Origin of the sequence: Janibacter sp. LM (assembly GCF_039631275.1) — a bacterium.
Classification (GTDB): domain Bacteria; phylum Actinomycetota; class Actinomycetes; order Actinomycetales; family Dermatophilaceae; genus Janibacter; species Janibacter terrae.
The window spans coordinates 54722-147605 of record NZ_JBDIVG010000009.1; the positions used below are offsets into that span (position 1 = coordinate 54722).

Sequence of the window (92884 nt, forward strand, 5' to 3'; positions counted from 1 at the left end):
TCACCGAGACTCGGGAAAGGGCTCCTGTCCGGCCGGAATTGCGGCCATGACCCGAGTCTCACGCAGGGTCAGCCGCCGAGCGCCGTCCGCATCGGCAGCAGCTTGGCGACGGACTCGGCGACCTCGTCCCCGGCGACCGACCCGGCCACGATCCCGCAGCCCGCGTACAGGCGCAGCGAGGTCGCGTCCTCGTACCAGCCGCAGCGCAGCGCGATGCCCCACTCGCCGTCGCCCGAGGCGTCCATCCAGCCCACCGGCCCGGCGTAGCGCCCGCGGTCCATCTGCTCCAGCTCGGCGATGACCCCGTCGGCGACCGGCGTCGGCGTGCCGCACACGGCGGCCGACGGGTGCAGCGACGCGGCGAGGGCGAGCGAGGTCGAGTCGTCGTCGACGACCCCCGCGACGTCCGTCGCGAGGTGCATGACGTTGTTGAGATGCAGGACGAAGGGGGAGTCCGGCACGTTGATCGAGGACGTGTGGTCGGTCAGGGCGTCCGCGACCGAGCGCACCGCGTACTCGTGCTCCTCGAGGTCCTTGCTGCTGCGGGCCAGCGACCCGGCGAGCGCGAGGTCGTGGCTGTCGTCACCCGTGCGCCGGATCGTGCCGGCGAGCACGCGCGAGGTGACGAGGCCGCGCTCGAGCCGCACGAGCATCTCGGGGGTGGCGCCCACGAGGCCGTCGACCGCGAAGACCCACGTCGTGTCGTAGTCCGCGGCGAGCCGCTGCAGCAGCCACCGCGGGTCGATGCGCCTCTGCGCGGTCGCCTGGACGGCGCGGGCGAGCACGACCTTGTCGAGCGAGCCGGCGTTGATCCGGCGGACGGCCTCCTCGACGGCCTCGGCCCAGCGCTCCGCGGTGAGGTCCCGGTCGGCGAAGGCCACCGGTCCCGGGCCGTGCGGCGCGGGCTGGCGAGCGAGCACCTGGTCCGCGGGGGGCACCGTGGCGTCGGTCGTGATCGTCGTGACCCACGCGAGGTTGCCGCGACGGCCGACGACGACCTCGGGGACGACGAGCACCGACTCGGAGAGGGAGCGGCGCGAGTAGGCCATCGACCCGAAGGCGATCGGCCCGGTCCCCGGCTCGTCGACGTCGTCGCGCACGATCGCCTCGGCGGTGACCTCGCGCCACCACTCCTGCGCCTGCTCGAAACGGTGCGGACCCGTCGCCCGGAAGGTCGCGACCCGGCCCCAGCCGACGAGGCCCTCGCCCTTGCGGACCCAGGAGACGATGTCGCCCGCGTCGTCCGGCTCGGGCAGCAGCCCGAGCAGGTCCGTGACGCGGGGGAGGGGGACGGACACCGTCCGCACGACGAGCGCGGGGTGCGGGACGCCGGAGGTGGAGGGGACGTCGGCGGGCGATGGAGAGGTCATGTCGCGGTCCAGCGTACGACTGCGGGTGCGAGGATGAGCACATGAGCCGCGCCACCCTCCAGAAGGACCCCAAGGACGTCGCCGCGATGTTCGACGAGACCGCCGCGAAGTACGACCTGATGAACGACGTCCTGTCGCTGGGGCAGACGAGGCTGTGGCGTCGGGCCGTGGTCGCCGCCATCGACCCGAGGCCGGGCCAGCGCATCCTCGACATCGCCGCCGGTCCCGGCTCCTCCTCCCTCCCGCTGCGCGCGGCGGGCGCCCACGTGGCCTCCGCCGACTTCTCCCTCGGGATGCTCCGCCAGGGCCTGAAGCAGAGCCCCGAGCTCGACTTCGCCGCCGCGGACGCGACCCGCCTGCCCTTCGCCGACGCGTCCTTCGACGTGGTGACGATGTCCTTCGGGTTCCGCAACGTCGTGCAGCCCGAGGTGGCGCTCGGCGAGTTCCTGCGCGTGACCCGACCGGGTGGGCGCCTGCTCGTCTGCGAGTTCAGCCAGCCGGTCAACAAGACCTTCCGCACGGTCTACAGCGAGTACCTCATGGCCGCCTTCCCGCCCGTCGCCCGCCGGCTGAGCTCCAACCCGGACTCCTACGTCTACCTCGCCGAGTCGATCCAGAGCTGGCCCGCGCAGGAGCCGCTGGCCCGGATGATCGAGGGCGCCGGATGGTCGGGGGTCGAGTGGCGCAACCTCACGGGCGGGATCGTCGCCCTGCACCGCGCCGTCAAGGCGGGCTGAGTCCCCCTTCGTCCGGACGCGCCCGCAGGTTAGGTGAACCTGTGTCCGCCTCGTTGTTCCAAAAGAGTAGGCTTCCCGGCGATCGTGAAATGCTTCACAAGCAGCTGAGGGAAGTTTCGTGACCAGTGCACTGCCGGCGGCCGAGGGTGGCCGCAGCGTCGACGTCATCGTCGTCGGGGCCGGACCGGGTGGCAGCGCCACCGCGGCCTGGTTGGCGAAGGCCGGCAAGGACGTCGTCCTGCTGGAGAAGTCCCGCTTCCCCCGGGACAAGATCTGCGGGGACGGGCTCACCCCCCGAGCGGTCCGCCAGCTGATCAACCTCGGCATCCCGTTGTCGGAGACCGACGGCTGGGCGCGCAACAAGGGCCTGCGGATCATCGGCGGCGGCATGCGGCTGCAGCTCGACTGGCCCGATGTCACCTCCTTCCCCGGGTACGGCATGGTCCGCGCCCGCCAGGACCTCGACGAGGTCCTCGCCCGCCACGCCGCGTCGAGCGGGGCCGAGCTCCTCGAGGGACGCAATGTCTCCGAGCCGCTGCGTGACGAAGGGGGGCGCATCGTCGGCGTCGTCGCGAAGGTCGTCGACGAGCGCGGTCGCGCCACGGGCGAGACCGAGACCTACCGGGCCCCCGTCGTCGTCGCCGCGGACGGCGTCTCCTCCCGCCTGTCGGTGAAGATGGGCCGCGAGAAGCGCGAGGACCGGCCGATGGCCGTCGCGGTGCGCGCGTACTACGAGACCCCGCGCCACGACGACGACTACCTCGAGAGCCACCTCGAGCTGTGGTCCACCACCCCCGACGGCGGCCGGATCCTCATGCCGGGCTACGGCTGGCTCTTCGGCCTGAACGACGGCCGCTCCAACATCGGCCTCGGCGTCCTCAACACCTCCGAGGCCTTCGGCCGCACCGACTACAAGGACGTCATGCGTCGCTGGGTCGAGACGATGCCGGCCGAGTGGGGCATCAACGAGGACACGATCACCGGCGAGATCACCGCGGCGGCGCTGCCGATGGCCTTCAACCGCCAGCCGCTCTACGCCGACGGCCTCATGCTCGTCGGTGACTCCGGCGGCATGGTCAACCCCTTCAACGGCGAGGGCATCGACTACGCCCTCGAGGCCGGTCACGCCGCTGCCGAGACGATCGTGCAGGCGCTCGCCCGGCCGACCGCCGCGGACCGCGAGCGCGTGCTCCAGTCCTACGTCGGCCGGATGAAGGACATGCACGGCGGCTACTTCACCCTCGGCGCGCAGTTCGCCAAGCTCATCGGCAAGCCCGAGATCATGCGCCTGGCGACGAAGTACGGCCTCCCGCGCCAGACCCTCATGAAGTTCATGCTCAAGCTCATGGCCAACCTCCCGGAGGAGAAGGGCGGCGGTCTCGACGACCGGCTCGTCCAGCTCATGACCAAGGTGGCTCCCAATGCGTGAGCCCGGCGTCGGCGTGCTGCCGGCCACCCCTAGGATCGGTGGCGTGCATCACATGTCAGAAAGCGAGGCGCAGCGATGAACCCGTACATCCCGCTGCTCATCCTGTTCCTGCTGGGGCTCGGCTTCGCCATCGTCTCGGTGGGCACGAGCCTGGTCGTGGGCCCGGCCCGCTACAACGCGGCGAAGGCCCAGGCCTACGAGTGCGGCATCCAGCCGACGCCGCAGGCATCCGAGGGTGGTCGCTTCCCGGTGAAGTACTACCTGACCGCGATGCTCTTCATCATCTTCGACATCGAGGCGCTCTTCCTCTACCCCTTCGCTGTCGCGTTCGACGAGCTCGGGGCCTTCACCCTCGGTGCCGTGGTGCTTTTCCTGTTCAACGCGTTCTTCATCGCCGACGCCTACGTGTGGCGTCGCGGTGGGTTCGAGTGGGACTGACGAGGACGGAGACAAGACATGGGACTCGAGGAGAAGCTGCCCGCGGGCATCGCCCTCACGACGGTCGAGCACCTTGCCGGCTACATGCGCAAGGCCTCGATCTGGCCGGCCACCTTCGGCCTGGCCTGCTGCGCCATCGAGATGATGGCCGTCGGCACGCCGCACTACGACCTGGCGCGCTTCGGCATGGAGCGCTTCGCGGCGACGCCGCGCCAGGCCGACCTGATGATCGTCGCCGGCCGGGTGAGCAACAAGATGGCCCCGGTCGTGCGCCAGGTCTACGACCAGATGGCCAACCCCAAGTGGGTCATCTCGATGGGCGTGTGCGCCAGCTCCGGCGGCATGTTCAACAACTACGCGATCGTCCAGGGCGTCGACCACATCATCCCGGTCGACATCTACCTGCCCGGCTGCCCGCCGCGACCGGAGATGCTGCTCAACGCGATCATCACCCTCCACGAGCAGATCCAGAGCACGCCGCTGGGCGTCAACCGGGTCGCCGCGGCCCGTGCCGCGGAGCAGGCGGCGCTCGGCGCCACCCCGACGGAGCTGCAGCCCCCGACGCACGACCACGAGGGCCTGCTCGGAAGGAACCTCCTGGCATGAGCGACGAGAAGAAGGACGTCGGCACGCCGGCGCCCGACGGCGTCCACCCCACGGGTCCGGGCCTCGGCGGCACGGCCAACAAGGGCTTCCCCGACACCTCGGGTCTCGTCGGCGGCAACCGTCCGGTCGAGTACACCAACGTCCGGCCCGAGGGCGAAGGGGAGGTCCCGCCCGAGCGCGCACCCGTCGTCCGGGACGAGCGCCGGGGCATGTTCGGCGCGCGCGAGGGCCAGGACACCTCTGGCTACGGCGGCCTGAAGCGCACGGTCGCCTTCCCCGGCGCCGCCCAGCGCCCCTACGGCGGCTGGTACGACGAGGTCGTCGACCGTCTCGCCGACGCGACGGGTGGTGACCTGCTCGAGCGGGTCGTCGTCCACGCCGACGAGCTGACCCTGCACGTGCACCGCGACGACCTGCCGGTCGTCATGCGCGCGCTGCGTGACCGGCCCGACCTGCGCTTCGAGATGTGCATGTCGGTCTCCGGCGTGCACTTCCCTCACGACGAGGGCGCCGAGCTGCACGTCGCCTACCACCTGCTGTCGATCACGCACGGCGGCCGCCGGCTGCGCGTCGAGGTCACCGCACCCGACGCCGACCCACACGTCCCGAGCGTCGTCGCCACCTACCCGGCGGCCGACTGGCACGAGCGGGAGACGTGGGACATGTTCGGCGTCGTCTTCGACGGGCACCCCGCGCTCACCCGCATCCTCATGCCGGACGACTGGGCCGGGCACCCGCAGCGCAAGGACTACCCGCTGGGTGGCATCCCGGTGGAGTACAAGGGCGGCACCGTCCCGCCGCCCGACGAGCGGAGGTCGTACAGCTGATGGCCACGTACACGCACAGTGCGGGGGTGCACTCGACCCCGGGTGCCGACGACCTCGCCGAGGGCCACGTCGTCAACGTCCAGGGGGGTGACTGGGACCAGGAGATGGGCGAGCTCGGGATGAACCCCGAGGAGCGCATCGTCCTCAACATGGGTCCGCAGCACCCCTCGACCCACGGCGTGCTCCGCCTGATCCTCGAGCTCGACGGCGAGACGGTCACCGAGGCCCGCGCGGGCATCGGCTACCTGCACACCGGCATCGAGAAGAACATGGAGTTCCGCACCTGGACGCAGGGGGTCACCTTCTGCACCCGGATGGACTACCTGACCCCGATGTTCCAGGAGACCGCGTACTGCCTGGCGATCGAGAAGGTCCTGGGCATCACCGCCGACATCCCCGAGCGGGCCAGCGCGATCCGCGTGCTGATGATGGAGCTCACCCGCATCTCGAGCCACCTCATCTGCCTGGGCACCGGCGGCATGGAGATGGGCGCGACGACGATCATGACGATCGGCTTCCGCGAGCGGGAGCGGATCCTCTCGGTCATCGAGAACATCACCGGACTGCGGATGAACAACGCCTACGTCCGCCCCGGCGGCGTGGCCTCCGACCTGCCGCACGGTGCGATCGACAAGATCCGCGAGACCGTCCCGCAGGTGCGCCGGGGCATCGGCGAGCTGGAGAAGCTGCTCCTCGAGAACCCGATCTTCAAGGGTCGCACCAAGGACGTCGGTGTCCTCTCGCTCACGGGCTGCACCGCCCTGGGCATCACCGGTCCCGTCCTGCGCTCCACAGGGCTCCCGCACGACCTGCGCAAGCTCAGCCCGTACTGCGGCTACGAGAAGTACGACTTCGACGTCGTCACCCGCACCGGTGCCGACGCGTACGACCGCCTCTGCATCCGCCTGGACGAGATGCGCGAGAGCCTGCGGATCGTCGAGCAGGTGACCGACGAGCTGCAGCGCAACCCCGGCCCCGTCATGGTCGCCGACAAGCGGATCGCCTGGCCGGCGCAGCTGGCCGTGGGCGGCGACGGCATGGGCAACAGCCTCGACCACATCCGCGAGATCATGGGCACCTCGATGGAGTCGCTGATCCACCACTTCAAGCTGGTGACGGAGGGCTTCCGCGTCCCGCCGGGCCAGGCCTACGTCGCGGTCGAGTCGCCGAAGGGGGAGCTCGGCTGCCACGTCGTCGCCGACGGCGGTACCCGCCCCTACCGGGCTCACTTCCGGGACCCGAGCTTCAACAACCTGCAGGCCGTCGCGGCCATGTGCGAAGGGGGCAACCTCGCCGACGTCATCGTCGCCGTCGCCTCCATCGACCCGGTGATGGGAGGAGTCGACCGATGAGCTCAGGATTCGGTGAGCAGACCGCCTCGGGGCACCTGCACGTGCCCTCGGAGAGCAAGGAGCCGTACCCCGCCGACGTGCTCGAGCGGCTCTCCGTCGAGGCCGAGCAGGTCATCGCCCGCTACCCGCAGCCGCGCTCGGCGCTGCTGCCGCTGCTGCACCTCGTGCAGAGCGAGGACGGGTACGTCACGGGTCGTGGCATCGACTTCTGCGCGACCACCCTCGGCCTGACGACGGCCGAGGTCTCGGGGGTCGCGACCTTCTACACCCAGTACAAGCGCCACCCCAACGGCGACTACACCGTCGGTGTCTGCACCAACACGCTGTGCGCCGTCATGGGCGGCGACCAGATCTGGGACACGGTGAGCGAGCACCTCGGCATCGGCCACGACGAGACGACCGAGGACGGCAAGATCACCCTCGAGCGCATCGAGTGCAATGCCGCGTGCGACTACGCCCCGGTCGTCATGACCAACTGGGAGTTCTTCGACAACCAGACGCCCGAGTCGACCGTGCGGCTCGTCGACGACCTGCGCTCCGGCGTCCCGGTGGCGCCGACCCGCGGACCGAGCCGGGTGTGCACCTTCACCCAGGTCTCCCGCGTCCTCGCCGGCTTCCCCGACGGCCTGGCCGACGAGGGCGTCGGCGCCGGGCCCGCGTCCCTGCGCGGGGTGGAGCTGGCCAGGCGCGAAGGGTGGACCGCCCCCGGTGACGACGCCGTCGCCACGAGCCCGGACGCCGCCGGCGCCTCCCTCGACGGCATCGCCGTCGGCGAGCAGGGCTCCGTCGACACCCCGGTCAACGAGCCCGACGAGCGTCCCGGTGGCCAGGACGCGCAGGAGCAGGCCAAGGAGGACGACAAGTGACGACGCTGACGCCGATCCTCACGAAGTTCTGGGACCACCCGCAGTCCTGGACCCTCGGGACCTACGAGGACAACGACGGGTACGCCGCCCTCCGGCAGGCGCTGCAGACGGACCCGACGGACCTCGTCCAGTCGATGAAGGACTCCGGCCTGCGCGGCCGCGGCGGCGCCGGCTTCCCGACCGGCATGAAGTGGGGCTTCCTGCCCCCGCCGGACGGCGGCCCTCGCTACCTCGTCGTCAACGCCGACGAGTCCGAGCCGGGTACCTGCAAGGACATCCCACTGCTCATGGCGGCCCCGCACTTCCTCGTCGAGGGCGTCGCGATCACCTCCTTCGCCATCGGCTGCAACCACGCCTTCATCTACCTGCGCGGCGAGGTCGTGCACGTCTACCGCCGCCTCATGCGCGCGGTCGAGGAGGCCTACGCGGCGGGCTACCTCGGCAAGGACGTCCTGGGCACCGGCTTCGACCTCGACGTCACCGTGCACGCGGGTGCCGGTGCCTACATCTGCGGCGAGGAGACCGCCCTCCTGGACTCCCTCGAGGGGCGACGGGGCCAGCCGCGGCTCAAGCCCCCCTTCCCCGCCGTCGCCGGCCTGTACGCCCGCCCCACGGTCGTCAACAACGTCGAGTCGATCGCCTCCGTGCCGCTCATCGTGCGCAAGGGCGCCGAGTGGTTCTCCGACATGGGGACCGAGAAGTCCCAGGGCTTCGGCATCTTCTCCCTGTCCGGGCACGTGAAGCACCCCGGCCAGTACGAGGCGCCGCTCGGCATCACGCTGCGCGAGCTCATCGACATGGCCGGCGGCATGCGCGACCCGGGCCACCCGCTGAAGTTCTGGACGCCCGGTGGCTCGTCGACGCCGATCTTCACCGACCAGCACCTCGACGTCCCGCTGGACTTCGAGTCCGTCGCCGCCCACGGCTCGATGCTCGGCACGCGCGCGCTGCAGATCTTCGACGACACCGTCTCGGTCGTGCGCGCCGTGAGCCGCTGGACCGACTTCTACAAGCACGAGTCCTGCGGCAAGTGCACCCCGTGCCGCGAGGGCACGTGGTGGCTGGCCCAGATCCTCGAGCGCATCGAGCACGGCACGGGCACCCCCGAGGACATCGACAAGCTCGTCGACATCTGCGACAACATCCTCGGCCGTTCCTTCTGCGCCCTCGGGGACGGTGCCACGAGCCCGATCACCTCCGCCGTCAAGTACTTCCGGGAGGAGTTCGAGGCGGGCTGCCACACGCCGGCCGCGGAACTCTTCCCGCCCGCCGCCTCGACGCTCTTCGCCAAGGAGCAGGTATCCGCATGACCGCCACGAGCGACAAGGACCAGACCGTGGCCGAGGCCCGGCCCGAGCTGGTCAACCTCAGCATCGACGGCATCGCCGTCGCGGTGCCCAAGGACACCCTCGTCATCCGCGCCGCGGAGGAGGCCGGGATCGAGATCCCGCGCTTCTGCGACCACCCGCTCCTCGAGCCGGTCGGCGCCTGCCGGCAGTGCCTCGTCGAGGTCGCGACGCCGGACCGCGAGGGCAATGTCAAGCCGATGCCCAAGCCCCAGGCGAGCTGCACCATGACGGTGAGCGAGGGCATGCAGGTGCGCACCCAGCACACCTCGCCCGTGGCCGACAAGGCGCAGCAGGGCGTGATGGAGATGCTCCTGATCAACCACCCGCTCGACTGCCCCGTCTGCGACAAGGGTGGCGAGTGCCCGCTGCAGAACCAGTCGATGAGCAACGGCCGGGCCACCTCGCGCTTCGAGGACGTCAAGCGCACCTACCCCAAGCCGATCAACATCTCCTCGCAGGTCCTCCTCGACCGCGAGCGCTGCGTCCTGTGCGCCCGTTGCACCCGCTTCTCCGACCAGGTCGCCGGCGACCCGTTCATCGCGCTCGTCGAGCGCGGGGCGCTGCAGCAGGTCGGGATCTACGAGGAGCAGCCCTTCGAGTCCTACTTCTCGGGCAACACCGTCCAGATCTGCCCGGTCGGGGCGCTCACCGGGGCGGCCTACCGCTTCCGGTCGCGTCCCTTCGACCTCGTCTCCACCCCCGACGTCTGCGAGCACTGCGCCGACGGCTGCTCCCTTCGTACCGACCACCGCCGGGGCACGGTCCTGCGGCGCATGGCCGGCAACGACCCGCAGGTCAACGAGGAGTGGAACTGCGACAAGGGGCGCTGGGCCTTCGCCTACGCCAACCTGGGTGACCGCTTCGAGCTGCCGATGGTCCGCGACGAAGGGGGCGTGCTGCGCGTCGTCTCGTGGCAGGAGGCCCTCGCCACCGCCGCGGCCGGCCTGCGCGCCGCGCAGGGCCACGGCGTCCTCGTGGGTGGCCGCGTGAGCGTCGAGGACGCCCACGCCTACGCGACCTTCGCCCGCTCGGTCCTGGCGACCGACAACATCGACCACCGCGCCCGCCCGCACTCCGCGGAGGAGCGCGACTTCCTCCTGCGACACGTGGCGGGGACGACGCCCACCAGTGGCAGCGTCACCTACGAACGGCTCGGCCGGGCCGGGTCCGTGCTCCTCGTCGGCCTCGAGCCGGAGGAGGAGAGCCCGATCCTCTTCCTGCGGCTGCGCAAGGCCTACCGCAAGGCCAAGACCTCGATCCACGCGATCGCGCCCCTGGCCACCCGCGGTCTCGACAAGCTGGGCGGCACGCTCATCCCCTCCGCCCCGGGGACCGAGACCGAGGTCCTCACCGCGCTGGCCGGCGCGAGCGCCCCCGGCGCCGAGGGCGACCCGATCGCCACGGCCCACGCCGCGCTGCGCGGCGAGGGTGCCTTCATCCTCGTCGGCGAGCGCATGGCGACCGTCCCCGGCGCCCTGGCCGCGGTCGCCGAGCTGGCCGACGCCACCGGCGCCGAGATCGCCTGGGTCCCGCGCCGCGCGGGCGAGCGCGGAGCCATCGAGGCCGGCTGCCTCCCCGGCGAGCAGGGCCTCGACACGGCCGGCATCGTCCGGGCCGCGGCCGACGGCACGCTCGGCGGACTCGTCGTCGGCGGCGTCGACGCCCACGACCTCGCCGAGCCGCTGGCCGCCCAGGCCTTCGAGCGCGCCTTCGTCGTCTCCCTCGAGATCCGGCCGAGCAGCGTCACCGAGCACGCCGACGTCGTGCTGCCGGTCGCCCCGCACGCGGAGCGCGCGGGTGCCTTCGTCAACTGGGAGGGGCGCGTGCGTCCCTTCGAGGCCTCGCTCGACACGACCGCGCTGCCCGACCACCGGGTGCTGCACATGCTGGCCGACGAGATGGGCGAGTTCCTCGGCACCCGCACCGTCGCCGAGGCCCGCCGCTCCCTGGAGTCCACGAGTGCACCCCGCGCCCAGGGCTACCCGCCGCGGGTGCGCCGTGCGCCGGTGCCGCAGCCGGGGACCGGCGAGCTCGTGCTCGCCACCTGGCGGCTCATGCTCGACAAGGGCACCCTGCAGGACGGCGAGCCCTTCCTGGCCGGGACCGCCCGGGCGCCGCGGGCCCTCGTCTCGCCGGTCACCGCGCAGGGCCTCGGGGTCGCCGAGGGCGACCTCGTCACCGTGAGCGCCGACGACGTGCGGGTCACCGTGCCGGTGCTCGTCCACGACATGGTCGACCACGTCGTGTGGCTGCCGACCAACTCGGAGAGCTGTGACCTGCGCAGCCTCTCCGGCCGAGCCGGAGCGATCGTCTCCGTGACCAAGGGTGGTGCGGCATGACCGGGTTCTCCACGCTCGCCGGGCTGGGCGCGCTGTCCGCCGCGGCGGACAAGCCGGTGGCGGCGGACTTCAGCGACACCCCGCTGTGGCTGTCGGTGGTCAAGGCGCTCCTGCTCTTCGTCTACCTGCTCGTCTCGGTGCTGCTCGTCATCTGGTTCGAGCGCCGCATCATCGGTCGGATGCAGCAGCGTCCCGGCCCCAACCGCAACGGCCCCTTCGGCCTGCTGCAGACGCTCGCCGACGGCATGAAGTCGATGCTCAAGGAGGACGTGCGGCCCAAGGCCGCCGACGCGTTCATCTTCACCATCGCGCCGGTGATCTTCGCGTCGATGGCCTTCGTCGCCTTCTCGATCATGCCGCTCGGCGGCATGGTCTGGATGTTCGGCCACCACACGCCCCTGCAGCTGACCGACCTGCCGGTCGCCGCGCTGCTCGTCCTCGCGGTCGCGGGTGTCGCGGCCTACGGCATCGTGCTCGGCGGCTGGTCGGCCGGCTCGACCTATCCGCTCCTCGGCGGCCTGCGCGCCACGGCCCAGCTGATCTCCTACGAGATCGCCATGGGCCTGGCGCTCGTCGCGGTCTTCATGTACTCGGGCTCGATGAGCACGAGCGAGATCGTCGCCGCCCAGAGCGACCTCTGGTACATCGTCCCGGCCTGCGTCTCCTTCGTGATCTACGTGATCACCATGGTCGGCGAGACCAACCGGCTGCCCTTCGACCTCGCCGAGGGCGAGGGCGAGATCGTCGGTGGCTACTTCACCGAGTACTCGGGCATGCGCTTCGCGATGTTCTTCCTCGGCGAGTACATCAACATGTTCACCGTCTCGGCCCTGGCCACGACGCTCTTCCTCGGCGGCTGGCAGGCGCCTCCCGGCATCGCCGCCATCGGCGACGGCATGCTCAACACCGGCTGGTGGGGTCTGCTGTGGTTCACCGTCAAGCTCTGGCTCTTCATGTTCTTCTTCGTCTGGCTGCGCGGCACGCTCCCGCGCACGCGCTACGACCAGTTCATGCGCTTCGGCTGGAAGTTCCTCATCCCGGTGACCGTCGCCTGGGTCATCGCGGTGGCCTTCATCCGCGGCGCCGACGCCGGCTTCTTCGGGGACGGCACGGTCGGCCTGCTCGGACGTGAGTTCCCGATCTCCTCGCTGATCATCGTCGCCGTCCTCGCGGTCCTCGTCCTCGGCTCGACGTGGATCTGGGAGACCAAGGTCGAGGCCCGCACCCGCGCCCAGGAGGAGGCGGCCGTCGTGCCCGAGGAGATCGACCCGTGGGCCGAGGGCTACCCCGTGCCACCGATGCCCGGTCAGCGCCTCGTCGAGCCGTCCCGTGGCGGCACGGCGATCGCCGACGCGCCCGCGCCCACCGCCCCGTCCAGCCCCCAGGAGGAGCACCGTGGCTGACGAGTCCCAGGGAGGGTTCTTCTCGGACCTCTTCGCCCCTGTCGCCGGATTCGGGGTGACCTTCGCGACGATGTTCCGCAAGGTCGCCACCCAGGAGTACCCCGAGGTCAAGTGGCCCACCCAGCCGCGGTTCCACGGGCGCCACCAGCTCAACCGTCACCCGGACGGGCTGGAGAAGTGCGTCGGTTGCGAGCTGTGCGCCTGGGCCTGCCCGGCGGACGCGATCCTCGTCCAGGGCGGCGACAACGACGACGAGCGGGGGCTGCGCTTCAGCCCCGGCGAGCGGTACGGGCACATCTACCAGATCAACTACCTGCGCTGCATCTTCTGCGGGCTCTGCATCGAGGCCTGCCCGACCCGGGCGCTCACGATGACCAACGAGTACGAGCTCGCCGACAACAACCGCGCCGACCTGATCTTCACCAAGGAGCAGCTGCTCGCCCCGCTGCAGGAGGGCATGCTCCCCGCGCCGCACCCGATGGTCGAGGGCATGGAGGAGCGCGACTACTACCAGGGCAAGGTCGCCACGGCCACCCCCGAGCAGCGCGCCTGGGTCGAGCAGCACGCCGCCGCCCGCGCCGAGCAGGACGCCGCCGCGTCCGTGGGCACCGACGAGACGGGGGAGGCCCGATGACCGGCACCGGTGAGGCAGTCGTCTTCTGGATCCTCAGCTGCATCGCCGTCCCCGGGGCGCTCGCGCTGCTCTTCGCCCGCAAGGCGGTGCACGCGGCCATCGGCATGGTGACGACGATGATCGTCCTCGGCGTCTTCTACCTCCTGCAGGAGGCGCCCTTCCTCGGTGTCGTGCACATCTTCGTGTACACGGGCGCCGTGATGATGCTCTTCCTCTTCGTCGTCATGCTCGTCGGCGTCGACGCCGCCGACTCGCTCGTCGAGACGCTCAAGGGCCAGCGCCTGCTGACCGCCCTCGTCTCCCTCGTGGCCCTGCTCGTGCTCTTCGCCGCCATCGGCCGGGTCGCCTGGGACGGGGACCCGAGCCTGGCCGAGGTCAACACCGACCCGGGCAACGTCGAGGGCATCGCCTACCTCGTCTTCGGCAGGTACGTCTGGCTCTTCGAGGTCACCGCCGGCCTGCTGACGGTCGCCGCGCTCGGCGCCATGGTCTTCGCCCACCGCGAGCGGATCATCGCCAAGCCGACGCAGAAGGAGTGGATGGAGCGCCGCTTCCGCGAGGGACGCCACCTCGCCGGCCTCCCCGTGCCCGGTGTCTACGCGCGCCACAACGCGGTCGACACCCCGGCCCTGCTGCCCGACGGCAGCACCTCCGACCTCTCGCTCAACCGCGTGCTCGTCGCCCGGGACCAGGTCACCACGCCGACCCGGTACCGCGAGCTCGAGGACACCGACTCCACGACCGAAGGGGGTGAGCGCCGGTGAGCCCGATGAACTACATCTACCTCGCGACGATCCTCTTCGCGATCGGCGGGTCGACCGTGCTCCTGCGCCGCAACGCGATCGTCGTCTTCATGGGGGTTGAGCTCATGCTCAACGCCGCCTCGCTCGCCTTCGTGACCTTCGCCCGGATGCACGGGTCGCTCGAGGGCCAGGTGATCGCCATGTTCGTCATGGTCGTCGCCGCCGCCGAGGTCGTCGTCGGGCTGGCCATCATCATGGCCGTCTTCCGTGCCCGCCGGTCGGCCTCCGTCGACGACGCCAACCTGCTGAAGCTCTAAGGGGTCATCTTGATCACCGAACTCGCCTGGCTCCTCGTCGCCCTGCCGCTGCTCGGCGCCGTGCTGCTGCTCGTCGGCGGCCGGCTCACCGACTCCTTCGGCCCGCTGCTCGCGACTGCCCTGTCGTGGGGCTCCTTCCTCGTCGGTGCCGCGATCTTCGTGTCGATGCTCGCCTCGGACGCGGGGGAGCGGGCCTCCAGGGTCGAGCTGTACGACTGGGTGCCCGCCGGCTCGATCGACGTCACGGCCGGGCTGCTCGTCGACCCGCTGTCGATGGCCTTCGTCCTGCTCGTCACCTTCGTCGGCTCGCTCATCCACGTGTACTCGCTCGGGTACATGGAGCACGACCCGGACAAGCGGCGCTTCTTCGCCTACCTGAACCTCTTCGTGGCGTCGATGCTCCTGCTCGTCCTCGCCGACTCCTACCTGCTGCTCTTCGTCGGCTGGGAGGGCGTCGGCCTGGCCTCGTGGCTGCTCATCGGGTTCTGGAACCACAACCCGGCCTACGCGACCGCCGCCAACAAGGCCTTCGTCGCCAACCGCATCGGTGACGTCGGGCTGATCCTCGCGATGTCGATCATGTTCGCGACCTTCGGCACCGTGGACTACGCGGCCGTCGACGGCGCCGTCGGCGCCGCGGGCGAGGGCACGCTCACGGCGATCGGCCTGCTGCTCCTGCTCGGCGCCTGCGGCAAGTCCGCGCAGTTCCCCCTGCAGTCCTGGCTCGGGGACGCCATGGCCGGACCGACCCCGGTCTCGGCGCTCATCCACGCCGCGACGATGGTCACCGCCGGCGTCTACCTCGTCGTGCGCAGCCACCACATCTTCGACGCGGCCCCGAACGCGCAGCTCGCGGTCGTCGTCGTCGGCGCGATCACCCTCGTCTACGGGGCGATCGTCGGTTGCGCCAAGGACGACATGAAGAAGGCGCTGGCCGCCTCGACGATGAGCCAGATCGGCTACATGATGCTCGCGGCCGGGCTCGGCCCGGTCGGCTACGCCTTCGCGATCTTCCACCTCGTGACCCACGGCTTCTTCAAGGCCGGGATGTTCCTCGGTGCCGGCTCGGTCATGCACGGGATGGACGACCAGGTCGACATGCGTCGCTTCGGTGGCCTCTCGAGGCTGATGAAGATCACCTGGGTGACCTTCGGCCTGGGCTGGCTCGCGATCCTCGGGGTGCCCCCCTTCGCCGGCTTCTGGAGCAAGGACAAGATCATCGAGGCCGCCTTCGTCGGCGAGGGCTGGCGCCCGTGGGTCTTCGGTCTCACCGCCCTCGTCGGCGCCGGCATCACCGCCTTCTACATGTCGCGGCTGTTCTTCATGACCTTCCACGGCAAGCGCCGCTGGACCGATGACGTCCACCCGCACGAGTCGCCGCTGACCATGACCATCCCGATGATGGTCCTCGCCGTCGGCTCGGCCTTCCTCGGTCTGGTCCTCGCGACCGTCGCCCCGATCTCGACCTGGCTCGAGCCGGTCCTCGGCCACGTGGAGCACCACGAGCCCGTCCTGCCGGTCCCGGTCATCATGGCGGGCACGCTGCTCGTCGTCGCCGTCGGCGCCGTGTGGGCCTGGCTGGTCTACAGCCGAGGTGAGGTCCCGCAGGTCGCTCCCGAGGGCAGCGCCCTCACGCGCGCAGCCCGTCGTGACCTCTACCAGGACGAGGCGAACGAGGTGCTCCTGCAGTGGCCCGGCATCGGCCTGACCCGCGGCCTGGTCTCCGTGGACGCCGACGGCGTCGACGGGGCCGGTGTCGGCGGGCTCTCCCGGTCGGTCCAGCGCAGCTCCGCGTGGTTGCGCCGCTCGCAGAACGGCTATGCCCGCTCCTACGCCCTGACGATGCTCTCCGGCGTCGTCGTCTTCCTCGCTGCCATGTGGGTGATGAACTGATGAACGACCTGCCCTGGCTCAGCCTGCTCATGGTGGTGCCGCTCACCGGCGCCGCTGTCGTGGCCGTGCTCCCTGCGAGCAGCGCGGCGCTGGCTCGCCCGATCGCCCTCGGGACATCGCTGCTCACCCTCCTGCTGGGCATCGTCGCTGCCGCGACGAGCTTCACGCGCGGGAGCACCGCGCAGTTCCAGATGGTCGAGCAGCACGAGTGGATCCCGCAGTTCGGCGTCAGCTACGCGCTGGGCGTCGACGGCATCTCGCTCGCGCTCATCCTCATGGCGCTCGTGCTCGTGCCCGTGTGCATCCTGGCCGCGTGGGACGACGTGCCCGAGGGAGGCGCCCGGCACAAGGGGTACTTCGCGCTGCTGCTGTCGCTGCTGCCCTTCATGATCGGCGTCTTCTCGGCGACCGACGTCTTCCTCTTCTACGTCTTCTTCGAGGCCATGCTCGTCCCGGTGTACTTCCTCATCGGGATGTACGGGGGCGCGCACCGCCAGGCCGCCGCGATGAAGTTCCTCCTCTTCTCCCTCGCGGGCGGGCTGATCATGCTCGTCGGTGTCATCGCGCTCTACATCCAGGGGCCCGGGGGTCCCGACGGCTTCCTGGTCGAGAGCCTCACCGGCCTGGGCATCGGCGGCGCCACCGAGCGCTGGCTCTTCGTCGCCTTCTTCATCGCCTTCGCGGTCAAGGCCCCGATGTGGCCGGTCCACACCTGGCTGCCGGACGCCGCGGCCGCCTCGAAGCCCGCCGTCGCGACGCTGCTCGTCGGCGTGCTCGACAAGGTCGGCACCTACGGGATGATCCGCTTCTGCCTCCAGCTCTTCCCGGAGGCCAGCCAGTGGGCGACCCCGGTCGTGGTGACGCTCGCCGTCTTCTCGATCCTCTACGGCGCGATCCTGGCCATCGGCCAGGCGGACATGATGCGCCTCATCGCCTTCACGTCGGTCAGCCACTTCGGCTTCATCGTCCTGGGCATCTTCGCCTTCACGTCCGTCTCCCAGGTCGGGGCCAACTTCTACATGGTCAACCACGGCTTCGCGACGGCTGGCCTCTTCCTCCTCGCCGGCATGCTGATCGCCCGGCGCGGCAGCCAGCGCATCGAGGACTACGGCGGCTGGCAGCGGGTCACCCCGGTGCTCGCCGGTTCCTTCCTCGTCGCGGGGCTCGCGACGCTGTCGCTGCCCGGCCTGTCGACCTTCGTCTCGGAGTTCCTCGTCATCGCCGGGTCGTGGCCGCGCTACCCGGTCGCCACCGCCTTCGCCGTCTGGGGCGTGGTGCTCGCAGCCCTCTACATCCTGCTCATGTACAAGCGGATCTTCACCGGCCCACCTCCCGTCGTGGGCGAGCCCGAGCTCCAGCCGGAGCCCGTCGGGGCCGTGGCGCAGCGGACCACCGGGTCCACGACCGTCGGGTCCCCGGCCGCCGACCTGCCGTACGTCCGGGCCGACCTCGACGAGGGCCGGCCCCCGGGTCGGCTCGCCGTCGCCGTGCGCGACCTCGACTGGCGGGAGAAGGCCGTCGTCGCCCCGCTCGTCGTGGCACTCGTCGTGCTCGGGTTCTTCCCCAAGCCCGTCCTGGACACCCTCGACCCGGCGGTCGAGCGCACCCTCCAGATCGTCGGCATCACCGACACGGTCCCGTCCGTTCCGGCCGGCCCCACCGACGGCTCGACCTCCGGGAGTGACCACTGATGACCCTGTCCGTCCCCACGGCCTTCGAGGCCGTCGAGATCAGCTACTGGGCCCTCTCGCCGATGATCATCCTCCTCGTCGGGGGTTTCGTCGGGGTGCTCGTCGAGGCCTTCGCGCCGCGGTCCGTGCGCCACCTGACGCAGGTCGGGGTGGCGGTGCTGACGATCCTGCTGTCGTTCGCGGCGCTGCTCCTCATGACCGGTGACGAGATGGGCGTCACCGTCGGCGGGACCGTCGCCGTCGACGGGCCGACCCGCTTCATGCAGGGCACCCTGCTCGTCCTCGGCCTGCTGGGCCTGCTCGTCATGGCCGACCGGCTCGGCGGCGACACCGCCGATGCCTTCACGCCCATGGGTGCGGCCAGCCCGGGGTCGAGCCTCGAGGCGCAGGCCGCCCGCAAGGGGTGGTCGACGACCGAGGTCTTCCCGCTCGCGCTGTTCGCGCTGGCCGGCATGCTCCTCTTCCCGGCGTCCAACGACCTGCTGACGATGTTCGTCGCCCTGGAGCTGCTCTCCCTTCCCCTGTACCTCATGTCGGGCCTGGCCCGTCGCCGTCGGCTGCTCTCCCAGGAGGCGGCGCTCAAGTACTTCCTGCTCGGAGCCTTCTCCTCGGGCTTCTTCCTCTTCGGCGCGGCCCTCCTCTACGGCTACGCGGGCTCGATCGACCTCGCGGCGATCGCGCAGGCCGCGACCACCTCGACCGGCGAGTTCGAGGGGCTGCTGCTCCCGGGTGTCGTCATGGTGCTCGTCGGGCTGCTCTTCAAGGTCGGCGCCGTGCCCTTCCACTCGTGGACCCCGGACGTCTACCAGGGGGCTCCGACCCCGGTCACGGGCTTCATGGCCGCGTGCACCAAGGCGGCTGCCTTCGGCGCGCTGCTCCGCCTGGTGTACGTCGCCCTGGAGACCACCCGCTGGGAGTGGCGCACGGGCGTCATCGTCATCGCCGCCCTGACCATGGTCGTCGGCTCGGTGCTGTCGGTGACCCAGACCGACATCAAGCGGCTGCTGGCCTACAGCTCGATCGCGCACGCGGGGTTCATCATCGTCGCGCTGATCAGCTTCGACCGCTCGGCCGTCGAGGGTGTGCTCTTCTACGTCGTCACCTACGGCATCACGACGATCGCGGCCTTCGCCGTCGTCAACCTCGTCCGGGAGCGCGAGGCCGAGGCCACGCACCTGTCGCAGTGGGCCGGGCTGGGCCGCAACCACCCCTACCTCGCCGGGGCCTTCGCCCTCTTCATGCTCGCCTTCGCCGGGATCCCGCTGACCTCCGGCTTCACCGCCAAGGTCGCGGCCTTCCTCCCGGCGATCGAGCACGGTGGCCTGGCCGGGGTCGTGCTCGTGGTGATCGCGGTGCTCATGTCGGCGATCACTGCCTTCGTCTACATCCGGCTCATCGTCCTGATGTTCTTCACGGAGCCGAGCGGTGACGTGACCGCCGCCGCGCCCGCCACGTTGTCCCTCGTGGTCATCGGCGTCGGGGTGGTCGTTACGATCGTGCTCGGGATCTTCCCCGGGCCGCTCCTCGAGCTGGCCGAGCAGTCCAGCGTCTTCATCCCGAGGTGACCTCCGTGAGCAGCCCGACCCCGCCTGTCCTCGCCCTGCCCGGGGCCAGTGACGACCTGACCGCACGTCTGGGTGTTGGGCTGGAGCAGGTGGAGGCCCTGATCGTCGAGCGCACCCGCAACGAGGACGACTTCATCACCGAGGCCAACCTCCACCTGGCGCGGGCGGGCGGCAAGCGCTTCCGGCCGATGCTCACGATGCTCGTCGCGGAGCTCGGCGAGGGCATCAACGACCGGGTCGTCGCCGCCGCGGCGGGGGTGGAGCTGACCCACCTCGCGAGCCTGTACCACGACGACGTCATGGACGAGGCGGACCTGCGACGCGGGGCGCCGAGCGCCAACGCGCTGTACGACAACTCGACCGCGATCCTCGTCGGCGACCTGCTCTTCGGCACCGCCTCGGACATCATCGCCGACCTGGGCGCCGACGCAGTGAGGATCCAAGCGCGGACCTTCATCCGGCTGTGCTCCGGGCAGATCCGCGACGACCGTCCCTGCCCGCCGGGGCAGGACGCCCGGGAGTACTACCGGGGAGTCCTGGCGGACAAGACCGGCGTCCTCGTGGCCACCGCCGCGCGCTACGGCGCGATGTACAGCGGCTGCACGCCCGAGGTCGTCGAGCTGGTCACCGAGTACGGGGAGCGGCTCGGCATGGCCTTCCAGCTCGCCGACGACCTCATCGACATCTCGAGCGAGTCGGGGGAGACCGGCAAGACGCCCGGGACGGACCTGCGCGAGGGCAAGCGGACCCTGCCGGTCCTCAACGCCCTCGCCTCCGAGGACCCGGCCGACGCCGAGCTGCGCGAGCTGCTGACCTCCGACCTGCGCGAGCCCGAGCGGCTCGAGCGCGCCCTGGAGCTCCTGCGGCCGCACCGGGCGATGGCCGACGCCCGCGAGGAGACCCTCGCCGTCGGCCGGCAGGCCGTCGAGTCCCTCGCCCCGCTGCCCGACTCCGATGCCAAGGCTGCGCTCATCGCGCTCATGGAGGGCGTCGTCCACCGCGTCGGTTAGGCGCGGTCCACCCCCTTCGCCCTCGCCCGACCCTGCATTGCCCTAGGGGAATGCGCACCTGGCCCATGCATTGCCCTAGGGGAATGCGGGGTCAGAGCGGCTCGACGGGCTCCAGGGACTCGCACTCGTCCGGCGCCGGGCGACGCCGTCGGTGCGCGGTGCGCAGCGAGTCGACCGTCAGGCAGGCGAGCGCGACCCAGACGATCGCGAAGCCGACCCAACGCTCCGGGGCGAGGTGCTCGTCGAGCACGGTGACGCTCGTGATGAGCTGCAGCACCGGGGTGATGAACTGGATCAGGCCGATCGTCACGAGCGGGATGCGCCGGGCGGCCTCGGCGAAGAGCAGGAGCGGGACCGCCGTGACGATCCCGGCCGAGACGAGCAGCAGCGGGTGCCAGGGCGCGTCGACGGTGAAGGTCCCCCCGCCGGTCGCCGTCAGCCACCACACGAGCCCGACGGCCGGAGGCAGCAGGAAGATCGTCTCGGCGGAGAGCGAGTGCAGCGCCGGCAGGGTGGCGCCCAGGCGCTTCTTGGTCAGGCCGTAGCCGCCGAAGGAGAGCGCCAGCGCGAGCGAGATCCACGGCAGGCCACCACCGGCGAGGGTGAGGTAGAGCGCGGCCACCGCGCCGATGCCGACCGCGACCCACTGGAGCGGGCGCAGGTGCTCGCGCAGCACGAGCACGCCGAGACCGACGGTGACGATCGGGTTGAGGAAGTAGCCGAGCGCCGCCTCGTTGGTGCGGCCGATGCCGACCGCGTAGACGTAGACGAACCAGTTGATGCCGATGAGGTAGGCGGCGATCCCGACGCCCAGGGCGAGGCGTCCCCGCAGCTGCCGCGCGAGCGCGACGAGCTCGTGCCGCAGCACCAGGACGACGAGGCACAGCACGAAGGTCCACAGGATCCGATGGGCGAGGATCTCGCTGGCACCGGCGGGCAGCAGGGCGTGGAAGTACAGCGGGAAGGCGCCCCAGATGCCATAGGCGAGCCACGCCGCGAGGACGCCGCGGGCGTCGCGTTGAGGGGTCACCCGGCGAGGCTACCCCCGGCCCGGCGTGCGGTCAGGCGGGGATCTCGGCGACCGCGACGAAGTTGGCCCTGCGGTGCCCGTCCTCGCGGAAGCCCAGCTGGTCGTCGCAGGTGATCAGGACGATGCGCCGGGTGTCGGGGTTCGTGCCCCACACGTCCTCGCTCGTCGTCAGCGCCTCCTTGTCGACGATCCTCGTGGACGTGACCTCGAAGCGCAGCCGCGCGCCGCCGGGGTAGCCGAGGACGACGCCGTCGCCCTTCGCCAGCTGCTCGAGGGCGGCGAAGGCGTCGGGCCGGCCCGAGGAGATCACGTGACCGGCGATGACCGTCGTGCCCTTCGCGCCGGGCTGGACGCGGTCGTACCCGGTGAACCAGATGACCTCGCCGGGGGAGGGGTTGACCTTGCCGCCGCGCAGGCCCTGGGGCTCGATCCGCGTGGAGAGGCCGACCGCGGGGATGCTCAGGGAGGTCGCGGCGGTCCCGGCGTCCGCGGCCCGGGTGCCCGCACGTGCCTCGGCGGCCGACTGCGGGGCGTCCTCGCCCTGCGTCACCCGCACCCTCGGGTCGGGCGCGACGGTCGCGGACGAGCTGCCCCCGGACGAAGGGGAGGTCCCGAGCCTCGCCGTGCCCTCACCGGCGCCGCCGCAGGCGGCGAGCGCGAGCGTGAGGGCGGCGGCTGCCGCGCTGCGCCCCGGGCGGTGCGGGAGGGTCATGTGGTTCACCTTGTCATGCACGGTGGGCCGCCCGCGACAGTCGCGGACGACCCACCCGGTGGTGCGTCGGATCAGGCCTTCGTGGCCCGGACGGCCTTGCCCTTGCCCTTGCCGGCGGAGGGGCTCAGCGGCCAGATCATGATGACCGCGGGGCGCGGCTGGGTGTTGCCCCGGTAGGGGAAGGTGCTCTTGACGTTGGTCGTCGAGGCGCCGTCGTCCTCACCCGGGTGCTGGACCGCGGCGAAGACGACCCGCTCGTCCCACTCGATGAGCGGGCCGCAGCACTCGGAGAAGGCGGGGACGGAGAGGAACTGCTGCAGGTGCCCCTTGTGCTCGCCCTCGAGCGGCATGAGGTACATGCCGTCGCAGCTGCCGAGGGCGTTGCCGTCGGTCGCGATCCACAGGTTGCCCTCGCCGTCGAAGGCCACGTTGTCCGGGCACGAGATCGAGCTGACCTCGGACTTGTCGTAACCGTTGAAGTACGTCTGCGGGTCACTCGGGTCGCCGCAGACGAGGACGAGCTTCCAGTCGAAGCCGGCCGCGGTGTGGTCACCGCCCCGGGGCGTGATCTCGAGGACCTGGCCGTGCTTGTTGTTGGCGCGGGGGTTCACCTCGTCGACCTGCGCGGGGGCGCGCTTGGAGTTGTTGGTCAGTGCGGCGTAGACGCGGCCGTTGACGGGGTTGACCTCGACGTCCTCGGGGCGGTCCATCTTGGTCGGGCTGACCGCGTCGGCTGCCAGGCGGGTGTGGACGAGGACCTCCTCGAGGGTGAACCCGTCGACGGCGGACCTGCCGTCGACGACGAGCGGCAGCCACTGCCCGTCGCCGTCGTGGATCCCGTCGGCCGAGCCGTCGCCGTTGAACTTGGCGACGTAGAGGTCACCCTCGTCCAGGAGGGTGTGGTTGCCCGCAGCATCGCCGTCGACGTAGGTCCTCGAGGAGACGAACTTGTACATGTAGTCGAAGCGCTCGTCGTCGCCCATGTACACGACGACGCGGCCGTCACCCGCGACGGTGACATTGGCGCCCTCGTGCTTGAAGCGGCCCAGCGCGGTCAGCTTGCGCGGGGTGCTCGATGCGTCGAAGGGGTCGACCTCGACGATCCAGCCGTGGCGGTTGGCCTCGTTGGGCTCGCGGGTGAGGTCGAAGCGCGGGTCGAGCCGGTCCCAGTCGTGCTGGGCCCGGTTGCCGCTGGCGAGGCCGTAGCGGGCGGCGGCCCGACCGGCGCGGTCGTCGCTCGGGGCGGCCGGCTGGGTGAAGTAGAAGTTGAAGTTCTCCTCGCCCGACAGGACGGTGCCCCACGGCGTGGTGCCGCCGGCGCAGTTGCCGAAGGTCCCCAGCGGGGTCGTGCCGGCGGGGTCGGCCGAGGTCTTGACGAGGTCGTGGCCGCGGACGGGGCCGGCGAAGGTGAACGGCGTCTGGGCCGTGATGCGGCGGTTGAGCGGAGCGCCCTGGGTGTACGTCCACTTGCTGTTGGGGTTCTTGCGGGTGATCTCGACGACCGTCATGCCGTGGGCGTTGAGGGTGATGCCGACCTGGTCGTCGGTGAGTGCGTCGGCGCTGGTGTAGCCGGCGAACATCAGCTCGTTGTTGGTGTACTCGTTGTTGACGACGAGGACGGCCCGGTTGGCGCTGCCGTGGCGCAGGACCCCGACGTAGTCGCAGTTGTAGCCCATCTGGCCGGCCTGGGCGGCGGCGGTCTGGTGGTCGAAGTCGAAGGCCGGGGCGCCCTTGAGGATGGGGTCACCCCACGCGATGATCGGGGCCCACTGGAAGCCCTCCGGGACGACGACCTCGTCGACACCCGCGGGGACCGCGTCGATCGGCTCGAAGCCGAAGGGCGCCTTCTTGCCGGTCGGGGCGGCGGCGGCAGCGGCGGGCCGGGCGAACGAGGTCGCGGCGACGGTCGTCAGGCCCACGACGGCCGCGGTGGCGCCGCCGGCCTTGAGCACGGAGCGGCGCGACGCGGCGACGACGTCGCCGAAGTACGCGTTGTCCGTGGAGTTGGGGACCGGCTGGCTGCAGGCGTCCCCGCACTTCCAGGTGCACGTGGCGGCCGAGCGGCCGCCGTCGCGGTGCCCGCCGGTGAGCGGCAGCATCGTGCGGTCGTTGCGGGGTGGGGTCATGGTGCTCTCTCCTCCTGGGGCCCTGACCGCCTCGCGGGCAGGGGTGGTGCGCGGACCTCCGCAACCTAGGGAGGCCGGGGACCCGCCGGGCGGCATCGACATGACGAGCAGGTGACGGGCAGTCGAACGCTGGTCCCCGCTCGGTGACCCGCGGGTCACGTGGCGGGGCGAGCACCGCCGAGACCCGGGACCGGGTGACGAAGGGGAGGTCCGTCCCCTTCGCCGTCGTCGACCTCGACCCATGACCCCCGGAGGAGCGACGAGCGGGCCCTCTGCATTGCCCTAGGGGAATGCAGAGGGCCCGCTCGCCGTACCGGGGTCGAAGGGGGAGTGCCGGGTCAGTCCTCGACGGTCCAGGTGTCCTTGCCGTCGAGCAGGGCCTGCAGGTCGTCGTCGGTGGCGGGGCCACCGGCGAGCTCGACCGCGGACTCGACCTGGGCGCGGGTCTGGTCGTCGTAGGTCGGTCGGGAGACCGCGCGGAAGATGCCCATCGGCACGTGGGTCATCGACTCGGAGTCCAGGCGGCTGATCGAGAAGGCCTGGCTGGGGTCGGTCAGCGTGACGTCGTGGACGACCACGTGGTCGGCGAGGCCCTGCTCCGTGACCTCGGCCTCGGCGACGAAGCGCACCGAGCCGCCCTCGCCGCGCACGAGCAGCTCGCGCTCGCCGTCCTCGCCGATGGCCACCGGCTCACCGTCGCGCAGGTGGACCAGACGGGCCTTCTGCTGCTCGACGTCCTTGATGAGCTCGAAGGCGCCGTCGTTGAAGATCGGGCAGTTCTGGTAGATCTCGACGATCGAGGTCCCACGGTGCGCGGCAGCCGCCTTGAGCACCTCGGTGAGGTGCTTCCGGTCGGAGTCCATGGTCCGCGCGACGAAGGTGCCCTCGGCGCCCAGCGCGAGCGAGATCGGGTTGAAGGGGGCGTCGACGCTGCCCATCGGCGAGGACTTGGTGACCAGGCCGGGCTGCGACGTCGGGGAGTACTGCCCCTTGGTCAGGCCGTAGATGCGGTTGTTGAAGAGCAGGATCGTCATGTTGACGTTGCGCCGCATCGCGTGGATCAGGTGGTTGCCGCCGATGGACAGGGCGTCGCCGTCACCCGTGACGACCCACACCGACAGGTCCGGGCGGCTCGTCGCCAGCCCGGTCGCGATCGCCGGCGCGCGGCCGTGGATCGAGTGCATGCCGTAGGTGTCGAGGTAGTACGGGAAGCGTGAGGAGCAGCCGATGCCCGAGACGAAGGTGATGTTCTCCCTGCGCAGGCCGAGCTCGGGCAGGAAGCCCTGGACCGCCGCGAGGATCGCGTAGTCACCGCAACCGGGGCACCAGCGGACCTCCTGGTCGGAGGCGAAGTCCTTGCGGGTCTGCTTCTCGCCGTCGGGCAGCGTGGGGACACCCTCGGTGCCGGACGCGACCGTGGGGATGCCGAGATCGATGCTCATGCCGAAACCTCCTGGAGGGCTGCGTCGATGACCTCGGCCAGGTCGGCGACCTTGAAGGGCAGGCCGCGGACCGAGGTGTGGGAGCGGACGTCGACGAGGTACTTCGCGCGCAGCAGCATCGCCAGCTGCCCGAGGTTCATCTCGGGGACGATGACGCGGTCGTAGGCACGCAGGACCTCACCGGTGTTCGCCGGGAAGGGGTTGAGGTGGCGCAGGTGCGCGTGGGCGACGGACTGGCCGGCCGCCCGCAGGCGGCGCACCGCGGCGAGGTTGGGGCCGTAGGTCGAGCCCCAGCCGAGGACGAGGACCCTGGCGTCGCCGCTCGGGTCGTCGACGACGAGGTCGCCGATCCCATCGGCAACCTTGGCGACCTTTTCAGCGCGCGTGCGGACCATGAGGTCGTGGTTGTCCGGGTCGTAGGAGATGTTGCCCGTGACCGAGTCCTTCTCGATGCCACCGATGCGGTGCTCCAGCCCGGGGGTGCCCGGCACCGCCCACGGGCGGGCGAGGGTCTCCTCGTCCCGGACGTAGGGGTGGAAGACGGGGTTGCCCTTGGCGTCCTCGCCGTTGGGCTCGGTGGCCAGCTCGACGGGGAAGGAGGGCAGCGAGTCGACGGAGGGGACCTGCCAGGGCTCGGAGCCGTTGGCGAGGTAGCCGTCGGACAGGAGGAAGACCGGCGTGCGGTAGACCGTCGCGATGCGCACGGCCTCCAGGGCCGCGTCGAAGCAGTCGGCGGAGGTCTGCGGCGCGATGATCGGCACCGGCGACTCGCCGTTGCGGCCGAACATCGCCTGGAGCAGGTCGGACTGCTCGGTCTTGGTCGGCAGGCCGGTGCTCGGACCGCCGCGCTGCACGTCGACGATGACGAGCGGCAGCTCCAGGCTCACGGCCAGGCCGATCGTCTCGGACTTCAGGGCGACGCCGGGGCCGGAGGTCGTCGTCACGCCGACGGACCCGCCGAAGGAGGCGCCGAGCGCGATGCCGATGCCGGCGATCTCGTCCTCGGCCTGCACGGTCGTCACGCCGTGGCGCTTGTACGCCGACAACGCGTGCAGGATGTCGCTCGCCGGGGTGATCGGGTAGGAGCCGAGCACGAGCGGGCGGCCCGCGCGGTGGGCGCCGGCGACGAGGCCGAGGGACAGGGCGGCGTTGCCGGTGATGTTGCGGTAGGTGCCGGGGGGTGTCGGGGCGGCGGCGACGGTGAAGGGGACGGCGAAGTCCTCGGTCGTCTCCCCGTAGTTCCAGCCGGCACGCAGGGCGGCGAGGTTGGCGGCGAGGATGTCCGGCTTGGCGCCGAACTTGCCCGCGAGGAAGTCCTCGGTGGCCTGCGTCGGGCGGGAGTACATCCACGACAGCAGGCCGAGGGCGAACATGTTCTTCGCCCGCTCCTTCTCCTTGCGCGTCAGCGAGCTGAACTCGGCGAGCGCCTCGACGGTGATCGAGGTGAGCGGCAGCGCGTGCACGTGCCACGACTCGAGCGTGTCGTCATCGAGCGGGCTGGTGCTCCAGCCGACCTTCTTGAGGTTGCGGGTGGAGAACTCGTCGGTGTTGACGATGATCGTCGCGCCGCGGGGGACGTCGGAGAGGTTGGCCTTGAGCGCGGCCGGGTTCATGGCGACCAGCACGTCGGGGGCGTCGCCCGGGGTGAGGATGTCCCAGCTCGCGAAGTGCAGCTGGAAGGAGCTGACCCCCGGGATCGTCCCCTGGGGGGCACGGATCTCGGCCGGGAAGTTCGGCAGCGTCGACAGGTCGTTGCCCAGGGCCGCGCTGTCCGCGGTGAACCGGTCTCCCGTCAGCTGCATCCCGTCGCCCGAGTCACCGGCGAAGCGGATGATGACGCGGTCCTTGGCCTGGGTCGTCGCTGTGCTGCTCATGGTGGGTGGTCGTGCCCCTATGCAGGTCGGTCGTGTCGAGGAGATCCCCCCGGTCTCCTCCCATGGTAAGGCGGACCTGCCCGGTGTCTGTAGTTGGTCACGTTATGAGATGGATAACGCCGCGTTATGCAAAGCGCGCCTGGCCCTCGGCGACCTCGAGCCGCAGCGCGTCGCCGGGCGCCAGCAAGCGCAGCCGCGGCAGGAGCAGCTCGACGACGGTCGCGGGCTGGTGGTGCATCGGCTTGGTCTCCGGGTGCGGGTGGTAGACGAGTCCCTCGACCCGCTCGCCCCGGCGCGTCACCGCGCACTCGACGAAGGAGAAGGTCTCCGCCGGGTGCACGTCGGTCCACCGCACGTCCGCGAAGGTCCACCGCGGCTCCTCGAGCACGAGCCGCAGCGGGGCGAGGTCGACGTTGACGGTCGCCATGACGAAGGGGGTGAGATCCAGCCCTCGTGCCGCGAGGTGCGGGGCCTGGAGCTCGATCGTGCCGGCCGCGAAGGGGGAGTCGCTCGCCCGGCCGGAGGCGACCCCGTGACCGGCGACGACGACCCCCGTCGTCCCCGGACCGCTCACCTGACGAGCTGGGGCGTGAGCGGCGGGGTCCACCACTCGCCGTTGTTGGCCTTGATCGCGCCCACGACGTGGATGACGGTCGCGGCGACGATGACGAGCGGGTAGGTGAGGAAGCCGACGAGCACGAGCATGAGCACGCTCGAGACGATGAGCAGGATCGCGGTGATGATCTGCACGTTGAGGCTGTTGGCGGCGTGCTGGCGCACGAAGGGCCCGCGGTCCTTGTAGATCAGGTAGATGACGAGCGAGCCGACGAAGCCCAGGGTGCCGGCGCTCAGCGGGAGCAGGATCGCCGGCACGAGGTGCGCCAGCATCCCGAGGTTGCGCTCCTCGCTCGGGCCGAGCGCCTGCTGGGCGTACTGCGGGGGGTTCGGGTGCTGCGGGTGCTCGCTCACGGGGTCCTCCTGTGTGGGTCGTTGCCCTCGACTCTGCCCCGTCGGCGCAGCCGGATCCATCCGGGGCGCCGCCGGGCCGAAGGGGGGACATCCCCCCTTCGGCCGGCGGTGGCGCGGTGGTGCGGGCGGTGGTGCGGTCAGGCCGCCTCGACGCCGTCCGGCAGGACGGTGGGTCCGGGGTTGCCGGACTTGCCGCGGCTGGTCTTGCCGTTGATGTCCTTCGTCGACTGGGCGAGGGTGATCGTCGCGTGGGCGATCGCGTCGCTCATGATGTCGAGGGCATCCATGTTGACGTTGGTGATGTCGTCGGCGGGGGTGTGGTAGTTCGGGTCGTAGATGACGCCGGCCTCACCGCCGAACATCTCGACCTCCTCCGGGGTCTTGGTCCCGTCGGCGCCGGTAAAGAGGCCGGAGGCCGGGACGCCCGCGGAGATGAAGGCCGAGTAGTCGCTGCGACCGGAGAACTCGGTGTCCACCCACGGCTGGCCGTCGGCGTCGAAGTAGTCGGTGAAGACCTGCTCCGTCGCCGCCGAGCCGGCCGGCACCTCGACCGGGGCCTCGTAGGTCGACTCGTTCGCGTCGTACACACCGATGATGTGGTTGGGCGAGGCGATCATGTCGAAGTTGAGGTACGTCGCGATGTCGTCGAGCGCGGCCGGGTCGTTCTCCTGCAGGTCGGCGACGTAGTGCTCCGACCCCAGCAGACCGAGCTCCTCGGCGCCCCACCAGGCGAAGCGGACCTTGTTGTTGAGCTTGTTGACCTTGCCGAGCTGGACGGCGGTCTCGAGGATGCCGGCCGAGCCGGACCCGTTGTCGTTGATGCCGGGGCCGTCGTGGACGCTGTCGAGGTGCGCGCCGAGCATGACGACGTTGTCGTCGCGGCCGGTCCGGGTCTCGGCGAGGACGTTGAAGGTCTGGCGCTCCTCCAGGGTCTTGGTGAGGACCATCTTCATCGTCACCGGGCCGTTGGCCATCTTGGCCAGGAGCGCCTGGCCCTCCGCCTGCGTCACACCGGTGGCGGGGGCGCCCGCCGGGTCGACACCGCCGAGCGTGCCGTTGAGGGTGCCTGTGGTGTTGTTGTAGATGATCACGGCGTCGGCGCCGGCGGCCTTGGCCGCGACCGCCTTCTGCGCGAAGGAGCACTCACCACGGCTGACGAGCGCGATCTTGTCGACGACGTCGGCGCCGGCGTAGTCGCCGTCGGTGCAGCCGATCGCGGTGGTCGGTGCCGCGAGCTCGGCGGTGACCCCCTCCGCGGGCGTCGGCTGGCTGTAGGACATCGGCACGCCGTCGACGGTGCGCGCGTCGGGGGAGATCTCCTCCAGGCTCGAGGTGTGCACCTCCTCGTAGATGAAGGAGAAGTTCTGCCGCTCCGTCGTGTACCCGGCGTCCCGCAGGGTCTGCTCGACGTAGCGGGCACTCGCCTCGTAGCCGGACGTCCCGGCGCCGCGGTTGCCGTCGTTGGCGTCCGCGATGGCCTGGAGCTGCTCGAGGTGCTCGTGGACGTTGTCCACGGTGACGGCCTGCGTCATCTTCTTGCTGTTGTTCGGGTTGACTGCCTGGGCCGGGCTGCTGGCGAGGGTGGTGATCGCCAGGGCAGCGGTCGCGGCGGCCGCGGTAGCGGCGGCGGTACGTGATCGCACGATGGTGTCCTCCGGTCGGCCGGGAGGCGCCGTTGCCCCCCGGTGTCCGAGTGAACCTAGGGCCCCACGACGCGCAACGGGGCTTTACGCGACGCCATGTCGGCGGGCGGCGCGGATAGGGTGCGGACGTGGATGGTTACCTCGTCGTCGCCGGGACGCTCGCCGTGGGCGTGCTCCTCGTCGTGGCCGCGTACACCGCCCGCCGCCTGCTCGCCCCCTCCGCCCCGACCCGCGCCAAGCTGACGACCTACGAGTCCGGTGTCGACCCGGTCGGGCAGGACTGGGCGCAGACCCGCGTCCGCTACCTCACCTACGCCTTCCTCTACGTGGTCTTCGCCGTCGACGCGGTCTACCTCTTCCCGTGGGCCCTCGTCCTGCGCTCCGACCTCGGCCCGATCAGCCTGCTCGAGGTCGCGATCTTCATCGGCGTCGTCCTGCTCGGTCTCGTGCACGCGCTGCGGCGCGGCCTGCTGCGGTGGACGTGAGGCCATGACGACCGACCTGCCGATGCCGCGCGTGGGGGCCGTGGGCGCCCATGCACCCAAGCCGATGAAGGTCGTCCTCAACTGGGGTCGGCGCTACTCGCTGTGGGTCTTCAACTTCGGGCTCGCCTGCTGCGCCATCGAGTTCATCGCTGCCTCCATGGCCCGGCACGACTTCATCCGGCTGGGGGTCATCCCCTTCGCCCCCGGTCCGCGGCAGGCGGACCTCATGGTCGTCTCCGGCACCGTCACCGACAAGATGGCGCCGGCGATCCGCCGCCTCTACGACCAGATGCCGGAGCCGAAGTACGTCATCTCCTTCGGCGCCTGCTCCAACTCCGGTGGCCCGTACTGGGACAGCTACTCGGTGACCAAGGGCGTCGACCAGCTCGTCCCCGTCGACGTCTACGTCCCGGGCTGCCCGCCGCGCCCGGAGGCGCTGCTCCACGGCATCCTCACCCTCCAGGACCACATCGCCGCCGAGTCGCTCTCGACCGGCGCCCTGCGCGCGCGCTACGCGGGCCACCGCACGGCCGGGGCGGGCGAGGTCCGTCGCGGCCTGCTGCGTCGTCCGACGAAGGGGGGCTGACGTGCCCGAGGAACGCCTCACCGTCGCGCCGCACGAGTGGCGCCGGGCCGTCGGCGACGCCCGGGACCGCGGCTACACCTTCTTCGACTGGCTGAGCGCGGTCGACGAGAGCGACCGCGAGGAGAACCCCGGGCTCGACGTCGTCTGCCACCTCGTCGACCCGCGCCCGACGCCCGAGCGCGACCAGCGCACCCTGCTCCTGCGCGCCCGCGTCCCCCTCGGCGAGGCGCTGGCGAGCATCACCGGGGTCTTCGCCGGCGCCGCGTGGCACGAGCGCGAAACCCACGAGATGTTCGGCCAGGGGTTCACCGGCTTCGTCGACGGCACCGGCCTGGGGCTGCGTCCGCTCCTCCTGCCCGACGGCTTCGAGGGGACGCCGCTGCGCAAGTCCTTCGTCCTCGCCGCCCGCGCGACCCGTCCCTGGCCCGGCGGCAAGGAGCCCGGCGAGGGGCACTCCACGAGGTCGCCGAGCCGCCGCCGGGTGGCGGCCCCCGGGGTGCCGGGGCCCGAGTGGGGGCCGCGAGAGCCATGAGCCTGCTCGAGATCTCCCTCCGCTCCCTGGCCGCGCTCGCGGCCCTGCTCGTCCTGCCGCTCGTCGCGGGCCAGGCCGAGCACAAGGTCATGGCGCACATGCAGGGCCGGCTCGGCCCGATGTACGCCGGGGGCTTCCACGGCTGGGCCCAGCTCGTCGCCGACGGGGTGAAGTTCGTCCAGAAGGAGGACATCACCCCCGCCGCCGCCGACCGCGGTGTCTTCCGCCTGGCCCCGGCCGTCGCCCTCGTCCCCTACCTCGTCGCCCTCGCCCTGCTGCCGATCCACCCGGGGGTCTCCGCCGCGGACGTCCCCGGCAGCGTGCTGCTCGTCCTCGCGGTGACGGGCGTCGGTGTCCTCGGCACGCTCATGGCCGGCTGGGCGAGCGCCAACAAGTACGCACTCATCGGCGGGATGCGCTCCGCCGCACAGCTGCTCGCCTACGAGCTGCCGCTCGTGCTGTCCGTCGCGTCCGTCGCCATGGCCGCCGGGACGCTCTCGCTCCCCGGGGTCGTCGACGCCTGGTCGCCGTGGTGGCTCGTGTGGCAGCTGCCCGGGGCGCTCGTCTTCCTCGTGGCCGCGACCGCGGAGCTGCAGCGTCCCCCCTTCGACGCCCCGATCGCCGACAGCGAGGTCGTCATGGGCCCCCTCACCGAGTACACGGGGCTGCGCTTCGCCTTCTTCATGCTCGCCGAGTACGCGGGCATGGTCGTCATGGGGCTGCTCTTCGGCGTGCTCTGGCTCGGCGGCTGGCAGGGCCCGCTGGCCGACCACCTCGGGTGGCTGTGGACCCTGCTCAAGGGCTCGCTCGTCGTCCTGCTCATCATCTGGATCCGCGTCTCCTGGCCACGCATGCGCGAGGACCAGCTGCAGCGGCTCGCGTGGACGGTGCTCGTCCCGCTCGCGCTCGCGCAGCTGGCGCTCACGGCCGTCGGGGTGGTGGTGACCGCGTGAGCAAGGACTTCGTGCCGGGCCTGGCCAAGGGCATGGCGGCCACCGCCAAGCAGCTCTTCGCCACGCCCCACACCGCCGAGTACCCCGACGTCGCCCCCGAGCTGCCGGCTCGCTCCCGCGGCGTCATCGCCCTCGTCGAGAGCAACTGCACCTCGTGCATGCTCTGCGCCCGCGAGTGCCCCGACTGGTGCATCCACATCGACTCGCACAAGGAAGAGGTGCCTCCGGCGAGCGAAGGGGGGCGCGCCCGCCAGCGCAACGTCCTCGACCGTTTCGCCATCGACTACTCGCTGTGCATGTACTGCGGCATCTGCGTCGAGGTCTGCCCCTTCGACGCGCTCTTCTGGAGCCCGCAGTTCGAGTACGCCGAGACCGACATCCGCGACCTGCTCCACGAGAAGGAGCGCCTGGGGCAGTGGGTCGCCGACGTCCCCGCCCCGCCCGAGCTCGACCCGGGGGCCGCCGACGCACCCGAGGTGGGCGCCGCCAGCAAGCCGACCCGCGGGGGCCGGCGTTGACCGGGCTCGACCTCGCCTTCGCCGCGACCGGCCTGGTCACCGCCGGCTCCGCCGCGCTCGCGGTGACGACCCGCCAGGTCGTGCACTCGGCCCTGTGGCTCGTCGTCGCGCTGCTCGGCCTCGCCGGCTGCTACCTCGTCCTCGGCGCCGAGCTCGTCGCGCTCGTCCAGGTCCTCGTCTACGTGGGTGCGGTCGTCGTGCTCGTCATCGTCGCGCTCATGCTCACCCGCGCGCCCATCGGGCCCCGGGCCGAGCACTCGAGCGGCCCGGCCCACCGTGCCCTCGCGGCCGTCGTCGGCGCGGGCACCGCCGGGCTCGTCGCCGCCGTGCTCCTGCCGACCGCCACGCGCACCGAGGTCCGCCCCGGCGGCAGCGCCGAGCTCGCCCGGCAGATCTTCTCGACGTGGGTGTGGCCCTTCGAGCTGCTCTCGCTGCTGCTCCTCGCGGCCCTCGTCGGGGCCTTCGCGGTCTCCGGCCTCACGCGGGAGGACCGTCGATGATCCACGCCGCCGGCCCGTACCTGCTCGCGAGCGTCCTCGTCGGTCTCGGCCTCTACGGGATCCTCGCCCGGCGCAATGCCGTCCTCGTCCTCGTCGGCGCCGAGCTCGTGCTCGCCGGCGGCGGGCTGCTCCTCGTGGCCGCCGGCGCGCTCGGCCACGACGCGACGTGGTCGGGCCAGGTGCTCACCCTCTTCGTCATCACCATCGCCGCCGCCGAGGTCGTCGTCGCCCTGGCCGTGATCGTCGCGGCCTACCGCCGCCGCGGCCACATCGACCTGTCCCAGGACGCCGGCTGATGGCCTGGGCCCTCGTCGCGCTGCCGTGCCTCACCGCCGTGCTCGCACTCCTCGCGGCCCGCAGCGGCCCGTTGGCCGTCCTCGTCTCGCTCGCCGGGTCCGCGGCGACGCTGCTGCTGTGCGTCGTCGCGCTCGCGCGCGCGGTGCCCGGGGTGGGGGGAGCCCCCTTCGTCCCGGTGTCGCCGACCGGGCCGGCCCTCGTGCTCGGCGGTTTCGACCTGCCGCTGACGCTCGGGCTGACGGCGACGAGTGCCTTCATCGCCCTCGTGGTCGTGCTCGTCGCGACACTCGTGCAGACCTACTCGGCCTGGTACCTCGCCGACGACGACCGGCGCGCGGTCTTCCACGCGACGATCTCGCTCTTCGCCGCCGCGATGCTCCTCGTCGTCCTCTCGAGCGACGTCGTCCTCACGGTCGTCGGCTGGGAGGTCATGGGTTGGTGCTCCTACCTGCTCATCGGGCACTGGTCGCGCCGGCCGGAGCCGCGCCGGGCGGCGCACGGCGCCTTCATGGTCACCCGCATCGCCGACATCGGGCTGCTCCTCGGGACCGCCGTGCTCGTCGCCGGGGCCGGCACCACCGACCGGGCGGAGGTCATCGCCCACTGGACCTCCGCCGCGGGCGACCCGGCGACCCGCTCGACCGCTCTCGTGCTCGTCGTCATCGGCGTGCTCGGCAAGTCGGCCCAGCTGCCCTTCCACCACTGGCTGCTCGACGCGATGGAGGGCCCGACCCCGGCGTCGGCGCTCATCCACGCGGCGACGATGGTCGCCGCGGGCACCGTCGTGCTGAGCCAGCTGCTGCCGCTGCTGCTGCGTGCCGACGCGGCCCGGGCGCTGCTGGCCGTCTCGGTGGCGCTGACGATGCTGCTCGCGGCGCTCTGCGCGCTCGTCGAGCCGGACCTCAAACGGCTGCTCGCCTGGTCGACCGTCAGCCAGGTCGGCGTCATGCTCGCCCCCCTCGCGGCGGCCGGGGCCGGCCCGTCCGCGGGCGCCGCACTCGGCCACCTCTACGGGCACGCGATCTTCAAGTCGCTGCTCTTCCTCGCCGTCGGGTGGCTCGCCACCACGCGCGGGTCGACGGCCGCGAGCGCCCTCGTCGGCAGCGGCCGGGCCCACCCCGTGGCCCTCGGCGCGTGGGCCGCGGGGCTCGTCTCCCTCGCCGGCGTCCCGCTCGTCCTCGGCGGCCTCACCAAGGAGCACGTCGTCGCCGCCGTCGGCGAGGACGTCGGCTCGCGTGGGGCCCTCGCCGGCCTCGTGCTCGTCTCCCTCCTCGCGACCGCCGCCGTCACCGCGGCGTACGCGACCCGGGCGCTGCTCGTCGTCGCGCTCGGGGACGAAGGGAGGGCCCGCTCGCGTGCGGTCATGCCCGCGGCCGTGCTCGCGATCCTGCTCGTCCTGGCCGTCGCGAGCATCGTCGGCGGCCTGGCGCTCGGGCCGCGACTGCCCGACGCCGGGCACGTCCCGGCCGGGCTCTTCGTCATCGTGCTCCTCCTCGTCGTCGTCGGCATCGCCATCGGGTGGCTGCTCCACCGGACCGGTCAGCAGGAGCGTCTCGTCGCCGGCCCCGGACGCCTCGTCGGCGCCGGGCTGGGCGTCGACGCCGTGCAGCGCCTCGCCGTCGTGCGCCCGGTCGCCGCGCTCGCGCGCCTCGTCGCCTTCCTCGACCGCGAGGTCCTCGACACGTACGTGCGGGGCATCGCATGGGGCGCGCTCGGTCTGGCCGACGCCGGGACGACCGCCCACCGCCGGGCGCGGCCGTCCTCCGGCCTCGCGCTGCTCGGTGGCGGACTGCTCGCCCTCGCGGCCGTGACCGGCCTCGTCCTGTGGGGGGTCGCGTGATCGGTCTGGCCTGCGTCCTCCCGCTGCTCGTCGGCACCGTGCTCCTCGGGGCCGGCACCGAGCTGTCGGCCCGCACCGCGGGCCGCGCCGGTCTGCTCGGCGCGCTCCTCACGCTCGCCCTCGTCGCCGTCGCCTGGGGGAGCGGCGCCGTGGTCGACATCCCGTGGCTCCCCGCGCTCGGTCTGCGGATCCACCTCGGGCTCGACGGCATCAGCGGGCCGCTCGCCGTGCTGGCCGCCGCCGTGACCGCCGCGGCGTGCGGCACCACCTTCGGTGAGCGGCCGCGCGGCGGGAGCGCGGCGACCTTCGTCGGGTGCCTGCTGCTCACGCTCGCCGGTGCGGTGGCGACCTTCGCCGCGCGCGACGCGCTGCTCTTCGTCGTCACCTTCGAGCTCGTGCTCGTGCCGATGTGGGTGCTCATCACCCGCTTCGGTGACGACCGCGACCCGGGGGCCCGGCGCGAGGCGGGCGCCCGCTTCGTCCTCTACACCGGGTTCGGCTCGACGCTCATGCTCCTCGGGGTGCTGCTGCTCGTGAGCCGCTCCGGCACCGCCGACCTCGCGGCCCTCGGCGCCGCCCGCGGTGAGGGTCTCGGCCTCGGCGTGCAGGTGACGGTCGCCGTCCTGCTCACCCTCGGGCTGGCCGTCAAGGTGCCGGTGTGGCCGCTCCACTCGTGGCTGCCGCTCGCGCACACGACCGCGCCGACCGCCGGGTCGATGCTGCTCGCCGCCGTCCTGCTGAAGATGGGCACCTACGGCCTCGTCCGGCTGCCGCTGGCGACCGTGCCCGACGGCTTCGCCCGCCTCGCCCCGGTGCTCGCCGTGTGCGGCGTCGTCGGCATCATCTGGGGTGGGCTCGTCTGCCTCGTCGAGCGCGAGCTCAAGCGGCTCATCGCCTGGTCCTCGATCGCCCACATGGGCTTCGTCGCGCTCGCCCTCGCCTCGGGCAGCGACACGGGCGTCACCGCGGCCCTCTACGCCAACATCGCGCACGGGGTGATCTCGGCGCTGCTCTTCCTCGTCGTCGGCGGGCTCAAGCACCACTGGGGCGACGACGACCTCACGATCCCGCGCGCCGCCCTGCGCGACACCTCACCGCTCACCGGGTTCCTCCTCCTCGTCGGGCTCGCCGCGGGGCTGGGGCTGCCCGGGCTCGCCGGCTTCTGGGGCGAGTTCAGCGCGGTCGTGGCGGCGCTCTCGCCCGCCGGGGGGCGCCCCGCTGCGCTCTTCGTCGTCTGCGCCGTCGTCGCGGCCGTCGGCGCCGCGCTCGCCGCCGCCTACTCGCTGCGGGTCGCCCGCCTCGTCTGGCTGGGTGAGTGGAGCGAAGGGAGCGCCCCACCCGGGCGTGAGGTCCTCACCCGGTCCGAGCTCGTCCCGGGTGCGCTCCTCGCGCTCGCCGTCCTCGCCCTCGGCGTCGTCCCCGGGCTGCTGCTCGCCGTCACCGAACCCGCCCTCGTGGGCGTGGTGAGCCGATGAGCGCCCCGCAGCTCGACGTCGTCGTCGCGGCCCCGGTGCTCGCGCCCGCGATCGCCTCCGTCGTGGTGCTGGTGCTCGACGCCGTCGCGCCCCGGCGGCGGCGACCGGCGGTCGCCGTCGGGGTCCTCGCGCTGCTCACCACCCTCGTGGTCGCCATCGGCCTGCGCCTGCGGGCCTCTGCCGGCGGGGAGGTCACGACGCTCTGCCTGCCGGGCGACCCCGCTCTCGCCGTGCGCGATGCGCCCGGCCAGACCGCCAGCGAGTGCCTGCTGCGGGTCAGCCAGTCCGGTGCCCTGCTGCAGGCGGTGGCCGCGGCCGCCGGCCTCGCCGTGCTGCTGCTCCTCTCGCGCCGGCTGGGGAGCGCGCCGGAGCAGCTCGACAGCGAGGCGCCGGCCCGCCCCGACCCCGGCGTCGAGGTCGCGATGCTGCTCGCCACGGTCACCGGGGCCAACGTCGTCGCGGTCGCCCACGACCTCGGGACCTGGCTCGTCGGGCTCGAGCTCGCGACGTTGCCCATCGTCGCGCTCGCCGTGCTGCGCGGCGGGACCCGCGACAGCGGCGCGCTCAACCTCGTCATGACGTCGATCGCCTCCTTCGCGATCGCCGTCGTCGGCGCCGGCCTGTGGGTCACCGCGACGGGCAGCCTGCGCCTCGGCGGGGTGGCCTCGTGGGCCGCCGGCCAGGAGCCCGGTGACCGGGCGGTGCTGGTCCTGGGCATCCTCCTGCTCGTCGTCGCCGTCGGCTTCAAGCTCTCGCTCGTGCCCTTCCACGCGTGGGCCCCGGTGACCTACCCCCGGGCCGGTGTCGAGGTCACGACCCTGCTCGCGTCGGTCTCGACCGTCGCCGCGGTCGGCGGGCTCGTCGCCGTGGTCCGCGGAGCCGCGAGCGTCCACGCCGTGATCCAGCCGGCGTTGTCCGTCGTCGCGGTCGTCTCCATGCTCGGGGGCGCCGTCCTCGCGCTGCGGGCGGACGACCCCCTTCGCCTCATCGCCTGGTCCGGGGTGACGCAGGGAGGCTGGATCCTCGCCCCGCTCGTCGCCGGGGACACCGATGCCGCCGTCGGGTACCTCGCCGTCTACGCCGTCGCGGTCGTCGCGGCCCTGGCCGTCGTCGCCGCCCTCACACCCGGAGCGCCCCGCCGGCTCGAGGACGACCGGGGGCTGCTGCGGCGGCGCCCCGTGCACGCCGCCGTGCTCACGCTCGCGCTGCTCACCCTCGCCGGGCTGCCGCCGGGCGTCGCGGGACTGCTCGCGAAGTTCATGGCGCTGCGCCCGCTCGCCGACGAGGGGCTGTGGTGGGTGGCCGTGCCCGCCGTCGTCGCCGCCGTCCTCGGGCTGGCGGTCTACCTGCGGTGGGTGGCGCTGCTCCTGCTCCCTGCCGAGGACCACGGGGCTCCCGAGGAGGTCGACCGCACGGCCACCTTCGTCGCCGTCTCGGCCGGTCTGGTGCTCCTCGGCGCGACCTGTGTGCCGGTCCTCCTCCTCGGCGCGGGAACGTCCTGAGCCGTACCGGGCGTTGAGGACGACATGCACAACCACTTCAACGGGCTGAAGACCGCGGCGCTCTTCGGCGCGATCTTCTCGTTGCTCCTGCTCGTCGGCTACGCCATCGGTGGCGCACGCTACATCTGGCTCTTCGCCCTCTTCGGCGTCGCCACGACCGCCTACACCTACTGGAACTCCGACAAGCTCGCGATCCGGGCCATGCGCGCCGTGCCCGCGGACCCGCAGCAGTACCCGCAGATGTACCGCATGGTGCAGGAGCTCAGCCAGCGCGCCGGCCAGCCGATGCCGCGGCTGTTCGTCAGCCCGACCGCCGCCCCCAACGCCTTCGCGACGGGGCGCAACCCGGAGCACGCCGCGGTGTGCTGCACCGAGGGGATCCTGCAGCTCCTCGACGAGCGAGAGCTGCGCGGCGTCCTCGGTCACGAGCTGATGCACGTCTACAACCGCGACATCCTCACCGGGTCGGTCGCGGGTGCCATCGCCGGTGTCGTCTCGTCGGTGGCCTCGATCGCGCTGTGGTTCGGCGGCAGCCGCGACCGCAACCCGCTCGCCGGCATCGCCGTGGCCCTGCTCGCACCCGTCGCGGCGATGGTCATCCAGATGGCGATCTCACGCACCCGCGAGTACGACGCCGACGAGGACGGTGCCCGGCTGACCGGTGACCCGCTCGCCCTGGCCTCGGCCCTGCGCAAGCTCGAGACGGGCGTGCAGCGGGCACCGCTCGAGCCGACGCCGCAGCTGCAGAACGCCAGCCACATGATGATCGCCAACCCCTTCAGCACGCGCGACCTGTCGAAGATGTTCTCCACCCACCCCCCGATGGGCGAGCGCATCGCCCGCCTCGAGGGGATGGCAGGTGGTCACCACCTGCGGTGACGGGCTCCCTTCGTCCACGATGCGGCACGAGCGGTGACAGGATGCCGAGGTGCCCTCCCTCACCCGTGACGAAGCCCTTGCCCGCGCCGACCTGCTGGCCGTGAACCGGACCGAGGTCGAGATCGACCTCGACCTGGGAGCGGAGACCTTCGGGTCGCTCACCCGGATCCACCTCACGGCGGCCGCCGGCGGGGAGACCTTCGTCGACGTCAAGCCGCGTGAGCTCCTCCGGGCGAGCCTCGACGGCGTCCCGCTCGACGTCGACGCCTGGGCCGACGGTCGGCTGCCGCTCACGCTGACGCCTGGGGAGCACGTCGTCGAGGTCGAGGCGACGATGGCCTACAGCCACGACGGCGAGGGGCTGCACCGCGCGACCGACCCGGCCGACGGCGAGGACTACGTCTTCAGCCACCTCTTCCTCGACGCGGCGCCGGCGGTGTTCGCCTGCTTCGACCAGCCCGACATCAAGTCGACCTACGCGTTCTGCGTCAAGGCGCCGGCGGAGTGGCGGGTCATCGGCAACGGCTCGGGGGCCGTCGGCGACGGGGGCGTCTGGCACCTCGCCGAGACCCAGCCCCTGTCGACCTACTTCGTCGCGCTGTGCGCCGGCCCGTACGTGTCGGTGACCGACGAGCACGACGGGATCGCGCTCGGCCTGTACGCGCGTCGCTCCATGCAGGAGCAGCTGCGGGAGGCCGCGCCGGAGATGCTGGAGATCACCCGGCGCAGCTTCGACTACTTCCACTCGATCTTCGGCATCCGCTACCCCTTCGACGACTACGACCAGGTCTTCGTCCCGGAGTTCAACGCCGGCGCGATGGAGAACCCGGGGTGCGTCGTGCTGCGCGACAGCTACCTCTTCCGCGGCGCGGTCGGCCGCGACGAGCTGCTCACCCGGGCCAACACGATCAGCCACGAGATGGCACACATGTGGTTCGGCGACCTCGTGAGCCCGCAGTGGTGGGACGACCTGTGGCTCAACGAGTCCTTCGCCGAGTACATGGCCCACCGCTGCCTCGTCGAGGCCACCGAGTACGCCGAGGCCTGGGTGGACTCGACGATGTCGCGCAAGTCCTGGGGCTACGGCGCCGAGCGGGCTCCCTCGACCCACCCGGTCGCCGGGTCGCCCGCCCCGGACGCGAAGTCCGCGCTCGCCAACTTCGACGGGATCTCCTACGCCAAGGGCGCCGCGGTCATCCGCCAGCTCATCGAGTTCATCGGGGACGAGGCCTTCCTCGCCGGCATCCGGCAGTACCTGGGTGACCACTCCTTCGGCAACGGCACGCTCGCCGACTTCCTCGGCGCCATGGAGGCGGCGAGCGGCCGGTCCCTGCACGACTGGAGCCGGGGCTGGCTCGAGACGGCCGGCGTGGACACCATCGCCGTCGACCGGGCCGGCGCGGTGACGCGCACCGCCCCGCGGGCCCACCCCGCCGACCGCCCGCACGCCTTCGACATCGCGACCTACTCAGGTGGCCAGGAGACCTCCCGGGTCGCCCTCACCCTCGACGCCGACCGCGCACCCGTCGCCGGCCTCGACCTGGCCGCCGCCCTCGTGCTGCCGAACGCCGGGGACCTCACCTGGGCCACCCCGCTGCTCGACGAGGACTCCCTTCGCGCCCTGCCCGCGGAGCTGCCGCGCCTGTCCGACGCGCAGGCCCGGGCGGTCGTCTGGGTCGGGCTGCGCGACGGCGTGGCCCTCGCGCAGGTCGACCCGCGCCTCATGGTCGACCTCGGCGAGGCCGCGCTCGTCGGCGAGACCAACGACTCGATCTTCTCGCGCGCGGGGATGCACCTGACCAACCGCGTCATCCGGGTGCTCCTGCCCGACGACGAGCAGGACGCCGCGCGCGCCCGCATGGCCGCGGTGGGGGAGCGGGTGCTCGCCGAGGCCGAGCCGGGCTCCTCCCGCGCACTGCACGCCGCCCGGCTGGTCGCCCGCACGACCGACGACGTCGAGGGGCGCCTGCTCCCGTGGGCGCAGGGCCGCGACCTGCCGGCCGGGCTCGAGGGCGACGCCGACTTCCGCTGGATCCTCCTGGGTCAGCTGAGCCGGCGCGGTCTCGTCGGCGAGGCCGAGATCGACGCGGCGCGCGCCGCCGACAACACGATGTCCGGGCAGCTGGGGGCGCTCACCGCCCGCTCGGCGATCCCGACCGCCGAGGGCAAGGCCGCCGCCTGGGCCGACCTCACGACCAACCGCGCGCGCAGCAACCACGAGCTCGTGGCGATCGCGGCCGGGTTCTGGGGCCCGCAGGACCGCTCGCTCGTCGAGCCGTACGTCGAGCCGTACGTCGCGCGGTACTTCAGCGACATCCCCCAGATGACCGAGTGGCTCGGCGAGGACGCACTCGCCCGGGTGACGTCGATGACCTACCCGTCACGCTTCGTCAGCGAGCGCACGCTCGAGCTCTCCCGGGTGGCGCTCACCGGCGACCTCCAGCAGGGTGTCCGCCGGGCGATCGTCGACGCGCAGTCCGAGCTCGAGGAGGCGCTCGCCTCCCGCCGCGCCTTCCCCCCTTCGCGCGCCTGACCCGGACCCGCACTGCCCCGGGGCAGTGCAGACCTGAACCCGCATTGCCCTAGGGCAATGCGGGTTCAGGCGGTGACGACGATCCGGCCCGTGCTCGACCCGCCCGCGAGGCGGGCGAGCGCGGCCGGCGTCTCCTCGAAGGGGAAGGTCTCGGCGACGAGCGGGGTGATCTGCCCCGCGTCGGCGAGGCGGACGAGCTCGTCGTGGCAGGCGGGGACCGACTGCGGGTCCCGCTCCTTGTACAGGCCCCAGTGCAGGCCGAGGATCGAGTAGTTCTTCACCATCGCGTGGTTGAGACGCGGCTCGGGGATGCGCCCGCTCGCGAACCCGACGACGACGATCCGCCCCTCGAAGGCGATGCACTTCGTGCTCGCCGCGTACGACGGCCCGCCGACCGGGTCGTAGACGACGTCGGCCCCGTGGCCGTCGGTGACCGCCTTGACGGTCTCGACGACGTCCTGCTCGCGACGGTCGATGACGACGTCGCAGCCCATCTCCCGCGCGATGGCGACCTTGTCCGCCCCGCCGACGACGCCGATGACGTGGGCCCCAGCGGCCCTCCCGAGCTGCACCGCCGCCGACCCGACCCCACCGGAGGCGGCGTGGACGAGCAGGTGCTCGCCCGCGCGCAAGCCGGCCCGGCGGTGCAGGCCGAACCACCCGGTCTGGTAGCTGACCATCAGCGACGCGCTCGCCGCGTCGTCGAGCCCTGCGGGAGCGGCGAAGGTGCTCGCGGCCTCCATGAGGCACTCCGTCGCGAAGCCGCCGTGCGGCACCGCGGTCCCGCCGAGCACCCGGTCCCCGACGGCCACGTGGGTCACGCCCTCGCCGACCTCGAGGACGTCTCCGCACACCTCGAGCCCGGGGACGAAGGGGGGTTCCGGCCGGACCTGGTACTCGCCACGGCACATGAGGGTGTCGGCGAAGTTCACCGCGCTCGCGCGCACCCGGACGCGGACCTGACCCGGCCCGGGGCGCGGCACCTCGGTGTCGACGAGGGTGAGGACCTCGGTGGGCTCGCCGAGCTGCTGGACCTGCCATGCGCGGATGCTCATGGCGGGGAGGCTACCGATCTCACGCGGGCGCACCTCGTCGCGTTCATCGGACATGATCGAGATCATGACCACACGGCACGCCGTCCTCACGACGCCCCTCGGTGAGCTGACGGCCGTCGTCGACGACGTGCCTGACGGGAGCGCGCTCGTCGGCCTGTACTTCCCGGGGCACTGGACGCTGCCCGACCCCGCCGGCTTCGGGCCGCGGGTCCCGTCCGGCAGCGACGAGATCTTCGAGCGACTGCAGGGTGAGCTCGACGAGTACCTCGCGGGGGAGCGGCGTGACTTCGACATCCCGCTGCAGCTGCGCGGTGGCGAGCACCACCGCCGGGTCTGGGACCTGCTCCTGCGCATCCCCTACGGCGAGACGATCACCTACGGCGACCTCGCCCGCAAGACCGGCGGGGCCGCGCAGGCCGTGGGGCGCGCGGTCGGGGCCAACCCGATCTCGATCCTCGTGCCCTGCCACCGGGTCGTCGGGTCCGACGGCTCGATCACCGGCTACGCCGGCGGGCTCGATCGCAAGCGGGCGCTCCTGGCGCTCGAGGAGCCGGCAGCCGAGGAGCGCGATGCCCTCTTCTGAGGCGCTGCCCCCCTTCGAGCAGGTCGTGCGGGAGCACGGGCCGCGGGTCCTTGCGATCTGCCGGGCGCGGGTCGATGCCGCCGACGTCGACGACGCGTGGAGCGAGACCTTCCTCGCGGCGCTGCGGGCGTGGCCCGACCTGCCGGGCGACCTCGACGTGCGCGCGTGGCTCGCCACCGTCGCGGCCCGCAAGTGCATCGACGTCCACCGGGCGCGGCAGCGGCGCGCCGAGCCGGTCGCGGACGTCCCGGACGTCGGGTTCGAGGAGACCACCGATGACGAAGGGGTGTGGCGTCACGTCGCCGAGCTGCCCACCAAGCAGCGCCACGTCATCACCTACCGCTACCTCGGCGGGCTGCCCTACGCGCGGATCGTCGAGCTCGTCGGCGGGAGCGAGCCGGCGGCCCGCCGGGCTGCCGCGGACGGACTGAGGACATTGCGGGACAAGGAGATCCGATGAGCACCACGCACCTGGAGGGACTGCACGCGCGACTCGTCGCGCGCGCCGACGACGAAGGACTGCTCGACATCGCCTACCGGGTGGTCGACTCACCCGTGGGCCGACTGCTGCTCGCGGCGACGGCGCAGGGGGTGGTGCGGGTCGGCTTCGAGAGCGAGGGGCACGACAGGGTCCTCGCCGAGCTCGCCGAGCGGGTCAGCCCGCGGGTGCTGCGCTCGCCCGCCCGCCTGGACGACGCAGCGCGCTGGCTCGAGGCGTACTTCGCCGGGTGCGGGCCCGGACCCGAGGTGCCGCTCGACCTGCGGCTGCTCGCCGGCTACCGGCGCGAGGTGGTCACGGCCCTGCCGCGCATCCCCTTTGGCCGCACCGCGACGTACGCGCAGATGGCCGCGATGACCGGGCGCCCCCGCGCGGTCCGGGCCGTCGGCAGCGCCTGCGCGCACAACCCGGTCCCGCTGCTCCTGCCCTGCCACCGCGTCGTGCGCAGCGACGGGGGCGCGGGGGGCTATCGCGGTGGGGCAGAGGCAAAGGAGCTGCTGCTGCGGCTGGAAGGCTCCGCGGCGGGGCGTACCGTCGCCCCATGAGCTCCACCGGCGCCGGGCCGACCCGTGCGGAACGACTCGGAAGGGTGCCGTACACGCGTCGGCACACCCGGCTCCTCCTCGGGTCGGGCACGGGATGGGCCCTCGACGCGATGGACGTCGGTCTCATCTCCTTCGTCATCGTCGTCCTGACCCAGCAGTGGGGCCTCACGACGACCGAGCGGTCGTGGATCGTCACGACCGGCTTCGTCGGGATGGCGCTCGGCGCCACGCTCGGCGGACGCCTGGCCGACCGCTTCGGCCGCCGCACGGTCTTCGCCGCCACCCTGGTCGTCTACGGCCTGGCGACCGGCGCCTCGGCGCTCGTCGGAGGCATCGCGGTCTTCCTCGTCCTGCGCTTCCTCGTCGGCCTCGGTCTCGGTGCCGAGCTGCCCGTCGCCTCGACGCTCGTCAGCGAGCTGTCGCCGACGCGCATCCGCGGCCGGCTCGTCGTCGTGCTCGAGTCCTTCTGGGCGGTCGGCTGGATCCTCGCGGCCGTCATCGGCTTCTACGTCGTCCCGCGCGGCGAGGACGGCTGGCGGTGGGCGCTGGTCCTCGGGCTCGTGCCGGCGGTCTACGCCGTCGTGGTGCGCCTCGGCCTGCCCGAGTCGGCGGTCTGGCTGGAGAGCCGCGGCCGGCACGAGGAGGCGGAGGAGGTGGTCCGTGGGTTCGAGCGGTCCGCGGGTGTGCTTCCGGACGCCACGACGAGCGCGAAGGGGGCGACCGCCCCGGCCGGCCCCGACGTCGGGACCCGGGGGGCCGGGGGTGCGGGCCTGTGGTCGACCGCGCTGCGTCGGCGCACGGCAGGCATCTGGCTCGTGTGGTTCGGGGTGAACTTCGCCTACTACGGGGCCTTCCTGTGGATCCCCTCCCTGCTCGTGGCCCGCGGTCACGACGTGACGACCTCCTTCGGGTACACCCTGGTCATCACGCTCGCCCAGCTGCCGGGCTATGCCCTCGCAGCGGTCCTCGTCGAGGTGTGGGGACGGCGCTCGACGCTCGCGCTCTTCCTGATCGGCTCGGCGCTCGCGGCGTGGTTCTTCGGGCAGTCGGACTCAGCCACCTCGATCATCGTCGCGGGCAGCGCGCTGTCCTTCTGCAACCTCGGCGCCTGGGGTGCGCTCTACGCGATCACCCCGGAGATCTACCCCACGGCGGTGCGTGGCTCCGGGGCCGGCGCGGCTGCCGGCTTCGGTCGGCTCGCCTCGATCGCCGCCCCGCTCACCGTCCCCGTCCTGCTCGAGCGCGGTGGGGCGGACGGCGACGTCATCGTCTTCTCGCTCTTCGCCGCGGCCTTCGTGGTGGCCGCGGCAGCAGCCTTCCTGCTGCCCGAGACCAGGGGGCGCGAGCTGCTCGGCTGACCGGCCACCTCGAGCGCTTGGTCAACCCACGGCGTCGACGAACTCGAGGATGCGCCGGGTGAGGATGCGCGCCTCGTCGGGCTGGTACTCGTCCGGCAGCGTCGGGTCGTTGAAGAGGTGGCCGTCGCCCTGGTACTCGACGTAGGTGAACGCGCCGCCGGCGTGCTCGACGTCGTCCTGGAGGTGCTCGTCGACCATCGGGTCGAACTGGCGGTCCTCCTCGTGGAAGGGGTCGCCGGCGCTCACGTGCACCTGGCCCGGGACGCCGGGTGGCCACGTCGCCTCGAGGTCACGCATCGGGATGCCCCCGCCGACCATGACGACGCCGCGCGCGTCGTCGGGACGCTGCGCGGCGACCCACTGGGCCAGGCCGGCTCCGTTGGAGAAGCCGACGGCGACGAAGGGTCCCTCGGTCTGCCGGGAGGCCTGCAACGCCGCGGCCATCTGCGCCGGGAAGCCCATCTCGCGGGAGCGGGCGGCCGCGGGCTCGTAGTCGTCGAAGACCTGCCCGTCGAGCAGGTCGACGACCTGGACGGTGTGGCCGGCGCCGGTCAGCGCATCGGCGAGATCGGTGACGCCCTGACGCACACCGAGGACGGACGGGAAGAGGATGACCTGTGCCATGGACCCAACCTAGGGCCGGCCACCGACAGCGGTCAGCGCGAGAACACCGGGGGCCGCTTCTCGACGAAGGCGCGTGCCGCCTCGACGTGGTCGGCGGCGAGGCCGCACTCCTTGTGGCGGGGCACCTCGGCGGCCATCGACTCCGACAGCGTCTGGTGCGCAGCCTCGAGGAGGTTGCGCTTGATGTGCGCCAGGGTGAGGGCCGGGCCGTCCGCGAGCCGGGTGGCGAGCTCGCGCGTGCGCTCCTCGAGCTCGTCCTCGGTGACGAGCTGCGTGAGCAGACCCAGGTCGAGGCAGGCCTGCCCGTCGAGCCGCGGGCTGAGCAGCATGAGCTCGCGCGCCCGCGCGGGGCCGACGATCCGCTCGAGCAACCACGCCACGCCGAAGTCCCCGGACAGGGCGATCGTCGCAAAGGCGGTCGCGACGAGGGTGCGCGGCGTCCCGATGCGCAGGTCGGTCGCGAGCGCGAGCCCGAGCCCGGCGCCCGCGGCGGCCCCGGGGAGCGCGGCGATCGTCGGCTTGGTGAAGGCGTGGAGGCGACCGACGGTCATCTCCTGGTGACGCAGCTGCTCCGCGACGGCAGCCGGGTCGACCTCGGTGGCGCCACCCCCTTCCCCCCCCGTCCGCGTCGAACTGCTGGACGTCACCCCCGGCGCAGAAGGCGCGACCTGCTCCGGTGATGACGAGCACGCGGACCGCCGGGTCCGCCTCGGTCTCGTCGAGCAGCTCCTCGAGCCGCTCGATCATCGGGCGCGAGAGCGCGTTGCGTCGCTCCGGTCGGTTGAGCGTGATCGTCGCGATGCCGTCGGTCAGGTCGTGCAGGACGTGGTCGGTGTCGGTCATGGGATCTCCTGGGGTCGGGGTCGGGGTGGGTCCGGGGTGGGGGACGAAGGGAGGGGGCGGGCGAAGGCGAGGGCGGCCACCGTGGGCAGGGTGGCGAGCACGAGCAGGGCGCGCGGGAAGCCGATGGCGTCGCCGAGACCGCCGACCGTGGCGGCCCCGAGGCTGCCGCCGAGGAGGAAGACCAGGGTGAGCAGCCCGAGGGCGCCACCCCGGGTGCGCACCGGCACCGAGTCGGCGACGAGGGCCGTCATGGCGGGCTGGCCGAGGCCGAAGGAGATCATCAGCAGCAGGGTCGCGGCGACGAGCACCGCGGGGCGGACCCCGGCTGCCCCCACCGCGGCGAGGACCACCGCGAGCGCCGTCCCCGTCGTGGCGAGCAGCTGCCCGCGGGAGGCGCCGAGACGGATGAGGGCCGGACCGGTGATGCGCGGGGCGACCACCCCGAGGGCGGCGCACGGCACGAGCAGCAGGCCGACCCGGGTCCCCGACCACCCGTGGGCGGTGAGGACGGTGGGGACCGCGACGAGCAGCCCGAACCACGCGGAGGGCAGGCTCGCGGCGGTGAGCAGGCTGAGGCGGGCGGCGCGGTCGCGCACGAGGGCGGCCGGGACGACGCCGTGCGGCCGGGCTCGTGAGCGCAGCACGGCTGCGGGGGCGGCGGCGAGCAGGACGACCAGGCCCACGAGCGCGGTGCCGCCGCCGAGGGTGGCCGCCTGCAGGGACAGGACGGCGCCGATGGCGGCCGCGGCCACGAGCAGGGCGCCGACCGGGTCGAGCGTCGCGCCGGGGTGCCGCCGGGTCGGCAGGTCCCGCCACACGAGGGGCACGACCGCCAGGGTCAGCACGGGGATGGCGACGACCGGACGCCAGCCGAAGGGGTCGACGAGCAGGGCACCGGCGACCGGGCCGAGGGCGTTGATCGTCGCCCCGATGCCCGAGTAGGTGGCCATCGCGCGCGCCCGGCCGTCCCCCGCGAAGAGGGCCTGCACCGCGGCGAGGGTCAGGGCGGGGACCGCGGCGGCGCCCAGCCCCTGGAGGGTACGCGTGGCGATGAGGGCGGGAAGGGAGTCGACGAGGGCGCCCGCGCAGGCGGCCGTGACCATGACGGACATCCCGACGAGCAGGGGCAGGCGGATGCCGAACATGTCACCGAGCCGGCCGAAGACGGCGCTGCCGACCGCGAGGGCGAGCGAGTAGCAGCTGACGACGAGCGCGGCGCGGCCGGTCGTCAGCCCCAGGTCCACGGAGAGTGCCGGGAGCGCCACGGCGACCGCGGCGCTGCCGAGGCCGGTCACCCCGAAGAGCACCGCGATGGCGCTCGCGAGGGCCGCGCGGTGGGGCTGCGGTGGCAGGGCAGCGGTGGAGATGGAGGCTCCTCGGACGGGTGTCGACATTGACTTGAATCTGAATCTAAGTTCAACTATACCTGTCACGACACCGCAGGAGCCATGAGGAGTGCTGACATGACGACGACGTCACCCGGCCCGACCGCCGCCGAGGCGCGCGCCACGGCGCTGCTCATCGACTTCGGTGGGGTGCTCACCGCCCCGATCGGCCCGGCCTTCGGCGCGCTCGCCGCCGATGCCGGCCTGGCCCCCGACGCCGCGCTGCGCCTGCTGGCCACCCACGAGGGGGCGCGCACCGCCCTCGCCGAGCACGAGGTCGGACGGCTCGACGACGAGGGCTTCGAGGACGCCTTCGCCGCCGCGATGCTCGAGGCGGGTGGCCGCATCGAGCCCCGCGGTCTGCTCGCCCGCCTCGCCGCGCACCTCCACCTCGACGAGCCGATGATCGACGTCGTCCGGCAGGCGCGCGCCGCGGGTGTCCCGGTCGCGCTCGTCTCCAACTCCCTGGGGCGCGACTGCTACGCCCGCGTCGACCTCGACGAGCTCTTCGACGTCTCGGTGGTCTCCGGCCAGGTCGGGGCGCGCAAGCCCTCGCGCCAGATCTACCGGATCGCCTGCGAGCGCCTGGGCGTCGAGCCCACGGACTGCGTGCTCGTCGACGACCTCGAGCACAACCTCGTCGGGGCCGCCCGCCTCGGCATCCGCGGCATCCTCCACCGCAGCGCCGACGAGTCCCTGCCCCGCATCCGCGAGGCACTCCGCCTCCCGGCCCCGACCGGCACCCGCTGATCGGCCCCCGAACCCCGACCCCCACCACCCCGAAGGACGGCCACGATGTTCGAACTCAGTGAACGCGGACAGGACTACCGCGAACGACTCCTCACCTTCATGGACGAGCACGTCTACCCGGCGGAGAGCGTCTACCGCGAGCAGATGCGCGCCTCCGGCGACGCCAACCACCACCCGCAGGTCCTCGAGGACCTCAAGGCGGAGGCACGCAGCCAGGGCCTGTGGAACCTCTTCCACCCCCACCCGGAGTGGGGCCCCGGCCTGACCAACCTCGAGTACGCGCACCTCGCCGAGATCACCGGGCGCAGCATCGAGATCGCCCCCGAGGCGATCAACTGCAACGCCCCGGACACCGGCAACATGGAGGTGCTCACGCTCTTCGGCACCGACGAGCACAAGGAGAAGTACCTCAAGCCGCTGCTCGCGGGCGAGATGGCCTCCGCGTTCGCCATGACCGAGCCGGCGGTCGCCAGCTCGGACGCGACCAACGTCGAGACGCGCATGGAGCGCGACGGTGACGAGTACGTCATCAACGGCCGCAAGTGGTGGACCTCCAACGCGCTGCACAAGAACTGCAAGGTCATGATCGTCATGGGCAAGACCGACCCGGACGCCCCGACGCACCGCCAGCAGTCGATGATGGTCGTCCCGATCGACGCCCCCGGTGTGACCATCGAGCGCGGGCTGCCGGTCTTCGGGTACATGGACCGCGAGGGCCACGCCGAGGTGACCTTCACCGACGTGCGGGTCCCGCGCGAGGCGCTGCTCGCCGGCGAGGGCGACGGCTTCATGATCAGCCAGGCCCGACTGGGTCCCGGCCGGATCCACCACTGCATGCGCGCCATCGGCGTCGCGGAGCGTGCCCTCGACCTGATGATCGACCGCGCACAGTCCCGGGTGACCTTCGGGGAGCCCGTCGCCAACCGCTCCAACATCATGGACTGGGTCGCCGAGTCCCGCATCGAGATCGAGATGGCGCGCCTGCTCACCCTCAAGGCCGCGCACCTCATGGACACCGTCGGCAACAAGGTCGCCCGCACGGAGATCGCGGCCATCAAGGTCGCCGCCCCGGCGGTCGCGCTCAAGGTCATCGACCGGGCCATCCAGGTGCACGGAGGCGGCGGCGTGAGCGACGACTTCCCGCTGGCCATGTGGTACGCGCACATGCGCACCCTGCGTCTGGCCGACGGCCCCGACGAGGTGCACAAGATGACCATCGCGCGCCGCGAGTACCGCCGCCGCAGCCCGCAGTGGGGCAAGTCCCAGTGATCGAGGGGATCGACACGGCCGCGATGGCGGCGTGGATCGCCGAGCGGGTGGACGTCGAGCCGCCGCTGGTCCACGAGCGCGTGGGCCTGGGGCAGTCCAACCTCACCTACCTCGTCACGGACGCGAAGGGGGAGCGCCTGGTCCTGCGGCGCCCCCCGATGGGCGAGCTGCTGGCCTCGGCCCACGACGTCGCCCGGGAGCACCGGATCCTCTCCGCGCTCCAGGGGACCGACGTCCCCCTTCCCGTCGTGCACGGGCTGTGCGAGGACCCGGCGGTCGCCGACCGGCCGGTCCTCGTCGTCTCCTTCGTCGACGGGCTCGTCCTCGACGAACGCAGCGACGCGGAGGGCCTGTCACCGGCGGCCCGGCACGCGGTCGGCCTCTCTCTCGTCGAGACCCTGGCCCGCATCCACGCGGTCGACCTGGACCGGGTGGGGCTCGCCGACCTCGCGAGCCACAAGCCCTACGCGGCCCGGCAGCTCAAGCGGTGGGCGGGGCAGTGGGAGCTGTCCCGGACCCGGGACCTGCCCGAGCTGGACCGGCTCACCAGCCGGCTCCACGAGCGCGAGCCCGCCCCGGCGGAGGTCGTGCTCGTCCACGGCGACAGCCACCTGCGCAATGTCATCGTCGACCCCCGCGACGCGCACGTCCGGGCGATCCTCGACTGGGAGCTCGCCACCCTCGGCGACCCGCTCGCCGACCTCGGGACCGTGCTGGCCTACTGGCCCCAGGCGGGAGACCCCCCGACGATGCGCTTCGACGCCTCGACGGTGCCCGGCTTCGCCACCCGGGAGGAGCTCGTGGCGCACTACGCGCAGGTCTCCGGGCGGGATGTCTCGGCCGTGCCCTTCTGGCACGGGCTCGGGCTGTGGAAGGTCGCGATCATCCTCGAGGGCGTCCGGCGCCGGCAGCTGGACGACCCGCGCAACCTCACCGCCATGGGCGAGATCCCCGCAGAGGCCGTCGACCAGCTCGTGTCCGCTGCGCACGTGGTGCTGGACGAAGCGGTTTAGCATGGCGGCCATGCCCAGCGACAGCGAGACCACGAGCGAGGTGCCCGACCTCGTCGACGCCGCCAAGCTCGGCACCCAGCCGCAGACCGCGCGCGGCCAGCGCACCCGGGACGCGCTCATCGCCGCCGCCCGCACCGTCTTCGAGCGCGACGGCTTCGTCGACTCCCGCCTGGTCGACATCGCCGCCGAGGCGAAGTGCTCGATCGGCAGCTTCTATACGTGGTTCGACAGCAAGGACGAGGTCTTCGCGGCGGTCCTGCACCAGGCGCAGAGCGAGATGCTGCACCCCGGGACCCACCGGATGGAGGCGACCGACGACCCGGTCGCGATCATCGCCGCGAGCAACCGCGCCTACTTCGAGGCCTACCGGCGCAACGCGCGGCTCAACCAGCTGCTCCTCCAGGTCGCCGCGGTCGACCCGCGGTTCCGGCGGCTGCGCCAGGCCAGGGCCCAGGCCTTCGTCGTCCGCAACGGCAAGGCCATCGCCGACCTGCAGTCCCGCGGGCTCGCGGACCGCGGGATCGACGCGATGACCGCGGCCATGGCGCTCTCGGGCATGGTCTCGCGCCTGGCCCAGGACGCCTTCGTCAACGACTTCCTCCTCGTCCCCGTCGAGGAGCTCGTCGAGGGTGCCACGCGTCTGTGGACCAACGCGCTCGGGCTCACGACGCCCGAGCTGCGCGCGGACTGAGGTCTCCTCGCCGGCGCACGAAGGGAGGGGCCAGCGGCCCCTCCCTTCGTCACGTGGCGCGGCTCAGCGGGCGATGTTGACCCCGCCGTCGACGGTCAGCGTGCTGCCGACGACGTAGTCGCCGGCGTCCGAGGCCAGGTAGATCGCGGCGGCGGCCATGTCCTCGGGACGCCCGATGCGACCGGAGGGGATCTGGCCGGAGATCTCGTCCCCGTGGTCGCGCGCCTCCTTGTTCATGCTCGAGGCGAAGGCGCCCGGCGCGATCGCGCTGACGACGATGCCCTCGGGCGCGAGCGTGACGGCCATCCGCTTCGTGAGGTGGACGACCCCCGCCTTGCTCGCGTGGTACGAGTACGTCTCGAGCGGGTTGAGGGAGAGCCCGTCGATGGAGGCGATGTTGATGACCTTGGCCAGGTGGCCGCTGCGCTCACGGCCGGCGAGCAGCAGGCCCTTGGCCGCCTGGGTGAGGAAGAAGGGCGCCTTGACGTTGAGGTCCATGACCTTGTCCCAGCCGCTCTCGGGGAAGCTGTCGAAGGGCTCGGCCCACGCCGCGCCGGCGTTGTTGACGAGCACGTCGAGGTGGTCCTCGTGCTCGGCCAGGGCGGCGAGCAGGTCGGCGATGCCGGCGGTCGTCGACACGTCACCGGGCAGCGCCGTGCAGCGACCCTCGCCGTGCTCCTGCGACAGCTCTGCGGCCGTGGCCAGGCAGGCCTCCGCCTTGCGGGCGGTGATGTAGACCGTCGCGCCCTGGCTGAGCAGGCCCTCGGTGATCATCCGGCCGATGCCGCGGGAGCCGCCGGTCACGAGGGCGACGCGGCCCTCGAGGGAGAAGAGGGAGGGGATGTCCATGGTGGTCCTTCGCTCGGGGGTGGTGGCTCGACCGTAGTCGCACTTGAATCGCGGTTCAAGAGTAGTTGAACGCAGATTCATGTTGTGGCAGGGTGGCCGTGTCACCGTCGACCCGACCCAGGAGCCACCCATGTCCCGGACCTCGCAGGAGATCCGCCTCGCCGCCCGCCCGCACGGCCGCCCCGACGCGAGCACCTGGGAGCTGGCCACGACCGACGTCCCCGACCCCGGTCCGGGGGAGTTCCTCGTCGAGCTGCAGCAGATCTCGCTCGACCCCGCGATGCGCGGCTGGCTCAACGACGTGCGCTCGTACCTGCCTCCGGTGCAGATCGGCGCCGTCATGCGGGCCTTCGGTGCCGGCACGGTCGTCGCCTCGCAGCACGAGGACTTCGCCGTCGGTGACGTCGTGAGCGGCACCTTCGGGGTGCGCGAGTACGCGATCTCCAGCGGGAAGGGGGTCGCCCGCCTCGACCTGGACCTCGCCCCGATGAGCACCTGGCTGGGCGCGCTCGGCATGCCGGGCATGACCGCATGGTTCGGCCTGGAGGACATCGGACGGGCGCAGCCCGGCGACACTGTCCTCGTGTCGGCTGCGGCCGGTGCCGTCGGCAGCACCGTCGCCCAGCTCGCCAAGGCCAAGGGGTGCCGGGTCATCGGCGTCGCCGGGGGCCCGGACAAGGTCGCCTGGCTGCGCGAGCTCGGGCTCGACGAGGTCATCGACCGCCGCGAGGGGGACCTGCTGCGCCAGGTGCGCCGGGCCGCACCCGACGGCGTGGACGTCTACTTCGACAACGTCGGCGGGGAGCTGCTCGACGCCGCCTTGGCCAACCTGGCGCACGGTGCCCGCGTCGTCGTCTGCGGGGCCATCTCGACCTACAACGACGAGACCCTCGCGGAGGGGCCGCGGCGCTACATGGCGCTGCTGGTCTTCCGCGCGAGCATGCAGGGCTTCGTCGTCATGGACTACGCCGACCGCTACGGCGAGGCCATCGCAGGCATCGGCGAGCTCATCCGCGACGGCCGTCTCGTCGCGACCGAGACCGTCCTCGAGGGCGGCGTCGCCGCCTTCCCCGACGCCCTGCTCGGCCTCTTCGACGGGGTCAACACCGGCAAGCTCCTCCTCCAGGTCTGAAAGGTCTCCCACATGCGCGCAGTCCACATCTCCTCGCTCGACGGCCCCGAGGCGGTCGAGCTCGTCGACCTTCCGGAGCCCGGTGACCCGCGGCTCGTGACGATCGACGTCAAGGCGGCCGGGGTCGCCTTCCCCGAGCTGCTCCAGACCCGGGGCCTGTACCAGGTCAAGCCGGACCTCCCCTTCGTCCCGGGCGCCGAGGTCGCCGGCGTCGTCGTCGCCGCCCCTGAGGGCAGCGGGTTGTCCGCCGGTGACCGCGTCGCCGCGCTCACCCTGCTGGGTGGCTTCGCCGAGCAGGCCGTGGCCCGCCCGGACCTGACCTTCGCCCTGCCCGACGAGGTCACCTTCGAGGAGGCCGCGTCCTTCACCTTCAACTACGCGACGGTCTACTTCGCGCTCCTCGAGCGCGGTGGCCTGACCGAGGGCGAGACCGTCCTCGTCCACGGCGCCGCCGGAGGCATCGGCACCGCGGCCATCCAGATGGCCAAGGCCTTCGGTGCCGGGCGGGTCATCGGGGTCGTCTCCACCGAGGCGAAGGGGGAGATCGCCCGGGCCGCCGGTGCGGACGAGGTCGTCCCGGCCGACGGGTTCCTCGCGGCGGTCGGCAAGGCGAGCGTCGACATCGTCGTCGACCCCGTCGGCGGGGACCGCTTCACCGACTCCCTGCGCACCCTGCGCGAGCACGGCCGGCTCCTCGTCATCGGCTTCACGGCCGGTGGGATCCCCGAGGTCAAGGTCAACCGCCTGCTCCTCAACAACGTCTCGGTCGTCGGCGTCGGATGGGGCGCCTACGCGATGTCGCGCCCCGGCCACGTGGGCCGGGAGTGGGACGCCATGCTCCCGCACCTGCGCAGCGGTGCGCTGCGCCCCGTCGTCGGCGCGGTCCACCCGCTGGAGGAGGCCGCGACCGCGCTCTCCTCCCTCGAGGGGCGCACCGTCACCGGCAAGGTGGTCCTGGTGCCGTGACCGTCGACCAGCTGCCCACCGTCGCCGAGATCGCGCGGATCCCCGAGGCCTGCCGCGTCGTCGCCGGGCCGGAGTGGGAGGACGGCAACGGCCACGTCAATGTGGCCCACTTCTACGGCTTCCACATCCGCGCCGCCGAGGAGTCGCTGCTGCGCATCGGCGTCGACGACGACTACCGCTCCGGTCGTCGCCTCGGCGTCTTCAGCATGGAGCAGCACCTGCGCTTCCTGCACGAGGTGCACATCGGCGAGGAGATCTCCGCCCACGTGCGCTGGCTCGACCGGGGCGACAAGGTCTTCCACGGGATCTCGGTCGTCGTCAACCACAGCACCGGTCGGATCGCCAACACGCTCGAGGTGCTCGAGGGGCACGTCGACCTCGTCGCCCGCAGGGCCACCCCCTTCCCGGCGGACCTGGCCCAGCGCATCGATGCGGAGATCGCCGCCCACCGGGCCCTGCCCTGGCAGCTGCCCCTGTCGGGCACGATCGGCGTGCGTCGCTGATCCCGACCTCGCCCATGAGGAGAGCCGCAGCCGCCCGGGGCGGATGCGGCTCTCTCGTCCTGCTGGGTCAGGAGCTGAAGCGGCCGATCGACTCCGCGACGAGGATCGGCTTGTCGATGCCGTCGGCCTCGACCGTGAGGGTCGTGACGACCTTGACGGCGCCGGGAGCGGTCTCCTCGACCGAGGTCAGCATCGCGCGCAGGCGGATGCGCGAGCCGACCGGCAGCGGGTGGATGAAGCGCACCTTGTCGTAGCCGTAGTTCAGGCTGTGGGCGAACCCGTCGAAGGCCATGAGCTCCTCGAGGAAGGCCGGCGTGCGCGAGAGGCTGTAGAGGCCGTGCGCGATCGTCGAGCCGAAGGGGGAGTCCGCGGCCCTGGCAGGGTCGACGTGGATCCACTGGTGGTCGCCGGTGAGGTCGGCGAAGCCGTCGATCTTGGCCTGGTCGACGACGTGCCACTCGGTGGGGCCGAGCTCGACCCCCACGAGGTCCTTGAGGTCCTGGACCGAGGTCGGGCGGTGCTGGGCTGTCTGCGTCATGGTGAGCTCCTTCGATCACGAACGGGATGCCCCGAACTTAGTTGAACTTGAAGCCGGGTTCAAGTATGTTCGAGACGTTCCGGCAGTCGAGACCACAGGAGTTCTCAGATGACCACTGACCAGCAGCGCGTCGCCGTCGTCACCGGTGCGGCCCGAGGGATCGGGGCGGGCGTCGCCCGCCGCCTCGCCGCGGACGGGATGGCCGTCGCCGTCCTCGACCTCGACGAGTCGGCCTGCGTGCCCGTCGTCGAGGAGATCACCGCGGCCGGGGGGCGGGCGCTCGCCGTCGGCGCCGACGTCTCGGACCCCGAGCAGGTCGAGGCCGCTGTGCGGCGGGTCGCCGACGAGCTCGGTGCGCCGACCGTGCTGGTCAACAACGCCGGCATCATCCGCGACAACCTGCTCTTCAAGATGTCCGTCGAGGACTGGGACTCCGTCATGGCGGTCCACCTGCGCGGCGCCTTCCTCATGACCAAGGCCTGCCAGGCGTACATGACGCAGGAGCGGTACGGGCGCATCGTCAACCTCTCCTCGACCTCCGCCCAGGGCAATCGCGGCCAGACCAACTACTCCGCGGCCAAGGCCGGCATGCAGGGGTTCACCAAGACCCTGGCCATCGAGCTGGGCAAGTTCGGCGTGACCGCCAACGCCATCGCGCCCGGCTTCATCGAGACCGAGATGACCCAGGCGACTGCGGAGCGGGTCGGTGTCCCGTTCGAGGACTTCGTGACCCACGCGGCCCAGCAGGTCCCCGTCGGCCGGACCGGCCAGCCCGAGGACATCGCCCACGCCGTCTCCTTCTTCGCCAGCGAGGGGGCCGGCTTCACCACCGGTCAGGTCCTCTACGTCGCCGGCTCCCCCTGCGACTGATGCCCGGGATGCGGATCCAGGGCAAGGTCGCCGTCGTCACCGGCGCGGCCGGTGGCATCGGGGCGGCCCTCGCGGAGGCGCTGATCGCCCGCGGCGCCCGAGTCGTCATCGCGGATCTCGACGCGCAGCGCCTCACCGCCACCGCCGAGCGGCTCACCGCCTCGGTCGGTCCAGACGCGGTGCTGGCCGTGCCGGGTGACGCCTCGAGCGAGGCGGACATCACCCGCACGATCGCCGCCGCCCGGGAGCACTTCGGCGAGGTCGATCTCTACTTCGCCAACGCCGGCGTCGGTGACGGCAGCGGTCTCGGGGCCACCGACGACCAGTGGCAGCTCGCGCTCGACGTCAACCTGCTCGCGCACGTGCGTGCCGCCCGGCAGCTCGTGCCGGGCTGGGTCGAGCGGGGCGGCGGCTACTTCGTCTCCACGGCGTCGGCCGCAGGACTGCTCACCCAGATCGGCTCGGCCACGTACTCCGTGACCAAGCACGGCGCCGTCGGGTTCGCCGAGTGGCTCGCCGTGACCTACGGCGACGACGGGATCGGGGTCAGTTGCCTGTGCCCGATGGGCGTCGACACCGACATGCTCCGCGCGGGCATGACCTCCGGCGGGGGCGACGGGGGCCGGGTCGCCGCCGCCGCGGTGACCGGTGCGGGCGAGGTGCTCGCCCCGCGAGACGTCGCCGACCAGGTCCTCGCCGCGGTCGCCGAGGGTCGCTTCCTCATCACGCCGCACGAGGACGTCCGCGAGTTCGCACAGCGCAAGGCCGCCGACCACGACCGGTGGATCCACGGCATGCAGCGCTACCAGCGCCACCTGAGGGGAGACGCGTCATGACCAACGGAGCCAGCCTCATCTGGCGGTGGGCGCAGGAGACGCCGGACGCGCCCGCGCTGCGCGATGACGGGCGCTCGTGGAGCTTCGCCGAGCTGCGCACCGCCGTGCGCGGCGCGATGGAGGCGCTCGCCGAGCGTGGCGTGCGCCCGCAGGACCGGGTCCTCCTCGTCGTCCCGACGAGCGCGGAGTTCGTCATCACCTACCACGCGGTCCTCGCCCTCGGCGCGACCGCGGTGACGGTCAACCCCTTGTGCACCCAGCGCGAGCTGACCCACTTCGTCGAGGACGCCGGGTGCACCCTCGCGCTCGGCTGGCACGAGGTGCCCGAGGCGGTCACCGCCACGGCTGCTGCGGCGGAGCTGCCCCTGTGGCTGCTCGCGCCGGACTGCGTCCCGGCGCCCCGCGGCATGCCCGACCCGGTCGACGTCGGCTCGGACGAGCCGGCGGTCCTGCTGTACACCTCGGGCACGACCGGTGCGCCCAAGGGCGCGATCCTCTCGCACGGCAACCTGCTGTCCTGCGGCGAGTCCCTCGCCGAGGCGCTCGCCCTCGGCTCCGGCGAGAGCATGGGCACCGCCCTGCCGCTCTTCCACGTGTTCGGCCAGTCGTCGTCGATGTTCACCGTCTACACCGCCGGCGGCTGCATGTCGCTGCTGCGGCCCTTCGACCCGGCCAAGCTCCTGCGGATGGCCGCCGACCAGCAGCTCACCTCCGTCGCGGGTGTCCCGACGATGTGGAACGCCATGCTCCATGCCGAGACGGACGTGACCCGTGAGGACCTCGCCTCCCTCCGCCTCGCGTGCTCGGGAGGTGCCGCGCTGCCGCTCGAGGTGGGCAAGGCCTTCCACGACCGCTTCGGCGCCGTCGTCCTCGACGGCTACGGCCTGAGCGAGACCGCGGGTGCGGCGACCTTCAACCGCGACGACTGCCCGCGCAAGGAGATGAGCGTGGGCCGCGCGCTGCCCGGCGGCGCGCTCGCGATCCTCGACGACGACCACCGCGAGCTGCCCCCCGGCGCGACGGGTGAGGTCGGCATCCGGGGGCCGTACGTCATGAGCGGCTACTGGAACCGTCCGGAGGCCACCGAGGCGGCCTTCGCGAACGGCTGGTTCCTCACCGGCGACATCGGTCGCATGGACGAGGACGGCGACCTGTGGATCGTCGACCGCAAGAAGGACCTCGTGATCCGCGGTGGGTACAACGTCTACCCGCGGGAGATCGAGGAGGTCCTCTACGGCCACCCCGACATCCTCGAGGCCGCCGTCATCGGCGTCCCGGACGAGCGGCTCGGCGAGGAGATCGCCGCCGTCATCACCCCGCAGCCGGGGGCGAGCATCGACCCGACGCGGCTGCGCACCTGGCTCGAGGAGCGCCTCGCGGCCTACAAGGTGCCGCGCATCTACGAGGTCGTCGAGGAGCTGCCCAAGGGTGCGACCGGCAAGATCCTCAAGCGGGCCATCGACCGCCCGACCATCGCGACCACCGGTGAGCGACCCGCCAGGGTCACCGCCACCACACGCTGAGCGAAGGGAGCGGACCGTGGACTTCACGACGGACGCCAGGACCACCGAGCTGCAGGAGCGGCTCACCGCCTTCATGGACGAGCACGTCTACCCCATCGAGGCGACCTACCAGGAGCAGCTCGACGCGGCGCCGGACCGCTGGTCGCCGCCGCCGGTCGTCGAGCAGGCCAAGGAGGCCGCCCGCAGCCTGGGGCTGTGGAACCTCTTCCTGCCCGGTGAGTCCGGCGCCGGCCTGACCAACCTCCAGTACGCGCCCCTGTGCGAGCTCCTCGGCCGGAGCCTGCACATCGCCCCGGTCGCGACCAACTGCGCGGCACCGGACACCGGCAACATGGAGGTGCTGCACATGTTCGGCACCCCCGAGCAGCAGGAGCAGTGGCTCACCCCCCTCCTCGCCGGCGAGATCCGCTCGGCCTTCGCGATGACCGAGCCGCGCGTGGCCAGCTCCGACGCGACCAACATCGAGACCTCGATCGTGCGCGACGGGGACGAGTACGTCATCAACGGCCGCAAGTGGTACATCTCCGGCGCGATGAACCCCGACGCCAAGATCTTCATCCTCATGGGCAAGACCGACCCGTCGGCCGACCGTCACCGGCAGCAGTCGATGATCCTCGTGCCGCGCGACACCCCCGGCGTCGACGTGCGCCGCGGCATGAAGGTCTTCGGCTACGACGACCGCGACCACGGCGGCCACGCCGAGATCGACTTCACCGACGTGCGCGTGCCGGCCGCCAACCTCATCGGCGAGGAGGGCTCCGGGTTCGCGATCGCCCAGGCCCGCCTCGGCCCGGGCCGGATCCACCACTGCATGCGGCTCATCGGCATCGCCGAGCGGTCGCTGGAGCTGATGATCGACCGCGCCGCGAGCCGGGTCGCCTTCGGCAAGGCGCTGTCCGAGCAGGGCGTCATCCGCGACTGGATCGCCGAGTCCCGGGTGCGCATCGAGCAGCTGCGGCTGCTCACCCTCAAGGCCGCGTGGCTCATGGACACGGCGGGCAACAAGGGCGCCCACACCGAGATCCAGGCGATCAAGATCGCCGCGCCCGCCACCGTCGAGTGGATCCTCGACAAGGCCGTCCAGGTGCACGGCGCCGGCGGCCTGAGCCAGGACTTCCCCGTCGCCGAGTGGTACGCCCAGGTGCGCACCCTGCGTTTCGCCGACGGCCCCGACGAGGTGCACAAGAACGCCCTCGCCCGACACGAGATCCGCAGGAGGACCGCACATGCCTGATCTGCAGCAGCGGGTCGAGGAGCTCCTCGCGAGCCACGACCCGCAGACGAGCGACCCCGCGCAGTTCCTCGGCGCCCAGTTCGACGCCGGCCTCGCCTGGGTCCACTTCCCGCAGGGGAAGGGAGGCCTCGGCCTCTCGCGTGGACGCCAGCTCGAGGTCGACGCCCTCCTCGAGGAGGCCGGCGCGCCCCGTCCGGACTTCGCGAAGAACAGCATCGGCCTGGGCATGGCCGCTCCGACGCTGCTGGCCTTCGGCACGGAGGAGCTGCAGCAGCGATTCCTGCGCCCGCTCTTCACGTGCACCGAGATCTGGTGCCAGCTCTTCAGCGAGCCCGGTGCCGGCTCCGACCTCGCGGGTGTCGCGACCCGTGCCGTCCCCGACGGTGACGAGTGGGTCGTCGACGGGCAGAAGGTGTGGACCTCCGGGGCGCACAACGCCCAGTTCGCGATCCTCGTGGCCCGCACCGACCCGACGGTCCCCAAGCACGCGGGGATGACCTACTTCGTCGTGGACATGTCCGACCCCGGGATCGAGGTGCGGCCGCTGCGCCAGCTCACCGGCGAGGCGGAGTTCAACGAGGTCTTCCTCACCGGGGTGCGGGTGCCCGACACCCACCGGGTCGGCGCCGTGGGTGCCGGCTGGAAGGTCGCGACGACGACGCTGAACAACGAGCGCGTGGCGATCTCCGCCGGCAACGAGCGCGAGGCCGGCCAGATCGGCGTCGTCACCCAGCGGTGGCGCACCGACCCGTCGGTGCGCACCCCCGGCCACCACACCGAGCTCATGCAGTGGTGGGTCGAGACCGAGGTCACCCGCCTCGCCGGGGAGCGCCTGCGGCAGGGCCTGGAGGTCGGTCAGCCCGGCCCCGAGAGCTCGGCGATGAAGCTCGCCTTCGCCCACCAGGCGCAGCAGGTGAGCGGGTTCGCCCTCGAGGTCGCCCCCGAGGAGGGGCTCGAGTACCACGACTGGACGATGGTCCGCCCCGAGGGCGGCTCCTTCCTCGGTCACGGCCCCGGCTTCCGCTATCTGCGCGCCAAGGGCAACTCGATCGAGGGCGGCACGAGCGAGATCATGCGCAATGTCATCGCCGAGCGCGTGCTCGGCCTGCCACCGGACCACCGCCCCGACAAGGGGATCGCCTTCAAGGATGTGCCGCGATGACCGACCTGCTCTACACCGACGTCGAGGAGGCGCTGCGGGACAGCGTCCGCTCGACCCTGCGCCGCGCGCTGGACGAGACGCTGCCCACCCATCTCGCCGACGAACCCGACACCGACGTGTCCGGCCTGTGGCGCTCGCTGGCCGAGCAGCTCGGCCTCGCCGGCCTGCTCGTCCCCGAGTCGCTCGGCGGCGCGGGAGCCAGCGCCCGAGAGGCGGCCGTGGTCCTCGAGGAGCTCGGCGGGGCCGTCGCGCCCGTCCCCTTCCTCACCAGTGCCGTCATCGCGACGACCGCCCTCCTCGAGGCCGGCGACGAGACCCGTCTGCCGACCCTCGCCTCGGGGGAGCGCACCGCGGCGCTCGTGCTGCCGTGGACCGCGCGCCGTGGGGCGTGGACGGCCGTCGACCCGAGCGCGGGGCCGGTCGCACCGGTCGCCGGTGCGCTCGGTGCCGACCTCTTCCTCGTGCCGACCCGGGGCGAGGGGGGCGTGACCTCCCTTCGTGCTCTCGATCGCGACGAGGTCGAGCTGGAGCCCATCACGTCGCTCGACATGACCCGCCCGCTCGCCCGCGTGAGCGTGACCGGTCAGGGGAACGAGATCGCCTCCGGGACCGCCGCCGACGAGGCCGTCGACGCCGCGCTCGCCGCCGGCGCCGCGCTGCTCGCCTCCGAGCAGCTGGGCGTGGCGCAGTGGTGCCTCGACACGACGGTGGAGTACGCGAAGACGCGGGTGCAGTTCGCCCGACCGATCGGCTCCTTCCAGGCGATCAAGCACCGCCTCGCCGACCTCTACCTGGAACTCGTCGGCACCCGGGCCGCCGCCCGCCACGCCGCCGGCACGCTCGCGGACGGCGACCCCGACCAGCTGGTCTCGCAGGCCGTGGCCCAGTCGTACTGCTCGGACGCCGCGGTGCGGGCGGCCGAGGAGGCCCTGCAGCTGCACGGCGGCATCGGCATGACGTGGGAGGCGTCGGTGCACACCCGGCTCAAGCGGGCCAAGTCCGACCAGCTGGCCCTCGGCACCCCGGACCGGCACCGCAGCGATCTGGCCGAGCTCGTGGACCTCCCGGCGAGCTGACCGAACCCCCTTCGACCCACCCCCTTCGACCTCCCCTCACCCACAGGAGTGACCCCCATGCGCGAAGCAGTCATCGTCTCCACCGCCCGCACCCCGATCGGCCGCGCCTACCGCGGCGCCTTCAACGACACCCAGGCCCAGGAGCTCATCGGCCACGCCGTGCGCCACGCCGTCGAGCGCTCCGGCGTCGAGGGCGAGCGGATCGAGGACGTCGTCATCGGCGCCGCCCTCCAACAGGGCTCGACCGCGATGAACATCGGCCGGCAGGCGGCGCTGCGCGCCGGCCTGCCCGTCACGGTCGCCGGCATGTCCGTCGACCGCCAGTGCGCGAGCGGGCTCATGGCCATCGCCACCGCCGCCAAGCAGGTCGTCCTCGACGGCATGGACGTGGCCGTCGGTGGCGGGGTCGACTCGATCTCGCTGGTGCAGAACGAGCACATGAACACCTACCGCGCGCAGGACCCCTGGCTCGTCGAGCACGTGCCGGCGACCTACATGTCCATGCTCGAGACCGCCGAGATCGTCGCGCAGCGCTACGGCGTCAGCCGGGATGCCCAGGACGAGTACGCCCTCGAGTCCCAGCGACGCACGGCAGCCGGCCAAGAGGCCGGCGCGTTCGACGACGAGATCGTCGCGCTGCCCTCGACGATGCTCCGCAAGGACAAGGCGAGCGGCGAGGTCTCCTCGCAGGAGGTCACGCTCGCCAAGGACGAGGGCAACCGCCCCAGCACGACCATCGAGGACCTGGCCAAGCTGAACCCGGTGCTCGCCAAGGACGGCACCGAGGGCTTCTCGATCACCGCGGGCAATGCCTCGCAGCTGTCCGACGGCGCGTCCGCGGCAGTCGTCATGGAGGCCGCCGAGGCCTCCCGTCGCGGGCTGACCCCGCTCGGCGCCTTCCGCGGCATGGCCGTCGCGGGCTGCGAGCCGGACGAGATGGGCATCGGCCCGGTCTTCGCCGTGCCGAAGCTGCTCGCCCAGCACGGGCTCACGGTGGACGACATCGACCTGTGGGAGCTCAACGAGGCCTTCGCCGTCCAGGCGCTCTACTGCCGCGACACGCTCGGCATCGACCCGGCGAAGTACAACGTCAACGGCGGGGCCATCTCGATCGGCCACCCGTACGGCATGAGCGGTGCGCGCATGGCCGGTCACCTCCTCATCGAGGGCCGGCGCCGAGGCGCGCGCTACGGCGTCGTGACGATGTGCGTCGGTGGCGGCATGGGCGCGGCGGGGCTCTTCGAGATCTTCTGACCCGCGCACCCCTTCGCCCCACCCCGTCACGTCCCCGAGGAGCAGCCGTGCCCGTCTTCGTCGCCAACCGTGGCGAGATCGCCGTCCGGATCGTCCGAGCCGCCAGGGAGGCCGGTCTGGACGTCGTGACGGCCGTGACCCGGGCGGAGGCCGACTCGCTGGCCGCCCGGCTCGCGACGGCGGTCCACGTGCTGCCGGGGGAGGGTGCGGCCGCCTACCTCGATGCGTCCTCCCTCGTCGCCGGGGCGATCGAGCACGGGTGCACGATGCTGCACCCGGGGTACGGCTTCCTCAGCGAGAGTCCGGCGCTCGCACGGGCGTGCGTCGAGGCCGGCGTGGTCTTCGTCGGGCCGGACGCCGAGCTGCTCGAGCTCTTCGGGGACAAGGGCAGCGCCCGGGCGGTGGCGGAGCAGGCCGGGGTCCCGGTCCTGCCCGCCACCCCCGTCGGCGTCACCGAGGCGCAGGCGGAGGCCTTCGCCCTGGCGCAGCGCCCCGCAGGCGTCATGGTCAAGGCGGCGGCGGGCGGCGGCGGCCGCGGCATGCGGGCGGTGCCGGCCGGCGAGCCCCTCGGCGAGGCCTGGGAGCGCGCGCGCTCCGAGGCGGAGCGCAGCTTCGGCTCCGGCGAGCTCTTCGTCGAGCTGTACGTCGAGCGGGCCCGGCACGTCGAGGTCCAGGTCGTGGCCGACGGCGAAGGGGGAGCCACCCACCTCGGCGAGCGAGACTGCACCCTGCAACGCCGCTTCCAGAAGGTCGTCGAGGTCGCGCCCGCACCGGCGCTGCCCGACGACGTCCGGGCGGACCTGCACGCCGCCGCCGTGCGGCTGGTCTCCGGCCGCGGCTACCGCGGGCTGGCCACGGTCGAGTTCCTGCTCGACGCCGACGACCCGAGCCGCTGGTGGTTCATCGAGGTCAACCCGCGTCTGCAGGTCGAGCACCCGGTGACCGAGATGGTCACGGGCGTCGACCTCGTGCTCGCCCAGCTGCGGCTGGCTGCGGGGGAGGGCCTCGCCGACCTCGGCCTGGCGACCCCACCGGCGGTCACCGGCGCCGCCGTCGAGCTGCGGGTCGCCGCAGAGCGCACCGGCAGCCACGGCGAGGCGCTGCCCGCCCACGGCGTCGTCTCCCGACTCGCCCTGCCGACCGGGCCCGGGGTGCGGGTGGACACGCACCTCGTCGAGGGGACCCGCGTCGACGGCTCCTTCGACTCGCTCGTCGCGAAGGTCGTCACCCACAGCCACAGCGGCCTGGCCGCGGCGCTCGGCAAGGCGCGACAGGCGGTCGCGGAGTGCACCGTCGACGGGGTCGAGACCAACCTGCCGCTCCTGCGCGAGGTCCTCGACCACGAGGACGTCGCCGCGTGGGACGTCACGACCCGGTGGTTCGACGAGACCGGCCCGATCCGTGCTCTCGACCGCCCGGACGTGAGCGACGGCGAGGTCCTCGCGGAGATGGCCGGCACCGTCGTCGCCGTCCTCGTCGAGCCCGGCCAGGAGGTCGCCGTCGGGACGCCCCTCGTCGTCGTCGAGGCGATGAAGATGGAGCACCTGGTGCCCGCCCCCGCCACCGGGACGGTCACCGCCGTCCGGGTCCGGGCCGGTGCGACGACCGCGGCCGGTGACCTCCTGGTGCGGCTGCTCCCTTCCTCCGACCAGTCGTCGACCGGCGCGCTCGACGAGGGACCCGACCTCGACGCCGAGCGGGCCGACCTGTCGAGGCTGCTCGAGCGCCGCGACCGGCGCCTGGACGCGGCTCGCCCCGAGGCGGTCGCCAAGCGCCATGCGCGCGGCCGACGCACGGCCCGGGAGAACATCGCCGACCTCGTCGAGGAGGGCAGCTTCATCGAGTACGGCGGTCTCGCCGTCGCGGCCCAGCGCGCGCGGCGCAGCGAGGAGGACCTCATCGCGAGCACCCCGGCCGACGGGATCGTCACGGGGATCGGTCGCATCGGCAGCACCCCCGCCGGAGACTCCCGCTGCGCGGTCCTGGCCTACGACTACACCGTGCTGGCTGGCACCCAGGGCTACCTCAACCACAAGAAGACCGACCGCCTCCTCGAGATCGCCGAGCAGCAGCGCCTGCCCGTCGTCCTCTTCGCCGAAGGGGGCGGGGGCCGTCCCGGGGACACCGACACCACGGTCGCCAGCGGTCTCGACGTGCCGACCTTCGCGACGATGGGCCGGCTCAGCGGGCTCGTCCCGACCATCGGCATCGCGGCCGGTCGCTGCTTCGCCGGCAATGCCGCGCTCCTCGGCTGCTGCGACGTCATCATCGCCACGCGTGACTCGACGATCGGCATGGGCGGTCCCGCGATGATCGAAGGGGGTGGCCTGGGCGTCTTCGCGCCCGAGGAGGTCGGCCCCATCGAGGTGCAGGGCGGCAACGGCGTCGTCGACGTGGTCGTCGACGACGAGGCGGAGGCGGTCGAGGTGGCCCAGCGCTACCTCGGCTACTTCCAGGGGGCGCGCGAGGAGTGGACCGCCGCCGACCAGCGGGCGCTGCGCCACGTCGTCCCGGAGAACAGGGTGCGCGCCTACGACATCCACGCCGCGATCCGCACCCTCGCCGACGAGGGCTCGGTCCTCGAGCTGCGCGCCGGCTTCGCCCCCGGCGTCGTCACCGCGCTCGTGCGCATCGAGGGTCGTCCCATGGGGCTGGTCGCCAACAACCCGCGCCACCTCGGCGGGGCGATCGACACCCCGGCCGCGGACAAGCTCGCGCGCTTCCTCCAGCTCTGCGACGCGCACGGGCTGCCCGTCGTCTCCCTCTGCGACACCCCGGGGTTCATGGTCGGGCCGGAGCACGAGCGCACCGCGACGGTGCGCCACTTCGCCCGCCTCTTCGTCATCGGGTCGCACCTGCGGGTGCCGATGGTGACGGTCGTCCTGCGCAAGGCCTACGGCCTGGGCGCGCAGGCGATGGCCGCGGGCAGCTTCCACCGCCCGGCGGCGACGCTGGCGTGGCCGACGGGTGAGGTCGGCGGCATGGGCCTCGAGGGTGCGGTCCGCCTGGGCTTCCGCCGCGAGCTCGAGGCGGTCGCGGACCCCACGGAGCGCCGGGCGCTGGAGCAGCGGCTCGTCGACGACCTCTACGAACGCGGCCGCGCGGTCAACTCTGCGGCGGTCGTCGAGCTCGACGACGTCATCGACCCGGTCGACACCCGCCGGTGGATCCGCACGGCGATGGCGTCCGTCGTCCCCGACGAGCGGCCGACCCGCTACGTCGACACCTGGTGACCCGAAGGAGCCCCCATGGACTACACGCAGCACCTGCAGGACCTGCGGCAGCGTCAGGAGCGGGTCCGTCCCGCCGGCACCCCCCGCGACGTCGTCCACCCGCTCGGTGACCTCACGGTCCCCGGGTACGTCGACGCGTGGGCGCAGCGGCAGCCGGAAGAGGCCGCGATCGTCCACGACGAGGTCGTCATGGACTACCGCGAGCTCGCCGACCGGCACGCGCGCTGGGCCGGCTGGTTGCGGGCGAAGGGGGTGGCCCCCGGCGAGCGGGTCGGCGTCCACCTGGGCAATGTCCCCGAGTTCGTCATCGCCTTCCTCGGCACGCTGCGGGCCGGGTGCGTGCACGTACCGGTGAACCCGATGTTCCAGCACGCCGAGCTCGTCCACGAGCTGCGCGACTCCGGGGCGAGCGTGGTCGTCACGAGCGCCGCACTCGCGGAGCGGCTCTGCGCGGCCGCCGCCGCGACCGACGTGCACACGGTGGTCGTCCTCGCCACCGGCGGGGACCCCCTTCCCGCCGTCGAGGGGCTCGAGGTCGTGCGCTGGAGCGACACCGAGGCGACGGCGCCGCTGCGCGAGGTGGCCGGGGACCTCGACGCCCTAGCGGCGCTCAACTACACCGGCGGCACGACCGGTCTGCCCAAGGGGTGCGAGCACACCCAGCGGCACATGGTCTACACGGCCGTGAGTGCCTCGGGGGCCAACGGCTTCGACGGGACACGGGTCGTCTCGCTGTGCTTCATCCCCGTCTTCTGGATCGCGGGGGAGGACCTGGGCATCCTCATCCCCCTCGTCACGGGCGGGACCACCGTGCTGCTGGAGCGCTGGGACGCCGCCACCGTCGTGGACCTCGTCGAGAGGTGCCGCGTGACGACGACCGCGGCCACCGTGGAGAGCTACCTCGACCTGCTGCGGGTGCCCGGCGTCGCCGAGCGCGACCTGTCCTGCTTCACCGCGCCGATGACGATGTCCTTCATCCGCAAGCTCACCCCGGAGGTGCGCCGGCAGTGGTCCGAGGTCGTCGGACCCGGCTCGGTCCTGCGCGAGGGCTCCTACGGCATGACGGAGAGCCACACCGTCGACGTCGTGCCGTACGGGTTCCACGAGGGCGACCACGACCTGCTCACCGAGCCGGTGTTCTGCGGGCTGCCCGTGCCGGGCACGGACGTCGTCGTCGTCGACCCCGCGACGGCGGAGCCGATGCCCCTCGGAGAGGCGGGGGAGATCCTCCTGCGCAGCCCCTCGATCATGACCGGATACTGGCGCAACCCGCAGGCGTCGGCGCAGCAGCTGCGGGACGGCTGGCTGCACACGGGCGACACCGGCTACCTCGACGACGACGGGTGCCTGCACTACCTCGCGCGCAGCAAGGACATGATCAAGGTCAACGGCATGAGCGTCTTCCCGGCCGAGGTCGAGATGCTGCTCGCCGGCCACCCCGACGTCGCCTCCGTCGCCGTGGTGCCGGCGGACGACGCGTCCACCGGGCAGCGGCCCGTGGCCTTCGTCAGCCTGGTCCCCGGGTCCTCCGTCACCGCGACCGGGGTGGAGGAGTGGGCTCGCGACCAGATGGCGACGTACAAGCTGCCGCTCGTCGAGGTCGTCGAGGCCTTCCCGCTCACCGACACGGGCAAGATCCGCAAGCCCGAGCTGCTGGGTCGCGCGCAGGACCTCGTCGCCGCCCTCGCCTGACCGTCACCGAGCAGTCGAGGCGACCCTTGACTCGAACTTGAATCCCGATTCAACATATACCTGAATCATCCTTCACCTACAGGAGATCACACATGACTTCACCGACAACGACGTCGGACCAGGTGCATGCGCGGGCCACGCGGAAGGCCTTCGTGCGTCTGGTGCCCCTGCTCATGGCCGCGTACTTCATGGCCTTCGTCGACCGCACCAACGTCGGCCTCGCCAAGACCTCCCTCGAGGTCGACGTCGGGATCGACGCCGCGGCGTACGGCCTGGGCGCCGGGCTGTTCTTCATCACCTATGCCGTCCTCGAGGTGCCGAGCAACCTGCTCCTGCACCGGATCGGGGCGAAGGTGTGGATCAGCCGCATCGCCGTCACCTGGGGCCTGATCACCATGGCGATGATGTTCATCTCCAGCCCGACGGTGTTCTACGTCCTGCGCCTGCTCCTCGGCGCCGCCGAGGCCGGTCTCTACCCGGGGATCATGTACCTCATCACGACCTGGTTCGCGCAGAAGGACCGCGCGACGGTCGTCGGCCTCATCCTCACCGCATCCTCGGTCGCCTTCATCGTGGCCAACCCCATCGGTGGCGCGCTGATGAAGCTGGACGGCCTGGGCGGCCTCCACGGCTGGCAGTGGCTCTTCGTGCTCGAGGGCATCCCCACCGTCCTGCTCGGCATCTACATCTTCTTCACCCTGCCCAGCTCGCCGGCCACGGCGAAGTGGCTCGAGCCCGAGGAGGCCCGGGAGCTCACCCGGCGGGCCGTCGGCGAGGAGCCGGAGGAGACGCGTCCCGGAGCGATCATCCGCAACGCGATGTCCAAGCCCTTCCTGCTGACCATCGCGGCGATCTACTTCATGAACCAGATCGCCACCTACGGCGTCATCTTCTTCGTCCCCTCGATCGTGGAGGCGATGAACGTCTCGGACAGCTTCATGATCGGGTTGATCTCCGGTGTCGTCGGTATCGGTGCCGTCATCGGCGTGCTCGTCGTGCCGCGGGTGCTCCGGCGCGACCCCGGCTCGGAGGTGCGGCTCATCGGCATCACCACCGCCGGCGCGATCGTCTTCGCCCTGATCTTCATCGCCGTCGGCAACCCGGTGGCCAAGATGATCGTCCTCAGCGCCACGATGCTCTTCATCGTCGGGGTGCAGCCGCTCTACTGGTCGGTCCTCATGGCCCGGCTCGGTGGGGTCGCGGCCGCGGCCGGGCTGGCCTTCGTCAACACGATCGGCCTGACCGGGGCCTTCGTCGGCCCGTACGCGTTCGGCCTGACCGAGAAGGCCACCGGCTCGCCCTCCTCGGGCCTGTGGGTCCTCGTCGGCGCGACGCTGCTCGGACTCCTGCTCGTCCCTCTCCTGGGACGTCTGCTGGGTCGCCACGACCGGGCGCACCCCGCCGTGGCGGAGCCGGCCACCGCGTCGATGGTGCCCGACCCCGTCTGACCGACGCGCCCCCGCACGCACCTGAACCCGCATTCCCCTAGGGCAATGCGGGTTCAGGTGCGTCCGCGCTGGCTGCGCGAAGGGGTGGTCAGCGGTAGTTCGTGAACTGCAGTGCGACGTCGAGGTCCTTGCCCTTCAGCAGCGCGATGACCTCCTGCAGCTCGTCGCGCGACTTGCCGGTGACCCGCAGCTCGTCGCCCTGGATCTGCGGCTTGATCCCCTTCGGGCCCTCGTCGCGGATGATCTTGGAGATCTTCTTCGCGTTGTCCTGGTCGATGCCCTCCTTGGTCGGGCCCGAGAGGACGTACTCCTTGCCCGAGGCCTGCGGGTCCTTGTCGCCGAAGTCGATGTTCTTCAGCGAGACCCCGCGGCGCACGAGCTTGGACTCGAAGACGTCGAGCACGGCGAGCACGCGCTCGGCGCTGTTGGCCTTGATGACGACGTTGTCGCCGCTCCACTCGATCGAGGCGCCCACACCCTTGAAGTCGTAGCGCTGGGAGACCTCCTTGGCGGCCTGGTTGAGCGCGTTGTCGACCTCCTGGCGGTCGACCTTGCTCACGATGTCGAAGCTGCTGCTGGCCATGGGTCCTCGTCACTCCTTCGGCGGTGGATCTGCCCGGATTTGCGTCCTCGGGCGGTCAACTTGCTATCCTTCCAGACGCACACGGCAGGTTGTCCGAGCGGCCAATGGAAACGGACTGTAAATCCGTCGGGTTATCCCTACGAAGGTTCGAATCCTTCACCTGCCACCCACGTGCACGCAGGCCCCCGAGGAGCGATCCCGGGGGCCTGCGTCGTGCCCGTGGCAGCATGCTCGCCATGGACGTGGTCATCGGTGAGGACGGGCTGGCGCGGCCGGCGTGGGCGCAGGGGAGCGGAGCCCACGGCGAGCTCCTGCGGCGCTACTACGACACCGAGTGGGGCATGCCCGTGCGCGACGAGCGCGGGCTCTTCGAGCGGCTGAGCCTCGAGGCCTTCCAGTCCGGCCTGTCCTGGGCCACGATCCTGGCCAAGCGGGAGTCCTTCCGCGCAGCGTTCGCCGGTTTCGACCCGGACGTCGTCGCGACCTGGGGCGAAGGGGAGGTCGCCCACCTCATGCAGGACGCCGGGATCGTGCGCAACCGCGCGAAGATCGTGGCGACGATCCGCAACGCCGGTGCGACGGTCTCCCTTCGCGCGGACGGGGGCCTGGTCGACCTCGTCTGGTCCCACCGCCCCGAGCGCACACCGATGCCGCGGACCTTCGCCGAGGTGCCGACGACGTCCGACGAGTCACGTGCCCTGGCCAAGGAGCTGAAGCGGCGGGGCTTCACCTTCGTCGGGCCGACGACGGCCTTCGCGCTCATGGAGGCCGTCGGCATCGTCGACACGCATCTGCTCGACAGCCACCGCCGCGGCACCTCCGGGCTGTGGCGGGCCGACGGGACGCCGGTGCAGGATGGCTGACGTGAGCGACACCTTCGACCGCGCCCGATACCCGTACTGGGTCACGATCCCGACCCGCTGGAGCGACAACGACCAGTTCGGCCACGTCAACAACGCCGTGCACTACTCCGTGATGGACACGGCGATCAACGACTGGCTCAAGGCGCACGGCTTCGACGTCGCCGCGGGCGGGGACACGATCAACCTCATCCCCGAGACGGGCTGCCGCTACCTCGCGGAGATCTCCTACCCCGACGCCTTCGAGGTCGGCCTGCGTGCGCTGTCCGTCGGCCGCTCGAGCGTGCGCTGGGAGTGCGCGCTCGCCCGGTCGGGCGACGGCGAGCTCGTCGCCCTCGCGACGTCCGCGCACGTCTTCGTCGACGCGACGAGCCGGCGTCCGACGGCGGTCCCGCAGGTCCTCCGGCCCGCCCTGGAGGCGCTCGTCGGCGAGGCAGCAGCGCCGGTCGAACCCCCGATTTCATGACCACGGCCCCGGGCGTGTAATCTCTCCCGAGGTCGTCCACCGGATCGCTCCTCGAAGCACTCGGTGGTCCTGCCCCCTTAGCTCAGTCGGCAGAGCGTTTCCATGGTAAGGAAAAGGTCGTCGGTTCGATTCCGACAGGGGGCTCTGGTCCGGTCCGCGCGCAGCGCAGGTCGACCGCCAAGGCGGGGTAGCTCAGCTGGTTAGAGCGCACGACTCATAATCGTGAGGTCGCGGGATCGAGCCCCGCTCCCGCTACGCAGTACCACGGTAGGCAGCCACCATCGATTTCCGGTGGTGGTCGTCCGTGGACTATTCTTGTGCGTCGCCGTGTTGAGCCGTGTGGGTCAGCAGGCCCGCACCTCCCGCCCAGCGCAGACCGGCGCCAGGCGAGTACCACCCCGAAGTGTCTGAGAGCAGGTTCTTACCGTGGCCACCAAGAGCGCCGACGTCCGCCCCAAGATCACCCTGGCGTGCACGGAGTGCAAGGAGCGGAACTACATCACCAAGAAGAACCGCCGCAACACGCCCGACCGCATCGAGCTGGCGAAGTTCTGCAACCGGTGCCGCAAGCACACCCCGCACCGCGAGACCCGCTGAGGTCCTGCACCCGCGATCCTTGACGACGCGGCCGTCGAGCACCTGCTCGGCGGCCGCGTCGTCGTGCACGGGGCACCTGCCTAGACTGTCGGGCATGGCCGTGAACGAGGACTTCCAGGGTCGGACCTATGATCCGTCGCCCCCCTTCTGCGTCGGGCGGGAGCACATCCGCGACTTCGCGGCGGCGGTCGGAGCGACCGACCCGGTGCACCACGACCTCGAGGCCGCCCGCGCCGCTGGGTACCCCGACCTCGTCGCCCCGCCGACCTTCGCGGTCATCCCCGGCCAGCGCACGGACGCGCAGTTCGTCACCGACCCCGAGGCGGGCGTCGACTACTCCCGCGTCGTCCACGGCGAGCAGCGCTTCACCCACCACCGCCCGATCGTCGCCGGCGACGAGCTGCGCGGCGTGCTGCACATCGACGCGATCCGGGCGGCCGGTGGCCACCAGATGGTGACGATGCGCAGCGAGATCATCGATGCCGACGACGCACCGGTCGCGACGAGCCTGTCGACGATCGTCGTGCGGGGAGGGGAGTGAGCATGGGCGTGCGCCGCTTCGACGACGTGAGCGAAGGGGAGTCCCTCCCCTCCCGCACCCTGCCCGTGACCCGGGCCCGGCTCGTGCACTACGCGGGCGCCTCCGGCGACCGCAACGTCATCCACTGGGACGAGCGGACCGCTCAGGCGGTCGGCCTGCCCGATGTCATCGCCCACGGCATGTGGACGATGGGCGCCGCCGTCCAGGTCGTCACCGACTGGGTCGGGGACGCCGGCCGCGTCCTCGACTACGGCACCCGCTTCACCAAGCCGGTCGTCGTCCCGCACGGCGAGGGCACGAGCCTCGACGTCACGGGCGTCGTCCGTTCGCTCGATGCCGACGCTCGTCGGGCGACGGTCGAGCTGACCGTCACGTGCCGCGGCGACAAGGTGCTCGGCCGCTGCCGCGCCGTCGTCCAGCTCGACTGATGCCGGTGACGGAGCACTGCGCCCCGCTGGCGCCGCTCACGACCATGCACGTCGGCGGGCCGGCCGACACGCTGGTCACCGCCACGACGAGCGACGAGGTCGTCGAGGCCGTCCGCGCCGCCGACGACGCGGGGACACCCCTCCTGCTCCTGTCCGGCGGGTCCAACCTCGTCATCGCCGACGCGGGCTTCGCAGGCACCGTCGTGCGCATCGCGAGCCGCGGGATCGAGGTCGTCCCCGTCGACGACGCGCACGTCGACGTGACCGTCGCCGCCGGCGAGGTCTGGGACGAGGTCGTCGCCCGCGCCGTCGCCGAGGGCTGGTCCGGCATCGAGGCGCTCTCGGGCATCCCCGGCCTGACCGGGGCGACCCCGGTGCAGAACGTCGGCGCCTACGGCCAGGAGGTTGCCCAGACGATCACGAGCGTCCTCGTCTGGGACCGCGAGGAGCAGCGCCACACGACCTTCGGCGCCGCCGACTGCGCCTTCACCTACCGCCACTCCGTCTTCAAGGCCACGAGCCGCTTCGTCGTCCTCGAGGTGACCTTCCGTCTGGGCCGCGGCGGGCTGTCCGCACCGGTGGCGTACGCGGACCTCGCCCGACAGCTCGGCGTGGAGCAGGGCGAGCGGGTCCCGCTCGCCGCCGCCCGCGAGGCGGTCCTCGTCCAGCGCGGCAACCGGGGCATGGTCCTCGACGCGTCCGACCACGACACGTGGAGCTGCGGCTCCTTCTTCACCAACCCGATCCTGCCGAGCGCGCAGATGGACCGGCTCCGCGCGCGCGCCGCGCAGCGTCTCGGCCCGGACGGGCCGGTGCCGCCCGTCTTCCCTGCGGGGGAGGGGCGGGCCAAGACGAGCGCCGCGTGGCTCATCGACCGGGCGGGGTTCGGCAAGGGCCACGGCATGCCCGGCCCGGCCGCGCTCTCGACCAAGCACACGCTGGCGATCACCAACCGTGGCGAGGCCACCGCGGCCGATGTCGCCGCCCTCGCCCGCGAGGTGCGCGACGGGGTGCGCGAGGCCTTCGGCGTCACCCTCGTCAACGAGCCGGTCTTCGTCGGCCACGAGCTCTAGGCGGCCAGCCAGGCGTCGATGTCGTCGAGGGCACGGTCGACGACCTCTCGCGGCGCCCGGCTCGCCCGGAAGGAGCCGCGGGCGAGGTCGGCGAGCTCCGCGTCGTCGAGCCCGTGCACCCGGCGCGCGGTCTCGTACTGCGCCAGCAGGCGCGAGTCGAAGAGGAGGGGGTCGTCGGCCCCCAGGGCGATGGTCGCGCCCGCGTCGACGAGCGCGCGCAGCGGCACGTCCTCGTGCTCGCGGTAGACGCCGAGCGAGACATTGGACCCGGGGCAGACCTCGAGCGCCACGCCCGCCGCGACGACGGCCTCGAGGACCCAGGGGTCCTCGGTGCTGCGGATCCCGTGGCCGAGGCGGTCGGGGCGCAGCGACTCCAGCGTCTGCGCGATCGACTCCGGGCCGAGCAGCTCGCCCGAGTGCGGCACCAGGGCCAGCCCGGCGCGGTCGGCGATGCGGAACGCCGGGGCGAAGTCGAGCGTGTCCCCCCTTCGCTCGTCGTTGGACAGGCCGAACCCGAGGACGCCCTCCGGCCCGCGCCCCGCGTACTGCGCCGCGAGACGGGCGAGCGTGCGGGCCTCGAGCGGATGGCGGATGCGGCTGGCCGCCATGAGCACGCCGACACGGGCCGACCCGGTCGCGTCGGCCGTCGTGTTCACGGAGCGCGCCTCGTCGAGGACGATCTCCATCGCCGGGGTGATGCCCCCGACGAAGGGGGCGTAGGACGTGGGGTCGACCTGGATCTCCAGCCAGCGCGAGCCCTCGGCCCCGTCGTCGAGCGCTGCCTCACGCACGATCCGCCGCATGTCCGCCTCGCCGCGCACGCAGTGGCGCGCCGCGTCGTACAGGCGCTGGAAGCGGAACCACCCGCGCTCGTCCGCCGCGGACAGGTGCGGCGGGTACTGCGAGCGAAGGGAGTCCGGCAGCCGCATGCCGTGGCCCACCGCCATGTCACGGACGGTCTCGACGCGCATCGAGCCGGTGAAGTGCAGGTGGAGGTGCGCCTTGGGCAGGGCGCGGAGGTCGCGCTCGGCGGTGCTCAGTCGCGGGGCCCGTCGCCGTCGATGATGTGCACCGCGGCCTCCTCGGCGGAGGCCGCGCCGCCGTCGACGCCGACGTCCCGGCCCCAGGCCTGGTCGTCGGTGTCCTCGTGGCTGCCCTCGTCCGGGCTCACCAGCCGACCGGCGCGGGCGTCGCCGACCTCCTGGTCGCCGAGCCAGTCGTCCTCGGCGGCGATCGCGTCAGGGTCGTCGCCGCCGACGCGGTCGGCTCCGCGCCGCCCGTCGTCATCGGTCACCGCGGCGAAGGGATCGGGCTCCTCCTGCTTCAGCCGCTCGTCGATCGTCTCGTCGACGGCCTGCTCCGCGGCGGTCACCCCGTGCGCGTAGGAGCCGCGCGCCGAGTCGGGAGGGGAGTAGCCCACGTCGAGCGCGTCCTCGTCCCCGGAGCCGGTGCCCATGAGGCTGTCCTCGGGCTGCAGCTGGTCTTCGTCGTCGAGGCTGTAGCTCGTGAGGTCGGTGTCGAGGTCCTCGCGCTCTGACATGGTCACTCCTTCGTTGCGCCCAGCTGCTCCGCCGCCGCGATCAGGACGCAGGTCGCGACCGTCTCCATGGCCTCGGTGAGCTCCGACATGGGCGGCATCGTCGGAGCCAGGCGGATGTTGGTGTCCTCGGGGTCCTCGCCGTGGGGGAAGGAGGCTCCGGCCGGCGTGAGGGACAGGCCGGCCTCCTTGGCCAGGGCGACGACCCGCGAGGCGGTGCCGGGGAGCACGTCGAGGTTGACGAAGTACCCCCCGGTCGGGGTGTTCCAGGTGGCCACCCCGAGACCACCGAGGCGCTCGGAGAGCACCCGGTCGACCTCGGCGAACTTGGGGCCGAGGATCTCGGCGTGCTTGCGCATGTGGGCTCGCACGCCCTCGGCGTCGCCGAAGAACTCGACGTGGCGCAGCTGGTTGACCTTGTCCGGGCCGATCGAGCCCTTGCCGAGGTGCTCGAGGTACCAGCGGACCTGCTCCACGGACGAGGCGAGGAAGGCGACGCCCGCGCCTGCCCAGGTGATCTTGGAGGTGGAGGCGAACATCACCGCGCGGTGCGGGTGCCCGGCGCCGGAGCACAGGGTGATGATGTCGGCGCTCTTGACCTCCTCCTGCGTGAGGTGGTGGACCGCATACGCGTTGTCCCAGAAGATCTTGAAGTCGGGCGCGGCGGTCTCCATGCCGGCCAGGCGGCTGGCGACCTCCTGGCTCACGACCGCGCCGGTCGGGTTGGAGTAGGTCGGGACGACCCACATGCCCTTGATCGAGGGGTCGGACGCCGCCAGCCGGGCGACCTCGTCCGCGTCCGGGCCGTCCTCGCGCATCGGGACGGTGACCATCTTGATGCCGAGGTCCTCGAGGAGGGCGAAGTGGCGGTCGTACCCGGGCACCGGGCAGATGAAGGTGATCTCCTCCTCCCGGGCCCACGGGCGCGGGGAGTCGATCGCCCCGAAGAGGAGCAGGTCGACGAGCACATCGCGCATCATCGTCAGCGACGAGTTGCCGCCGGCGACGATCTGGTCGGTCTCGACCCACAGCAGCTCGGCGAAGATCTCGCGCAGCTCGGTCAGGCCCGCGAGCCCGCCGTAGTTGCGCACGTCGGTGCCCGCCCGGTCCGTGGTCGCCGAGGGGAGGGAGAGCATCGGGTCGGCGAGGTCGAGCTGCGCGGCGCTCGGCTTGCCGCGGGTGACGTCGAGCTTGGTGCCCTTGGCGGCCTGGGCGGCGTGCGCCGCGCGCTGGGTCGTCGCGAGGGCGTTGAGCTCCTCGGCGGAGAGGTCGGACAGGGGGCGGCTGCTCTGCTCGGTCACGCGCCCAGTGTTCCACCTCGCGCGCGCGTGGCGACAGGGAGGCCGCCCCGGCGTGTGCTCGGTTCGCGGTGTGCGCCCTGCGTGACGTAGAGTGGCCCCTCGGTTGACTTCGACCAGACTCTCCGGCGTGCCCGTATGCGTCGAGACGAAGGGGGAGTCGACCCGGGAGACCGGCCCACCGCGGTCCCCCGAAGGGCAGTGGCTCAATTGGTAGAGCACCGGTCTCCAAAACCGGCGGTTGGGGGTTCGAGTCCCTCCTGCCCTGCGTTGCACGACACCCGTTGCGCAGCCATGTGTGAACCCGGACGAGAAGAGACGATGTGAGCCAGCTCGGAGCGCAGCCGACCAAGGCGCGGCGCGACCCGAAGGGTGGCAATCCCATCTCCCGCTTCTTCGGATCGATCGGCCTCTTCCTGGCCCAGGTCCTCGACGAGCTGCGCAAGGTCGTCCGGCCGACCCGGTCCGAGCTGATCAACTACACGCTCGTCGTCATCGTCTTCGTCGCGATCATGATGCTCATCGTGTCCGGTCTGGACGCGGTGTTCACGCGGGTCGTGCTCTGGGTGTTCGGCGGCTGACGCCGCCGCAGATGCCGCAGTCCGGGCGCACCACCGCGCCGTCGATCGAAGTGTGAAGTGAGGAAACAGGTCATGTCCGAGCAGGCCGGGACCCCCGAGCCCCAGGAGACCGAGACCGAGGGCACCTCGAGCATCGTCGCCGCCGAGCAGGCCGAGCGCGCTGCCCAGCCGCCGGCCGACCTCCCTTCGGCCCAGGACGTCGACGACGCCCGCGCCGCCGACGAGGCCCTCGAGGAGGCCGCCTTCGAGGAGGCCGCCGACGACGGCGCCGAGGCAGGCACCGCTGAGCACGACACCGCCGGCGTCGACGAGGACGGTGACGTGCTCCCCGAGGAGGCCGCCGACCCCGTGCAGGCCTTCAAGGACGACCTCGCCTCGAAGTTCGGTGACTGGTACGTCATCCACACCTATGCGGGCTACGAGAACCGTGTGAAGCACAACCTCGAGACGCGTGTCGCCAACCTCGACATGGAGGACTACATCTTCGAGGTGGCCGTCACGATCGACGAGGTCACCGAGATCAAGTCCGGCCAAAAGAAGGTGCGCAAGCAGCCGCGCATGCCCGGCTACGTCCTCGTGCGCATGGACCTGACGGACGAGTCCTGGGGCGCCGTCCGGCACACCCCGGGCGTCACCGGCTTCGTCGGCAACGCGCACGACCCCGTGCCGCTGAGCCTCGACGAGGTCTTCACCATGATCAAGCCCGCCGACCTCGACAAGCCCGCCGCGCCCAGCGCGGGCGGCGCCCCCTCCCACGACGGGCTCACCCCCGCCACCGCGGTGGACGTCGACTTCGAGATCGGCGAGTCGGTCACCGTCATGGACGGCCCCTTCGAGACCATGCCCGCGACGATCTCCGAGATCCTCCCGGAGAGCCAGAAGCTCAAGGTCCTCGTCTCCATCTTCGGCCGGGAGACCCCGGTCGAGCTCGGCTTCCACCAGGTCGCCAAGCTGTAAGGGACGTGCGGGAGCGACCTGCTCCCGTACGTCGTGCAACCGGGTCATCGCCCACGGCGTGGGCCCACAACACGAAAGCAGGAACACCGCATGCCTCCCAAGAAGAAGGTCTCCGGCTACATCAAGCTGCAGATCCAGGCGGGTGCCGCCACCCCGGCCCCGCCCGTCGGCCCGGCCCTCGGTCAGCACGGCGTCAACATCATGGAGTTCGTCAAGGCGTACAACGACGCCACGGCGGACATGCGCGGCAACGTCGTGCCGGTCGAGATCACGGTCTACGAAGACCGCTCCTTCACCTTCATCACGAAGACGCCGCCAGCCGCCGAGCTGATCAAGAAGGCCGCGGGCGTCAAGAAGGCCTCGGGCGAGCCGCACAAGGTCAAGGTCGCCTCCCTGACCGCCGACCAGGTCCGCGAGATCGCCGAGACCAAGATGCCCGACCTCAACGCCAACGACATCGACGCCGCGATGAAGATCATCGCCGGCACCGCCCGTCAGATGGGCATCGAGACCCCGGGCGTCTGACGCCCGACCCCGTGGGAGGGCCAGCGCTGGCCCGGACCACACCTCCACCACCATCCAAGGAGCAGCACATGAAGCGCAGCAAGAGCTACCGCGCCGCGGCCGAGAAGATCGACCGCGACGTCGCCTACGGCCCTCTCGAGGCGGTCCGCCTCGCCAAGGAGAGCGCCAAGACGTCCTACGACGAGACCGTCGAGGTCGTCTTCCGTCTCGGCATCGACCCGCGCAAGGCCGACCAGATGGTCCGCGGCACGGTCAACCTGCCGCACGGCACGGGCAAGACCGCCCGCGTCCTCGTCTTCGCCAACGGTGACAAGGCCGACGCCGCCCGCGAGGCCGGCGCCGACTACGTCGGGTCCGACGACATGCTCGAGAAGGTCCAGGGCGGCTGGATGGACTTCGACGCCGTCGTCGCCACCCCGGACCTCATGGGCAAGGTCGGTCGTCTCGGCAAGGTCCTCGGTCCCCGCGGCCTCATGCCGAACCCGAAGACCGGCACGGTCACGATGGACACGGCCAAGGCCGTGACCGACATCAAGGGCGGCAAGATCGAGTTCCGCAACGACAAGCACGCCAACCTGCACTTCATCATCGGCAAGGCGAGCTTCGACGAGACCAAGCTGGTGGAGAACTACCAGAGCGCGCTCGAGGAGATCCTGCGCCTCAAGCCCTCCGCCTCCAAGGGCCGCTACATCACCAAGGCCGTGCTCAGCACGACCATGGGCCCGGGCATCCTGATCGACAGCTCGCGGACCAAGAACCTGCTCGAGGAGGCCGCCCCGGTGGCCGCCGACGAGGTTCCCGCCGGCGAGTGATCCATTGCCCCGGCGAGAGCGAAGGGGGCCGCTTCCCGACAGGGGGGCGGCCCCCTTCGTCGTCGATTTGGCCGGTGCCCCGCCCTGCCGTACGCTGATCCACGACCATTGACCGTCGGTTGCCGCCCTCTGGGTGGCTGAAGGTTCCGCGAGAGCGGGCGACCCACGCAGGCCACCCGATTGCTGCACACCTCGGTGTGCGTGGAGTCCCGTGCCTGCGCCGGGGCTCCTTTTCTCGTTCCGGGCCCCGACGGCACCACACGAGAAGGGAGGCCCGCATGGCGACTGCCGAGAAGAACGCCGCCATCGCCGAGATGGCGGACAAGCTCCGCACCTCGAGCGCGGCGGTTCTCACGGAGTACCGCGGTCTGACCGTGGCCCAGCTCGCCGAGCTGCGCAACAACCTCCGTGGCAACGCCACCTACTCCGTGGTGAAGAACACGCTGGCCGAGCGCGCTGCCAAGGAGGCGGGCGTCGAGTCCGCCTTCGAGGGTCAGCTCGTCGGCCCGAACGCGATCGTCTTCGTCGAGGGTGACCCCGTCGAGGCGGCCAAGGGCCTGCGTGACTTCGCCAAGGACAACCCCCTCCTGGTGATCAAGGGTGGGCTCCTCGACGGGAACCCGCTCACGCCGGAGGACATCGAGAAGCTCGCGAAGCTTGAGTCGCGCGAGGTTCTCCTGGGCAAGCTTGCTGGGGCCATGAAGGCCAAGCTCACCCAGGCCGCATACCTCTTCAACGCGCCGCTGTCGCAGACCGCTCGGGTCGTCGACGCGCTGCGCGCGAAGGTGGAGGAGCAGGGTCCGGTCTCGACCGACGCTGCTGCGGACACCGAGGAGCCGGCTGCGGCCGACGCCTCCACCGAGACCACCCCCGAGGGTGGCGACGAGGCCTGAGGCATCCGCCTCGAGCCACAGCACATCCCCGCCACTCACGGCACAGACGTTTGACAAGAAAGGACGCCCATCATGGCGAAGCTCAGCACCGACGAGCTCCTTGAGGCCTTCAAGGAGATGACCCTCATCGAGCTCTCCGAGTTCGTGAAGCAGTTCGAGGAGACCTTCGAGGTCACCGCCGCCGCCCCGGTCGCCGTCGCGGGTGCCGCCCCGGCCGCCGCCGGTGGCGACGCTGGTGCCGAGGCCGAGGAGCAGGACGAGTTCGACGTCGTCCTCACCGCGGCCGGCGACAAGAAGATCCAGGTCATCAAGGAGGTCCGCGCGCTCACGAGCCTCGGCCTCAAGGAGGCCAAGGACCTCGTCGACGGCGCCCCCAAGCCCGTCCTGGAGAAGGTCGACAAGGAGGCCGCCGAGAAGGCCAAGGAGGCCCTCGAGGGCGCCGGCGCCTCCGTCGAGCTCAAGTGATCTCGGCCCGTCACTGACGGGCACTGATCTGCGCGAAGGGCGGGTCGCACCTCACGGTGCGGCCCGCCCTTCGCGCTGCTCCGGCGCCTACAGCAGCGGACGCCAGGGGGAGAGGACGCCCTCGGAGACCCGGGCGATGAGCGGCCTGCGGACCCACTCGGCGAGCGTGAGCTCGGTGCAGTTGCCCGAGTCCAGCTCGAAGATCTCCTCCATCCGCCGGGCGACGTCGGCGTCGAGGATCTCCATGTTGACCTCGTAGTTGCCGGCGAGGCTCAGCCGGTCGATGTTGGCGGTGCCGATCGTCGACCAGATCCCGTCGATGGTCGCGGTCTTGGCGTGCACCATCGCGTTCTCGAAGCGCAGCAGCCGCACCCCGCCCCGCAGCAGGCGCTCGTAGGTGACCCGGCTCAGCCAGTCGGCGACGATGTGGTTGCTGAAGTGCGGGACGATCACGCGCACGTCGACCCCGCGCCCGGCCGCCTGCACGAGGCTGCGGACGAAGGCGTCGTCGGGGATGAGGTAGGCGGTCGTGAGCCAGACCCGCGTGTCGGCGCGGTCGATCGCCTCGAGGTACATGTTGCGGATCGGGTAGACCATGTCGGTCGGCAGGTTGCGGTGGACCCGCATCTCCCGGCTCCACGTGCGGCGGGCCGGATGGGGGAGCGGGGGCCTGCCGTCGTAGTTGTTCCAGTAGTCGACGAAGGCGTTCTCGAGCTCGACGACCATGTCGCCCGAGAAGCGGGCGTGCGTGTCGCGCCAGCGGTTGGCGTAGTCCTGACCGATGTTGTAGCCGCCGACGTAGGCGGCGGTCCGGTCGACCACGAGCAGCTTGCGGTGGTTGCGGCCCCAGTGGCTGGGGAAGAAGAACTTCGCGCCCCCGGTCATGAGCGGGTGGCGCTTGACGTGGATGCCCTCGGGCAGGTCCCTGTAGAACGCTGGTGGGACGACGAGGTTGGCGAAGGCGTCGAAGACGACGTAGACCTCGACGCCCCGCGCGTGGGCGTCGACCAGCGCCTGGCGGAAGCGGCGCCCGACGGCGTCGTCCTTCCAGATGTAGGTCTCGAAGAGGACACGGGTGCTCGCCGCCTCGATGTCCGCCAGCATGTCCTCGAAGAGGTTCTCCCCGAAGGTGTAGATGCGCACCTCACCGCCGTCGACGGGCACCGGGTCACCGTGGCGGTGGGGGAACTCGTGGTCGGGGCGGTCCTTGCGCCGGGCGCTGTCGAAGACGATCAGGCCTGCGACAGTGGCGACCTGGGTGCCCAGGGTGGCCAGCGCGGCCCGTCGGACGACGCGCCGCACGTGCTGGCGCCGGCGACGTCGGCGAGTGGCGCGGAGCTCCATGGGCCCCACCCTAGGGCGAGGCCGAAGGGGGTGCCCCCCGCCCTCGTCCGCGGCGCGCCGCGGGTCGGCGCTGCGCGACCCGCCGGGACGAGTCTTGACGTCGCTCGCTTCGTCGTCCATCCTCATGGCGTCGAAGGATTCGGTCGCCCCGCCACCGCGGGTGTGTGGCCGATGACCACCGTCGCGCCGTCGGCTCGCTCGGGTTGGACACACGTGTGTTGATGCGTCTATGCTGTCGCTTTGCGCTGACTTGTTCCTGTCGTGCTGTCGTCGGGTCGCTCCAATCCCCTCACCGCTGAGGTGTGTCGAGCCCCTGGCGGGACGCGCGCACAGGATGCCCGAGCGCGCCGCCCGACTCTCAAGGCCCGTGGAAGGATCCATCCTTGGCTGCCTCGCGCACCGCTTCCCCGATGTCCACCGCACGGACGGCCAGTGGCCGTCTGTCCTTCGCCAAGATCCGCGAGCCCCTCGAGGTCCCCGACCTCCTGGCACTGCAGACCGAGAGCTTTGACTGGCTCCTCGGCAACGAAAAGTGGCAGGAGCGCGTCGCGGAGGCCCTCGACGCCGGCCGTCGTGACGTCCCGGAGCACCCGGGTCTGGAGGAGATCTTCGAGGAGATCTCCCCGATCGAGGACTTCTCCGGCTCGATGAGCCTCTCCTTCCGGGAGAGCCGCTTCGAGGAGCCGAAGTACTCCGTCGACGAGTGCAAGGAGCGCGACCAGACCTACTCCGCGCCCCTCTTCGTCACCGCCGAGTTCATGAACGCCGAGACCGGGGAGATCAAGAGCCAGACGGTCTTCATGGGCGACTTCCCGCTCATGACCGAGCGTGGCACCTTCATCATCAACGGCACCGAGCGCGTCGTCGTCTCGCAGCTCGTGCGCAGCCCCGGCGTCTACTTCGAGCGCACGGCCGACAAGACGTCCGACAAGGACATCTACTCGTCCAAGATCATCCCGAGCCGTGGTGCCTGGCTCGAGTTCGAGGTCGACAAGCGCGACATGGTCGGCGTGCGCGTCGACCGCAAGCGCAAGCAGTCCGTCACGGTGCTGCTCAAGGCCCTCGGCATGACCTCCGCCGAGATCCTCGAGGAGTTCGGTGACTACGAGTCCATGCGCGCCACCCTCGAGAAGGACACGGTCGAGGACCAGGACGCCGCGCTGCTCGACATCTACCGCAAGCTGCGCCCCGGCGAGCCGCCGACCCGTGAGGCCGCGCAGAACCTGCTCGACAACCTGTACTTCAACCCCAAGCGCTACGACCTGGCCAAGGTCGGTCGCTACAAGGTCAACCGCAAGCTCGGTCTCGAGGCCGAGCTGCGCTCCTCCGTGCTCACGCTCGAGGACATCGTCGCGACGCTCAAGTACCTCGTCGCGCTGCACGCCGACCAGGCGACCCTGCCGGGCACGCGTGACGGCGAGGCCATCGAGGTCCCCGTCGAGACCGACGACATCGACCACTTCGGCAACCGTCGCGTCCGCAGCGTCGGCGAGCTGATCCAGAACCAGGTCCGTACCGGTCTCTCCCGCATGGAGCGCGTCGTCCGCGAGCGCATGACCACGCAGGACGTCGAGGCCATCACGCCGCAGACCCTGATCAACATCCGGCCGGTCGTCGCCTCCATCAAGGAGTTCTTCGGCACCAGCCAGCTGTCGCAGTTCATGGACCAGAACAACCCGCTGTCGGGTCTGACGCACAAGCGTCGCCTGAACGCGCTGGGCCCGGGCGGTATCTCCCGTGACCGCGCGCAGATGGAGGTCCGTGACGTCCACCCGTCGCACTACGGCCGCATGTGCCCGATCGAGACCCCTGAGGGTCCCAACATCGGTCTGATCGGCTCGCTCGCCAGCTACGGGCGGATCAACGCCTTCGGCTTCATCGAGACCCCCTACCGCAAGGTCGTCGACGGCCGCGTCACGGACGAGATCGTCTACATCTCCGCGGACGAGGAGGACAAGGTCGTCGTCGCGCAGGCCAACGCGGTGCTGCTCGACGACGGCAACTTCGCCGAGGAGCGGGTGCTCGCGCGCACCAAGGGTGGCGAGGTCGACCAGATCCCGGCCGAGGACGTCGACTTCATGGACGTCTCGCCGCGGCAGATGGTCTCCGCCGCCACCGCGATGATCCCCTTCCTCGAGCACGACGACGCCAACCGCGCGCTCATGGGTGCCAACATGCAGCGTCAGGCCGTGCCGCTCGTGCAGTCCGAGGCCCCCTACGTGGGCACCGGCATGGAGCACCGCGCCGCGCTCGACTCCGGTGACGTGGTCCGCGCGCTCAAGGCCGGCGTCGTCACGGAGGTCTCCGCGGACCTCGTGACGGTCACGCAGGACGAGGGTGGTTCGCACACCTACAAGATGATGAAGTTCTCCCGGTCCAACCAGGGCAACAGCTACAACCAGCGCGTCATGGTCACCGAGGGTGACCGCGTCGAGGCCGGCCAGCTGATCGCCGACGGTCCGGCGACCGACGGTGGGGAGATGGCCCTGGGCCGCAACCTCCTCGTCGCCTTCATGCCGTGGGAGGGCTACAACTACGAGGACGCGATCATCCTCAGCCAGCGTCTGGTGCAGGACGACGTCCTCTCCTCGATCCACATCGAGGAGCACGAGGTCGACGCCCGTGACACCAAGCTCGGCCCGGAGGAGATCACCCGGGACATCCCCAACGTCTCCGAGGACGTCCTCGCCGACCTGGACGAGCGCGGCATCATCCGCATCGGTGCCGAGGTCCGCGACGGCGACCTGCTCGTCGGCAAGGTCACGCCCAAGGGCGAGACCGAGCTGACTCCGGAAGAGCGCCTGCTGCGCGCCATCTTCGGCGAGAAGGCCCGTGAGGTCCGCGACACGTCGATGAAGGTCCCGCACGGCGAGACCGGCACGGTCATCGCGGTCAAGGTCTTCGACAAGGACGAGGGCGACGAGCTGCCCCCGGGCGTCAACCAGCTCGTCCGCGTCTACGTGGCCAACAAGCGCAAGATCACCGACGGTGACAAGCTCGCCGGCCGCCACGGCAACAAGGGCGTCATCTCCAAGATCCTCCCGGTCGAGGACATGCCCTTCCTCGAGGACGGCACGCCGGTCGACGTCGTGCTCAACCCGCTCGGTGTCCCCGGTCGCATGAACATCGGGCAGATCATGGAGCTGCACCTCGGGTGGGCCGCCAGCCGCGGCTGGGACATCGAGGGCTCGCCCGAGTGGGCCCAGATGATCCCCGACGACGCGCGCCAGGCCCCGGCCGACACGCGTGTCGCCAGCCCCGTCTTCGACGGTGCCCGCGAGGAGGAGATCGCCGGTCTGCTCGACTCGACGACCCCGACCCGCGACGGTGTTCGCTTGATCGACAGCAGCGGCAAGGCGCAGCTCTTCGACGGCCGCACCGGCGACCCCTACCCGGCCCCGACCTCCGTCGGGTACATGTACATCCTCAAGCTGCACCACCTCGTGGACGACAAGATCCACGCGCGCAGCACGGGGCCGTACTCGATGATCACCCAGCAGCCGCTCGGTGGTAAGGCCCAGTTCGGCGGCCAGCGCTTCGGCGAGATGGAGGTGTGGGCCCTCGAGGCCTACGGCGCCTCCTACGCGCTCCAGGAGCTGCTGACGATCAAGTCCGACGACGTCACCGGTCGCGTCAAGGTCTACGAGGCCATCGTCAAGGGCGACAACATCCCGGAACCCGGTATCCCGGAGTCCTTCAAGGTGCTCATCAAGGAGATGCAGAGCCTCTGCCTCAACGTGGAGGTCCTCAACTCCGAGGGCGGCACCATCGAGATGCGCGACAACGAGGACGACGTCTTCCGCGCGGCCGAGGAGCTCGGCATCGACCTGTCCCGGCGCGAGCCGAGCAGCGTCGAGGAGGTCTGACCCTCCGGGGGGTCCACGGCCCAGCGGGCCATGGACCCCTCGGACCCCCTCGACAGCCCGCCCGGTCACCCTCACGGTGACCCAGGGCCACAGAACTTATCGAGTCATCCTCGACAACGAGAGAAGGAAGCACGAAGTGCTGGACGTCAACTTCTTCGACGAGCTGCGCATCGGTCTGGCCTCCGCGGAGGACATCCGTAACTGGAGCCACGGCGAGGTCAAGAAGCCCGAGACCATCAACTACCGCACCCTCAAGCCTGAGAAGGAGGGCCTCTTCTGCGAACGGATCTTCGGTCCGACGCGGGACTGGGAGTGCTCCTGCGGCAAGTACAAGCGGGTCCGCTTCAAGGGCATCATCTGCGAGCGCTGCGGCGTCGAGGTCACTCGCGCCGGCGTGCGGCGTGAGCGGATGGGCCACATCGAGCTCGCCGCCCCCGTCACCCACATCTGGTACTTCAAGGGCGTCCCCTCGCGCCTGGGGTACCTGCTCGACCTGGCCCCGAAGGACCTCGAGAAGGTCATCTACTTCGCGGCCTACATGATCACGAGCGTCGACGTGGACCAGCGCCACACCGACCTGCCCTCGCTCGAGGCCCAGATCGAGGCCGAGAAGAAGGAGCTCGAGAACCGCCGCGACGCGGACGTCGAGACCCGCGCGCAGAAGCTCGAGAAGGACATCGCCGAGCTCGAGGCCGAGGGCGCCAAGTCCGACGCCAAGCGCAAGGTCCGCGACTCCGCCGAGCGCGAGATGAACCAGATCCGCAAGCGTGCCGACCAGCAGGTCGAGCGCCTCTCCCAGGTCTGGGACCGGTTCAAGAACCTCAAGGTCCAGGACCTCGAGGGCGACGAGGTCCTCTACCGCGAGATGCGCGACCGCTTCGGTCTGTACTTCGAGGGCGGCATGGGTGCCGCGGCGATCCAGAAGCGTCTGGAGACCTTCGACCTCGAGGCCGAGTCCGACAAGCTGCGCGAGATCATCGCCACCGGCAAGGGGCAGAAGAAGACCCGTGCGCTCAAGCGCCTCAAGGTCGTCACCGCCTTCCTCACCACCGACAACAAGCCCGCGGGCATGGTCCTGGATGCCGTCCCGGTCATCCCCCCGGACCTGCGCCCGATGGTCCAGCTCGACGGTGGCCGGTTCGCCACGTCCGACCTGAACGACCTGTACCGCCGGGTCATCAACCGCAACAACCGCCTCAAGCGCCTGCTCGACCTCGGTGCGCCCGAGATCATCGTCAACAACGAGAAGCGGATGCTGCAGGAGGCCGTCGACAACCTCTTCGACAACGGTCGTCGTGGTCGCGCGGTCACCGGCCCGGGCAACCGGCCGCTGAAGTCCCTGTCCGACATGCTCAAGGGCAAGCAGGGTCGCTTCCGTCAGAACCTCCTCGGCAAGCGCGTCGACTACTCCGGCCGTTCGGTCATCGTCGTCGGCCCGCAGCTGAAGCTGCACCAGTGCGGTCTGCCGAAGGCCATGGCGCTCGAGCTCTTCAAGCCCTTCGTCATGAAGCGGCTCGTGGACCTCGACCACGCCCAGAACATCAAGTCGGCCAAGCGCATGGTCGAGCGGCACCGTTCCGTGGTCTGGGACGTCCTCGAAGAGGTCATCACCGAGCACCCGGTCCTGCTCAACCGCGCGCCCACGCTGCACCGTCTGGGCATCCAGGCCTTCGAGCCGCAGCTCATCGAGGGCAAGGCCATCCAGATCCACCCGCTCGTCTGCACCGCCTTCAACGCGGACTTCGACGGTGACCAGATGGCCGTCCACCTCCCGCTGAGCGCCGAGGCGCAGGCCGAGGCCCGGATCCTGATGCTCTCGAGCAACAACATCCTCAAGCCGGCCGACGGTCGACCCGTCACGATGCCGACCCAGGACATGATCATCGGGCTCTTCCACCTCACCTCCGAGGTGGACCTGGAGACCGAGCACCCTCGCGCCTTCTCCTCGACGGCCGAGGCCCGCATGGCCTACGACGCCGGGGCGATCAAGATCGGCACGCCGATCCGGGTCCGCCTGCACGACATCGTCCCCACGGCCGGGCAGCTCCCCGAGGGCGCCGAGACCGACGAGCAGGGCCGCGTCACCAGCTGGACCGCGGAGACCACCCTCGGCCGCGCCCTGTTCAACGGGACGCTGCCGGAGGACTACCCCTTCGTCAACGAGCCGGTGGACCGCAAGCGCCTGTCGACGATCGTCAACGACCTCGCCGAGCGCTACACCAAGGTGCAGGTCGCGGCCTCCCTGGACGCCCTCAAGGAGGCCGGCTTCCACTGGGCCTCCCGCTCGGGCACCACGGTCGCGCTGTCCGACGTCGTCACGCCGCCGCGCAAGCCCGAGATCCTCGCGGCCTACGAGGAGAAGGCGACCAAGGTCCAGAAGCAGTACGAGCGCGGTCTGATCACCGACGACGAGCGTCGCCAGGAGCAGATCGAGATCTGGACCCAGGCCACCAACGAGGTCTCCGCAGAGATGCAGGAGAACTTCCCGAAGGACAACCCGATCTACCGGATGGTCTCCTCGGGTGCCCGTGGTAACTGGTTCCAGCTGCGTCAGATCGCCGGTATGCGCGGCCTCATGGCCAACCCGAAGGGCGAGATCATCCCGCGCCCGATCCGCACGAACTTCCGTGAGGGTCTGTCCGTCGTCGAGTTCTTCATCTCGACGCACGGTGCGCGCAAGGGACTGGCCGACACCGCCCTTCGTACCGCCGACTCCGGGTACCTCACCCGTCGTCTCGTCGACGTCTCCCAGGACGTCATCGTCCGCGAGGACGACTGCGGGACCGAGCGCGGCCTGACGATGCCGATCGCGCAGTTCGACGAGCTCACCGGCACCCGTCGCCTCCACGACGACGTCGAGTTCACCGTCTACGCGCGCTGCGTCGCCAGTGACGTGGAGCACGAGGGCCAGGTCCTGGCGCCGGCCGGGTCCGACCTCGGTGACGTCGTCATCGACCGCCTCTACAAGGCGGGTGTCGACGAGGTCAAGATCCGCTCGGTCCTCACCTGCGAGTCCAAGGTCGGTACGTGCGCCAAGTGCTACGGCCGCAGCCTGGCCACCGGCCAGCTCGTCGACATCGGCGAGGCCGTCGGCATCATCGCGGCCCAGTCGATCGGTGAGCCCGGCACCCAGCTGACGATGCGGACCTTCCACACCGGTGGTGTGGCAGGTGACGACATCACGCAGGGTCTGCCGCGTGTCGTCGAGCTCTTCGAGGCGCGCACCCCCAAGGGTGTGGCCCCGATCGCCGAGGCCGACGGCAAGGTCACGATCGAGGAGACCGACAAGGGTCGTCGCCTCCTGCTCGTCGCGGACCGCGACGGCGAGGAGCACGCCTACCCCGTGAGCAAGCGTTCGCGCCTGCTCATCGAGGACGGTCAGCGCGTCGAGGTCGGCACCCAGCTCGTCCAGGGCGCCATCGACCCGAAGCAGGTCCTGCGCATCCTCGGCCCGCGCCAGGCGCAGAAGCACCTGGTCGACGAGGTGCAGAACGTCTACCGCCAGCAGGGTGTGTCGATTCACGACAAGCACATCGAGGTCATCGTCCGGCAGATGCTGCGCCGGATCACGATCCTCGAGTCGGGTGACACCGGTCTGCTCCCGGGCATGCTCGCCGAGCGGGGTCGCTTCGAGACCGAGAACCGTCGCGTCGTCTCCGAGGGCGGGCGTCCGGCCTCGGGTCGTCCGGAGCTCATGGGGATCACCAAGGCCTCGCTGGCCACGGACTCCTGGCTCTCCGCCGCCTCCTTCCAGGAGACGACCCGCGTCCTCACCGAGGCCGCGATGGAGGGCCGCTCCGACCCGCTGCTGGGTCTGAAGGAGAACGTCATCCTCGGCAAGCTCATCCCCGCCGGTACGGGCCTGCCCCGCTACCGCAACGTGGACGTCGAGCCCACCGAGGAGGCCAAGGCGGCGATGTACTCGCTGCCCAGCTACGACGAGTACGCCTACCCGGTCTTCGGTCCCGGTTCGGGCGAGGCGATCCGCCTCGACGACCTCGACCTGGACGTCTGAGTCGACGCACCTCCCACGAAGGGGGTCCCACCGCGGTCGCGGTGGGACCCCCTTCGTCGTGTGGCTGCCGGGACGGGTGGGGCTGCGATGCCCGGATCTGGCGGAAAATCAAGGGAAACACGCCGTAGGGCAAGTCGACGAGGCCCGCGTTTTCGTGGTTGATTGGTCTCTGTTCGATTCACGAACTTCAAGGATGGAGATCCACATGAACAAGTCTGAGCTCGCCAGCGCCGTCGCCGAGAAGGCGGGCGTGTCCGCCTCCGCGGCGTCCGAGGTCATCACCGCCCTCCAGGCGGTCCTGTCCGAGTCCGTCGGCAAGGGCGAGAAGGTCACCGTCCCCGGCTTCTTCAGCCTCGAGCGCGTCGAGCGCGCCGAGCGCAAGGGTCGCAACCCGCAGACCGGTGCCGAGATGACGATCCCCGGTGGCTACGCCGCCAAGCTCACCGCCGGCAGCGCCCTCAAGGCCGCCGCGAAGGGCTGATCCCAGCCGCTGCACGAAGGGGGCCGGTCACCGTCGAGGTGACCGGCCCCCTTCGTGCTGCCCGCAGTGCCGTGGGGGAGGATGAGCGCATGACCGAACCCGACCGCCGCCACCCGATGTCGGTGCGCGCCACCGCGGCCCGCTGGGGTCTGGGGGCCGTGCTCGT

At 71.6% G+C, this 92884-nt stretch carries 85 protein-coding genes and 4 tRNA genes; 69 read left to right on the top strand and 20 right to left on the bottom strand.

The window, feature by feature from the left end:
- Positions 1 to 68 precede the first annotated feature (68 nt).
- A complete protein-coding gene (locus ABC138_RS05735; RefSeq protein ID WP_345913003.1) occupies positions 69 to 1370 on the bottom strand; it encodes an isochorismate synthase in 1302 nt (433 codons plus the stop codon).
- Between the two features lie 41 nt (positions 1371 to 1411).
- Here ABC138_RS05735 and ABC138_RS05740 point away from each other — a divergent pair, with 41 nt between their 5' ends.
- The 17 genes from ABC138_RS05740 (at position 1412) to ABC138_RS05820 (ending at position 20569) form a co-directional block, all read left to right on the top strand.
- Positions 1412 to 2107, top strand: a complete 696-nt coding sequence (locus ABC138_RS05740; RefSeq protein ID WP_338538707.1) for a demethylmenaquinone methyltransferase — start codon at positions 1412 to 1414, stop codon at positions 2105 to 2107.
- Positions 2108 to 2225: 118 nt separating this feature from the next.
- Complete coding sequence (locus ABC138_RS05745) at positions 2226 to 3536, top strand: geranylgeranyl reductase family protein (RefSeq protein WP_068326317.1); 1311 nt, start codon at positions 2226 to 2228, stop codon at positions 3534 to 3536.
- Positions 3537 to 3611: 75 nt separating this feature from the next.
- The gene (locus tag ABC138_RS05750) at positions 3612 to 3974 is read left to right on the top strand and encodes an NADH-quinone oxidoreductase subunit A (RefSeq protein ID WP_068326314.1); all 363 of its coding nucleotides are present in this window, start codon (positions 3612 to 3614) and stop codon (positions 3972 to 3974) included.
- A gap of 18 nt (positions 3975 to 3992) precedes the next feature.
- Positions 3993 to 4580 (top strand): NADH-quinone oxidoreductase subunit B, encoded by a 588-nt coding sequence (locus ABC138_RS05755; RefSeq protein WP_068326311.1) that lies wholly within the window; start codon positions 3993 to 3995, stop codon positions 4578 to 4580.
- Positions 4577 to 5407, top strand: a complete 831-nt coding sequence (locus ABC138_RS05760) for an NADH-quinone oxidoreductase subunit C (protein WP_345913004.1) — start codon at positions 4577 to 4579, stop codon at positions 5405 to 5407. The genes ABC138_RS05755 and ABC138_RS05760 overlap by 4 nt, the downstream gene beginning before the upstream one ends.
- Before the next feature lie 26 nt (positions 5408 to 5433).
- Positions 5434 to 6759, top strand: a complete 1326-nt coding sequence (locus ABC138_RS05765; RefSeq protein ID WP_345913005.1) for an NADH-quinone oxidoreductase subunit D — start codon at positions 5434 to 5436, stop codon at positions 6757 to 6759.
- The gene (gene nuoE, locus ABC138_RS05770) at positions 6756 to 7625 is read left to right on the top strand and encodes an NADH-quinone oxidoreductase subunit NuoE (RefSeq protein WP_068326305.1); all 870 of its coding nucleotides are present in this window, start codon (positions 6756 to 6758) and stop codon (positions 7623 to 7625) included. Before ABC138_RS05765 ends, nuoE begins: the two co-directional genes overlap by 4 nt.
- Entirely contained in the window at positions 7622 to 8935 is a 1314-nt protein-coding gene (gene nuoF / locus ABC138_RS05775) for an NADH-quinone oxidoreductase subunit NuoF (RefSeq protein WP_345913006.1), read from the top strand. The genes nuoE and nuoF overlap by 4 nt, the downstream gene beginning before the upstream one ends.
- A complete protein-coding gene (locus ABC138_RS05780; protein ID WP_345913007.1) occupies positions 8932 to 11313 on the top strand; it encodes an NADH-quinone oxidoreductase subunit G in 2382 nt (793 codons plus the stop codon). The genes nuoF and ABC138_RS05780 overlap by 4 nt, the downstream gene beginning before the upstream one ends.
- Positions 11310 to 12716, top strand: coding sequence for an NADH-quinone oxidoreductase subunit NuoH (gene nuoH, locus ABC138_RS05785; protein WP_068326297.1), 1407 nt, complete (start codon positions 11310 to 11312; stop codon positions 12714 to 12716). The genes ABC138_RS05780 and nuoH (ABC138_RS05785) overlap by 4 nt, the downstream gene beginning before the upstream one ends.
- On the top strand, positions 12709 to 13350 hold the full coding sequence (gene nuoI / locus ABC138_RS05790; protein WP_068425626.1) for an NADH-quinone oxidoreductase subunit NuoI: 642 nt from the start codon (positions 12709 to 12711) through the stop codon (positions 13348 to 13350). The genes nuoH (ABC138_RS05785) and nuoI overlap by 8 nt, the downstream gene beginning before the upstream one ends.
- Positions 13347 to 14114, top strand: a complete 768-nt coding sequence (locus tag ABC138_RS05795; protein ID WP_068425623.1) for an NADH-quinone oxidoreductase subunit J — start codon at positions 13347 to 13349, stop codon at positions 14112 to 14114. The genes nuoI and ABC138_RS05795 overlap by 4 nt, the downstream gene beginning before the upstream one ends.
- The gene (gene nuoK, locus ABC138_RS05800; RefSeq protein WP_068326286.1) at positions 14111 to 14410 is read left to right on the top strand and encodes an NADH-quinone oxidoreductase subunit NuoK; all 300 of its coding nucleotides are present in this window, start codon (positions 14111 to 14113) and stop codon (positions 14408 to 14410) included. The genes ABC138_RS05795 and nuoK (ABC138_RS05800) overlap by 4 nt, the downstream gene beginning before the upstream one ends.
- Before the next feature lie 9 nt (positions 14411 to 14419).
- Positions 14420 to 16303 (top strand): NADH-quinone oxidoreductase subunit L, encoded by a 1884-nt coding sequence (nuoL, locus tag ABC138_RS05805; protein ID WP_345913008.1) that lies wholly within the window; start codon positions 14420 to 14422, stop codon positions 16301 to 16303.
- Positions 16303 to 17994: an NADH-quinone oxidoreductase subunit M gene (locus ABC138_RS05810; protein ID WP_068326280.1), complete on the top strand. Its 1692-nt coding sequence runs from the start codon at positions 16303 to 16305 to the stop codon at positions 17992 to 17994. The genes nuoL and ABC138_RS05810 overlap by 1 nt, the downstream gene beginning before the upstream one ends.
- Positions 17994 to 19559 (top strand): NADH-quinone oxidoreductase subunit NuoN, encoded by a 1566-nt coding sequence (gene nuoN / locus ABC138_RS05815; protein ID WP_068425616.1) that lies wholly within the window; start codon positions 17994 to 17996, stop codon positions 19557 to 19559. The genes ABC138_RS05810 and nuoN overlap by 1 nt, the downstream gene beginning before the upstream one ends.
- A 5-nt stretch (positions 19560 to 19564) precedes the next feature.
- Complete coding sequence (locus ABC138_RS05820) at positions 19565 to 20569, top strand: polyprenyl synthetase family protein (protein WP_068329087.1); 1005 nt, start codon at positions 19565 to 19567, stop codon at positions 20567 to 20569.
- 91 nt (positions 20570 to 20660) lie between these two features.
- On the opposite strand, the gene rarD is transcribed toward ABC138_RS05820, so the two are convergent.
- From rarD to ABC138_RS05860, 8 genes are all read right to left on the bottom strand, one after another.
- Positions 20661 to 21599 (bottom strand): EamA family transporter RarD, encoded by a 939-nt coding sequence (rarD, locus tag ABC138_RS05825; protein WP_345913009.1) that lies wholly within the window; start codon positions 21597 to 21599, stop codon positions 20661 to 20663.
- A 31-nt stretch (positions 21600 to 21630) separates the two neighbouring features.
- A complete protein-coding gene (locus tag ABC138_RS05830) occupies positions 21631 to 22311 on the bottom strand; it encodes a class F sortase (RefSeq protein WP_345913010.1) in 681 nt (226 codons plus the stop codon).
- Between the two features lie 71 nt (positions 22312 to 22382).
- Positions 22383 to 24437: a PhoX family phosphatase gene (locus ABC138_RS05835; protein ID WP_345913011.1), complete on the bottom strand. Its 2055-nt coding sequence runs from the start codon at positions 24435 to 24437 to the stop codon at positions 22383 to 22385.
- 338 nt (positions 24438 to 24775) lie between these two features.
- The gene (locus tag ABC138_RS05840) at positions 24776 to 25879 is read right to left on the bottom strand and encodes a 2-oxoacid:ferredoxin oxidoreductase subunit beta (protein ID WP_345913012.1); all 1104 of its coding nucleotides are present in this window, start codon (positions 25877 to 25879) and stop codon (positions 24776 to 24778) included.
- Positions 25876 to 27753, bottom strand: coding sequence for a 2-oxoacid:acceptor oxidoreductase subunit alpha (locus ABC138_RS05845; RefSeq protein ID WP_345913013.1), 1878 nt, complete (start codon positions 27751 to 27753; stop codon positions 25876 to 25878). Before ABC138_RS05845 ends, ABC138_RS05840 begins: the two co-directional genes overlap by 4 nt.
- Before the next feature lie 124 nt (positions 27754 to 27877).
- Complete coding sequence (locus ABC138_RS05850; protein ID WP_068326245.1) at positions 27878 to 28327, bottom strand: hypothetical protein; 450 nt, start codon at positions 28325 to 28327, stop codon at positions 27878 to 27880.
- Positions 28324 to 28722 carry a DUF4870 domain-containing protein gene (locus ABC138_RS05855; RefSeq protein ID WP_068326242.1) on the bottom strand — a complete coding sequence of 133 codons (399 nt, stop codon included), beginning with the start codon at positions 28720 to 28722 and terminating at the stop codon, positions 28324 to 28326. The genes ABC138_RS05850 and ABC138_RS05855 overlap by 4 nt, the downstream gene beginning before the upstream one ends.
- Positions 28723 to 28859: 137 nt before the next feature.
- A complete protein-coding gene (locus ABC138_RS05860; protein WP_345913015.1) occupies positions 28860 to 30365 on the bottom strand; it encodes a M28 family metallopeptidase in 1506 nt (501 codons plus the stop codon).
- Positions 30366 to 30493: 128 nt separating this feature from the next.
- Here ABC138_RS05860 and ABC138_RS05865 point away from each other — a divergent pair, with 128 nt between their 5' ends.
- The 12 genes from ABC138_RS05865 to pepN all read left to right on the top strand — a co-directional run bounded on the left by ABC138_RS05865 (position 30494) and on the right by pepN (position 42465).
- Positions 30494 to 30850 carry an NADH-quinone oxidoreductase subunit A gene (locus ABC138_RS05865; protein ID WP_068425597.1) on the top strand — a complete coding sequence of 119 codons (357 nt, stop codon included), beginning with the start codon at positions 30494 to 30496 and terminating at the stop codon, positions 30848 to 30850.
- 64 nt (positions 30851 to 30914) lie between these two features.
- Entirely contained in the window at positions 30915 to 31436 is a 522-nt protein-coding gene (locus ABC138_RS05870; protein ID WP_245634829.1) for an NADH-quinone oxidoreductase subunit B, read from the top strand.
- Position 31437: 1 nt separating this feature from the next.
- Positions 31438 to 31968, top strand: coding sequence for an NADH-quinone oxidoreductase subunit C (locus ABC138_RS05875; protein ID WP_345913017.1), 531 nt, complete (start codon positions 31438 to 31440; stop codon positions 31966 to 31968).
- Positions 31965 to 32921 (top strand): NADH-quinone oxidoreductase subunit NuoH, encoded by a 957-nt coding sequence (gene nuoH, locus ABC138_RS05880; RefSeq protein WP_068425588.1) that lies wholly within the window; start codon positions 31965 to 31967, stop codon positions 32919 to 32921. The genes ABC138_RS05875 and nuoH (ABC138_RS05880) overlap by 4 nt, the downstream gene beginning before the upstream one ends.
- The gene (locus tag ABC138_RS05885; RefSeq protein ID WP_345913018.1) at positions 32918 to 33439 is read left to right on the top strand and encodes a 4Fe-4S binding protein; all 522 of its coding nucleotides are present in this window, start codon (positions 32918 to 32920) and stop codon (positions 33437 to 33439) included. Before nuoH (ABC138_RS05880) ends, ABC138_RS05885 begins: the two co-directional genes overlap by 4 nt.
- The gene (locus ABC138_RS05890; protein ID WP_068425586.1) at positions 33436 to 33939 is read left to right on the top strand and encodes an NADH-quinone oxidoreductase subunit J; all 504 of its coding nucleotides are present in this window, start codon (positions 33436 to 33438) and stop codon (positions 33937 to 33939) included. The genes ABC138_RS05885 and ABC138_RS05890 overlap by 4 nt, the downstream gene beginning before the upstream one ends.
- Positions 33936 to 34235: an NADH-quinone oxidoreductase subunit NuoK gene (gene nuoK, locus ABC138_RS05895; RefSeq protein ID WP_068425584.1), complete on the top strand. Its 300-nt coding sequence runs from the start codon at positions 33936 to 33938 to the stop codon at positions 34233 to 34235. Before ABC138_RS05890 ends, nuoK (ABC138_RS05895) begins: the two co-directional genes overlap by 4 nt.
- On the top strand, positions 34235 to 36076 hold the full coding sequence (locus ABC138_RS05900; RefSeq protein ID WP_345913019.1) for a proton-conducting transporter membrane subunit: 1842 nt from the start codon (positions 34235 to 34237) through the stop codon (positions 36074 to 36076). The genes nuoK (ABC138_RS05895) and ABC138_RS05900 overlap by 1 nt, the downstream gene beginning before the upstream one ends.
- Positions 36073 to 37551, top strand: a complete 1479-nt coding sequence (locus ABC138_RS05905) for an NADH-quinone oxidoreductase subunit M (RefSeq protein WP_345913020.1) — start codon at positions 36073 to 36075, stop codon at positions 37549 to 37551. The genes ABC138_RS05900 and ABC138_RS05905 overlap by 4 nt, the downstream gene beginning before the upstream one ends.
- The gene (locus ABC138_RS05910) at positions 37548 to 39053 is read left to right on the top strand and encodes a proton-conducting transporter membrane subunit (RefSeq protein WP_338538688.1); all 1506 of its coding nucleotides are present in this window, start codon (positions 37548 to 37550) and stop codon (positions 39051 to 39053) included. Before ABC138_RS05905 ends, ABC138_RS05910 begins: the two co-directional genes overlap by 4 nt.
- Positions 39054 to 39077: 24 nt before the next feature.
- Positions 39078 to 39932, top strand: coding sequence for a zinc metalloprotease HtpX (htpX, locus tag ABC138_RS05915; RefSeq protein ID WP_345913021.1), 855 nt, complete (start codon positions 39078 to 39080; stop codon positions 39930 to 39932).
- A gap of 49 nt (positions 39933 to 39981) precedes the next feature.
- Positions 39982 to 42465 (top strand): aminopeptidase N, encoded by a 2484-nt coding sequence (gene pepN / locus ABC138_RS05920; RefSeq protein WP_345913022.1) that lies wholly within the window; start codon positions 39982 to 39984, stop codon positions 42463 to 42465.
- Positions 42466 to 42530: 65 nt separating this feature from the next.
- On the opposite strand, the gene ABC138_RS05925 is transcribed toward pepN, so the two are convergent.
- On the bottom strand, positions 42531 to 43520 hold the full coding sequence (locus ABC138_RS05925; RefSeq protein ID WP_345913023.1) for an NADPH:quinone oxidoreductase family protein: 990 nt from the start codon (positions 43518 to 43520) through the stop codon (positions 42531 to 42533).
- A gap of 64 nt (positions 43521 to 43584) precedes the next feature.
- Between ABC138_RS05925 and ABC138_RS05930 the strand changes: the two genes are divergently transcribed.
- From ABC138_RS05930 to ABC138_RS05945, 4 genes are read left to right on the top strand one after another with little or no spacing between them, the layout of a single operon-like run.
- Positions 43585 to 44103, top strand: a complete 519-nt coding sequence (locus ABC138_RS05930) for a methylated-DNA--[protein]-cysteine S-methyltransferase (RefSeq protein ID WP_345913025.1) — start codon at positions 43585 to 43587, stop codon at positions 44101 to 44103.
- Positions 44090 to 44563 (top strand): sigma-70 family RNA polymerase sigma factor, encoded by a 474-nt coding sequence (locus ABC138_RS05935; protein ID WP_345913027.1) that lies wholly within the window; start codon positions 44090 to 44092, stop codon positions 44561 to 44563. The genes ABC138_RS05930 and ABC138_RS05935 overlap by 14 nt, the downstream gene beginning before the upstream one ends.
- Entirely contained in the window at positions 44560 to 45147 is a 588-nt protein-coding gene (locus tag ABC138_RS05940) for a methylated-DNA--[protein]-cysteine S-methyltransferase (protein ID WP_068425563.1), read from the top strand. Before ABC138_RS05935 ends, ABC138_RS05940 begins: the two co-directional genes overlap by 4 nt.
- Entirely contained in the window at positions 45144 to 46505 is a 1362-nt protein-coding gene (locus tag ABC138_RS05945; RefSeq protein WP_345913029.1) for an MFS transporter, read from the top strand. Before ABC138_RS05940 ends, ABC138_RS05945 begins: the two co-directional genes overlap by 4 nt.
- Before the next feature lie 21 nt (positions 46506 to 46526).
- Here the strand turns inward: ABC138_RS05945 and ABC138_RS05950 are convergent, their stop codons facing one another.
- The 3 genes from ABC138_RS05950 to ABC138_RS05960 all read right to left on the bottom strand — a co-directional run bounded on the left by ABC138_RS05950 (position 46527) and on the right by ABC138_RS05960 (position 49366).
- Positions 46527 to 47129 carry a dienelactone hydrolase family protein gene (locus tag ABC138_RS05950; RefSeq protein ID WP_345913030.1) on the bottom strand — a complete coding sequence of 201 codons (603 nt, stop codon included), beginning with the start codon at positions 47127 to 47129 and terminating at the stop codon, positions 46527 to 46529.
- A gap of 32 nt (positions 47130 to 47161) precedes the next feature.
- Positions 47162 to 47776: an enoyl-CoA hydratase-related protein gene (locus tag ABC138_RS05955; protein WP_345913031.1), complete on the bottom strand. Its 615-nt coding sequence runs from the start codon at positions 47774 to 47776 to the stop codon at positions 47162 to 47164.
- 192 nt (positions 47777 to 47968) lie between these two features.
- Positions 47969 to 49366, bottom strand: a complete 1398-nt coding sequence (locus ABC138_RS05960) for an MFS transporter (RefSeq protein ID WP_345913032.1) — start codon at positions 49364 to 49366, stop codon at positions 47969 to 47971.
- A gap of 69 nt (positions 49367 to 49435) precedes the next feature.
- On the opposite strand from ABC138_RS05960, the gene ABC138_RS05965 reads away from it, so the two are divergent.
- From ABC138_RS05965 to ABC138_RS05980, 4 genes are read left to right on the top strand one after another with little or no spacing between them, the layout of a single operon-like run.
- On the top strand, positions 49436 to 50107 hold the full coding sequence (locus ABC138_RS05965) for an HAD family phosphatase (protein ID WP_345913033.1): 672 nt from the start codon (positions 49436 to 49438) through the stop codon (positions 50105 to 50107).
- Between the two features lie 45 nt (positions 50108 to 50152).
- The gene (locus tag ABC138_RS05970; protein WP_345913035.1) at positions 50153 to 51376 is read left to right on the top strand and encodes an acyl-CoA dehydrogenase family protein; all 1224 of its coding nucleotides are present in this window, start codon (positions 50153 to 50155) and stop codon (positions 51374 to 51376) included.
- The gene (locus tag ABC138_RS05975) at positions 51373 to 52389 is read left to right on the top strand and encodes a phosphotransferase family protein (RefSeq protein WP_218005588.1); all 1017 of its coding nucleotides are present in this window, start codon (positions 51373 to 51375) and stop codon (positions 52387 to 52389) included. Before ABC138_RS05970 ends, ABC138_RS05975 begins: the two co-directional genes overlap by 4 nt.
- Before the next feature lie 10 nt (positions 52390 to 52399).
- Complete coding sequence (locus ABC138_RS05980; RefSeq protein WP_245634820.1) at positions 52400 to 53080, top strand: TetR/AcrR family transcriptional regulator; 681 nt, start codon at positions 52400 to 52402, stop codon at positions 53078 to 53080.
- 63 nt (positions 53081 to 53143) lie between these two features.
- Here the strand turns inward: ABC138_RS05980 and ABC138_RS05985 are convergent, their stop codons facing one another.
- On the bottom strand, positions 53144 to 53929 hold the full coding sequence (locus ABC138_RS05985) for an SDR family oxidoreductase (protein ID WP_068326173.1): 786 nt from the start codon (positions 53927 to 53929) through the stop codon (positions 53144 to 53146).
- A 130-nt stretch (positions 53930 to 54059) separates the two neighbouring features.
- On the opposite strand from ABC138_RS05985, the gene ABC138_RS05990 reads away from it, so the two are divergent.
- Genes ABC138_RS05990 through ABC138_RS06000 form a run of 3 tightly spaced genes read left to right on the top strand, consistent with a single transcriptional unit; the run spans position 54060 to position 56530 of the window.
- Complete coding sequence (locus tag ABC138_RS05990; protein ID WP_068326171.1) at positions 54060 to 55061, top strand: NADP-dependent oxidoreductase; 1002 nt, start codon at positions 54060 to 54062, stop codon at positions 55059 to 55061.
- Between the two features lie 12 nt (positions 55062 to 55073).
- On the top strand, positions 55074 to 56027 hold the full coding sequence (locus ABC138_RS05995; RefSeq protein WP_345913037.1) for an NADPH:quinone oxidoreductase family protein: 954 nt from the start codon (positions 55074 to 55076) through the stop codon (positions 56025 to 56027).
- Entirely contained in the window at positions 56024 to 56530 is a 507-nt protein-coding gene (locus ABC138_RS06000) for a thioesterase family protein (protein ID WP_082817251.1), read from the top strand. Before ABC138_RS05995 ends, ABC138_RS06000 begins: the two co-directional genes overlap by 4 nt.
- A 67-nt stretch (positions 56531 to 56597) precedes the next feature.
- Here the strand turns inward: ABC138_RS06000 and ABC138_RS06005 are convergent, their stop codons facing one another.
- Positions 56598 to 57068 carry a MaoC family dehydratase gene (locus tag ABC138_RS06005; RefSeq protein WP_345913038.1) on the bottom strand — a complete coding sequence of 157 codons (471 nt, stop codon included), beginning with the start codon at positions 57066 to 57068 and terminating at the stop codon, positions 56598 to 56600.
- 108 nt (positions 57069 to 57176) lie between these two features.
- Between ABC138_RS06005 and fabG the strand changes: the two genes are divergently transcribed.
- The 10 genes from fabG (at position 57177) to ABC138_RS06055 (ending at position 71396) form a co-directional block, all read left to right on the top strand.
- Positions 57177 to 57938 carry a 3-oxoacyl-ACP reductase FabG gene (gene fabG, locus ABC138_RS06010; protein ID WP_345913039.1) on the top strand — a complete coding sequence of 254 codons (762 nt, stop codon included), beginning with the start codon at positions 57177 to 57179 and terminating at the stop codon, positions 57936 to 57938.
- A complete protein-coding gene (locus ABC138_RS06015) occupies positions 57938 to 58774 on the top strand; it encodes an SDR family oxidoreductase (RefSeq protein WP_345913040.1) in 837 nt (278 codons plus the stop codon). Before fabG ends, ABC138_RS06015 begins: the two co-directional genes overlap by 1 nt.
- Entirely contained in the window at positions 58771 to 60297 is a 1527-nt protein-coding gene (locus tag ABC138_RS06020) for an AMP-binding protein (RefSeq protein ID WP_345913041.1), read from the top strand. Before ABC138_RS06015 ends, ABC138_RS06020 begins: the two co-directional genes overlap by 4 nt.
- Positions 60298 to 60313: 16 nt before the next feature.
- Positions 60314 to 61531, top strand: a complete 1218-nt coding sequence (locus tag ABC138_RS06025) for an acyl-CoA dehydrogenase family protein (RefSeq protein WP_345913042.1) — start codon at positions 60314 to 60316, stop codon at positions 61529 to 61531.
- Positions 61524 to 62693 (top strand): acyl-CoA dehydrogenase family protein, encoded by a 1170-nt coding sequence (locus tag ABC138_RS06030; RefSeq protein WP_068326151.1) that lies wholly within the window; start codon positions 61524 to 61526, stop codon positions 62691 to 62693. The genes ABC138_RS06025 and ABC138_RS06030 overlap by 8 nt, the downstream gene beginning before the upstream one ends.
- Entirely contained in the window at positions 62690 to 63769 is a 1080-nt protein-coding gene (locus ABC138_RS06035; protein ID WP_068425536.1) for an acyl-CoA dehydrogenase family protein, read from the top strand. The genes ABC138_RS06030 and ABC138_RS06035 overlap by 4 nt, the downstream gene beginning before the upstream one ends.
- 57 nt (positions 63770 to 63826) lie before the next feature.
- The gene (locus ABC138_RS06040) at positions 63827 to 65023 is read left to right on the top strand and encodes an acetyl-CoA C-acyltransferase (RefSeq protein WP_345913043.1); all 1197 of its coding nucleotides are present in this window, start codon (positions 63827 to 63829) and stop codon (positions 65021 to 65023) included.
- Positions 65024 to 65070: 47 nt separating this feature from the next.
- Complete coding sequence (locus ABC138_RS06045; RefSeq protein WP_345913044.1) at positions 65071 to 68256, top strand: carboxyl transferase domain-containing protein; 3186 nt, start codon at positions 65071 to 65073, stop codon at positions 68254 to 68256.
- A gap of 15 nt (positions 68257 to 68271) precedes the next feature.
- Positions 68272 to 69948, top strand: coding sequence for an AMP-binding protein (locus ABC138_RS06050; RefSeq protein ID WP_068326142.1), 1677 nt, complete (start codon positions 68272 to 68274; stop codon positions 69946 to 69948).
- Positions 69949 to 70040: 92 nt separating this feature from the next.
- On the top strand, positions 70041 to 71396 hold the full coding sequence (locus ABC138_RS06055; protein WP_068326139.1) for an MFS transporter: 1356 nt from the start codon (positions 70041 to 70043) through the stop codon (positions 71394 to 71396).
- Between the two features lie 88 nt (positions 71397 to 71484).
- Here the strand turns inward: ABC138_RS06055 and ABC138_RS06060 are convergent, their stop codons facing one another.
- Positions 71485 to 71979 carry a YajQ family cyclic di-GMP-binding protein gene (locus ABC138_RS06060; RefSeq protein ID WP_068326134.1) on the bottom strand — a complete coding sequence of 165 codons (495 nt, stop codon included), beginning with the start codon at positions 71977 to 71979 and terminating at the stop codon, positions 71485 to 71487.
- 83 nt (positions 71980 to 72062) lie between these two features.
- Here ABC138_RS06060 and ABC138_RS06065 point away from each other — a divergent pair.
- From ABC138_RS06065 to ABC138_RS06105, 9 genes are all read left to right on the top strand, one after another.
- Positions 72063 to 72145: transfer RNA gene (locus tag ABC138_RS06065), tRNA-Tyr, on the top strand.
- Between the two features lie 70 nt (positions 72146 to 72215).
- A complete protein-coding gene (locus ABC138_RS06070) occupies positions 72216 to 72842 on the top strand; it encodes a DNA-3-methyladenine glycosylase I (protein ID WP_345913045.1) in 627 nt (208 codons plus the stop codon).
- Between the two features lies 1 nt (position 72843).
- Entirely contained in the window at positions 72844 to 73305 is a 462-nt protein-coding gene (locus tag ABC138_RS06075) for a thioesterase family protein (RefSeq protein ID WP_345913046.1), read from the top strand.
- A gap of 71 nt (positions 73306 to 73376) precedes the next feature.
- Positions 73377 to 73449 (top strand) — tRNA-Thr (locus ABC138_RS06080).
- Positions 73450 to 73486: 37 nt separating this feature from the next.
- Positions 73487 to 73560, top strand: a tRNA-Met gene (locus ABC138_RS06085).
- A 171-nt stretch (positions 73561 to 73731) separates the two neighbouring features.
- Positions 73732 to 73902, top strand: coding sequence for a 50S ribosomal protein L33 (gene rpmG / locus ABC138_RS06090; protein ID WP_068326124.1), 171 nt, complete (start codon positions 73732 to 73734; stop codon positions 73900 to 73902).
- Between the two features lie 94 nt (positions 73903 to 73996).
- Positions 73997 to 74443, top strand: coding sequence for a MaoC family dehydratase N-terminal domain-containing protein (locus tag ABC138_RS06095; protein ID WP_068326121.1), 447 nt, complete (start codon positions 73997 to 73999; stop codon positions 74441 to 74443).
- Between the two features lie 2 nt (positions 74444 to 74445).
- Entirely contained in the window at positions 74446 to 74871 is a 426-nt protein-coding gene (locus ABC138_RS06100; RefSeq protein ID WP_345913047.1) for a MaoC family dehydratase, read from the top strand.
- Complete coding sequence (locus ABC138_RS06105) at positions 74871 to 75944, top strand: UDP-N-acetylmuramate dehydrogenase (protein WP_345913048.1); 1074 nt, start codon at positions 74871 to 74873, stop codon at positions 75942 to 75944. The genes ABC138_RS06100 and ABC138_RS06105 overlap by 1 nt, the downstream gene beginning before the upstream one ends.
- Here the strand turns inward: ABC138_RS06105 and ABC138_RS06110 are convergent.
- The 3 genes from ABC138_RS06110 to ABC138_RS06120 are packed head-to-tail and all read right to left on the bottom strand — an operon-like array spanning position 75941 to position 78782.
- Entirely contained in the window at positions 75941 to 76984 is a 1044-nt protein-coding gene (locus ABC138_RS06110; protein WP_345913053.1) for an adenosine deaminase, read from the bottom strand. The genes ABC138_RS06105 and ABC138_RS06110 overlap by 4 nt on opposite strands.
- On the bottom strand, positions 76981 to 77484 hold the full coding sequence (locus tag ABC138_RS06115; RefSeq protein ID WP_345913049.1) for a DUF5709 domain-containing protein: 504 nt from the start codon (positions 77482 to 77484) through the stop codon (positions 76981 to 76983). Before ABC138_RS06115 ends, ABC138_RS06110 begins: the two co-directional genes overlap by 4 nt.
- A 2-nt stretch (positions 77485 to 77486) precedes the next feature.
- Positions 77487 to 78782 (bottom strand): aminotransferase, encoded by a 1296-nt coding sequence (locus ABC138_RS06120; protein WP_345913050.1) that lies wholly within the window; start codon positions 78780 to 78782, stop codon positions 77487 to 77489.
- A gap of 192 nt (positions 78783 to 78974) precedes the next feature.
- Between ABC138_RS06120 and ABC138_RS06125 the strand changes: the two genes are divergently transcribed.
- The 7 genes from ABC138_RS06125 (at position 78975) to rplL (ending at position 83012) form a co-directional block, all read left to right on the top strand.
- A tRNA-Trp gene (locus ABC138_RS06125) sits at positions 78975 to 79047 on the top strand.
- Between the two features lie 55 nt (positions 79048 to 79102).
- Positions 79103 to 79360: a preprotein translocase subunit SecE gene (gene secE / locus ABC138_RS06130; RefSeq protein WP_068326108.1), complete on the top strand. Its 258-nt coding sequence runs from the start codon at positions 79103 to 79105 to the stop codon at positions 79358 to 79360.
- 72 nt (positions 79361 to 79432) lie between these two features.
- Complete coding sequence (nusG, locus tag ABC138_RS06135) at positions 79433 to 80317, top strand: transcription termination/antitermination protein NusG (protein ID WP_068425519.1); 885 nt, start codon at positions 79433 to 79435, stop codon at positions 80315 to 80317.
- Positions 80318 to 80407: 90 nt separating this feature from the next.
- Positions 80408 to 80842, top strand: a complete 435-nt coding sequence (rplK, locus tag ABC138_RS06140; RefSeq protein ID WP_068326103.1) for a 50S ribosomal protein L11 — start codon at positions 80408 to 80410, stop codon at positions 80840 to 80842.
- Between the two features lie 68 nt (positions 80843 to 80910).
- Positions 80911 to 81654 (top strand): 50S ribosomal protein L1, encoded by a 744-nt coding sequence (gene rplA, locus ABC138_RS06145; RefSeq protein WP_068326100.1) that lies wholly within the window; start codon positions 80911 to 80913, stop codon positions 81652 to 81654.
- 278 nt (positions 81655 to 81932) lie between these two features.
- Positions 81933 to 82547 (top strand): 50S ribosomal protein L10, encoded by a 615-nt coding sequence (rplJ, locus tag ABC138_RS06150; RefSeq protein ID WP_068326097.1) that lies wholly within the window; start codon positions 81933 to 81935, stop codon positions 82545 to 82547.
- 72 nt (positions 82548 to 82619) lie between these two features.
- The gene (rplL, locus tag ABC138_RS06155) at positions 82620 to 83012 is read left to right on the top strand and encodes a 50S ribosomal protein L7/L12 (protein ID WP_068425517.1); all 393 of its coding nucleotides are present in this window, start codon (positions 82620 to 82622) and stop codon (positions 83010 to 83012) included.
- 87 nt (positions 83013 to 83099) lie between these two features.
- On the opposite strand, the gene ABC138_RS06160 is transcribed toward rplL, so the two are convergent.
- The gene (locus ABC138_RS06160; RefSeq protein ID WP_345913052.1) at positions 83100 to 84356 is read right to left on the bottom strand and encodes a phosphatidylserine/phosphatidylglycerophosphate/cardiolipin synthase family protein; all 1257 of its coding nucleotides are present in this window, start codon (positions 84354 to 84356) and stop codon (positions 83100 to 83102) included.
- A gap of 383 nt (positions 84357 to 84739) precedes the next feature.
- Between ABC138_RS06160 and rpoB the strand changes: the two genes are divergently transcribed.
- The 3 genes from rpoB to ABC138_RS06175 all read left to right on the top strand — a co-directional run bounded on the left by rpoB (position 84740) and on the right by ABC138_RS06175 (position 92718).
- Positions 84740 to 88222, top strand: coding sequence for a DNA-directed RNA polymerase subunit beta (gene rpoB / locus ABC138_RS06165; protein ID WP_338538653.1), 3483 nt, complete (start codon positions 84740 to 84742; stop codon positions 88220 to 88222).
- Between the two features lie 136 nt (positions 88223 to 88358).
- On the top strand, positions 88359 to 92237 hold the full coding sequence (locus ABC138_RS06170; protein WP_338538652.1) for a DNA-directed RNA polymerase subunit beta': 3879 nt from the start codon (positions 88359 to 88361) through the stop codon (positions 92235 to 92237).
- A 205-nt stretch (positions 92238 to 92442) separates the two neighbouring features.
- A complete protein-coding gene (locus ABC138_RS06175) occupies positions 92443 to 92718 on the top strand; it encodes an HU family DNA-binding protein (protein ID WP_169701955.1) in 276 nt (91 codons plus the stop codon).
- Positions 92719 to 92884: the final 166 nt, after the last annotated feature.

Coding starts and splice junctions, on each gene's coding strand:
- ABC138_RS05735 (WP_345913003.1), bottom strand. CDS start 1,370: ATGACCTCTCCATCGCCCGCCGACGTCCCCTCCACCTCCGGCGTCCCG.
- ABC138_RS05740 (WP_338538707.1), top strand. CDS start 1,412: ATGAGCCGCGCCACCCTCCAGAAGGACCCCAAGGACGTCGCCGCGATG.
- ABC138_RS05750 (WP_068326314.1), top strand. CDS start 3,612: ATGAACCCGTACATCCCGCTGCTCATCCTGTTCCTGCTGGGGCTCGGC.
- ABC138_RS05755 (WP_068326311.1), top strand. CDS start 3,993: ATGGGACTCGAGGAGAAGCTGCCCGCGGGCATCGCCCTCACGACGGTC.
- ABC138_RS05760 (WP_345913004.1), top strand. CDS start 4,577: ATGAGCGACGAGAAGAAGGACGTCGGCACGCCGGCGCCCGACGGCGTC.
- nuoE (WP_068326305.1), top strand. CDS start 6,756: ATGAGCTCAGGATTCGGTGAGCAGACCGCCTCGGGGCACCTGCACGTG.
- ABC138_RS05780 (WP_345913007.1), top strand. CDS start 8,932: ATGACCGCCACGAGCGACAAGGACCAGACCGTGGCCGAGGCCCGGCCC.
- nuoH (WP_068326297.1), top strand. CDS start 11,310: ATGACCGGGTTCTCCACGCTCGCCGGGCTGGGCGCGCTGTCCGCCGCG.
- ABC138_RS05795 (WP_068425623.1), top strand. CDS start 13,347: ATGACCGGCACCGGTGAGGCAGTCGTCTTCTGGATCCTCAGCTGCATC.
- ABC138_RS05810 (WP_068326280.1), top strand. CDS start 16,303: ATGAACGACCTGCCCTGGCTCAGCCTGCTCATGGTGGTGCCGCTCACC.
- nuoN (WP_068425616.1), top strand. CDS start 17,994: ATGACCCTGTCCGTCCCCACGGCCTTCGAGGCCGTCGAGATCAGCTAC.
- ABC138_RS05830 (WP_345913010.1), bottom strand. CDS start 22,311: ATGACCCTCCCGCACCGCCCGGGGCGCAGCGCGGCAGCCGCCGCCCTC.
- ABC138_RS05835 (WP_345913011.1), bottom strand. CDS start 24,437: ATGACCCCACCCCGCAACGACCGCACGATGCTGCCGCTCACCGGCGGG.
- ABC138_RS05840 (WP_345913012.1), bottom strand. CDS start 25,879: ATGAGCATCGATCTCGGCATCCCCACGGTCGCGTCCGGCACCGAGGGT.
- ABC138_RS05845 (WP_345913013.1), bottom strand. CDS start 27,753: ATGAGCAGCACAGCGACGACCCAGGCCAAGGACCGCGTCATCATCCGC.
- ABC138_RS05870 (WP_245634829.1), top strand. CDS start 30,915: ATGAAGGTCGTCCTCAACTGGGGTCGGCGCTACTCGCTGTGGGTCTTC.
- nuoH (WP_068425588.1), top strand. CDS start 31,965: ATGAGCCTGCTCGAGATCTCCCTCCGCTCCCTGGCCGCGCTCGCGGCC.
- nuoK (WP_068425584.1), top strand. CDS start 33,936: ATGATCCACGCCGCCGGCCCGTACCTGCTCGCGAGCGTCCTCGTCGGT.
- ABC138_RS05900 (WP_345913019.1), top strand. CDS start 34,235: ATGGCCTGGGCCCTCGTCGCGCTGCCGTGCCTCACCGCCGTGCTCGCA.
- ABC138_RS05910 (WP_338538688.1), top strand. CDS start 37,548: ATGAGCGCCCCGCAGCTCGACGTCGTCGTCGCGGCCCCGGTGCTCGCG.
- htpX (WP_345913021.1), top strand. CDS start 39,078: ATGCACAACCACTTCAACGGGCTGAAGACCGCGGCGCTCTTCGGCGCG.
- ABC138_RS05925 (WP_345913023.1), bottom strand. CDS start 43,520: ATGAGCATCCGCGCATGGCAGGTCCAGCAGCTCGGCGAGCCCACCGAG.
- ABC138_RS05930 (WP_345913025.1), top strand. CDS start 43,585: ATGACCACACGGCACGCCGTCCTCACGACGCCCCTCGGTGAGCTGACG.
- ABC138_RS05935 (WP_345913027.1), top strand. CDS start 44,090: ATGCCCTCTTCTGAGGCGCTGCCCCCCTTCGAGCAGGTCGTGCGGGAG.
- ABC138_RS05940 (WP_068425563.1), top strand. CDS start 44,560: ATGAGCACCACGCACCTGGAGGGACTGCACGCGCGACTCGTCGCGCGC.
- ABC138_RS05945 (WP_345913029.1), top strand. CDS start 45,144: ATGAGCTCCACCGGCGCCGGGCCGACCCGTGCGGAACGACTCGGAAGG.
- ABC138_RS05950 (WP_345913030.1), bottom strand. CDS start 47,129: ATGGCACAGGTCATCCTCTTCCCGTCCGTCCTCGGTGTGCGTCAGGGC.
- ABC138_RS05960 (WP_345913032.1), bottom strand. CDS start 49,366: ATGTCGACACCCGTCCGAGGAGCCTCCATCTCCACCGCTGCCCTGCCA.
- ABC138_RS05965 (WP_345913033.1), top strand. CDS start 49,436: ATGACGACGACGTCACCCGGCCCGACCGCCGCCGAGGCGCGCGCCACG.
- ABC138_RS05970 (WP_345913035.1), top strand. CDS start 50,153: ATGTTCGAACTCAGTGAACGCGGACAGGACTACCGCGAACGACTCCTC.
- ABC138_RS05980 (WP_245634820.1), top strand. CDS start 52,400: ATGCCCAGCGACAGCGAGACCACGAGCGAGGTGCCCGACCTCGTCGAC.
- ABC138_RS05985 (WP_068326173.1), bottom strand. CDS start 53,929: ATGGACATCCCCTCCCTCTTCTCCCTCGAGGGCCGCGTCGCCCTCGTG.
- ABC138_RS05990 (WP_068326171.1), top strand. CDS start 54,060: ATGTCCCGGACCTCGCAGGAGATCCGCCTCGCCGCCCGCCCGCACGGC.
- ABC138_RS05995 (WP_345913037.1), top strand. CDS start 55,074: ATGCGCGCAGTCCACATCTCCTCGCTCGACGGCCCCGAGGCGGTCGAG.
- ABC138_RS06005 (WP_345913038.1), bottom strand. CDS start 57,068: ATGACGCAGACAGCCCAGCACCGCCCGACCTCGGTCCAGGACCTCAAG.
- fabG (WP_345913039.1), top strand. CDS start 57,177: ATGACCACTGACCAGCAGCGCGTCGCCGTCGTCACCGGTGCGGCCCGA.
- ABC138_RS06015 (WP_345913040.1), top strand. CDS start 57,938: ATGCCCGGGATGCGGATCCAGGGCAAGGTCGCCGTCGTCACCGGCGCG.
- ABC138_RS06020 (WP_345913041.1), top strand. CDS start 58,771: ATGACCAACGGAGCCAGCCTCATCTGGCGGTGGGCGCAGGAGACGCCG.
- ABC138_RS06030 (WP_068326151.1), top strand. CDS start 61,524: ATGCCTGATCTGCAGCAGCGGGTCGAGGAGCTCCTCGCGAGCCACGAC.
- ABC138_RS06035 (WP_068425536.1), top strand. CDS start 62,690: ATGACCGACCTGCTCTACACCGACGTCGAGGAGGCGCTGCGGGACAGC.
- ABC138_RS06040 (WP_345913043.1), top strand. CDS start 63,827: ATGCGCGAAGCAGTCATCGTCTCCACCGCCCGCACCCCGATCGGCCGC.
- ABC138_RS06050 (WP_068326142.1), top strand. CDS start 68,272: ATGGACTACACGCAGCACCTGCAGGACCTGCGGCAGCGTCAGGAGCGG.
- ABC138_RS06055 (WP_068326139.1), top strand. CDS start 70,041: ATGACTTCACCGACAACGACGTCGGACCAGGTGCATGCGCGGGCCACG.
- ABC138_RS06060 (WP_068326134.1), bottom strand. CDS start 71,979: ATGGCCAGCAGCAGCTTCGACATCGTGAGCAAGGTCGACCGCCAGGAG.
- ABC138_RS06070 (WP_345913045.1), top strand. CDS start 72,216: ATGGACGTGGTCATCGGTGAGGACGGGCTGGCGCGGCCGGCGTGGGCG.
- ABC138_RS06095 (WP_068326121.1), top strand. CDS start 73,997: ATGGCCGTGAACGAGGACTTCCAGGGTCGGACCTATGATCCGTCGCCC.
- ABC138_RS06100 (WP_345913047.1), top strand. CDS start 74,446: ATGGGCGTGCGCCGCTTCGACGACGTGAGCGAAGGGGAGTCCCTCCCC.
- ABC138_RS06105 (WP_345913048.1), top strand. CDS start 74,871: ATGCCGGTGACGGAGCACTGCGCCCCGCTGGCGCCGCTCACGACCATG.
- ABC138_RS06115 (WP_345913049.1), bottom strand. CDS start 77,484: ATGTCAGAGCGCGAGGACCTCGACACCGACCTCACGAGCTACAGCCTC.
- nusG (WP_068425519.1), top strand. CDS start 79,433: ATGTCCGAGCAGGCCGGGACCCCCGAGCCCCAGGAGACCGAGACCGAG.
- rplK (WP_068326103.1), top strand. CDS start 80,408: ATGCCTCCCAAGAAGAAGGTCTCCGGCTACATCAAGCTGCAGATCCAG.
- rplA (WP_068326100.1), top strand. CDS start 80,911: ATGAAGCGCAGCAAGAGCTACCGCGCCGCGGCCGAGAAGATCGACCGC.
- rplJ (WP_068326097.1), top strand. CDS start 81,933: ATGGCGACTGCCGAGAAGAACGCCGCCATCGCCGAGATGGCGGACAAG.
- rplL (WP_068425517.1), top strand. CDS start 82,620: ATGGCGAAGCTCAGCACCGACGAGCTCCTTGAGGCCTTCAAGGAGATG.
- ABC138_RS06160 (WP_345913052.1), bottom strand. CDS start 84,356: ATGGAGCTCCGCGCCACTCGCCGACGTCGCCGGCGCCAGCACGTGCGG.
- ABC138_RS06175 (WP_169701955.1), top strand. CDS start 92,443: ATGAACAAGTCTGAGCTCGCCAGCGCCGTCGCCGAGAAGGCGGGCGTG.